The organism is Flavobacterium magnum, from assembly GCF_003055625.1.
Lineage (GTDB): Bacteria > Bacteroidota > Bacteroidia > Flavobacteriales > Flavobacteriaceae > Flavobacterium > Flavobacterium magnum.
In genome coordinates this window covers 634,386-749,728 of sequence record NZ_CP028811.1, presented here as the reverse complement: position 1 = coordinate 749,728, position 115,343 = coordinate 634,386, and the positions used below count along the sequence as shown (strand labels likewise).

The 115,343-nt window shown below is 47.6% G+C and carries 104 protein-coding genes and 1 pseudogene (2 of these 105 cut by a window edge); 59 read left to right on the top strand and 46 right to left on the bottom strand.

Annotated features, from left to right (window positions below; translation table 11 throughout):
• The 3 genes from gmk to HYN48_RS02960 all read left to right on the top strand — a co-directional run.
• A protein-coding gene (gmk, locus tag HYN48_RS02970) for a guanylate kinase (RefSeq protein ID WP_245945977.1) crosses the window boundary here: on the top strand, positions 1-139 show its 3' portion. 455 nt of this gene lie to the left of the window's left edge; only the last 139 of its 594 coding nucleotides appear in the window; its start codon lies beyond the left edge, outside the window; its stop codon occupies positions 137-139.
• Between the two features lie 100 nt (positions 140-239).
• A complete protein-coding gene (gene nadD, locus HYN48_RS02965; RefSeq protein WP_108369716.1) occupies positions 240-815 on the top strand; it encodes a nicotinate (nicotinamide) nucleotide adenylyltransferase in 576 nt (191 codons plus the stop codon).
• Between the two features lie 230 nt (positions 816-1,045).
• Entirely contained in the window at positions 1,046-2,041 is a 996-nt protein-coding gene (locus HYN48_RS02960) for an NAD(P)H-dependent glycerol-3-phosphate dehydrogenase (protein WP_108369715.1), read from the top strand.
• Positions 2,042-2,252: 211 nt separating this feature from the next.
• Here the strand turns inward: HYN48_RS02960 and HYN48_RS02950 are convergent, their stop codons facing one another.
• The 3 genes from HYN48_RS02950 to HYN48_RS02940 all read right to left on the bottom strand — a co-directional run bounded on the left by HYN48_RS02950 (position 2,253) and on the right by HYN48_RS02940 (position 4,232).
• The gene (locus HYN48_RS02950; protein WP_108369713.1) at positions 2,253-2,660 is read right to left on the bottom strand and encodes a hypothetical protein; all 408 of its coding nucleotides are present in this window, start codon (positions 2,658-2,660) and stop codon (positions 2,253-2,255) included.
• Between the two features lie 106 nt (positions 2,661-2,766).
• Complete coding sequence (gene pheS, locus HYN48_RS02945; protein WP_108369712.1) at positions 2,767-3,786, bottom strand: phenylalanine--tRNA ligase subunit alpha; 1,020 nt, start codon at positions 3,784-3,786, stop codon at positions 2,767-2,769.
• Positions 3,787-3,875: 89 nt separating this feature from the next.
• Positions 3,876-4,232, bottom strand: coding sequence for a hypothetical protein (locus HYN48_RS02940; RefSeq protein ID WP_108369711.1), 357 nt, complete (start codon positions 4,230-4,232; stop codon positions 3,876-3,878).
• A gap of 106 nt (positions 4,233-4,338) precedes the next feature.
• Here HYN48_RS02940 and HYN48_RS02935 point away from each other — a divergent pair, with 106 nt between their 5' ends.
• Complete coding sequence (locus tag HYN48_RS02935) at positions 4,339-4,845, top strand: CvpA family protein (protein ID WP_146171709.1); 507 nt, start codon at positions 4,339-4,341, stop codon at positions 4,843-4,845.
• A 1-nt stretch (position 4,846) separates the two neighbouring features.
• Here the strand turns inward: HYN48_RS02935 and HYN48_RS02930 are convergent, their stop codons facing one another.
• The 8 genes from HYN48_RS02930 to HYN48_RS02895 form a co-directional block, all read right to left on the bottom strand.
• Positions 4,847-5,590: a tetratricopeptide repeat protein gene (locus HYN48_RS02930; RefSeq protein ID WP_108369709.1), complete on the bottom strand. Its 744-nt coding sequence runs from the start codon at positions 5,588-5,590 to the stop codon at positions 4,847-4,849.
• An 18-nt stretch (positions 5,591-5,608) separates the two neighbouring features.
• The gene (locus HYN48_RS02925) at positions 5,609-7,360 is read right to left on the bottom strand and encodes a BatD family protein (protein WP_108369708.1); all 1,752 of its coding nucleotides are present in this window, start codon (positions 7,358-7,360) and stop codon (positions 5,609-5,611) included.
• A gap of 29 nt (positions 7,361-7,389) precedes the next feature.
• A complete protein-coding gene (locus tag HYN48_RS02920; RefSeq protein ID WP_108369707.1) occupies positions 7,390-8,154 on the bottom strand; it encodes a tetratricopeptide repeat protein in 765 nt (254 codons plus the stop codon).
• 1 nt (position 8,155) lies between these two features.
• Entirely contained in the window at positions 8,156-9,193 is a 1,038-nt protein-coding gene (locus HYN48_RS02915; protein ID WP_108369706.1) for a vWA domain-containing protein, read from the bottom strand.
• Between the two features lie 6 nt (positions 9,194-9,199).
• A complete protein-coding gene (locus HYN48_RS02910; protein WP_108373310.1) occupies positions 9,200-10,201 on the bottom strand; it encodes a vWA domain-containing protein in 1,002 nt (333 codons plus the stop codon).
• Positions 10,201-11,841 carry a hypothetical protein gene (locus tag HYN48_RS02905; RefSeq protein ID WP_108369705.1) on the bottom strand — a complete coding sequence of 547 codons (1,641 nt, stop codon included), beginning with the start codon at positions 11,839-11,841 and terminating at the stop codon, positions 10,201-10,203. The genes HYN48_RS02910 and HYN48_RS02905 overlap by 1 nt, the downstream gene beginning before the upstream one ends.
• A 16-nt stretch (positions 11,842-11,857) precedes the next feature.
• Positions 11,858-12,724, bottom strand: coding sequence for a DUF58 domain-containing protein (locus HYN48_RS02900; protein WP_108369704.1), 867 nt, complete (start codon positions 12,722-12,724; stop codon positions 11,858-11,860).
• Between the two features lie 82 nt (positions 12,725-12,806).
• The gene (locus HYN48_RS02895; RefSeq protein ID WP_108369703.1) at positions 12,807-13,811 is read right to left on the bottom strand and encodes an AAA family ATPase; all 1,005 of its coding nucleotides are present in this window, start codon (positions 13,809-13,811) and stop codon (positions 12,807-12,809) included.
• Between the two features lie 215 nt (positions 13,812-14,026).
• On the opposite strand from HYN48_RS02895, the gene HYN48_RS02890 reads away from it, so the two are divergent.
• The 3 genes from HYN48_RS02890 to HYN48_RS02880 all read left to right on the top strand — a co-directional run bounded on the left by HYN48_RS02890 (position 14,027) and on the right by HYN48_RS02880 (position 17,003).
• Complete coding sequence (locus tag HYN48_RS02890) at positions 14,027-14,899, top strand: aldo/keto reductase (RefSeq protein ID WP_108369702.1); 873 nt, start codon at positions 14,027-14,029, stop codon at positions 14,897-14,899.
• Positions 14,900-14,941: 42 nt separating this feature from the next.
• Positions 14,942-15,691, top strand: a complete 750-nt coding sequence (locus tag HYN48_RS02885; RefSeq protein ID WP_108369701.1) for an SDR family NAD(P)-dependent oxidoreductase — start codon at positions 14,942-14,944, stop codon at positions 15,689-15,691.
• A gap of 166 nt (positions 15,692-15,857) precedes the next feature.
• Positions 15,858-17,003 carry an ATP-binding protein gene (locus HYN48_RS02880; protein ID WP_108373308.1) on the top strand — a complete coding sequence of 382 codons (1,146 nt, stop codon included), beginning with the start codon at positions 15,858-15,860 and terminating at the stop codon, positions 17,001-17,003.
• A gap of 124 nt (positions 17,004-17,127) precedes the next feature.
• On the opposite strand, the gene HYN48_RS02875 is transcribed toward HYN48_RS02880, so the two are convergent.
• From HYN48_RS02875 to HYN48_RS02825, 11 genes are all read right to left on the bottom strand, one after another.
• Positions 17,128-18,558: a TolC family protein gene (locus HYN48_RS02875; RefSeq protein WP_108369700.1), complete on the bottom strand. Its 1,431-nt coding sequence runs from the start codon at positions 18,556-18,558 to the stop codon at positions 17,128-17,130.
• Positions 18,551-21,718 carry an efflux RND transporter permease subunit gene (locus tag HYN48_RS02870; RefSeq protein WP_108369699.1) on the bottom strand — a complete coding sequence of 1,056 codons (3,168 nt, stop codon included), beginning with the start codon at positions 21,716-21,718 and terminating at the stop codon, positions 18,551-18,553. Before HYN48_RS02870 ends, HYN48_RS02875 begins: the two co-directional genes overlap by 8 nt.
• Before the next feature lie 26 nt (positions 21,719-21,744).
• Positions 21,745-22,827 carry an efflux RND transporter periplasmic adaptor subunit gene (locus HYN48_RS02865; RefSeq protein ID WP_108369698.1) on the bottom strand — a complete coding sequence of 361 codons (1,083 nt, stop codon included), beginning with the start codon at positions 22,825-22,827 and terminating at the stop codon, positions 21,745-21,747.
• Between the two features lie 100 nt (positions 22,828-22,927).
• Entirely contained in the window at positions 22,928-23,314 is a 387-nt protein-coding gene (locus HYN48_RS02860) for a hypothetical protein (protein ID WP_108369697.1), read from the bottom strand.
• An 88-nt stretch (positions 23,315-23,402) separates the two neighbouring features.
• A complete protein-coding gene (locus HYN48_RS02855) occupies positions 23,403-23,615 on the bottom strand; it encodes a hypothetical protein (RefSeq protein WP_108369696.1) in 213 nt (70 codons plus the stop codon).
• A 159-nt stretch (positions 23,616-23,774) separates the two neighbouring features.
• Positions 23,775-24,455, bottom strand: a complete 681-nt coding sequence (locus HYN48_RS02850; RefSeq protein WP_108369695.1) for a hypothetical protein — start codon at positions 24,453-24,455, stop codon at positions 23,775-23,777.
• A 122-nt stretch (positions 24,456-24,577) separates the two neighbouring features.
• A complete protein-coding gene (locus tag HYN48_RS02845; protein WP_108369694.1) occupies positions 24,578-24,976 on the bottom strand; it encodes a hypothetical protein in 399 nt (132 codons plus the stop codon).
• 79 nt (positions 24,977-25,055) lie between these two features.
• Positions 25,056-25,793: a hypothetical protein gene (locus HYN48_RS02840; protein WP_108369693.1), complete on the bottom strand. Its 738-nt coding sequence runs from the start codon at positions 25,791-25,793 to the stop codon at positions 25,056-25,058.
• Positions 25,794-25,846: 53 nt separating this feature from the next.
• A complete protein-coding gene (locus HYN48_RS02835) occupies positions 25,847-26,323 on the bottom strand; it encodes a hypothetical protein (protein ID WP_146171708.1) in 477 nt (158 codons plus the stop codon).
• A 123-nt stretch (positions 26,324-26,446) separates the two neighbouring features.
• Positions 26,447-27,109, bottom strand: a complete 663-nt coding sequence (locus HYN48_RS02830; RefSeq protein WP_108369691.1) for a response regulator — start codon at positions 27,107-27,109, stop codon at positions 26,447-26,449.
• A gap of 6 nt (positions 27,110-27,115) precedes the next feature.
• The gene (locus HYN48_RS02825; protein ID WP_181248513.1) at positions 27,116-29,023 is read right to left on the bottom strand and encodes an ATP-binding protein; all 1,908 of its coding nucleotides are present in this window, start codon (positions 29,021-29,023) and stop codon (positions 27,116-27,118) included.
• A gap of 253 nt (positions 29,024-29,276) precedes the next feature.
• Here HYN48_RS02825 and HYN48_RS02820 point away from each other — a divergent pair, with 253 nt between their 5' ends.
• The 8 genes from HYN48_RS02820 (at position 29,277) to HYN48_RS02795 (ending at position 38,677) form a co-directional block, all read left to right on the top strand.
• Positions 29,277-30,005 carry a metallophosphoesterase family protein gene (locus HYN48_RS02820; protein ID WP_108369689.1) on the top strand — a complete coding sequence of 243 codons (729 nt, stop codon included), beginning with the start codon at positions 29,277-29,279 and terminating at the stop codon, positions 30,003-30,005.
• A 142-nt stretch (positions 30,006-30,147) separates the two neighbouring features.
• Entirely contained in the window at positions 30,148-30,912 is a 765-nt protein-coding gene (locus HYN48_RS02815) for a LytR/AlgR family response regulator transcription factor (RefSeq protein WP_108369688.1), read from the top strand.
• 192 nt (positions 30,913-31,104) lie between these two features.
• Positions 31,105-31,269 (top strand): hypothetical protein, encoded by a 165-nt coding sequence (locus HYN48_RS15260; protein ID WP_181248512.1) that lies wholly within the window; start codon positions 31,105-31,107, stop codon positions 31,267-31,269.
• Positions 31,270-32,355: 1,086 nt separating this feature from the next.
• Positions 32,356-33,423, top strand: coding sequence for a sensor histidine kinase (locus tag HYN48_RS02810; RefSeq protein WP_245945976.1), 1,068 nt, complete (start codon positions 32,356-32,358; stop codon positions 33,421-33,423).
• Between the two features lie 243 nt (positions 33,424-33,666).
• Entirely contained in the window at positions 33,667-35,700 is a 2,034-nt protein-coding gene (locus tag HYN48_RS02805; RefSeq protein ID WP_108369686.1) for an ATP-binding protein, read from the top strand.
• 184 nt (positions 35,701-35,884) lie between these two features.
• Entirely contained in the window at positions 35,885-36,073 is a 189-nt protein-coding gene (locus HYN48_RS15150; protein ID WP_146171705.1) for a hypothetical protein, read from the top strand.
• Positions 36,074-36,697: 624 nt separating this feature from the next.
• A complete protein-coding gene (locus HYN48_RS02800) occupies positions 36,698-38,200 on the top strand; it encodes a tetratricopeptide repeat-containing sensor histidine kinase (protein WP_181248510.1) in 1,503 nt (500 codons plus the stop codon).
• Between the two features lie 15 nt (positions 38,201-38,215).
• Positions 38,216-38,677 carry a response regulator gene (locus tag HYN48_RS02795; RefSeq protein WP_108369684.1) on the top strand — a complete coding sequence of 154 codons (462 nt, stop codon included), beginning with the start codon at positions 38,216-38,218 and terminating at the stop codon, positions 38,675-38,677.
• 43 nt (positions 38,678-38,720) lie between these two features.
• Here HYN48_RS02795 and thiL read toward each other — a convergent pair whose 3' ends face one another.
• Entirely contained in the window at positions 38,721-39,767 is a 1,047-nt protein-coding gene (thiL, locus tag HYN48_RS02790; RefSeq protein ID WP_108369683.1) for a thiamine-phosphate kinase, read from the bottom strand.
• Positions 39,768-40,101: 334 nt separating this feature from the next.
• On the opposite strand from thiL, the gene HYN48_RS02780 reads away from it, so the two are divergent.
• Positions 40,102-40,590 (top strand): DinB family protein, encoded by a 489-nt coding sequence (locus HYN48_RS02780; protein ID WP_108369681.1) that lies wholly within the window; start codon positions 40,102-40,104, stop codon positions 40,588-40,590.
• A 38-nt stretch (positions 40,591-40,628) separates the two neighbouring features.
• Here HYN48_RS02780 and HYN48_RS02775 read toward each other — a convergent pair whose 3' ends face one another.
• The gene (locus HYN48_RS02775; protein WP_108369680.1) at positions 40,629-41,609 is read right to left on the bottom strand and encodes a helix-turn-helix transcriptional regulator; all 981 of its coding nucleotides are present in this window, start codon (positions 41,607-41,609) and stop codon (positions 40,629-40,631) included.
• Between the two features lie 127 nt (positions 41,610-41,736).
• Here HYN48_RS02775 and HYN48_RS02770 point away from each other — a divergent pair, with 127 nt between their 5' ends.
• From HYN48_RS02770 to HYN48_RS02755, 5 genes and pseudogenes are all read left to right on the top strand, one after another.
• Positions 41,737-42,669 carry a 1-phosphofructokinase family hexose kinase gene (locus HYN48_RS02770; protein WP_108369679.1) on the top strand — a complete coding sequence of 311 codons (933 nt, stop codon included), beginning with the start codon at positions 41,737-41,739 and terminating at the stop codon, positions 42,667-42,669.
• Between the two features lie 148 nt (positions 42,670-42,817).
• Positions 42,818-43,756, top strand: a pseudogene (locus HYN48_RS02765) (2-hydroxyacid dehydrogenase); the annotation flags it as partial.
• A gap of 21 nt (positions 43,757-43,777) precedes the next feature.
• On the top strand, positions 43,778-44,161 hold the full coding sequence (locus HYN48_RS15390) for a VOC family protein (protein WP_342747891.1): 384 nt from the start codon (positions 43,778-43,780) through the stop codon (positions 44,159-44,161).
• 41 nt (positions 44,162-44,202) lie between these two features.
• Positions 44,203-44,589 carry a DUF4234 domain-containing protein gene (locus tag HYN48_RS02760; protein WP_108369677.1) on the top strand — a complete coding sequence of 129 codons (387 nt, stop codon included), beginning with the start codon at positions 44,203-44,205 and terminating at the stop codon, positions 44,587-44,589.
• A gap of 70 nt (positions 44,590-44,659) precedes the next feature.
• A complete protein-coding gene (locus HYN48_RS02755) occupies positions 44,660-45,028 on the top strand; it encodes a DUF2752 domain-containing protein (RefSeq protein ID WP_245945975.1) in 369 nt (122 codons plus the stop codon).
• A gap of 48 nt (positions 45,029-45,076) precedes the next feature.
• On the opposite strand, the gene HYN48_RS02750 is transcribed toward HYN48_RS02755, so the two are convergent.
• From HYN48_RS02750 to HYN48_RS02740, 3 genes are all read right to left on the bottom strand, one after another.
• Positions 45,077-45,556, bottom strand: a complete 480-nt coding sequence (locus tag HYN48_RS02750) for a lipocalin family protein (protein ID WP_108369676.1) — start codon at positions 45,554-45,556, stop codon at positions 45,077-45,079.
• A 69-nt stretch (positions 45,557-45,625) separates the two neighbouring features.
• Complete coding sequence (locus HYN48_RS02745; protein WP_108369675.1) at positions 45,626-46,960, bottom strand: DUF5689 domain-containing protein; 1,335 nt, start codon at positions 46,958-46,960, stop codon at positions 45,626-45,628.
• A gap of 26 nt (positions 46,961-46,986) precedes the next feature.
• Positions 46,987-49,863 (bottom strand): TonB-dependent receptor, encoded by a 2,877-nt coding sequence (locus tag HYN48_RS02740; protein WP_108369674.1) that lies wholly within the window; start codon positions 49,861-49,863, stop codon positions 46,987-46,989.
• A gap of 134 nt (positions 49,864-49,997) precedes the next feature.
• Between HYN48_RS02740 and HYN48_RS02735 the strand changes: the two genes are divergently transcribed.
• The 4 genes from HYN48_RS02735 (at position 49,998) to amaB (ending at position 53,979) form a co-directional block, all read left to right on the top strand.
• Positions 49,998-51,098, top strand: a complete 1,101-nt coding sequence (locus tag HYN48_RS02735; RefSeq protein WP_108369673.1) for an endonuclease/exonuclease/phosphatase family protein — start codon at positions 49,998-50,000, stop codon at positions 51,096-51,098.
• A 94-nt stretch (positions 51,099-51,192) separates the two neighbouring features.
• Positions 51,193-51,549, top strand: a complete 357-nt coding sequence (locus HYN48_RS02730) for a hypothetical protein (protein WP_108369672.1) — start codon at positions 51,193-51,195, stop codon at positions 51,547-51,549.
• Between the two features lie 112 nt (positions 51,550-51,661).
• Positions 51,662-52,201 (top strand): 3-hydroxyanthranilate 3,4-dioxygenase, encoded by a 540-nt coding sequence (locus HYN48_RS02725; RefSeq protein ID WP_108369671.1) that lies wholly within the window; start codon positions 51,662-51,664, stop codon positions 52,199-52,201.
• A gap of 221 nt (positions 52,202-52,422) precedes the next feature.
• Complete coding sequence (gene amaB / locus HYN48_RS02720; protein WP_108369670.1) at positions 52,423-53,979, top strand: L-piperidine-6-carboxylate dehydrogenase; 1,557 nt, start codon at positions 52,423-52,425, stop codon at positions 53,977-53,979.
• Positions 53,980-54,376: 397 nt separating this feature from the next.
• Here the strand turns inward: amaB and HYN48_RS02710 are convergent, their stop codons facing one another.
• The 3 genes from HYN48_RS02710 to HYN48_RS02700 form a co-directional block, all read right to left on the bottom strand.
• Entirely contained in the window at positions 54,377-57,775 is a 3,399-nt protein-coding gene (locus tag HYN48_RS02710) for a hypothetical protein (RefSeq protein WP_108369669.1), read from the bottom strand.
• 98 nt (positions 57,776-57,873) lie between these two features.
• Positions 57,874-59,145, bottom strand: coding sequence for an aspartate kinase (locus HYN48_RS02705; RefSeq protein WP_108369668.1), 1,272 nt, complete (start codon positions 59,143-59,145; stop codon positions 57,874-57,876).
• Between the two features lie 56 nt (positions 59,146-59,201).
• Positions 59,202-59,675, bottom strand: a complete 474-nt coding sequence (locus HYN48_RS02700) for a GNAT family N-acetyltransferase (protein WP_108369667.1) — start codon at positions 59,673-59,675, stop codon at positions 59,202-59,204.
• 201 nt (positions 59,676-59,876) lie between these two features.
• Between HYN48_RS02700 and fbp the strand changes: the two genes are divergently transcribed.
• Entirely contained in the window at positions 59,877-60,884 is a 1,008-nt protein-coding gene (gene fbp, locus HYN48_RS02695) for a class 1 fructose-bisphosphatase (RefSeq protein WP_108369666.1), read from the top strand.
• A 94-nt stretch (positions 60,885-60,978) separates the two neighbouring features.
• On the opposite strand, the gene HYN48_RS02690 is transcribed toward fbp, so the two are convergent.
• Positions 60,979-61,410 (bottom strand): tellurite resistance TerB family protein, encoded by a 432-nt coding sequence (locus HYN48_RS02690; RefSeq protein WP_108369665.1) that lies wholly within the window; start codon positions 61,408-61,410, stop codon positions 60,979-60,981.
• Positions 61,411-61,571: 161 nt separating this feature from the next.
• Here HYN48_RS02690 and HYN48_RS02685 point away from each other — a divergent pair, with 161 nt between their 5' ends.
• From HYN48_RS02685 to HYN48_RS02675, 3 genes are all read left to right on the top strand, one after another.
• Positions 61,572-62,165 carry a HupE/UreJ family protein gene (locus HYN48_RS02685; protein WP_108373301.1) on the top strand — a complete coding sequence of 198 codons (594 nt, stop codon included), beginning with the start codon at positions 61,572-61,574 and terminating at the stop codon, positions 62,163-62,165.
• 69 nt (positions 62,166-62,234) lie between these two features.
• The gene (locus HYN48_RS02680; protein WP_108373299.1) at positions 62,235-62,663 is read left to right on the top strand and encodes a deoxycytidylate deaminase; all 429 of its coding nucleotides are present in this window, start codon (positions 62,235-62,237) and stop codon (positions 62,661-62,663) included.
• A complete protein-coding gene (locus HYN48_RS02675) occupies positions 62,660-64,243 on the top strand; it encodes a S41 family peptidase (protein ID WP_108369664.1) in 1,584 nt (527 codons plus the stop codon). The genes HYN48_RS02680 and HYN48_RS02675 overlap by 4 nt, the downstream gene beginning before the upstream one ends.
• Here HYN48_RS02675 and HYN48_RS02670 read toward each other — a convergent pair.
• From HYN48_RS02670 to HYN48_RS02660, 3 genes are read right to left on the bottom strand one after another with little or no spacing between them, the layout of a single operon-like run.
• A complete protein-coding gene (locus HYN48_RS02670) occupies positions 64,233-64,841 on the bottom strand; it encodes an FAD-dependent oxidoreductase (protein ID WP_108369663.1) in 609 nt (202 codons plus the stop codon). The genes HYN48_RS02675 and HYN48_RS02670 overlap by 11 nt on opposite strands.
• Before the next feature lie 3 nt (positions 64,842-64,844).
• Complete coding sequence (locus tag HYN48_RS02665; RefSeq protein ID WP_108369662.1) at positions 64,845-65,045, bottom strand: hypothetical protein; 201 nt, start codon at positions 65,043-65,045, stop codon at positions 64,845-64,847.
• Positions 65,046-65,084: 39 nt separating this feature from the next.
• Positions 65,085-65,660: a MarC family protein gene (locus HYN48_RS02660; RefSeq protein WP_108369661.1), complete on the bottom strand. Its 576-nt coding sequence runs from the start codon at positions 65,658-65,660 to the stop codon at positions 65,085-65,087.
• Positions 65,661-65,783: 123 nt separating this feature from the next.
• On the opposite strand from HYN48_RS02660, the gene HYN48_RS02655 reads away from it, so the two are divergent.
• From HYN48_RS02655 to HYN48_RS02635, 5 genes are all read left to right on the top strand, one after another.
• Positions 65,784-66,350: a DUF3109 family protein gene (locus HYN48_RS02655; protein ID WP_108369660.1), complete on the top strand. Its 567-nt coding sequence runs from the start codon at positions 65,784-65,786 to the stop codon at positions 66,348-66,350.
• A gap of 275 nt (positions 66,351-66,625) precedes the next feature.
• The gene (locus HYN48_RS02650) at positions 66,626-67,615 is read left to right on the top strand and encodes a ribonucleotide-diphosphate reductase subunit beta (protein WP_108369659.1); all 990 of its coding nucleotides are present in this window, start codon (positions 66,626-66,628) and stop codon (positions 67,613-67,615) included.
• A gap of 241 nt (positions 67,616-67,856) precedes the next feature.
• Positions 67,857-70,292, top strand: a complete 2,436-nt coding sequence (locus HYN48_RS02645) for a ribonucleoside-diphosphate reductase subunit alpha (protein WP_108369658.1) — start codon at positions 67,857-67,859, stop codon at positions 70,290-70,292.
• A 117-nt stretch (positions 70,293-70,409) separates the two neighbouring features.
• Entirely contained in the window at positions 70,410-70,634 is a 225-nt protein-coding gene (locus HYN48_RS02640; RefSeq protein WP_108369657.1) for a hypothetical protein, read from the top strand.
• A gap of 22 nt (positions 70,635-70,656) precedes the next feature.
• Positions 70,657-72,003, top strand: coding sequence for a deoxyguanosinetriphosphate triphosphohydrolase (locus HYN48_RS02635; protein ID WP_108373297.1), 1,347 nt, complete (start codon positions 70,657-70,659; stop codon positions 72,001-72,003).
• 18 nt (positions 72,004-72,021) lie between these two features.
• On the opposite strand, the gene HYN48_RS02630 is transcribed toward HYN48_RS02635, so the two are convergent.
• Together HYN48_RS02630 and HYN48_RS02625 are read right to left on the bottom strand one after the other, a co-directional pair.
• Positions 72,022-72,996 carry a DUF3078 domain-containing protein gene (locus HYN48_RS02630; protein ID WP_108369656.1) on the bottom strand — a complete coding sequence of 325 codons (975 nt, stop codon included), beginning with the start codon at positions 72,994-72,996 and terminating at the stop codon, positions 72,022-72,024.
• Between the two features lie 146 nt (positions 72,997-73,142).
• Entirely contained in the window at positions 73,143-74,930 is a 1,788-nt protein-coding gene (locus HYN48_RS02625; RefSeq protein ID WP_108369655.1) for a 1-deoxy-D-xylulose-5-phosphate synthase, read from the bottom strand.
• A 157-nt stretch (positions 74,931-75,087) separates the two neighbouring features.
• Here HYN48_RS02625 and HYN48_RS02620 point away from each other — a divergent pair, with 157 nt between their 5' ends.
• The 4 genes from HYN48_RS02620 to HYN48_RS02605 all read left to right on the top strand — a co-directional run bounded on the left by HYN48_RS02620 (position 75,088) and on the right by HYN48_RS02605 (position 86,622).
• Entirely contained in the window at positions 75,088-75,531 is a 444-nt protein-coding gene (locus HYN48_RS02620; RefSeq protein WP_108369654.1) for a nucleoside deaminase, read from the top strand.
• 237 nt (positions 75,532-75,768) lie between these two features.
• Positions 75,769-81,276: an alpha-2-macroglobulin family protein gene (locus HYN48_RS02615; protein ID WP_108369653.1), complete on the top strand. Its 5,508-nt coding sequence runs from the start codon at positions 75,769-75,771 to the stop codon at positions 81,274-81,276.
• Positions 81,277-83,649: a penicillin-binding protein 1C gene (gene pbpC, locus HYN48_RS02610; protein ID WP_108369652.1), complete on the top strand. Its 2,373-nt coding sequence runs from the start codon at positions 81,277-81,279 to the stop codon at positions 83,647-83,649.
• 99 nt (positions 83,650-83,748) lie between these two features.
• Entirely contained in the window at positions 83,749-86,622 is a 2,874-nt protein-coding gene (locus tag HYN48_RS02605) for a T9SS type A sorting domain-containing protein (protein WP_108369651.1), read from the top strand.
• A gap of 220 nt (positions 86,623-86,842) precedes the next feature.
• Here the strand turns inward: HYN48_RS02605 and HYN48_RS02600 are convergent, their stop codons facing one another.
• Positions 86,843-88,384: an Rne/Rng family ribonuclease gene (locus HYN48_RS02600; RefSeq protein ID WP_108369650.1), complete on the bottom strand. Its 1,542-nt coding sequence runs from the start codon at positions 88,382-88,384 to the stop codon at positions 86,843-86,845.
• Positions 88,385-88,720: 336 nt separating this feature from the next.
• On the bottom strand, positions 88,721-89,011 hold the full coding sequence (locus HYN48_RS02595; RefSeq protein WP_108369649.1) for an HU family DNA-binding protein: 291 nt from the start codon (positions 89,009-89,011) through the stop codon (positions 88,721-88,723).
• A gap of 130 nt (positions 89,012-89,141) precedes the next feature.
• Between HYN48_RS02595 and mutY the strand changes: the two genes are divergently transcribed.
• The 5 genes from mutY to HYN48_RS15375 all read left to right on the top strand — a co-directional run bounded on the left by mutY (position 89,142) and on the right by HYN48_RS15375 (position 92,763).
• Positions 89,142-90,185 (top strand): A/G-specific adenine glycosylase, encoded by a 1,044-nt coding sequence (gene mutY / locus HYN48_RS02590; RefSeq protein ID WP_108373295.1) that lies wholly within the window; start codon positions 89,142-89,144, stop codon positions 90,183-90,185.
• Between the two features lie 37 nt (positions 90,186-90,222).
• Positions 90,223-90,651, top strand: coding sequence for a single-stranded DNA-binding protein (locus tag HYN48_RS02585; protein WP_108369648.1), 429 nt, complete (start codon positions 90,223-90,225; stop codon positions 90,649-90,651).
• Between the two features lie 23 nt (positions 90,652-90,674).
• Positions 90,675-91,964, top strand: coding sequence for a gliding motility-associated protein GldE (locus HYN48_RS02580; RefSeq protein WP_108369647.1), 1,290 nt, complete (start codon positions 90,675-90,677; stop codon positions 91,962-91,964).
• A 111-nt stretch (positions 91,965-92,075) separates the two neighbouring features.
• The gene (gene gldD / locus HYN48_RS02575; protein WP_425433128.1) at positions 92,076-92,633 is read left to right on the top strand and encodes a gliding motility lipoprotein GldD; all 558 of its coding nucleotides are present in this window, start codon (positions 92,076-92,078) and stop codon (positions 92,631-92,633) included.
• Between the two features lie 7 nt (positions 92,634-92,640).
• Entirely contained in the window at positions 92,641-92,763 is a 123-nt protein-coding gene (locus HYN48_RS15375; RefSeq protein ID WP_281261095.1) for a hypothetical protein, read from the top strand.
• A gap of 55 nt (positions 92,764-92,818) precedes the next feature.
• Here the strand turns inward: HYN48_RS15375 and HYN48_RS02570 are convergent, their stop codons facing one another.
• The gene (locus HYN48_RS02570; RefSeq protein ID WP_108369645.1) at positions 92,819-93,370 is read right to left on the bottom strand and encodes a heavy-metal-associated domain-containing protein; all 552 of its coding nucleotides are present in this window, start codon (positions 93,368-93,370) and stop codon (positions 92,819-92,821) included.
• A gap of 103 nt (positions 93,371-93,473) precedes the next feature.
• Between HYN48_RS02570 and HYN48_RS02565 the strand changes: the two genes are divergently transcribed.
• Positions 93,474-94,340 (top strand): DMT family transporter, encoded by an 867-nt coding sequence (locus tag HYN48_RS02565; RefSeq protein ID WP_108369644.1) that lies wholly within the window; start codon positions 93,474-93,476, stop codon positions 94,338-94,340.
• A 259-nt stretch (positions 94,341-94,599) separates the two neighbouring features.
• On the opposite strand, the gene HYN48_RS02560 is transcribed toward HYN48_RS02565, so the two are convergent.
• Together HYN48_RS02560 and HYN48_RS02555 are read right to left on the bottom strand one after the other, a co-directional pair.
• The gene (locus HYN48_RS02560) at positions 94,600-96,603 is read right to left on the bottom strand and encodes a M16 family metallopeptidase (protein WP_108369643.1); all 2,004 of its coding nucleotides are present in this window, start codon (positions 96,601-96,603) and stop codon (positions 94,600-94,602) included.
• A 52-nt stretch (positions 96,604-96,655) separates the two neighbouring features.
• Entirely contained in the window at positions 96,656-97,984 is a 1,329-nt protein-coding gene (locus HYN48_RS02555; protein WP_108369642.1) for a M16 family metallopeptidase, read from the bottom strand.
• 308 nt (positions 97,985-98,292) lie between these two features.
• On the opposite strand from HYN48_RS02555, the gene rplU reads away from it, so the two are divergent.
• The 3 genes from rplU to HYN48_RS02540 all read left to right on the top strand — a co-directional run bounded on the left by rplU (position 98,293) and on the right by HYN48_RS02540 (position 100,319).
• Positions 98,293-98,676 (top strand): 50S ribosomal protein L21, encoded by a 384-nt coding sequence (rplU, locus tag HYN48_RS02550; protein ID WP_108369641.1) that lies wholly within the window; start codon positions 98,293-98,295, stop codon positions 98,674-98,676.
• A 19-nt stretch (positions 98,677-98,695) separates the two neighbouring features.
• Complete coding sequence (gene rpmA / locus HYN48_RS02545) at positions 98,696-98,956, top strand: 50S ribosomal protein L27 (RefSeq protein ID WP_108369640.1); 261 nt, start codon at positions 98,696-98,698, stop codon at positions 98,954-98,956.
• A 217-nt stretch (positions 98,957-99,173) separates the two neighbouring features.
• On the top strand, positions 99,174-100,319 hold the full coding sequence (locus HYN48_RS02540; RefSeq protein ID WP_181248508.1) for a T9SS type A sorting domain-containing protein: 1,146 nt from the start codon (positions 99,174-99,176) through the stop codon (positions 100,317-100,319).
• 46 nt (positions 100,320-100,365) lie between these two features.
• On the opposite strand, the gene HYN48_RS02535 is transcribed toward HYN48_RS02540, so the two are convergent.
• Together HYN48_RS02535 and ahcY are read right to left on the bottom strand one after the other, a co-directional pair.
• Positions 100,366-100,908, bottom strand: a complete 543-nt coding sequence (locus HYN48_RS02535) for a hypothetical protein (RefSeq protein WP_108369638.1) — start codon at positions 100,906-100,908, stop codon at positions 100,366-100,368.
• Positions 100,909-100,985: 77 nt separating this feature from the next.
• Positions 100,986-102,302, bottom strand: coding sequence for an adenosylhomocysteinase (ahcY, locus tag HYN48_RS02530; RefSeq protein WP_108369637.1), 1,317 nt, complete (start codon positions 102,300-102,302; stop codon positions 100,986-100,988).
• A 215-nt stretch (positions 102,303-102,517) separates the two neighbouring features.
• On the opposite strand from ahcY, the gene HYN48_RS02525 reads away from it, so the two are divergent.
• The 6 genes from HYN48_RS02525 (at position 102,518) to HYN48_RS02500 (ending at position 109,403) form a co-directional block, all read left to right on the top strand.
• On the top strand, positions 102,518-103,147 hold the full coding sequence (locus HYN48_RS02525) for a 4'-phosphopantetheinyl transferase family protein (protein WP_108369636.1): 630 nt from the start codon (positions 102,518-102,520) through the stop codon (positions 103,145-103,147).
• 1 nt (position 103,148) lies between these two features.
• A complete protein-coding gene (locus tag HYN48_RS02520; protein WP_108369635.1) occupies positions 103,149-103,871 on the top strand; it encodes a phosphoglycerol geranylgeranyltransferase in 723 nt (240 codons plus the stop codon).
• Complete coding sequence (gene pnuC, locus HYN48_RS02515) at positions 103,868-104,491, top strand: nicotinamide riboside transporter PnuC (protein ID WP_108369634.1); 624 nt, start codon at positions 103,868-103,870, stop codon at positions 104,489-104,491. Before HYN48_RS02520 ends, pnuC begins: the two co-directional genes overlap by 4 nt.
• Positions 104,452-106,566 carry a DUF4301 family protein gene (locus tag HYN48_RS02510; RefSeq protein ID WP_108369633.1) on the top strand — a complete coding sequence of 705 codons (2,115 nt, stop codon included), beginning with the start codon at positions 104,452-104,454 and terminating at the stop codon, positions 106,564-106,566. Before pnuC ends, HYN48_RS02510 begins: the two co-directional genes overlap by 40 nt.
• The gene (gene arfB, locus HYN48_RS02505) at positions 106,566-106,967 is read left to right on the top strand and encodes an alternative ribosome rescue aminoacyl-tRNA hydrolase ArfB (protein WP_108369632.1); all 402 of its coding nucleotides are present in this window, start codon (positions 106,566-106,568) and stop codon (positions 106,965-106,967) included. Before HYN48_RS02510 ends, arfB begins: the two co-directional genes overlap by 1 nt.
• A 213-nt stretch (positions 106,968-107,180) precedes the next feature.
• Positions 107,181-109,403, top strand: coding sequence for a TonB-dependent receptor (locus HYN48_RS02500; RefSeq protein WP_245945974.1), 2,223 nt, complete (start codon positions 107,181-107,183; stop codon positions 109,401-109,403).
• A 30-nt stretch (positions 109,404-109,433) separates the two neighbouring features.
• Here HYN48_RS02500 and HYN48_RS02495 read toward each other — a convergent pair whose 3' ends face one another.
• On the bottom strand, positions 109,434-109,856 hold the full coding sequence (locus HYN48_RS02495; protein WP_146171703.1) for a Rieske (2Fe-2S) protein: 423 nt from the start codon (positions 109,854-109,856) through the stop codon (positions 109,434-109,436).
• 162 nt (positions 109,857-110,018) lie between these two features.
• Between HYN48_RS02495 and greA the strand changes: the two genes are divergently transcribed.
• From greA to HYN48_RS02480, 3 genes are all read left to right on the top strand, one after another.
• Positions 110,019-110,495 (top strand): transcription elongation factor GreA, encoded by a 477-nt coding sequence (greA, locus tag HYN48_RS02490; protein ID WP_108369630.1) that lies wholly within the window; start codon positions 110,019-110,021, stop codon positions 110,493-110,495.
• 16 nt (positions 110,496-110,511) lie between these two features.
• A complete protein-coding gene (locus HYN48_RS02485; protein WP_108369629.1) occupies positions 110,512-110,901 on the top strand; it encodes an HIT family protein in 390 nt (129 codons plus the stop codon).
• 93 nt (positions 110,902-110,994) lie between these two features.
• Positions 110,995-111,420, top strand: coding sequence for a lipocalin family protein (locus HYN48_RS02480; protein WP_108369628.1), 426 nt, complete (start codon positions 110,995-110,997; stop codon positions 111,418-111,420).
• Between the two features lie 93 nt (positions 111,421-111,513).
• On the opposite strand, the gene HYN48_RS02475 is transcribed toward HYN48_RS02480, so the two are convergent.
• On the bottom strand, positions 111,514-112,674 hold the full coding sequence (locus tag HYN48_RS02475) for a sensor histidine kinase (protein ID WP_108369627.1): 1,161 nt from the start codon (positions 112,672-112,674) through the stop codon (positions 111,514-111,516).
• A 182-nt stretch (positions 112,675-112,856) separates the two neighbouring features.
• On the opposite strand from HYN48_RS02475, the gene HYN48_RS02470 reads away from it, so the two are divergent.
• The 3 genes from HYN48_RS02470 to aat are packed head-to-tail and all read left to right on the top strand — an operon-like array spanning position 112,857 to position 114,800.
• Positions 112,857-113,735, top strand: a complete 879-nt coding sequence (locus tag HYN48_RS02470) for a flavin reductase family protein (protein WP_108369626.1) — start codon at positions 112,857-112,859, stop codon at positions 113,733-113,735.
• Positions 113,736-113,756: 21 nt separating this feature from the next.
• On the top strand, positions 113,757-114,128 hold the full coding sequence (locus HYN48_RS02465; RefSeq protein WP_108369625.1) for a DUF3127 domain-containing protein: 372 nt from the start codon (positions 113,757-113,759) through the stop codon (positions 114,126-114,128).
• Between the two features lie 48 nt (positions 114,129-114,176).
• Positions 114,177-114,800, top strand: coding sequence for a leucyl/phenylalanyl-tRNA--protein transferase (aat, locus tag HYN48_RS02460; protein WP_108373291.1), 624 nt, complete (start codon positions 114,177-114,179; stop codon positions 114,798-114,800).
• On the opposite strand, the gene HYN48_RS02455 is transcribed toward aat, so the two are convergent.
• Positions 114,797-115,343, bottom strand: partial view of a DNA-3-methyladenine glycosylase I gene (locus HYN48_RS02455; RefSeq protein ID WP_108369624.1) — the 3' portion only. The gene runs 20 nt beyond the window's last position; only the last 547 of its 567 coding nucleotides appear in the window; the start codon falls outside the window, past its right edge; its stop codon occupies positions 114,797-114,799. The genes aat and HYN48_RS02455 overlap by 4 nt on opposite strands.

Genomic DNA, 115,343 nt, shown 5'->3' with positions numbered 1-115,343 from the left:
GATCCGGATGCGCCTGGCTAAAGCCGAACGCGAGATTTCTGTTTCCGGCAGTTTTGATGTGATCCTGAAGAATTACGATCTTGAAAACGCGAAGAACGATGCATATAAATTGGTTCACGAATACCTGACCATCAGCTGATGCTGTTTTCGGAAGGTGCTGCAGCTCGGCATTTGATGATGCAGGATCTCCTGCGGTGCGGGCTCAGGCATCTTACAGTCTAAAAGCGAATCATCCCAAAATGAAAATAGGCCTTTATTTCGGAACTTTCAATCCCATTCACGTCGGGCACATGATCATTGCCAACCATATGGCGGAATTTTCCGATTTGGAGCAGGTTTGGATGGTGGTCACGCCGCACAACCCCCACAAGCAGAAAAGTACGCTGCTCGACGATTACCAAAGGCTGCATATGGTGCATCTGGCTACTGAAGATTATGCGAAGATTAAGCCGTCAGACGTGGAGTTCAAATTGCCGCAGCCCAGTTACACCGTGAACACGCTGGCACATATACTTGAGAAATTTCCGCAGCATGAGTTTGCGCTGATTATGGGTGAAGACAACCTGAATTCACTTCCGAAATGGAAGAATTCCGACTACATCCTCGCGCACCACGACATCTACGTGTATCCAAGGATTTCAGTAACAGCATCGGAATTGAAAAACCATCCGAGAGTGCACATGGTTGCCGCGCCCGTCGTGGAAATCTCCTCTACATTCATCCGCGAAAGCATACGGGATAAGAAAAATCCGGCGCCATTGCTGCCACAAAAGGTTTGGGAATATATCGATCACAACAACTTCTACAAAAAATAGAAGGCGCCCTGGAAAAGAAACGCCTTCTAACACCAAAAACAAAATTTATTAACTTCAATAATTATGGCGTATGACTAACCAACTAATTTCATACGATATAATAACGGCATACCTCGGGCGAGATTGTGCGGGAAAATCATAAAAAAGCGTTAAACATTTCGGGTTTTGAATGGATGAAGCGCGTCGGTATTCTTGAATTTTGAGTACTTTTGGAAACTAATTTTACGATGATGAGTGAACAACCGAAGTTTGCGGTAATCGGTGGCGGAAGCTGGGCCACGGCCATTGCCAAGATGCTGTGTGTAAACCTGAGCGAAATTGCGTGGTACATGCGCAACACCGATGCCATCGCACATATCAAGACCCACAGGCACAACCCGAATTACCTGAGTTCAGTAGAATTTGACGTCAGGAAATTAAAGCTCACTTCAGACATTAACGAGGCTGTCGCCTATGCAGATTATATCATCTTTGCGATTCCCTCCGCCTTTTTAAGCGGCGAGCTCTCGAGACTTACCGAAAGTCTGAAATCAAAAGTCATTTTCTCGGCCATCAAAGGGATTGTCCCTGAAACATTCTTGATTGTCGGCGAGCATTTCCATAAGGAATTTGGCATCCCGTATGACAACATTGGCGTGATAACCGGGCCATGCCACGCTGAGGAAGTGGCGCTCGAACGCCTCTCATACCTGACCATTGCCTGTGGTGATGAGAAAAAGGCCGAGATCATGGGCGACAACCTCGCCGGAAATTACATTAAGGTAAAAATCTCCGATGACATTGTGGGTACGGAATATGCGGCGATGCTTAAAAACATTTACGCGATTGCTGCCGGGATTGCGCATGGTTTGGGCTATGGCGACAACTTCCAGTCGGTATTGATGAGCAATGGTATCCGGGAAATGAAGAAGTTCATCAGGAAAGTACATAAGATGAAGCGCAACATCAATGATTCAGCCTATCTGGGTGATTTGCTCGTGACGGGATATTCGGTGTTTTCAAGGAACCGTATGTTTGGGAATATGATTGGGAAAGGCTACACCGTCAAAAGCGCCATGATGGAAATGAGCATGGTGGCCGAAGGCTACTATGCCGTCAAGAGCGCTTACAAACTCAACGAGGAATATGGCGCGAAAACGCCCATCATCGATGCCGTATACAATATTCTATATGAGGGCAAAGAGGCGCGGAAAGTGTTTAAGAAATTAACGGATAAGCTGGATTAGTATGAGTGAAAGGTGGAAATTCCAGATCAGGACGGGAGTATTTTGGGGCGTTTTTATGTCATTTTTCCAGCTCTTATTTGAAATGAAACGTACCCCAGTTACCACCCAGCTCAGTGACGTAGGATTTTACGTAGCAACGCTGGCACAAATTTTAGTGGGTATTTTTGTTGTAGGTTATTTCAGTTGGACCTCGAGACCCAAAAAAAGCTGATTACCTTACAATTACACCAGGTTTCCACAAATGCGGCACGTCTTCCATATTGTTTTCGTTAATCGAATTCGCGCGGAAGATGTATTTGCGGTCGTAAAGGGTCTTCCCGATAAAGAAAGTGACCATGAATTCGTTGTTCAGTACCAAAACGCTGGCTTCAATCATCTCGATTTTAACTGCCGACACGGCAGGCATTTCAACCAGTGCATGACGCAGCAGCGACGTCTTGCGCATTTCGCCGTCAATCGTGCCGAATGCTTTTGACACCACCATGATATCATGTAGGTCGTTATCGCTGTCATTGACAAGATACACGTTCCAGACATTGCTCATGAAATCGTCGCTCCATTCCTGGACGGCGGCCATAAATACATTGTCTATTTCGGGGATGGTGATGTCTTTTCTCATTTTGAACTTTGGAATTGGCGCTGTAGCCCGGATGGAAGCGGCATCCTTTTTCTGCCTTCTTTAGGCGGGAAAAGATAAAGCGGACAGCCGGAAATAGCTCCTGAAATTAAATACTGGTCTTAAACTGCTCCAGAAAGCGTACGTCATTCTCAAAAAACATGCGGATGTCATCGACCTGGTACAACAGCATGGCGATGCGCTCGATCCCCATCCCGAAAGCGAATCCGTTGAATTCATCGGGGTTGATGCCGCAATTGCGCAGGACATTCGGGTCGACCATGCCGCAGCCCATGATTTCGAGCCAGCCCGTTCCTTTGGTGATGCGGTAATCGGTTTCGGTCTTGAGTCCCCAGTAAATATCGACTTCCGCACTTGGCTCGGTAAAAGGGAAATAGGAAGGGCGCAGGCGTATTTTTGATTTTCCGAACATTTCCTTGGTGAAATACAAAATCGTCTGTTTCAGGTCTGCGAACGAAACGTCCTTATCGATATACAAGCCTTCGACCTGATGGAAAATACAATGCGAGCGTGAGGACACGGCTTCATTCCTGAACACGCGGCCCGGCGAAATCGTCCGTATCGGCGGTTTGTTGTTTTCCATATAGCGCACCTGCACCGATGAGGTGTGTGTCCGCAAGAGCATGTCCGGGTTGGTCTGTATAAAAAACGTATCCTGCATGTCGCGCGCCGGGTGGTATTCGGGAAGGTTCAACGCGGTGAAATTATGCCAGTCGTCTTCAATCTCGGGCCCTTCGGAAACGTTGAACCCGATGTTTGAAAACACATCCGTAATCTGATTCCTGACTAACGAAATAGGGTGGCGCGAACCGATCGACACCGGCTCGCCGGGACGCGACAAATCGCCGTAAATGCTTTTGGTTTCCTGGCTGTTTTCCAGCTGCTCCTGCAGGGTTTTCAGTTTCTCCTCAGCAATGTTCTTAAGGGTATTGATAACCTGCCCGAATTCTTTTTTCTGGTCATTCGGCACATTTTTGAATTCGGCGAAAATCTCCTTAATCAGGCCTTTGCTTCCCAGGAATTTGATGCGGAAGGCTTCGAGCTCTTCCTTCTTTTGCGTTGAAAAAGCCTGTGCTTCCCCGATATATTCTTTAATCTTGTCTATCATCGTACGTATTATAGCAGCTGCAAATTTAAGGTATAAAGTTTAAAGTTTACGGCCAGCCGAAACATTATGCGGGAAACTTTAAGCAAAATTCAACTGATGACTTCCTTTTCGAGGAAATAGTTCACAATGGCTTCTTTCATCAGCACGGATTGCTCCCCGGCTTTGAGCGGCGGCAGCATTTCCCTGACCTTGTAATGCGGCCAGCCTTCGTGGTCTACGTAATCGAATTCATAATAACCGTAAGGCTCCAGCACACGGCAAATCGCAATATGCATCAGGTTGAGCTTTTCATCCTTCTTGAACTTTTGGTTGAATTTGCCGTATTCCTGCAAGCCGATCAGGTAAATGATGGCGTCAAGATCAAGGTCCTCACCCTGTGAAAACTGATCTGAAAGTATCTGGACAAGCTGTTCCCAGCGTTCTTTTAATTGTATATCTCTGGACATGGATGGAGTTTAGAGGTGATTTCACGGATTGACTGCCAGATCAATTCCTGAGGGCAAAGATAACCCAATTGCGCAAAAGTACTATCTTGCCGGTTTAAATGAGGTTATGTTTTTACTCGATCTGGTATTTGCAGGTTTTTTGATTTTTGGGATCCTGAGCGGACTCTGGGACGGTTTCTTCGCCGAACTCGCATCGCTCCTGTCTTTGTTTGTCGGGATTTTTGCCGCTTTCAGGTTTTCATTTGTACTCAGGGATTTGCTTTCAGGCTACGTTTCCTGGCATCCGCAAACAGTACAGGCCATTGCCTTTCTGCTGACATTTGCCGCGGTGGTTCTGGGTGTGGCCGTGCTTGGGAAAGTGTTAACGGCCTTCGCCAATTTCAGCGCGTTGGGATTGTTCAATAAGATTGCCGGCGGCGTGCTCGGACTGGTAAAGGCATTCCTCATTCTGGGTGTTGCCTTTGTTATTTTCGAGAAATTCAATGCGAATGGGCGCTTTGTGGAAAAAGAAACGCTTGGAAAATCGGTACTTTACCCCAAAATCCTCAAGACAACCACTTGGATTTATCCGTCACTACAGTCGTGGATTTCCGGGGCCGTCAACACCGTCTGAACTATCGGATTTCCTTTATCGATTCAGCCTGGACCCAGCCTTCGGTCTGGTCTGAAATCCTGACTTTCCGCCAGACATCCAACGTGTCCGTAATCGATACCTTGGTACCCTCGTGCAATACGAAAGCATCCTGTGCGTCGGCTTTCGGTTCGGTTTTCACCGGAAGTACATCGTCAAATACAATCGCCTCACGGTCGTCGGCGTTGGCATTTTTCCCGATAAACGCAGCGCCGGTGCTCAATCCGATAACGACGATTGAAGCAAACATGCCCATGAAAAACAACCTTTTCCGAAGCGCTTCCGCAGAAAAATAGTAACCCGCAAACAGCAGCAGGCACACAAAAGCGAAAACCACCGCTATCCAGGCCCAGCTGTCGTAGGCGAAAATCCCGGCTGCATTTTCGATCATTTTGAGAAAACCCACGTGCGGAACGTCCTTCACCTCGTCGATTGCAGCTTTTTGGGCGAACTTCAGGTTGTTTTTTATTTCCGAATCGTTCGGGCTCAGGAGCAGCGCCTTTTCGTAGTTGTAAATCGCGGGCGCGATTTTGTGCAGTTTGTAATAGCAATTGCCGAGATTAAAGTATAATTCGGCCGAATGCTTCCTGGTTTTCAGCACACTTTCATAGGAGTCGGCCGCCTCGGCATAATGGCCTTTGCGGTACAGCGCATTACCTGTTTCAAATCCGCTTTGGGCGAAAGAAAAAGAAACCGAAAGCAACAATAAATACAGTATGTTTTTCATTTTCTGCTGATCTGAAGGTTAAATTTGTTTTTCAAGTGCGGAGATGATTTCGACGGCCTTGTCATAATCATTGTGGATGGCCACGCTGGAAGCCGGTGCGTAACGTGCCAGTTCGCAATTTTCCGTCAGCCGGAGGAACTCCGATACGGTGTCCGGATTGGCTTTTCGCGCCAGAAGGATGTCGCGGATTTTTTCCTTACTCATCTCGGAAGTTTCGATCTGCGTCTTGGCTTTTAGGAAATTGTGGAGCGCTTTTTCGAGTGCCACATAAAACAATTCCTTGTTGTCCAGTTGTCGTTTGGCTTCCGACAGGAATTTTTTCGCCAGTTTGTTTGACATTCTCGTCCTGTTACCGGCAACGTCAGCGTCGATAGCCTGTTTTTTTCTTCGGAATCCGATTAACAACGGAATGCAAAGGAATGGCGCGGTAAGCAATCCATAGAACAGGTTCGAGCCGAGGAAATCTTTTTTGTGAATGGGTTGCAGGTTTGTTTTGAGCTTGATGAACTCAAAATGGTCCGTTTTTGAAATCTGTTGCTTGTTTGCGCCCACGCTGGCAGGCGTACTCCCTTCAGAAGGCGACGGACCGTCGAGCACCCTGATTTTTATTTCTTTGGAAACAATCGTCCTGTATCTGCCGCTGCTCAAGTCATAATAAGAAAACGTCATCGGTTTGATCAGGTAATCGCCTTTGTATTGCGGAATGATGGTGTAATTGTCGGAAATTTTCCCTGACATCCCTGACAATGGCGTGCTTACCTGCTCCTTGTGTACGGGATCATACATTTCCAGGGCTGTGGGCACCACAGGTTTCGGGAGGTTGAACAGTTTGAGGTTGCCGGTCCCGCTGACGCTCACGTTGAGCTCGAGGCTTTCCCCGTTCCTGAGTTCGGTTTTGGATGGGACCACCTTAAAGTCGAAGCGTCCTACGGCACCAGTGAAATCGTCTGGTTTTCCGGCTTCGGGCAAAGGTTTGACATTGATGGTGCGTGCGCCGGCCGAGACGCGTTTGTTGTCTTCTTTAATTAACGCCTGTCCCCAGAAATTACGCCGGTTTGTAGGCACCTGCACATCGAGGTCAAGCGACAGCGGCGCTATGGTCAGCCTTCCTGATTTTTGCGGATACAGCACTACTTTCTTAAGGACCACGCAACGCACGCGTTCGCCGTTATAGGTCGCGTCTTCGGCCTTAAGCTCTTTGATTTCAATATTCTGGCTCCAGAAATCGTTATATTTCGGCTTGTCCAGTTCCTTGAAATTACTGAGGCCGATGTTGTAGCTGATGTACAATTTGTAAACCACAGTAATCGGCTCGTTGATGTACGGGGTCGCTTTTGACACATCAGCGACCAGGTGGATCGCATCATCCGCCGAAATTGAAGTATCATTGGGGTCTTTTGGCATTTCGACCGCATTGGTCACGGTAATCTTAATCGGTGTGGTTTTGTAAATCTGGCGACGGATTTCAATCGATGCCTGCTTGATGGTCAGGGTACCCTTCTGCGTCGGCAAAAGGAAATAAGAATAGGTCTTGTTGAATGACATTTTACCATTAATCCACGACTGACTGACCTGTTGGCTTGGGCCGGCGACAACCTTGAAACCTTCAAACGCCGGCGGTACGAAATTGTCGCCGTCGTCGTTCATCGAAAAGTCGACGCGCAGCCTTTCATTGAGGCCCAGCGTGGTTTTGCTGGCTTTTGCCTCAAACTGCACCTGGGCGCTGAGTCCGTGGAAGGCTATCAAAAAAAGGAAAATCAACTTTTTCATCTTAATTCATTTTGTTTTGTACAATCAGGCTACCAGTCCTTTTCTGTTTGTACCGGTTTCCCTTTGAGTTTTTTGGTGTTTACTTTCTGCTGTACTTTCTTTTCTTCGTTGTTTACGGCTTCGAGCAGGTTCTGCAGGCGTTGTTTGGAGATGCCGTCCTTCGGTTTGGGCTGTTCCTTCTGGTCGCCTTGTCCGTCCTTCGGTTCGGGTTTGTCCTGTCCATCCTTATTCGGGTCTTTCTTATCCTGCCCTTTATCCTGATCCTTTTTCTGGTCGTCCTGCTGTTTTTGCTGGTCTTTCTTTTGCTGGTCTTTTTTGTTCTGATCTTTCTTTTTATCCTTGTCGTACTTTTTTGGCGGATTTTTTTTCAGCAGGCTTTTCGCTAAGGCATAGTTGTAGCGTGTGTGTTCGTCGGACGGGTCGTTGATCAGCCCGTTCTTATAATCGTCCACCGCTGCCTCATAATTTTTCTGCTTCATGTGGATGTTCCCCAGATTATGGTAAGCGCGGTGTTTTTCTTCCCTGCTTTTGGATTCCTTAATGACTTTCTGATAGGCCAGTGCCGCCTCGTCAGGCTGGTCCTGAAGGTAAATCGAATTGCCCAGATTGAACGTGGCAGCGGTTTTGTTTTTAGTGAACTTCGATCGTGAAATGCGGTAATCCGTTTCGGCATCGGCATATTTTTTCTTCTTCATCTGCTCGTTTCCGGACGGCAGGGAGAAGTCTTTTTCCCTGGTTTGCGCCCGGACGGCAAAACCCAAAAGGATCAGTACGAGTATGGCTATTTTTTTCATCTTATCCCTTTTCATTAAACAGATTCAGTTTCTTTACCCAGCTTGTTTTTTTGTCCAGCAGGAACACGTCAAGCAACACGAGTGCCAGTGCGATCCCCAGGAACCACTGGAACTGGGAATTAAAATCAGTGAATTGCACCGATTTAAACTGTGTCTTATCAATATTATCCAAAGCCTTTTTCACGTAATTCAGCACTTCTTTCGTGTTATTTCCACTGACATAACCTTTGCTGTTTTTTGAAATGGCCTGTAGTGCCGGCACGTTCAGCTTAGTCAGTACCATCTGGTCATGGCTGTCGCGCTTGTAGCTTTCCACAATGCCGTTCTTTTTTATCGGGATGGGACCGCCTTTTTCAGTGCCCACACCGATGGTAATGATTTTCATACCGGCCTTTTTTGCCTCCTCGACCGCTTCCTGCGCGCCTTCGCCGTGGTCCTCGCCGTCTGAAATTAAAATCAGCAATTTGCTGGTTTTCTTGTCTTCATCCTTAAAATAACTGGCCGACATCCTGATGGCATCATCAAGGGATGTGCCTTGCGACGACACCATATCGGTATTCATGCTTTCAAGGAACATTTTGGCAACGCTGTAGTCTGACGTCATTGGCAATACCGGAAACGCGCTGCCGGCATACGCGACAATCCCGATGCGGTCGTTCGTAAACTGGTTGATAAGCTGCGAGACGAGTTGGCGGCTTTTTTCGAGGCGGCTCGGCGCAATGTCTTCGCACAGCATGCTTTTTGACACGTCAATCGCAAACACGATGTCTATACCCTCGCGTTTTACGGTTTCGGTTTTCGTGCCGATTTTCGGGTTTACCAATGCCATCACGAGGCACGACAACGCCAGCAGGACCACGATGAGTTTCAGGATGTGCTTGAAAACGGACTTTTCAGGCGTGAGCTTCCGCACCAGCTCGCGGTCACCGAACTGGCGTTGCTTTTTCCTTTTCCAATATAAATTATAAAGAAAAATCAGTACCAGTGCCGGGATGGCAAAAAGCAGGTAAAGGTATTTCTGTTCGTCTAATTCCCACATAATTTATTAAATAAAGCTCCTGAAAACGGTTTTCCTGAGTAAGATTTCTGCGAACAGCAGCCCAAAGGCGATCAAGATTAACGGCCTGAACTGTTCGTCATAATCGTAAAATTTAAGTTCCTGTATTTCCGTGGTTTCCAATTTATTGATGGCATCATAAATGCTTTTCAGCCTGCTGTTGCTCGTTGCACGGAAATATTTCCCACCGGTTTTTCCGGCGATGCTTTTCATCAGTCTTTCGTCGATTTCCACCTGGGCCATTTTGTAAAGCAAAGCGCCATTTGCAGCGTATGCGTACGGCGATTCTGCCATCCCATTGGTCCCGAGCCCAATCGTATACACTTTAATCCCGAATTCCTTCGCGATATCAGAGGCCGTTTCCGGCTCGATGAAACCGGCGTTGTTCACCCCATCGGTGAGCAGGATTACGATTTTGCTTTTGGCCTTGCTGTCTTTGAGGCGGTTTACTGCGGTGCTCAATCCCATCCCGATTCCTGTTCCGTCCTGAAGTTGCCGGTCAAACCGCACTTCAGATAATGCTTTTTCCACCGCCTCCTTATCGCTTGTTACGGGCATTTTCGTATAGGCTTCTGAAGCATACAATACGAGTCCGATGCGGTCATTGGGGCGTTCCTTCACAAATTCCGAAGCCACTTTCTTCAATGCGTCGAGTCGGTTGGGCTTAAGATCCCGCGCAAGCATACTGCCGGACACGTCAATCGCCAGCACGATATCTACACCCTTGGTTGTCTTGGTTTTGCTGCTGATATCCACTTTCCGCGGCCGCGCCATCCCCACGATAATTAATGCGATGGCCAACAAACGGAACACAAAGAGCAGCGGTTTTAATTTCGGGAGAAACGAACCTGCCTGCGCGAACCCTTTAAGTGAACTGATTTTCAATGACGCCTGCAATTGCCTCCGTTGCCAGATTTGCCAGGCAATGAGCACCGGAATGACTGTCAGCAGCCATAATAATTCGGGATTCAGAAATGAAATGTCCTTCATCATGGCGTTTCGGTTATAAGTTCTACAGATTTCATGAGCTTATCCGTAAGCGGCTTGGCATACTTATCGTCTTCCTGATGCACGACAATTACTTTCTGCAAACCATTGCCCTGGTGAAAATAAATCATTTCATATGCCATCTTGATGCTCTTGCGGTTTTCGGCATCTACCCGTATGTAAGTACCGTAAGCTTTCATGCCGACGGAGCCGTCCTTATCCGTATAATCTTCCTTAAATACCGTAATGCGCTGGGCACCTTTCTTTTCAAATAACTTGATTTCCCCTTCGATGGCGTTGTCCAGGTTGATTTCAGGCTGCTTGCCGTCAGCATTGTCTTTGTAAGTATTTGTCGCAACCATGATGCCGAAATCCGAGTAAATATTGCCGTATTGGAATGTCTGCATATCCTTAATCAGCTGCATGGCGTCTTTGGGCAGGAAATCTTTCGCATTGATCCTTTTCAGCACTTCAGGCGTTTGCACCTGGATGGCGGGGTTGCCGTACTCGCTGGTAATCCATTCGCCCTCAAGCAAGGTCTTTGTCGGATGCCCGAACGTGTTGTCCAGCACATAATCGAGGCCTTTGACACTGATGAGTATCCCCAGGGAAACGACCAGCACACCCAGAATCGAGGCTGCCGCAACAATGGCATTTTTACGTTTCTTCTTTTTGAGCAGCCTGGCCTTCATCAGTTCGTCCAGTTCGCTCGTATCTTCTTCAATGACTTCTTCCGGGACGGCCTTGTGGATCAGGACAATCGAGCTTTCAACACGTTTTTTATCTTCGAGGATTTCAAAATCCTGGGGCTTTGATTTGGCGAATTTGACGAGATCGGCCTGCTTCAATACTTTTTCCAGATTGATGAACGTATCCTGCGACAAGGTCATTTTCTTCTGGTTTGCCACTTTGCGTAGCGCTTCGATCAGTTCTGTGGTGGTGCTTTCCATCGCAGGGATGTGGATTTCCTCTTCAATGTAGTTCCTTGCAATATCCGTGAGTTCCGAATAATAGGATTTCACCTCTCCTTTTTGCCACAATTGCTTGTTTTCAAGATTCTTGAGCAACGACGTCGCTTTTTCAATCGGCGTCTTATAAACGTCCTCCTGTATCTTCTTGTTTTTAAACAACCCGAATACATAATAAGCCAATGCGCCGGCGATTACGATCAGCGTTGCCGCGGCGAGGCACCACCACCACCAGCTTTTTGGCGGCGTTTCCACCTGGATGGTCGGTTTGATATCGTAGAGTCCCTGCTTAAGCGTGTCTACCTTTACGTTAGCCACTTCCACCCGCAGAGAATCCGAAAAAAAAGGTTTCTTATTAATGAGCACCTTAAGTTTCGGAATCAGGTAACTGCCGCTGTCAAACTGCGTAAGCCCGTATTTTTTAACCAACTCATAACGCGCGCCCTTTTTTACCGTATCCGGTTTTTCATCGCGGATCACCATCATGGACCCGAAATTTGGTGCTTTCGGGAACACCACTTTTGCGGTGGTATCGACGGTGGTTTTTAATGTCAGGTTAAACTGGGCCCCGATTTTCTGCTTCTTTTTATCGATGCCCGTCGTGATTTTACCCTGCTGAGGGAACGCGGCCAGTGCGGCGAGGGAAAGAATCAGGGAAAGAATGTTTTTTTTCATTTTTGGGATCGGGAAATTAACTCCTGGATTTAAAATATCCAAGCAAACGGGTGACATAACTTTCGTCCACACGGGTACTTACTACGCCTGAGCCGCACCTGCGGAAGGTTTCGTTGAAGTAGGCCACTTTGCCCGCATAGTATTTTTCATACGCGGTCCGCACCGATTTTGACCCTGTGTTAACCAATTGCAGGTTGCCGGTCTCGGCATCTGTCATTGGGACCATTCCGATGTTCGGCATTTTTTCCTCCCGCGGATCATACACACGAATGCCGGTGAGGTCGTGCTTTTTTGAAGCGATTTTTAAAGGCTGCTCAAAATCATCGGACATGAAGTCAGATATCAGGAATACGATCGCTTTTTTCTTTTGCGTACCCGAAAGAAAGCGCAGCGCCTGGGCGATATCGGTTTTACGGCTTTTCGGCTCGAATTCTATCAATTCGCGGATAATGCGCAGCACGTGAGATTTTCCCTTTTTTGGAGGGATGTACAATTCAATCTGGTCCGAAAAAAGGATCAACCCGATTTTATCGTTATTCTGTGTTGCCGAAAACGCCAACGTGGCTGCAATCTCAGTCACGATCTCGTTTTTAAACTGGCTTTTGGTACCAAAACTCTCAGAGCCGGAAATGTCGACCATCAGCATCATCGTAAGTTCGCGCTCTTCCTCGAAAATCTTGACGTAAGGCTCGTTGTAGCGCGCCGTGACATTCCAGTCAATAGCACGGATATCATCGCCATACTGATACTGCCGCACTTCTGAGAAGGTCATACCGCGCCCTTTGAACGACGTATGGTATTCTCCCGAAAAAATGTGGTCGCTCAGCCTGCGGGTCTTAATCTCTATCTTACGGACTTTCTTTAAAAGCTCTTTTGTATCCATTGGGGATGTTTAAAGTTTAAGGCTTAAGGTTTCTGCGCATTGTGTCAACTTTGAACTTGAAACAGTAAACTTTGAACAAATATTAAGGGACCTCGACTTCGTTAACAATCTTGTTAATGATGTCTACCGATGTGATGTTTTCGGCTTCCGCTTCGTAAGTTACCCCAATCCTGTGACGCAATACGTCGTGCACCACTGCGCGCACATCTTCCGGGATCACATAGCCGCGACGCTTGATGAAGGCATAGCATTTCGCTGCATTGGCCAGGTTGATGCTGCCACGCGGAGACGCGCCAAAACCGATAAGCGGTTTCAGGTTCTCAAGTTTGTATTTTTCAGGGTATCTTGTGGCGAAGACAATGTCGAGGATGTATTTCTCTATTTTCTCATCCATGTAAACCTCGCGTACGGCCTGTTGCGCACGCAGGATCTGGTCTACAGAGACCACCGGGTTGACTTTTTCGAAACCGCCCCTGAGGTTTTGACGGATAACATGGCGTTCTTCCTCCATTTTCGGGTAGTCGATGACGGTTTTCAGCATGAAACGGTCAACCTGCGCCTCAGGCAGCGGGTAGGTACCTTCCTGCTCAATCGGGTTTTGCGTAGCCAGTACCAGGAACGGCTTGTCGAGCTTGAAAGTGGTGTCGCCAATGGTGACCTGCTTTTCCTGCATGGCCTCGAGCAACGCCGATTGGACTTTTGCAGGGGCACGGTTGATTTCGTCTGCGAGTACGAAATTGGCGAATATAGGTCCTTTCTTTATTGAGAATTCGTTGGATTTTATGTTGTAAATCATCGTACCGACAACATCCGCAGGCAAAAGGTCGGGCGTAAACTGGATCCTGCTGAACGAGCCCTGTACCGCCTGCGACAGCGTATTGATGGCCAGCGTCTTGGCAAGTCCCGGAACACCTTCCAACAGGATGTGCCCCTGTCCGAGCAGCCCGATGAGCAGCCTTTCGATCATATGCTTCTGGCCTACGATGACCTTGTTCATCTCCAGGTTCAAAAGTTCGATAAAAGCGCTCTCCCTTTCAATTTTCTCATTGATCGCCCTGATGTCTAAAGCGGCAGTATTTTCTTCCATAATTTGATATTTGTAGCTTTTGGATTGGTCAGATAATTTTGACGGTGCAAATTGAATTTTTTTTCAGTTTGAGGATGTTAAAAAATGGTTAAAAATTCTTTCAAACCCCTGCATTTAAGGATGATTTGTGATTTTGTTTTTATATTTTTAAGAACTTTATCCGAACGGGTCTCAGCGCCCTGAAAACGGGCAGTGTCAATCCTAAAAACAACGACTTGAACAAGACCAAATTATCACCCATTGTTGCCGGAACCATGAATTGGGGAATCTGGGACAAAAACCTCACTGCGACTGAGATGGCACACATGATTCATCTGTGTGCAGAGCAGGGCATTACCACGTTTGACCATGCCGACATCTATGGTTCTTATACCACCGAAGCGACATTCGGCGAAGGATTTTTACAATCGCGGATTCCCAGGGAGAAAATACAACTGGTTACCAAATGCGGTATCCAGCATATTTCCCCAAACCGTGACAATAAAATCAAGCATTACAATTACGACAGGGATTATATCGTGTGGTCGGTGGAACAGTCACTGAAGCACCTCAACACCGATTACGTTGACGTCCTGCTGCTGCATCGCCCCAGTCCGCTGATGCAAGCCGATGAGATTGCCGAAGCGGTCGAAAGACTGCAGTCCGAGGGCAAGATTATCGATTTCGGCCTCTCGAATTTCACCGCCTCGCAAACTGAGTTGATCCGTCAGAAAACCAGCGTCAGTTACAACCAGATACAGTTTTCAGCCACCCATTTCGAACCCATGCTCGACGGCAGCCTCGATTACATGCAGATCCACCAGATCCGGCCCATGTCGTGGAACCCGTTAGGGACAGTTTTCAGGGAAGACAATGGGCAGACGCGGCGGTTAAAGCAACTGTTTGCGACGCTCGTGGACAAGTATCATTACGGTGCCGATACTTTGCTCCTGGCATGGGTCATGCAGCATCCGGCGGGCGTCATTCCCGTAGCCGGGACAGTGAATGTTGCGCGCATCCGCGCGTTGATGGCGGCGTCGGAGTTGAAGCTCGAACGCGAAGATTGGTTTGCCATCTGGGCCGAGAGCATGGGTACTGACGTGCCTTAGATTATCCAGGTTACTCACCTTAAAAAAAATAAAAACAAATCAATGAAAACAGCATTAATTACCGGTGCGACAAGCGGCATCGGAAGGGCTACCGCGAGGCTATTTGCAGAAAACGGGATCAGGCTGGTCCTTTGCGGCCGCAGGGAAGACCGGCTTGAGGAACTACAGGCCGAACTTTCCGGGAAAACCCAGGTGTACACATTGCAGTTTGACGTGCGTGACCGGGAGGCCGTGCTGCAACAGATTCATTCATTGCCCGAGGCTTTCGCCACCATCGATATCCTGGTCAATAACGCCGGAAACGCACACGGACTGGGTCCGATACAGTCGGGTAGCCTCGACGACTGGGACGCCATGATCGACAGCAATGTGAAAGGACTGCTGTATGTTTCCAAAGCGGTAATCCCCGGGATGACCGCCCGAAACAGCGGGCACATCATCAACATCGGATCGATTGCAGGAAAAGAGGTGTATCCAAACGGCAACGTATATTGCGCCACGAAGTATGCCGTGGATGCATTGAACAAAGCGATGCGTATCGACCTGGTGCAGCATGGCATCCGGGTGGGCGCTATCCACCCGGGCATGGTCGAAACAGAGTTCAGCGAAGTGCGCTTTAAAGGTGATACTGAGAGGGCCGCGCAGGTCTACCAGGCCTTCACCCCGTTGCGTCCCGAAGATATCGCAGACATTATCCTTTTTGTGGTCACGCGTCCTTACCATGTCAATATTGGCGACGTGGTGGTGACACCGACCGCGCAGGCGACCGCAACGATTTCGAAGAGGGATTGAAACGCATTCGGGATCAGGGTATGAAATCCCTCCCTGTAACCCGTGCCGCGTTAGGGATGGAGGCGGTATCCTTTTTTAATGGTCCGCTCGTGCATTTATGGATACACGCGCCATTAAAAAAGATAAAGCCGATAGCCCGGCCGGAGGCAACGCCCAAAAAATAATTATGATAAACAAACGCCTTTTGATCAAGAACCTGCTCGCGCACAACGACGAGAGCAGTTTTTATGACAAAAAAAGGCAGCTGAACCTGCATTCGCGCGAGGGCAAGGCAAAATTCCTGAAGCACATCTGCGCGCTGTCGAACTCGAACCCGACAAACAATTCCTATATCGTAGTGGGTGTGGAAGACCACGATAACGAGATTGTGGGCGATGATTTCTTTGATGACAGCCGCATCCAGAACCTCGTGAACGCTTTCCTCGAACATCCGCCACGCATACAGTATGAAAATGTGCCGTTCCCGAGTTTGCCCAAGGACCGCGTGGTGGGATTGGTGACGATCAGGCCTAACAATAAGACGTCCTATTTCAAAAAAGGCATCCACACGATCCCTGCCAATAGCATTTTCATACGCCGTGGCAGCAATTCGGTTCCCGTGGACGGCATCGCGGAAAAGAGTTACCAGAATGCTGAAACGGTGGTCGGGATTGAAAACAATTCGCGCAACAGCATCGGGTATACGCTTGACGGCGTGATTGACTTCATGAATTTCAGGCATCCGGACATGGCGCCGAAGTATCGGGTTTTCAAGGAACTGTTCGTGATCTGCTGGGCAGGCATCCCAAAGCGGGTCCGCGATAAGACGTACCTTTCGCGTGTCGACATCGAGCTGATCAATGAGCAGGTCAAATTGTTCTACTCAGCCCAGGATGAGGTCGATATCACTTTTGATGACAATACCTTTACGATCACCGAATTTGTGCCGCTGGGGCTGAACGACAAGACCAGCTATTACCCGCTGGAAAAACTGACGATCCATTTTTATGACAACGGCTATTACCGCATCGACCGGGAAATGCTGTTCCAGCCGCCTGAATTTAACCGCAAGATGCTGTATCATATCTATAATGCCAACCTCTCGCTGATACAGCAGCTGGAAAAAGGATTGCCACTGACGGACCGCGACCGGCGCGATCTGGAAAACCTGCCGTCAACCTTCATGATTTGTTACCTCAATGGCTTTGAGGAGGCAAAGCAGAAACTGATTGATGCCAAACTGGTACTGAAACCTTTTCCTAAAGTATACCTGTCGTTTAAGGAAGCGTTGCGGATCTTGCGCAAGATGAAGTATGATAAGGGCGGAGAGTAAAGCCAGTTGCGTGTTTTCGTGTTCGCGAAGATGGCCGACGGTTTACAGCTCCCCCGGAGTTAGTCATCCTTTTTGGAGAATAGTAAAAAAAACCGACATCGCTGCCGGTTTTTACACATTCAGATTATTTCCAACCCCCGCCCAAATCCCGGTACATATGCACCGCGGCGTTGAGTTGCTCTTTCCTGGTTTCGATCAGCTCCAACTTTGATTCCAGGGCATCACGCTGCGTCATCAATACTTCAAAATAGTCAGCGCGTGCTGATTTGAACAGGTCGTTCGCGATGTCTATCGAGGCGTCGAGTGCCGCCACCTGTTCTGACCGCAAGGAGAAGCTTTTCTGCAGGTTTTCGATTTTCGAAAGCTGGTTCGATACTTCCAGGTAAGCGTTCAGGACTACGCGTTGGTAGTTGTAAAGCGCCTGCAGCTGACGGGCGTTGGCACTGCTGAATTCAGCCTTGATCGCATTGCGGTTGATCAGCGGCGCGGCGATGTCACCGGCGAGCGAATACAAAACCGACTCGGGGAACTTCAGGAAGTATGATGGACGGAACGCCTGCAACCCCACCGAAGCGGAGATATCGAGCGACGGGTAGAACTCGGCGCGCGCGACTTTCACATCGAGTTTTGCCGCGGCCAGCTCGAGCTCGGCCTGCCGGATATCAGGACGGTTTTGGAGCAATTGTGCGGGAATTCCCGAGTTGATGCCTGTAATTTGCAGCGTGGTAAATTCCGGCTTGTCCCTGGTGATTTCCTGCGGGAAACGGCCCAACAGGAAGTTGATCCGGTTCTCGGTTTCTTTAATCTCCTGCAGTATATCGTACTCCATGCTTTTGGAAGCGGCTACCTCGGCACGGAATTTCTGGACGCCGAGCTCGGTGGCGCGCGCGGCTTCCTTCTGTACCCGTACGATGTCCAGCGCGTCATTCTGCAACGCGATGTTCCGGCGCACGATGTCGAGCCGGCTGTCCAGTGAAAGCAACTCATAATACGACTCGGCGACTTCGGCGATCAGATGGGTCGCTGCGAAATTTTTACCTTCCACGGTCGCGAGATATCGGCTCACGGCAGCCTTTTTAGCATTGCGCAGTTTCTTCCAGACGTCGACTTCCCAGTTTGCGTAAGCGCCCAGCGCCAGATCGGTCAGTGGGTCAGGCATTTCGCGTCCGGGTGTAATTTCAGTGGACGCATCACCCGCCCCCTGGCTGGTATAGCGGCCTACTTTTTCCACACCCGCCGCCGCTTTGATCCCTACGGTTGGCAGGATTGCGCCTTTGCGCGCGCGGACGTCATTCTTCGCCATCTCAATTTCCTGTTGGGTAATTTTGAGTTCCTGATTGTTTTGCAGCGCGATGTCAATCAGTGCCACCAGATTTTTGTCAGTGAAAAATTGTTTCCACGGCTTGCCCGCTGTATTGACGGTATCTGAACTCGTGTTGTAAGAGGGCGGCAACGCAGTTTGGCTTTCTTCCATCGGGATAGCGGGTGCCTTGCAGCCGGTAACTGCAAGGCAGAGTGCGATTGTGATGAGGTAATATGTTCTGGATTTATACATTGTGGTCGATTTCTTCTGTTAATGGATTTTCTTCCTCGTTTTTTACGAATTTGGTTTTTTCGGAAATGGTAGCGAAAATGTAGTACAGTCCAGGGATGATGACAACCCCGAAAATCGTACCCATCAGCATGCCGCCAAGCGCCGCCGATCCGATTGTACGGTTACCCACCCTACCCGGACCGGTAGCGAAGACGAGCGGGATCAGTCCGGCTACGAACGCAAATGAGGTCATCAGGATAGGACGGAAACGCGCTACCGACCCTTCGATCGCGGCTTTGAATACCGAATCGCCGCCACGGTGCCGCTGTACGGCAAATTCCACAATCAGTACCGCATTTTTCCCGAGCAGCCCGATAAGCATGACCATGGCGACCTGCGCATAAATATTATTCTCGAGACCGCAGAGCATGAGCAATAAATAGGCTCCGAAAATCCCCGCAACGAGCGACAGGATTACCGTGAGCGGCAGGATAAAGCTCTCATACTGCGCCGCCAGGATCAGGTATACGAAGGCAAGGCAGATCAGGAAAATGTAAATCGCCTCATTCCCACGGCCGACCTCGTCCTTCGAAATTCCGGCCCAGTCAATACCGAAACCGCGCGGCAGTTTCTTTTCGGCCACCTCTTTGATCGCATTGATGGCCTGGCTGCTGGAGTAGCCCGGTGCGGCCTGCCCGCTGATTTCGGAGGCATTGTACATATTGTGGCGCGTGATCTCAGACAAGCCATAGACTTTCTCCATTTTCATAAATGCTGAGAACGGGACCATTTCATCGCGGTCATTCTTGACGTACAATTTCAGTATGTCTTCAGGCAGCGCGCGGTATTCGGGTGATGCCTGCACCATGACCTTGTACTGTCGGTCGTACTTGATGAAGCTGATCTCGTAGTTACTCCCCACCAGAGTCGCCAGCGTATTGGTGGCATTTTCAATAGTAACCCCTTTCTGCTGGGCAATGTCGTTGTCAATGTGCAGCATGTATTGCGGAAAACTGGCACTGTAGAAAGTGAATACCGAAGAGAGTTCGGGGCGCTTGTTGAGTTCCCGTACAAAGTCGTTGCCGACCGTTTCCATTTTTTTGTAATCGCCCGAACCGGCCTTATCAAGCAACCGCAATTCAAATCCGCCTGCCGCGCCATAACCCGGAACGGCGGGAGGCTGGAAGAATTCGATGGTGGCGCCGGCGATGTCTTTGGATTTTTTTTCCAACTCCTCGATGACTTCCTGTGCCGAATGGCTTCGGTCTTCCCAGCTCTTAAGGTTGATGAGGCAGGTACCCGAGTTTGCGCCGGTACCTTCTGTCAGGATTTCGTAACCCGCCAGCGACGACACCGATTTCACATCGGGAATGCCCTGCGCTATTTTTTGGAGTTTTTCCGCAATTTCATTGGTCCGTTCGAGCGTCGCACCGGGCGGGGTTTGGATCACGGCATAAAACATGCCCTGGTCTTCGTTGGGTATAAACCCTGTCGGGAGCGAATTATTCAGGAAATAGATGCCTGCGCAGAAAGCCATCAGCATGCCCAATGTCAGCGCGCGGCGGTTTACAATCCTGCCCAGGAGCGACGTATACCTTCCCGTAAGCCTGTTGAACCAATTGTTGAATCCGTCGAGCAACCGGTTCATTGGGGTCTTTTTACGCGGTTGCCCATGCGTATTCTTAAGCATCATCGCGCACAATGCGGGCGTGAGCGTGAGTGCGATCACTCCGGACAGGATGATGGACGTGGCCATCGTGATGGAAAACTGCCGGTAGAAAATCCCGACCGGGCCTGACATAAACGCCACGGGAATAAACACCGCCGCCATTACGAACGTGATTGCGATGATGGCGCCGCTCACTTCATGCATCGCCATTTTGGTGGCTTTTAAAGGCTTGAGGTGTTTTGTTTCCATATTGGCATGCACGGCCTCAATCACGACAATCGCGTTATCTACTACAATTCCGATTGCCAAAACCAAAGCGAACAGCGTAATGAGGTTAAGCGTAATACCGAAATAGGACATGAAGATGAACGTCCCGACGAGCGACACCGGTACGGCGATGGCCGGGATTAGCGTAGAACGCCAGTCGCCAAGGAACAGGAACACGACGAGTCCGACGAGCAGGAATGCCTCAACAAGCGTGTGCAGCACCTTCTCAATCGATGCATCGAGGAATTTGGACACATCGTAGCTGATTTCATAATCCATGCCCTTAGGGAATGAACTCGCCTTGATTTCGGCCAGTTTTGCCTTTACATCCTTAATCACCTGGCTGGCGTTACTGCCATAGGATTGTTTGAGTACGATGGCCGCAGAAGGCCGCCCGTTGAGGTTAGAGTAAATGTCGTACATCGAGCTGCCGAACTCGACGTTCGCCACATCCTTAAGGCGCAGGATTTCGCCGTTCGGGCTCGCCTTGATGACGATGTTGTCGTATTGCGCCTTGGTCGTAAACCGGCCCGGGTATTTGAGCACGTATTCGAATGTTTCCGATCTTTTGCCCGAGCTTTCACCGGTTTTTCCGGGCGAGGCTTCGAGGCTTTGCTGGGCCAGTGCCTCCATGACTTCATCGGCAGAAATTTTGTATGCAAGCATTCGGTCCGGCTTGAGCCAGATGCGCATCGCATATTCGCGGTTTCCAAGGATGTCGGCGTCGCCCACACCGTCGACCCTTTTCAATTCGGAAAGCACATTGATGTCGGCAAAATTATAAAGGAATTTCTGGTCTGCGCCCGGATCCTTGCTGTACAGGTTCACATACAGCAGCATATTCGATTCCTCGCGCGTGATCTTGACCCCTTCGCGCACGACGAGCGGCGGCAGTTTGTTCACCACCGACGCGACACGGTTCTGAACGTTCAGTGACGCCTGATTTGGGTCGGTACCGAGATTAAAGATCACCTGTATGGAAGCCTCGCCGTCATTACCGGCATCTGAGGCGATGTATTTCATTCCGGGGACGCCGTTGAGGGCGCGCTCCAGCGGGATCAGGACTGATTTGGTCATCAATTCGTTGTTTGCGCCCGGATATTCCGCGGTCACATTTACTTTTGGCGGCGAAATCGACGGGAACTGCGTCACCGGCAGCTGTACCAGCGCAATCGCTCCCAAAAACAATATCATCAGCGATATCACGATGGACAACACCGGCCGCTGTATAAATTTATTAAACATGGCTTAAATTTTTTAGGGAGTTAATGCTATTCTGCTTTGAGTCTCAGGTGCGAAATGACTTCCTTCGGCTGCACATAAGTAAACCGGATCCTGTCGTCATCCTTTACCGTTTGTACGCCATCAAGCAGTATGCGGTCGGTTGCGGAAATGCCGCTTTGCACTATATATAGATCGGGAAGCTCCCCTTTGATGGTGATTTCGCGTGACTTTACCGTATTGTTCTTATCCACAACAAAGACATACATCTTGTCCTGGATCTCATAAGTCGTTTTCTGTGGGATGATCAGCGCGTTTTTCACCGGAACGGTCATCATGACCTTGCCCGTTTCGCCATTGCGGAGCAATTTATCAGGATTTGGGAAGCCCGCGCGGAAAGCGATGTTACCGGTTTCATTGTCAAATTCGCCTTCAATGACTTCCACTTTTCCTTTGTATTTTAAAGGTTCGTTGTTGGCCAAAAGCAATCCAACTTCATTGTTGCCGCGGTCTTTTATATCGGTCTGGTAGCTGATATATTCCGGTTCCGACACGTTGAAGTAGGCGAACATCCGGCTGTTGTCTGAGAGGCTCGTGAGCAGTTCGCCCTCATCGATCAGGCTGCCGAGCTTTAGCGGGATGCGGTCGATGGTACCCGCAAACGGCGCCCGGATTTCGGTAAAGCCCAAATGCAGTTTGGCCAATGACACTTCGGCCCTTGCCTGGTCGAGTTTGGCCTGGGCCATTGCCTGCTCATTTTTGGATACTACATTCTTGTCTGCCAGGGTTTTTGCGTTCTGCAGTTCGATGGCGGCGGCTTTCGCCTCGGATTCAGCCTTCAATAATTCAGCCTGGTACAATTGCGGCATGATACGGAACAGCAGTTGGCCGGCCTGCACAGACTGGCCTTCATCGACATAAATATTTTGGAGGTAACCTTTTTCCTGCGCGCGGATTTCAATATTGCGCACCGATTTGATTTGGGAGACATACTCCTTTGTAAACGAAGTGTCTATCACTACCGGGCTGGTTACGGTAAACCTGCCGGTTTCTTCTTTTTCTTCTTTTTTAGTGGTGCACGCCACGGCGCAGCACACGGCCATAAAGCCTGAAAGCATTACATTTCTGGTCATAGTATTGATGAATACGGGGATTAATGAGTTGGATTTAAGATAAATCAGTACAGGCCGGCAGGCGTTTCATCAGATTGAAACTTGTTGCCGGAATCCTGTCTCAAATCCGTAATACCCTGAATGTAATGTAAATGGGGGCGTGGCAGATAATGCCCGGAGGGGTAAGGCTTCGCGCGCCGTGAGAGGCCTTTATAAGCGAAACGGGTGCTGTGGTATGCAGGTAGTACAGATCGGGCCTGTGGGCTAACGATCGCGCAGGAGTGTTGTCCTTTGCCGTGCCAGAACCCGAAAAATCCTCGTCAGCATCCCTGTCCGTATCCTCGAACAGGTTCTTTTCGGATTCTCCCGAGCTGAATTTTTGGATTGATGCCGTCGGTTTTGAAGCTTCAGCGAAGTGTTTGCCCTGCAATTGTGCGGCCGCATGTGCGCCGTTCCCGCCGGATAGCAGGAAAAGGCAAAAAGTGACTATGGCGTATAGCGCTCTCATTTCGGGCGGTAAAATAACGAAAGATTGAAAAAAGAAATCACGGCCCTAACGAAAAATTAACACAAAAGATCGGCGAACCCGCCTGACATTATTTCTGTTGCTTTTCTGCGTTTGTAACGATTCGGTTTACAATGACGTACGATATTAGCGCCAGCAGCAGGAAATCATTGGAGGCGTCGTCAAGCTCGGGATAGCGTTTACCCCTCCCAAGGGAGAAGTAGTAATATAGGATGCGTAGCGCAAGCGCCGCCAGGATGATCAGCGAGGGGATGAGGTATAACCTGGTTATTTTTGCGGGCATAATCTTTCCTTTTTGTCAATCCACCAATGCCGGCGGTAATTGTGCAGCAGTTTACCGACTGTGTTGCCTTGCGCAAGGTAAGAAAAAATGGCGTTTTTTAGAAAAGCAAATAGCAGGAAAGATCCTAACGCCGCAGGGCCTACCACTCTGTTTCCTGTCTTACCACCGGATCAGGTGGGTGTCCCTTACACGCTCCCATTTTGGATTGTGTTTCTGAAGGTAGGACTCAAAACCCCGCTCGTGCCTGGCGCCATAAAGGATCACGATTTTCGTCTGTGGCGCATTGGCCACCAGCCCGGCCAGGTGTTCATTCCTCTGTTGCAGGACCAGGGTTTCGATGGCGTCACTGTCAGTTTTCCGGCAATGGTATTTTTCATCCAGTCTGGTTTTCCAATCGCACTCGGACAGGATGATTTCGCCTTTTTCCTTTTCGTACAGGCCGACCAGTACGTTGATGGGCAAATCTGCATTAATGTCGGTAGCCTTATGTACACCCACGTTTTCATCTGTCTGGCTGACGTAGCCTTTAACTGCAAACTGTTGGGTGCTTTTGTTGTTCGGGTCGGCGTAGTGGTTTGGCACGAGTCCGATGATTGTGCGGAATTTGCGCAGTGCCAGATCTTTCTGTACACTGTCGATCGACTCCGACATCGACACGCCTTCGTAGTAGACCGTATACCCTTTGGTCCGGAACGAGTCGACGATGGTTTTGATCCGCGCAAACCGCTCAGGCCGGTTTACATGGCACATCGGTACGAATTGGACGTCTTTTTCGCCATCACTGAAATGCCACACCAGGAAGGTGGCGTTGTAGTTGCTGACGACCATGCGGGTCATCATCTTGCCGCAGGACAACAGGGTGAACGCGGCCAGTGCAAAAAAACCATTTTTTTCATATCAGCTGTTTTAAAAAGCCGGGACCAATGTCCCGGCTCTGATTGTATAAAAATAACGGAAAGATGTCACTCCTTCTTTATTGTAATGATCACATCGTCTTCGAATTTGTATTCGCCCCTTTTATAGATATCCTTGCTGGCGAGTACGACTTCGTAAGTGTAGATTCCTTTAGGCAGGTTGAACACGCATTCCTTGCCGTCGTTCTGGACGACCATCTCTTTTTTGATGTCGTTGTCCTGGCTGTCTTTCCCTTCGAGCCGGAAGGTGATCTTCTCGGCCAGCTTGTTTTTGACGCAGACACTTTCGATGGTCCTGCTGTCTTTCTTAGGGTCCGTCTTCGCGACTTTCAGGATGCTGAGGCCCCCGAGTAATAACTCCCCGGCTTTGAGGGTTTTGTCGAGGTCGGATTGGGGATAGGAGAAGGAAGGAAATATGATTATCAAAAGGCAAAAAAGGGTTTTCATGGCGTGGAAATTTTGATTTTGTTGTGGCGTAGTTATTGTTAAATTAAGACAGTGCTCATATTGATGAATCTTGGATAATCTACCACCTTATCAATGGGTTATTGTGAACGAAGTGCCAATTTGCATCAAATTTCTTCAAATCGTTTTCGAAATTTTTCTGATGTTCTGCACCATACATAATAGCAATTTTTTTATGTTTAGAACGCGTAACAAAGTTAGCTAGATGGCGGTTCCTCAACGTAACCACCATAAATTGTTGATCGCTGATATTTAACTTGTGGCAATTGTATCTATCTGAAAACGAAGTTGACCAATCGCAACCTTCTAGCACTATTCTTCCGCGTTGTTTCTCATACATGGAAACGAGCGTATCGACAGATAAGTCGGCCTGAATATCTCTTTTGCTGTCAATACCGGTGTTTGTTGCAGTCTGCATTACATAACCTTTTAACGCAAGATTTTTATAGGCATCCTGTGTTTTATCCGAATAATCACCGGGCACTATTCCGACAATCTTTCGGAATTTTCGACTTACAGTGTCATTATGCGCGAAGTCTTCGGAATTTTTGAGCTTTACGTTTTCATAATAAACTACGTATCCATTTTCTCTGAGTGAGTCAGTAATTTGTTTGATTCTATCAAACTTTTCGGATTTATTAATATGAGACATCGGAATAAATTGAACATCCTTAATTCCATTTGTATAATGCCAAACCATGAAGGTTCCATTGTAGTTATTTACCATAAACTTTGTCGCCATCTTCCCACATGATGTTAACACGGAAATAATTAGCATGGACAGTGTTATTTTTCTCATATTTCATTTGTTAGAAACGCCAATCTTTTTTGAAAAGATTGGCGTTGAAGTTTTTAGCCTAATATTTGAATCAATGTGATAATTGCAGGAAGTATTTTTTCACTTGCATTAAACCAGCAATCAGCTTTACACTTTCCCCGTCCCTTAATTTTTGTGCCGTCTGGGTTGGTAAAGGTCTTTTTGCATTCGGTTAAGCAATCCGAAAGGCTTTTCCCTTCGGCGGTGTCATCGCTGAGTTTATTTGCGTTGACAACAAAATAATTTGTGGTAACCGTCGTGTTTCTGATCATATTGTCTGAAAACTCCAGACTGATTAAGCCGTTGCCTTCGTCAGGCACTACAAATTTCATTTGACCCTTCTCGGTTTTACCGTCTTTGGTTTTAAAAGACACGTCATAAATGATTGTTTCTGAGGAACCTGCCGGACTCTGTCTGAACGATGGCAGCTCCATTTTTACAAATTTGGTCTGTGCATTGGCGGTTAGTGTAAGCATGCATGTGGCGAATAGAGATAAAATTAATTTTTTCATGGTAATGATTAATTAAAAGTTTATAAAAATTTACATTGTCAAACGTACTGCAGTAATTTGATATCGTAAAGCTATATGCTTTTCTAATCAGACTTTTACGGATTTTCCGTACCAAATGTTAAATTATATAAAACCAAGTCTTTTTGCTTCCCGGATGATGTCTTCATCCTCTCCTTTTTCAATACACAGATAGTCCTTTATGATTTGTTTCCTTTTTTCAATCGCGCTTTTGGATATGCCAAGGATTTCAGGCATATTTTTCATTTTGACACCTTGTGACAGCAGCGTAATGATTTCGCGGTTGACATCGTCCAGGTATTTTTGTCGCGATAACAGTTCCTTAACGCCGGAATTGACGGTGTCACTGTAATATTGTTCTCCGGAAACAATCAAACCGAAGGCCTTCAGGAGTCCGTCGCCGTTGAAATCACTTTTGACCATCAGCCCTTCCGGCGCAATTTTCCTGATGAGCGTGTACAAAATGAATGCCTCTGCATGCGAAGTGATCATGATGATCTTGGTTTTCGGCCAATGCCGGCGGACAAGCAGCGCCAGGTCCTCTCCTGAATGGATGTTTTTCTCAGGAAATGGCGGCAGGCTTAAATCGATAAATGCAACGTCAAATCTTCCTGTTTGTGCGGGATGGGTGATGAGCGCATAGGCATTTTCGCTGTTGTAAACGGCTGTAGTTTCAATCTCGTATCCAAAATCGTTGAGACTGAGAATTACTTTGTATCCTTCGATTTGGGAAGGGTGATCGTCAATCATTAAAATACGGATGAGCATACGCAGCTATTTAACGGTTAATGGGAAATTCACTGTTATTGTAGTGCCGAAGTCCGGCCGGGAATCAATTTTTAGTTTGCCTTGCAGCTCGCGGGCGCGTTCCTTCATATTTCGGAGTCCAAGGCCTTTTCTGGTGTTTTTCTTTTCGAAGCCCTTACCGTCATCATGCACTTCCATACGAAGATTGTCACCCAACTGGTTCAACGTGACGCGTATGGATGTGGCTTCGGCGTATTTCACAATATTCTGGATGGCTTCCTGGAGGATGCGGTAAAGTTGCATTTTAGTATTGTTGGAGAATCGCTGCCAGTCGATTTTTTCATCTGAGATCAGGGTGGTTTGCATCCCTGTTGCAGCTTCGGCGGTTTGCAGCATGTTGCGTACGACGGGAATAAAGTCATTGCCCTCACTGAAGGCTTTTCGGCCAAGATCGTACGCGATGTCCCGGATTTCCTGCTCTACCTCGCGAAGCGTGTCAATGTGCGCGAGGGATTTCCGGATGGTTTCCGGGTCGTTTTTCCTGCTCAATACAAAAAGGTTCATGCGAATCGCTGAGAGTTTGCCCATCACACCGTCGTGGAGTTCGCGTGCGATGCGTTTCTTTTCCTGCTGACGGCCTTCATCGTGCTGCTGCTGCTGGGCGAGTCGCAGCTCGTACAACTCGCTTTCTGATTGCTGCTGGCGGCGGAGGATGGCGAGCTCGCGATTCCTGAGTCGCTGGCGGTTCAGCAGGTAGGTGATGATCATCAACAGGAAGGCAAGTCCGAACAGTCCTGCTACGATCATAAGTTTCTGGTCTTTTTTAGCATTTTCGGCCTTGAGTTGTTTTTGTTGTTGGATGAGGTTGTCTGTTTCGAACTCGATGCGGGCGAATTTGTTGGCGTTTTTTCGATCCGCCAGCTGCAGACTGTCATCGGCTACACTATACATATCCAATAATTCAGTAGCTTTCCCTGGCTGTAAAATGACGAGCTGGTGAATTATTGGCAACATTTCACGCTTTAAGTTATGCGTACTGGCTATTTCATACGCGCGGTTAGCAAAAAATATTGCTTTTGGAATGTCGTTCGATAGGGTGTAATACTCAGATAAATTTAAATTGGACCCTATTATGCCAGGATAATAATTAAGACTATCCTTTATTTTTAAAGCTTCGTAGAGTAATGCTGGTAAATTCGCGAAATTCTTTGTCTTTAATCTGGACATGGCAAGATTCTCTTTTATGGTGGCATACAGTATGGGATTATCATAATAAATCCTCAATTTTGAAGCCATTTCGAAAGTCTTTATGGACTCTTTGTACTTTTTGGAACGTTGTTGAATATATCCGAGATTATTCAACCATCTGGCGCGCTCTTCGGAATGGTTAGCGAATGTACTAATGTACTTAAAGGAAGAGTTTTGAAATTTTAAGGCCCTGTCGAAATCTTTCAGTTCACAATAAGTGATACTTAGCAATTTGTAAGAATTATATTCAACAAAGGCATTTGAATTTGGACTTACATACTTCAACGCTTGAAAAGCGGTTTTTTCTGTCCCCAAGAAATCACCACTATTAAATTGCAATGAACCTTTTTCTAAAGTGACCCGTGCAGCATTCGCATAATCATTTAGCGCCAAATAAAGCTTTTCAGCTTTAAAGTAGTTTTTATAAGCTAACTCCACCATATATTTGTTAGAATAATAGTCGCCCAAGAATTTATAAGCCTTTGCCGTATTTTGACTATCACCAGCTTTTTGAGATAACTGAAGTATTTTTTCGCATGTTTGCTTATACAAGTCCAATTCATTCATATTCCAAAACCTCGCTGCAACTTTAAAATAAAATTTTCTATTTAAAGAATCATTGATTTTAGAAGAAAGGATTTTTAATGCTTTAGAATTAAATTTAAATCGTACGTCAAATGGTAACAATTCACTATTTGCTTTTTCGAGATATAATTTTAGACTATCATCATTATAACCGTATGCCCGATATCTCTCCGTGTGATTACATGAGACGCAAATCAACAACATTATTTGAAGTACTCTTTTCAAGTGATGGAATTTCGTCAAATATAAATATTACGCATCCAACTTATTACCGAATGTTGACACTACGTTACGCATTTTCCACAGCAAATGTTAAATTTTCGAAACCACGAGTCACTTTCCGTATTTTTAAAACATGAGAACATTGGTCATAGGCGACATACACGGCGGGCTGCGCGCGGTACAGCAGGCATTTGAGCGTGCAGGCGTTACCCCCGCCGACAAGCTGATTTTCCTTGGCGACTATGTCGACGGCTGGAGCGAATCGCCGCAGGTACTCGATTTGCTGACGGCGCTGGCGCAAACCAACGAGTGCGTATTCATCCGCGGAAACCACGATGCGCTGCTCTATGAATGGCTGCACGGGCATGACGACAACCTGCTCTGGTACCAGCACGGCGGCGAGGCCACGGTGAATGCCTACGCGAAGGTCTCGCAAGCAAAAAAGCAACAGCACGCCTCGTTCCTTGAAAAACTCGAGAATTACTACCTCGACGGCGAGAATCGCCTGTTTGTACACGCGGGGTTTACAAACCTCAATGGCGTAGCGTTTGAATATTTCCCGAAAATGTTTTTTTGGGAACGCACGCTTTGGGAAACGGCGCTCGCGCTCGACCCTACGATGGAGCGCGGCCACCCGCTGTACCCCAAGCGCTTTACGCTCTACAAGGAAGTCTTCATCGGGCACACCCCCGTGACGCGCATCGGGATGACGGTGCCGGTGCACAAGGCGTGTGTCTGGAATGTCGATACCGGCGCAGCATTCAGGGGGCCATTGACCGTAATGGACGTAGATACCAAGGCGTATTGGCAGAGCGACCCGCTGCCCATGCTGTATCCGGGGGAGCAGGGCAGGAATCGATAGCGGTTGTCTTCGCCCGGATGAAACCGCCGGACGGGCACTAAAAAAAATCACACCGTTACAGACTGCGCCGTTTATAACTTGTTGGTAACTACCCATTCCGCCCGTTGTATCCGACTGCGGCACAACGTACTTTAGTGGGTTAATGAAATACTCCTACATCATTATCGACGACGATCCCGAAAGCGTGGCCAGGACCCAGTCCCTGTTCGACGAGTTTTCGAACTACTTCCTGCTCGGGACGGCATCGACCTATGAGGATGGGGTCAACCTGATCCTGGAGCACAAGCCAAAGCTCGTGGTGATGGAAATCAAGCCGAAATACAAGAAGAACGGGCTGTCGCTGGGACTCATCAACGAGCTGTTCCGGTTCGTAAAGCTGATGCCAAAAATCGTCGTGCTCACCAAGGGCAAGGACATGGCCTATGAGGCGATCAAGCATGAGGCGTTCGATTACCTCGTAAAGCCGCTGGGGATCCATGAGCTGCGCAAGACGCTGATCAAGTTTGAGCGTGGCACCGAGGCGCTGCCCACGACGCTCTGCATCAAATCGTATGGCGATTACCGCTTCATCGACATGGAGGACATTGTCTATGCGAAGGCCGACAACAACTCGACCGACATTTATATGGCCAATGGCGATATGGTCACGGCATTCAAGACGATGAAACATTTCGAAACCACGCTGCCGTCGGAATTCATCCGGATACACAATTCGTACATTATCAACATCAACCACGTATCGCGGATCCACCTGGGCAATAACGTCTGTTACCTCAAGAACAGCAAAGTGCAGATCCCGTTCTCGAAATCCTATAAAAAGAATGTCGACATGCTGATCCACCTGATCACGACCAACGAGAACAAGGAGCTGAGCAAGATTTACCTGAACCTCGACAACATGAATTGACGCCCTTTGCCTTATTTTGGGTAAATGCCTGTAAGTCAAATCCTCTCAAAAACCATCCATCCACACCTGTAAGGCATCCAGTTACATATTCAGGTATTTCTACGCAAGCCTTTTTGTACGAATCCCCGTAGTTTTACACCATCGATTTGAACAAACAGAAAAAAATTAATAACATCCCCTAAATTGAACATCATGAAAAAAATTATCTTAATCGTAGCAATTGTCCTGGTAGCAGTAGTTGGTTTGACTTCTTTTAATGGGAAAGAGGTTAGAAAAGACGAAAAAGGGAAAGCACTTTTTGCCGAATTGAAAGGTGATCCGCAAAAGGTTGCGACAGGAACAAAGAAACCTGACTGATATTTACATACTTTATCAAAAAAGGCTGTCAAAATTTTGACAGCCTTTTTTTATATTCAGATTTTACTATTTTTGATTAGAATCCGATTTAACTTGAAAAACCAACATTTTTTACTTCTATCCGTTATTCTCTTTATCTTATCAGTTTTAAGCTGTAATAAGAGTGAGAATCCGATATCAACCATCGAGCGTTCAGATAGTCTCGCAATTTTCTTCGACCTTGCTAATGACGATTCCGTTCCGTCTAAAAAGCGTTTTCAGTATGCTAAAAAAGCCTTATCAATTATTTCGAAAGAGAAAAACGATTCGATGAATAGGGTTAATTATTTTAAGGTGGCAAACAGGTTTTTCAACATGAATAAGCTAGAAGATTATAAGAGAACAGTTGAAATTCTCTTGCCGAAAGCAATAGAGGCGAATGATACTCTTAGCATAGCGAAAGCCCATGAGTATATAGGTGATTATTTTGGAAAAAAATTTCAGTCGGAAAAAGCGTATTCGGCATATTTAGAGGCTGAAAAATTATATATATCAAAGGAAAAATACTCTAGCACCGCTAAAGTGGTTCTGAACAAAGCTATTATTCAATTAAATGAGAAAGATTTTGTTGGCAGTGAAAAATCCGCATTTAAGGCACTAAAGATTTTAAAGAAAACTAGTGATGAGGAACTAATGTATCAAAGTTACAATATTTTGGGTATTATTTACGATGAGTTAGCTGAGTACAACAAATCAATCGAATATTACGAAAAGGCTTTAAAAATTGCAAAGTCAGGTGACGTTTCTTCAGATATTCAGGCTAAGGCAACAACTTTAAATAACCTCGGCGCATTGAATCAAAAAAAACAGAAATACCAGAAAGCGCTTGAATATTTCAATCTGTCATTAAAGGAAAAAAATCTGTATTCAGACAATCTTCTTTTATATGCTGCCCTCAAATATAATATTGGATACTCAGAATTTAAGATGAAAAATTACACTCATTTGCCCGGACTCTACCATGAGTCTCTGCATCTGGCAGATAGTTTAAAATTCACCCCCAGCATAATCGCTTGTAAGTTAAATCTTTCGGAATATTACCTAGAGATGAAAGACACTCTAAAAGCATTCAATTTTGCTTCTGAAGCATATTCTACGGCAAAAGCAAACAGCAATTCGAAAGATGTTTTAAACTCCCTTAAACAATTGTCAAATGTAAACCCGATAAAGGAGGCTTTTTATTCTGATGAATATATCAAAATAAATGACAGTCTTCAATTAGTCGAACGCCAAACCCGAAACAAACTCGGCCGTATAGAATACGAAACTGACGAACTTGTAACCGAGAAAGCCAACCTCGTCGAGCAGCGCAAGACCCTAACCTATATCGTCCTCGGTATCATCCTGATCGGTGCCTTTATTTTTGTTATCCGTACTCAGGCGGCGAAAAACCGCGAACTCCGGCTCGTGCAGGAACAGCAGGCCGCCAATGAGGAGATCTACCGGCTGATGATTACCCAGCAGGAGCAGGTCGAGGAAACGCGGCAGGCAGAGAAAAAACGTATCGCACAGGAAATCCATGACGGGGTGCTGGGCAAGTTGTTCGGGACGCGCATGCACCTCGGGCTGCTCAATGACAGGGACGGCAGGGAGGCCCATACGGAACGCACGGCCTATATAGACGAACTCAAGACACTCGAGCAGGAACTGCGCGAGATTTCGCACGACCTGAACTCGGAAAAGCAGGCGGTGGCCAATAACTTCGTCCAGATGGTTACAAATTTCATCGCCACGCAACGTACTGTCTGTAAGGCGGCCATCACTATCGACATCGACCGGCAGATTGACTGGGCCAGTGTGGACAGCCTCGCCAAGATCAACCTGTACCGCATCCTGCAGGAGGCCTTCCAGAATGTTAACAAGCATGCGCAGGCCGCCAAGGTAACGGTAACCTTCAGGCAGGTTGAAGACAACATTGTGCTGACGGTTTCCGATGATGGCATAGGCTTTAACTATACCAAAAAGAAGAAAGGCATTGGCATGCTCAACATGCATTCGCGTATCAATGGGTCTGGAGGTACGATGACGGTCAGGACCATGCCGGGAGAGGGGACGAATCTCGATTTTGTATTGCCGGTTGCGGGACGTGCTGACGGAAATAGCGAGGCATTATAGTGTTTTTGTAAGCTATGGCTGTTATGGTAGCCGTAGTAGGTTTGACTTCTTTTAATGGGAAGGCTGAAGTTAAGAAATCAAAAAACACTAGTTTATTGGCTTCAATGATTGAACCAGCTAAAAATGCTGGAGGCACTAAAAAACAAGATTAAATAGATCTTAAAATATAATAAAAAGGCTATCAATTTTGATAGCCTTTTTTTGTATTTACTTTTTACTATTTTTGGATTGAATTCTACTACCTTGAAAAGTAAATACTTATTGCCTCTTATAGCTGTCTTTTTTATATCCTTAATCGGATGTGATAAAAAAGCACATTTAAAAAAACTTCCTGAAAATTCGGATAGTTTGCAAATTCTGTTTGATTTAGCAAACGACGACAAAATCGTTTTTTCAAAAAGGCACCAATACGCCGAAAAAATACTGTCAACTATTTCTAAAAACGACAACGATTCGCTCACCCGCGTTAATTATTTTAAAGTTGCTAATAGATTTTTCAACATGAATGCGTTGGAAGATTATAAAAGTACTGTTGAACTTATTATTCCAAAAGCGAACGAGGCTAGAGACACATTAAGCCTTGCGAAGGCGGATGAATATCTAGGGGATTATTTTGGAAAAAAATTCCATTCTGAGAAAGCATATTCATATTACTTTGATGCGGAACAGCTATACAGCGCAAAAAAAGAGTACGCAAAAACAGCCAAAGTTGTAATAAATAAGGCAATAATACAGTTAAATGAAAAGGATTTTGTAGGCAGTGAAAAATCCGTTTTTAAAGCTTTAAAACTTCTTCAAAAAGAAAATGATGAGGATTTACGGTACCAAGGGACTAATATTCTCGGTATTATCTACGATGAGCTAGCAGAGTACAGTAAGTCGATTGAATACTATGAAAAGGCTCTCCAAATTGCAAGCACTGGTAATGTATCGCGCTCTATGCAAGCAAAAGCCACTACGTTAAACAACTTAGGAGCATTATATCAAAAGAAACACAAGTATAAAGAAGCATTGGAGTATTTCAATCAGTCATTTCAGCAAGAGAATTTATACGCAGATAATCCACTGCTTTTTGGTAATTTGAAATATAACATTGGCTATTCTATGTTCAAGCTGAACGATTTTAGTAAGCTACCTAAATTATATTACGCCGCTTTAAAGATTGCAGACAGCTTGAAATTTGCGCCAGATATCATCGCTTGCAACCTGAACTTGTCGGAGTTTTACCTTGAAAAAAGTGACACTTTAAAGGCCAGGGATTTTGCTACAAAAGCTTATCTACTTGCAAAAGAGAATCGTATTCCTAAGGACATCTTGACGTCTCTGAAACAAATGTCATTATCAGATCCTAAAAGAAAGTCGGATTATTCGGAGCAATACATTAAGATTGCAGACAGTTTACAGCTCGCTGAACGCCAAGTTCGAAACAAGCTAGGTCGTATCGAATACGAAACCGACCAGCTAGCCACCGACAAAGCCAACTTGGTCGAACAACGCAAAACCCTAACTTATATCGTCCTTGGTATCATCCTGATCGGTGCCTTTATTTTTGTTATCCGTACTCAGGCGGCGAAGAACCGCGAACTCCGCCTGGTCCAAGAGCAACAGAAAGCCAATGAGGAGATCTACCGCCTGATGATTACCCAGCAGCAGCAGCGCGACGAAGGCCGCCAACTGGAAAAGAAACGTATCGCCCGCGAATTACACGATGGCGTCATGGGGCAACTCACTGCCATCCGGTTAAACCTGTTTGCGCTGCGCCGGAAGCAGGATCAGGAGACGATACAGCATGCCCTGACATTTATAGATAGGATACAGGATGTTGAAAAGGAAATCCGCAGCATTGCGTACAACCTGGATTCTCCATTGTCAGGCCATACCGATTTTTCAGAGGTCATCCAGACAATCTTTTCAGGCCTGGAGCAACATTCAGGCATCCGTTTTTATCTTGAAACTGAGGATTTCGTTGATTGGGATTCGGTATTGATTGAAACCAAAGTCCAATTGTACCGTATACTTCAGGAGGCGCTGCAAAACATCGTTAAGTACGCACAGGCCGACAAGGTCGTGGTGCACTTGGGAAAGCAGGGGACAATGATCCGTATTGTGGTCGAGGACAACGGCATCGGTTTCGATACAAATCAAATTCGTAAAGGACTCGGCCTAAAAAACATGCAGGAGCGGGCCCTCGAGCTTGGCGGCATGATGAAGGTCCAATCCGCACCCGGCAAAGGGACAAAACTTGAATTCCTATTGCCAACAAGACCGGTTTTGTAGAACAGATTTTACAATACCTGACTTCATTTACTCTCATGAGGCGGTCGTTTACCATTGAACGATAGCCAGTTACTATATCAGGGGTTTTTACGTAGGCGGTTCGCCCGAAGCATTGTAGTTTTACCACATCAAAATTGATAAAACAAACAAAAAATAACACCAATACCCCTAATTGAAAAGTATCATGAAAAAAATTATCTTAATCGCAGCGTTAGTTTTAGTAGCAGTAATTGGCTTAACTTCTTTTAACGGTAAAGAGCAACATAAAGAAAAAGGAAATAGCAGTTTGATTGCGCAGTTAACTGGAGATGGAGACAACAATACTGGGTTAGGAAATGGTGGACTACCAACAGGAAGTGGCAAGAGACCATAATCAAGATCTAATAAAAAAATTAAAAAGACTGTCAGCGCTGACAGTCTTTTTTTTTAGCTAATATTTTTTACATTTGACGGAATCAATAAAATAAACTTGAAAAATAACTTAATCGTTTTTTGTTCATTACTAATTTTTTGTTCTTGTAAAAAGAACAATAAAGACGATTCAGGATATAACAAACAAAACGGATTATCATCATATATAGACTTAGCAAATAATGATACGGTTGCCATACAAAAGAGAAGGGATTATATACAAAAGGCTTTAGCTATAATTTCCAAACAGGAAAACGACACTACCAAGAGATCGAATTATTTTAAGATAGCAAATCGTTATTATAATATTGGCGATTACGATAATTTCAAAAAATATACGAAAGAAGTAATTAGCCTCTCGGAAAAGGATAAGGATACTATAAACTTAGCGAAAGCATATACATTCATGTCAGATTACTATATCACTGTAAATAAGACGGATAGCGTATATGATTATAATTACAAAGCCGAAAAGCTTTACAGGAAATTAAATGATAAAGTCAATCTTACGCAAACTTTATTAAATAAAGCGGTTCTACAACATACATATAGAGATTTTTTAGGTTGTGAAAAAACAGCTGTTGAAATGCTAAGGATTTTAAAAACATATGATAATATTAAAATTGAATATGAAGCCAATAACTTATTAGGAATCGTCTATGCAGACCTTCAGGAATATGCGCTTTCAAAAAAGTATTATGAGCTGGCCATAGAAGTAGCGAATAGAAAGGATGCTCCTCCTGCATCACATTACAATGCGGTCACCGTAAATAATCTTGGCGCAATGTATTCCACTGCTGAAAATTATACACGAGCGAAGAAAGAATTCTCAAAAGCTTTACAAGAAAAAAACCTGTTTAAGGACCGTCCGGATATTTTTGCTATGTCATTAGACAATCTGGCATATGCAGATTTAAAGTTGAGCCAACTTGATAATTTACCAAATCAGTTTTACAAAGCACTTAAGATTAGGGACAGCTTAGGCATAATTCCCGGAATCATCACTAATAAAAAACATTTATCAGAATTTTATGCTGTGATGGGTGATACTTTGAAGTCAATTTCACTGGCAAATGATGCTTATATTCTGGCAACTAAAAATAAGCAGAAAAGGTCTATTTTAACTGTGCTAAAACAACTTTCAAAAGTTGATGCAAAAAATGCGCGTGCGTATTCTACAGAATATTATAAAATAAATGACTCCCTCGACATCGCCGAACGCAAAACCAAAAACAAATTCGCCCGTATCGAGTTTGAAACCGACGAGCTTGCCCAAAACAATGTCCAGCTTGTCGAACAGCGCAAAACCTTAATTTACGTTGCGCTCGCAATCATCCTGACGGGCATATTTGTGTTTGTGATCCGCATCCAGATGGCCAAAAACCGCGAACTCCGCCTCGTCCAAGAGCAGCAAAAAGCCAATGAGGAAATCTACTCGCTGATGATCAGCCAGCAGGATAAGGTCGAGGAATCCCGGCAGGCAGAAAAGAAGCGCATTGCGCAGGAACTGCACGACGGCGTACTGGGCAAACTGTTCGGCACGCGCATGAACCTCGGCGTACTCAACAGCCGCAGGGACGAAGAAGCAGCGCAGCAGCGCGTCGCATACATCGACGAACTCAAGACCCTGGAGCAGGAGATTAGGGAAATTTCCCACGACCTAAATTCGGAAAAGACCGCTGTTTTCAATAACTTTGTGCTGATGGTCAACAATTTTACCGAATCGCAACGTACTGTATGCCAGGCTGCTATTGTCTTGTTAATCGACGACAGCATCGAATGGGGCGTGGTACCCAACGCTGCCAAAATCAACCTGTACCGCATCCTGCAGGAAGCGTTCCAGAACATCAACAAGCATGCCGATGCCCGCCACGTCAGTGTAACGTTCGGGAAAAAATGCGGACTCATAGCAATGGAAGTGAAAGACGACGGCGTCGGATTCATTTACAGCAAAAAACGCAACGGGATCGGCCTGCAGAATATGCGGTCCCGCATCACCGCTTCCGGAGGGACGATGGACATCATCACCAAACCCGGCGACGGTACGACATTACAATTTGAATTGCCCCTAAGCTCAAGTATAAATTAACCTAACAACAAACACATGAAGAAAACTGTACAAGTCTTAATGGTGGATGACCATCCTTTTATCCTCCAGGCGTATAAGAATACGCTGGAGCGGTTTAAGCCCGACGAGTACCACATCGTCGACACGACGGCTGATTCCGGACAAACAGGATACGAGGTAATCGCCAACAGCGCCGTAACCTACGACGTGGCATTCCTGGACATCAGCATCCCGGCCTACGATGAACAGCAAATCGAGTCCGGTATCGACCTGGCCAAACTGCTCCGCCAAAAGATGCCCGGCTGCAAGATCGTCCTGCTGACCATGCATACCGAAAAACTGAAATTCCGCCATTTCTCAGAAACCATACAGCCTGAAGGGCTCGTCGTGAAAAACGACCTGACTTTCGAAGAATTGCTTATTGCCTTCGAGGACATCCTCGACGGGAAGGTGTATTACAGCGAGACCGTACAGAAAATGATGCAGGAACAGCAATAAAAACCATGAAAATGTTCCCGCTGGCAACGGTCAACAGGAACATTTAGGCTTCAAGCGCATCCCATCCCCTTGCACGCAAGGGGATTTTTGTATCTGCACGCGTGATCAGGTGGATACCCTCGGTTTCCTTTACCATATGCCCGATGATCGTAAAATTCGGGTTGCCCTTTATTTTCTCAAAATCGTCCATCTTGATCGTAAACAACAGCTCATAATCCTCGCCGCCATTGATGGCAACCGTGGTCGAATCAATATTGAATTCCTCGCAGGTCGCAATAAGCTGCGGGTCCAGCGGTAACTTTTCCTCATACAGGTTGCAACCCACTTTAGACGCCTTGCAGAGGTGTATGATTTCTGAGGAAAGTCCGTCCGAAATGTCAATCATCGCCGTAGGCCTGATTTCCAGTGCATGCAGCAGCGTACGCACATCCTTGCGCGCCTCAGGCTTAAGCTGCCTTTCAATCAGGTACGTATACGCATCGAGGTCGGGCTGCGAGTTCGGGTTCACCTGAAATACCTGCTTTTCGCGTTCGAGCACCTGCAACCCCATGTAAGCCGCCCCGATGTCGCCGGTCACCACGAGCAGGTCCATTTCTTTCGCCCCGTCGCGGTACACGATTTCGCCCTCATCCGCTTCCCCGATGGCGGTGATACTGATGATAAGGCCTTTCTGCGATGAGGTTGTGTCCCCGCCGATGACGTCAACCCGGTATTCTTTTGCCGCCAGTGCAATGCCGGCAAACAATTCGTCGAGCGCCTCCAGCGGGAAGCGGTTCGATACAGCAACCGAAACGGTAATCTGGGTGGGCAGCGCGTTCATTGCGCAAATATCGGACACGTTCGCCACGACTGCCTTGTAGCCCAAATGCTTCAGCGGCACGTAAGCAAGGTCAAAATGCACGCCTTCAATCAGCAAGTCAGTCGACACGACCACTTTCTTATCCTTAAAATCCAGCACGGCGGCATCGTCGCCAATGCCTTTTAAAGTCGACGGGCGGCTGGTTTCAAAATTTTTCGTCAGGTGTTCTATCAGGCCAAATTCGCCCAGTTGCGACAACGGCGTGCGCTGCGGATTTTTATCTTCTATCATGGTTGCGGTGCAAAGTTGTAAAGCCGCAAAGTTACAAAGTTTCTCACTGCCAATAGCGGCCTGCAGCCGATTACTGATTAGGGCGCGTCCCTGCGCAGGCTACGGGCCGGGCTGTTCGCTGTAGTCCTCGCCCTGCGGGCTGTGGGCTGCCGCTGCCATCCCTCGCGCGGCACCCGGCCAGGATGCGGCCCCGGGTTTTATCAGAATAGCCGTAGCGCCTGACGCCCTGGAAACGAGCCGGCGTAAAAAAAAAGTCAATTTAAAAATCACTGCTGACATACTGTTGTCATTCGCCCCGGATACCTTTGGACTATTAATCGTAAAAACTTATACCATGAATGCAACAGCCACAGCAACAGAACAGATCATCAGCCCATCACAACTCCTGGCACACTGGCAGGGACACCGCAGCCTAACGCGCCGCGTCATCGAGGCGTTCCCGGAAAAGGAATTTTTCGAATACAGTATCGGCGGGATGCGCACGGCCTCACAACTCGTCCTTGAACTGCTAGCCATCGGCGCGCCGGCCATGAAAGCCATCGTGGAACGCGACGAAAAGCCATACACTGAAGCCGGTAACGCCTTAACCACCAAAGCCCTGTTCCTACAGCAATGGGACGCAGACACGGATGCTATCAATACCTATTTTGCACAAGTCCCCACAGAAGATTTTGGCAAGACGTTCAATCTTTTCGGGCAGTATAATTCGCCCATCATCCACAGTATTTTGTATTTCATCGACAACGAAATCCACCACCGCGGCCAGCTCTATGTCTACCTGCGCGGACTGGGTGTAGAGCCGCCGTTTTTCTGGGAGCGGTAGTTTCTGAAAGGGAGATCAGGATGTTGTATCCGGTCTCCCTATTTTTTTTCCGGACGTTTGGTGTTCAATTTCTCCTGCCCAATAGTAAGCAATTCGGCGACGCGCGTTTTCAGGTCTTCCGGTTCGACGATTTCGGCGTAGTCCCCGAACATCATGTACCAGCGCGCAAAACCTTGTTGCGGATCACGGCTCATGAACGTCATCTCTATGCCTTTTTCGGTTTCCCTTTCTGACACGAAGCCATAGCCGCGTCGGTCGCTACTGATGTATTTGGCAACAGTTTTATCGATAAGGATGACAATCTTTACCAGATTTTCCTGCCGGTCCTGATGCAGATAGGTCTCAAGTGCCTCATGCGACAGGGTGAACGGCAAATCGGTGATGGTGATGTTGTGGATCCGGTCTGTCCGGAACTGCCGGTAGTCCCTGCGCAGGTGGCAATACCCAAAAATGTACCAGTTCTGGTTTTCATGAAACACCCCGACCGGCTCAATGACGCGTTCGAGCGGTCCGTCAGATTCGATGCCCTCATAGCGCAATACCACCTGCATTTTCTCGCCGATACTCCTGAATACTGACGCCAGTGCATTCGGCGCTTTCTGATTCACGGCTTCACTGCTGTTGCGGATCAGGACTTTCGATTCCATCTCGGTGACCACGTCTTTATCCGAACTTTTTAATACCGCTTTCAGTTTGTACATCGCCGAAGCGTAATGGTCCCCAAGTTCCTTATCGGTGAATTGCCGCATCAGTTTTTCGGCCGCAATGAAGCTGTGCGCCTCCTCGCGCGTAAACATCACGGGCGGCAGGCGGTAACCGTCCATCAGCGAATATCCTGTACCCGCTTCGCTGTAAATGGGGACGCCCGACACCTCGAGGGTGCGGATGTCGCGGTAAATCGTCCGGAGGCTTACCTCAAAACGGTCGGCCAGGTCCTGGGCACGCACCACCTTGCGCGACTGCAACTGGATCAGGATCGCGATAATACGGTCGAAGCGTTTGGGTGACTCGTCGTACATTTTGGTTCAGGGTACAAAGTTCAGGCTGCAAGGTAGCAAAGTTTTTCGACGCCCGGGCTGCATTGTTTTTTAAGGCAGGCTTTGATTTCCACGTAATTTACCCGAACTTTAGTAGAAATAAACCACTATGAAAAATCCTGACATCGTTACCCTGACGGTCAATCCGTCTCTCGATAAAAGTACTTCGTTCAAGGGCCTTGTACCCGAACAGAAGATCCGCTGTGAAAACCCGGAGTATGATGCCGGCGGCGGAGGCATTAACGTGTCTAAAGCCATCGCGCGGCTCGGCGGGGAGTCGCTTTGTATCTTCACCTCAGGTGGTGATGCCGGACGGCAATTGCAGTCCTTGCTGGAAAAGGAAAAGATCATGACCCAGGCTATAGCGGTAAAAAATGCCACGCGCGAGAACCTGATGGCATTGGATCTGAATACGAATGCCCAATACCGTTTCGGCTTTCCCGGAGCCTCACTGTCGGCTGCGGAACAAGACACGATATTGGATACCGTCAATACGCTCAAACCGAAATTCCTCGTCGCCAGCGGCAGCCTCAACGAAGACGTGGGTTCGGATTTTTACCAAAAGATGGCTGTGGAGGCAAAAAAATCGGGCGTAAAATTTATTGTTGATACTTCAGGCGAGGCACTTCAGAAAGCGCTCGAAGCGGGCGTATACCTTGCCAAACCGAATATCGGCGAACTCGCCAAACTCGTCGGGATCGAAAAGTTGCACGCCGATGAAGCCGATGACGCTGCCAGGACCCTCATCGGGAAAGGGTTCGCGCAGGTGATCGTGGTATCTTTGGGTCCGCAGGGCGCCGTGTTGGTCACGCGGGAAGTCACCGAGTTCATACCCGCGCCCAACGTCCCTAAAAAAAGCACCGTGGGGGCCGGCGACAGTATGGTTGGCGGGATGGTCTGGGCGCTGTCGCAGGGGAAGCCGCTTGGTGAGGTCATCCGCTGGGGTGTGGCCTGCGGCTCAGCAGCGACAATGAATGAAGGCACACAATTGTTTCACGCGGAAGACGCCAGGCGGCTGTTTGACTGGTTGGGACGCAGGTGATTTGGCGCACGATACCCTAGCCCCGATCGCAGCGGCATCCTGCGGCGCAGCGCAGCGGAGCCGCAGATAAAGCGCAGAGCGGGAACAAGCTCCTGAAAAAGTTTCTTAACTTTGGAAAACAAAACCTATCATTTTGAATGCATCGGACATGAACATTCTCCACCTCGACAGCAACCACCCCATTTTATTGCAGCAATTGCAGCAGGCCGGATTCGCAAACGAAGAGGACTTTTTTTCTTCCAAAGCGGAAGTGGAAGCGAAAATTCATCAATATCAGGGCATTGTCATACGCAGCCGTTTCAAGATCGACAAGGATTTTCTGGATCGTGCGAGGAATCTCAGGTTTATAGCGCGGGTGGGCGCAGGGCTTGAAAGCATCGATGTCGAGTACGCCGCCGCGAAAGGCATTGAGCTCATTGCCGCTCCCGAAGGGAACCGAAATGCCGTGGCCGAACACACGCTGGCGATGCTGCTGTCGCTTTTCAACAAGCTCAACAAGGCCGATCGTGAAATCCGGTCAGGACACTGGAACCGCGAGGCAAACCGGGGCCATGAGCTTGACGGCAAGACCGTCGGGATCATCGGGTACGGAAATATGGGAAAATCATTTGCCAGGAAACTGCGCGGTTTTGATGTGCACGTTTTGTGCCATGATATCCTGCAGGGTGTCGACGATGGCAATGCGCGTCAGGTCACGTTGGCGGAATTACAGCAACAGGCCGATGTGCTGAGCCTTCACGTTCCGTGGACGCCGCTGACCGACAGGATGGTGGATGCTGATTTCATCGATGCCTTTGCCAAACCGTTTTGGCTGTTAAACACGTCGCGCGGTAAGAACATTGTGACGGCCGATCTGGTGTCGGCGTTGCAGTCGGGGAAAGTCTTAGGCGCCGGGCTCGACGTGCTGGAATATGAGAAAAGTTCGTTTGAGCATCTTTTCGAAGACGGGCATGTGCCCGAGGCATTCCGGTATTTACTCGATTCGGACAAGGTGTTACTTTCGCCGCACATCGCTGGCTGGACCTTTGAAAGCCACGAGCAGCTGGCGCAGGTTATCGTTGACAAGATTAAGGCGCTGTTTTCTGGTAACAGCGTACAGGAGACAGAAATGCGGCGCGTGACGGGAATCGGCGGTATTTTCTTTAAGTCCAAAGACCCGAAAGCGCTCGTGGCCTGGTATGCCAGACACCTCGGACTGAAAACCGACGCGTATGGCAGCTCGTTTTGGTGGAAGGATGCGGATGGCAACGATTGCATGACGCAATGGTCTCCGTTTAAAGATGACACGAAGTATTTTGATCCGTCTGAAAAAGCCTTTATGCAGAATTTCAGGGTTGCCAATCTCGACAAGTTACTCGCACAGCTGAAAGTTGAAGGCGTGGCTGTCATCGGCGAGCCCGAGCGATTTGATTATGGCAGTTTCGGCTGGATACTCGATCCGGAAGGAAATAAAATCGAACTTTGGGAACCAAAAGACAGCGCATTCCAATAAATTATTTATTTTTATCAACTCAATAACCAAAACCAAACATTATGGAAGTGAATACTATCGAAAGCTGGAACACGCCACAGCCGCCCAACATCCCTTATTTTAAAGTCGACCCGGTAGCGGTTTTGCTGTTGGGCATCGTGACGTGCGGGCTGTACCTGATTTACTGGAACATCAAAGTAGCCGACGTGCTCAACGCCGTTGCCGAAAGGGAAGTGATTTCGCAGCCGGTTGCGATTTTTGCCGGTTGCTGCTCTCCGGTCAATATGTATTTCTACTATCTGGCTGGAAAAGACGGGTTGCCGCATGTGTACCGTCGTGCCGGTGTGGCCCAGAAAGATGATGCGACGTTGCTGTTGATTTTAGGTTTGCTTGTTCCGATGGTGGCTGCAATGATTGTACAGGGTGATATCAACAAATTATACAAGTAATACACGCGTAAAGCGAAAAATTTACGGAATTGCCGGGGCGTTGTTAACGTTGGCAGTTCCGTTTTTTTTTATGCTGCATAACGCCGATAACCATCTGGAGTCGGCGCAGTCGCTGTGCCCGTTTAAGATGCTGACAGGGTTTCCCTGCCCGGGTTGCGGCATTACCAAGTCGCTGGTGTATTTTTACGCGGGCGATATTGGGAAAAGCCTGCATTACCATGTCTTCGGGCCGTTTGTGATTTTGTTTGCCGTGACGACGATTTTGGTGTTGTCAGCGGAACTGATCACCGGGAAAGAATACCTGGACAACTGGCTGTATAACAAAAAGCTCGCGTATGCGCTGGGTATCGCGCTGGCTGCCTATCATCTGATCCGCTTGGTGCTTTTTGTCATCGAGCACAGCTGGGATGATATCTTAAGGCAATCGGTCTGGAAATAAAAAAGGCTCCCATTCGGGAGCCTTTTTTCAAATTCTTTATGCTTTCAATTAATTCGCAGTCATGATCTGTTTGGCGAATTTCAGAAACACCAGTTTCCCGGTGAGCTTGTCCGTGTAAGCGACTTCGAGCAATACATCGGAAAGCGTAATGATATCATAACTTATGGATTCGCTCAATGTCTGTCCTTCCGGAACGAATGTAACGACAATATTTCCCTGCTCCAGGGCGTAAGTCCCTGTAGTTGTTTTTGGGGTACAAGCCTCATCTACCAATACGCTGTAGTTCCTGGTAAAATTAAAATCTTCTGTAAAGCTGACAGTTTGTGCATCGCAGGATCCTTCCATTACCGGCGTGTAAATCAGCGTGCTTTGTGTATTCAGCGCGCCTACAGCGGTCAGTTTCCAGGTTGCGGCTACATAATTCGGCGAAACGTAGTCGCCACCTTCATCGTCGCTTTCACACGACACGAAACTGATGCTCAGAATGCATAATAAGATGGCTGTAAGGGATATGATTTTTTTATTCATTTTTATTGTTTTTCTAAGTGGTGTTACAAAGGCTCCCCGAAGAGAGCCTTTCACTATTTGCTAATATGCCTAGTTGGCAGGCAGGATTTTTACATTGTCAATTTCCCAAGTAGAAGCTGCAGCGGTTGTTGAAGTATACTTAAATGCCACGTACACTTTCTCAGCACCTGAGCCGGTAAATGCAGAAATGTTAAGATTTCCTGAGTTGGCGTAAGCATAGTTTCCTGTTGACAGCGTTGCGCCGCTTAGCGTTGTCCAGGTTCCATTGGAAGTGTCTGTAGGATTTCCAACACCATTATAATCCTTCGAAATTAACACGACAATCGGGTTTCCGTCAAATTTAAAAGCGTTGTCAAATGAAAGCGTGGCGCTTGTCAAAGCGGTTAGATCCTGAGCAGGTGAAATCAACCAGTCTTCATTGGCTTTGTTCCCATTGTTATAACCTGACATTTTAGCCATACCTCCGGGATTTCCGAAAGTTGGGCTATGAGCCCATGTCTCAGCACCCAATACGTTAAAAGTTGTCCAGTTACCAAGGCTGTTGGTGAACGTCTCATTCAATAAGGACTTAACCCTTGGGTTTGTAAGCATGATATCTCTTTCTGTCCTTGCGAGGAATTGGTATCCTGTACCATATTTAGTCAATACACCTCTTACTTTTCCGTTTCCGGTAGCCACCATCTTTCCTGCGAAGTTTGCAAAGCTGCTCGTCCTGAAATCAATTGAATTGCCTTGGATATCGGTAAGCGAAATATTGGTTGCCCCCCCGATGGTATTCGCTGCACCCTCTACGTAATAGGTCTTGTTGATGGCGTCGTCAGCAAATTGTACGTTGTCTAATTCAACCAGTTTGTTGAGATAAGTGTTGCCTTCCAGCAGTTGCGGGATAGTCACGCGTTGCACTAATTGCTCCTCATCTACCACAGTACAAGAGCGAACCACGACTTCCTTAAACTGTGACTCAGGCAACCTTCCTACTGAGGCCGTACCAGATGCATTGATGTAAACGCCGCCGATTCTTGGTCCGATGGCCGCCGTATTCGGCGAATCAGTGTACAGATTTTGCAACTTTATGAAGACCTTACGGCCCGGCTCGAGGTTTACAAATGTTGACGAAGCGTCAACCGGAACGCTGAACGCCCTGGAGCCATCCAGAGTCTGGAACGAGATAGTTTTGAAAAAGTTACCACCCTCGTCACTCGACGTAACGTAGGCTTCAATCACTTCATTGGCAGTATATTGTGCCAGTGTGCCGAAAGGAATTTCAGACACCTCTTTGGTTTTAACCAGGTTCGTTTCAGTACAATCCATCGAAGGAATCGCGTAATCATCGTCATTGACACAGCTGTTGAATCCGGCAGCGAGCGTCACAAAAAGCACTGATTTTAAAATTGTTGTTTTCATAATTATTATTTTTTTCTTTAAAAATATTAAAAGTTTAGGTAAAGGTTTACGAAATACGTCCTGCCGTATCCGTAAAAATATTTGGGGGCAAATGAAGGCGTTCCGCTCGAAACGTCCTGGTTCAGTTCCCTGTAATTGGAGTTACGTGCCTGCTCAAAACCTCCGGTTTTATAAACAATGTCGAAAACGTTGTTTACGCTCGCAAAGAAGCCCAGTGTTTTTCCGTCAATCCTCCATGATTTTCCTCCTGTCAAATTTACTAAAGTAAAGCTATCGAATTTCTCCTGCTTCAATAATTCCCTTCCTCTTGCCAAAGTCGCTTCAGGGAAGAAGTTGCCGGCAGTGCCCTGCGGATTTTCAAAGAAATTGCTTGTCCTTAAAACGGGAGCCACATCAATATAATTGTCTGCAAGGTAATTTACATTTGCGCCAATCCACCAGAATTTTGGATCACGGTACTCCACTCCCGCGGAATACGCCTGCTGTGGTGTACCGGCCACGCGGTAATCTTTCAGTTTTGAACTGCCGAAGTTTACTGTAGGGTTGGTGTTGTTAATCGTCGCCAGAGCGTCCTGGTTGACACTCACAGTTGGGTCATTTGAATAAATGAACTGTCCGTAGGCTGCAGCTCCGCTTAATTTGATTGTTGGGGTAATCTGGTACTCGAGACCCAATTCTCCACCCATATTCTTTTTGTTTACGTGCGTCAGTGTCTCAGCTACAAAAGCGTCACCGCCATCGCCGTTATCGTCTTCAAACAGACCTTCGCCGAAGAAAAATGCCGTTTCAGTGGCGTTCTTGATTTCAGAGAAGTAACCCGTAATCCTGGCTTTGAATTTCGGTGCCCTGATAATATAGCTACCATCAACGCTTGTAATGGTTTCGTTGTCGATGTTGGCGACTGTATTGTTGTTCAGACGGGCATTCGGGAAAACATTTCGCATTGCAGGCGCTTTCGACATGTATACGCCGTTAAAATCGAGGTAATTCCTTCCTGAGATCTTGTACGTCAGGCCGCCTTTGAAACCGAAGTTGTCAAATTCTACCTTAGACCCTTTTCCGAATGAATTCGTTGGGTAATAACCGTTTTTGTAAAGACCTTCCCTTTGGTATTCGGAGCGAATAAATGTCTGTGCCACGTAGAAATCAAATTTCCTGTACGTAAACTTAAACTGCGTGAACGCGTCGATCGTGTTGGCCAGCAGGTTGTAGTTGTAGCCGTATTCATCCCCTTCTACTACCTGACGGTCCGGGTTGTTAAGATCTGATTGTTTCTGGTCACCCACACCGAAAGTATCTACGTCAAGGAAATACAATCCGCCCAACAGGTCGTCAACCTGCTGGTAGTTGTGTGACCTGAGGTTTCTGTAGGTTACCCCTGCAGTCAGAAGGATATTGTCTGACAGCTGCGAGTTCAGGATGGAATTGGCAATAATCTGCTTGTCATCGGTCCTGTCAGAATACAGGATGTATTTGCTTTCTGCCGGAGCCCTGCCCACGACGATACCGTTTTGGGTAATCGGTGTGGAGTTGGCCGTGTACATCGCGGTCCAGTCCAGTTGCCTTTGTGACAGGAATTTCGCGTCAAGCGGATTCGTGGCTGCGGCATAATTTGGGGTAAATAAACCACCGAGTCCGCCAGGCTGGTATGCTGAAGCAGGGATCAGGCCGGTAGTGGCGTCATTTTCATACAAAGAAGAAAAATAACTTGGCAGGTTCCTGTAATAAGTAGGATCAGGGTTATTCACGCCTGAGAAATCAATCCTGCTGTTCCCGATGGTACCTTGCTGGTACGATACATTGGTGTTGAGTTTGTTTTTCTCATTGATTTTCCAATAGTGGCCTAACATCACGATAGGCTCTTCCAGTTCTTTCACCCTTGAATTTCTTTTCCTGCCGTCCTGGTAACCCCAGTAAGAGTTGTATTTCCAGCCTGCTATATTGGTAATTTCCTGTGTGTTCGGAGAATTTTTTCCTCTCTTGTTCTGTGCGTAAATCGACGTAAGGTTCAGGCTGTGGTGTTGGTTGAATCGCTTTTCAACGCTGGCAAACAACGAGTTGGCACTGTAGTTAGTACCTTCAAAATAACCTTCCTCGGCCCATCTTCTTCCCGCTGAAACGACATAAGCCCAACCGTCAGCATTCATGCCTGAAGCGTATGTTCCCATAGCCCTCCAGCTGTAATTGGTATTGGTTCCCGAGAACGAAATTCTTGAACCCGGCCTGTAAATTGAGGCCCTTGTATTGATTTCCTGTGTTCCAAGGATTCCGCCGAACGTATAGTCAGAAGGTGCGGAGCCCATGGTGAATTCCTGGTTCCTGGTGGCATCATTCAGTCCGCCCCAGTTGCCCCATTGCGGTCTTCCGTCATAAAGTTTGTTCATCACGATTCCGTTGATCATAGTCGTTCCGTATTCGTTATCCAAACCACGGATCCTGAAACGTGCCTGTCCCCAGTTGAAGGCAGCTGCCTGCTGGTAAGCGTCACGGCTGGCCTGCAGTAACCCTGAAGTGCTTTCAGAGCCGCTGTTGTCGTCCCCAAGATCATTTTCAGTAATGGTGATCAGGCTGAGCTGCTGCTCAGAAGTCAGGTCTTCTTCCAATACTACGACGCCAAGGTCTAAAACCTGTCCGGGCTTCAATTCCAACGGCATGATTTGTTGGGTGTAGCCTGAGCTGCTCACTTTCAGCAAAGCATTCCCACTGGGAACATCTTTAATCGTGAACGTACCATCCGCATTGCTAATAACGGTTAAGCTGGTGTTTTGGATCGCAGCAACAACACTTTGTAATGGTTTTTGGGTCTTCGAATCGACAACTTTACCATTGACAGTGGCGGTTTGCTGTGCCCATCCAAAAAATACCTGCATCACAAATAGAAAACTAAATACAAGTTTTTTCATAAAAGATATTAAATTAATTAATTCGAAAAGAATAAGAATTTCTTAACAGGGTGCAAATGTACATGTTTAATTAATATTATCTACTTTTGCTCCCAAGTTTATGTTAAACTTGACCTTAAATTAATATACGATTTATGCGAATTAGAAAATTTTTAGCCCTGTTTTTTGTGTTATCCTCAACACTTGCGGGCTATTCCCAAGCCAAAAAGTTTGCTGTAAAGACAGTGGCTTTCTACAATTTCGAAAATTTATTTGACACCATCAACAACCCGAATAACGATGAGGAGTGGCTTCCGTCAGGCGCACAACACTGGACATCAGCCAAATACAGGCAAAAACTTGAAAATCTCGCCCGCGTCATTTCTCAAATCGGCACGAACGACCAACAGAAGGATGCGCCCGTAATTATCGGTGGCGCTGAAATCGAGAACCGCGGTGTACTGGAAGACCTTGTAAAGCAGCCGAAAATGCAGCCCTGGGATTACGGCATCGTGCACTTCGATTCGCCGGACAAACGTGGCATTGATGTGGCCATGCTCTACCAGAAGAAACATTTCAAGCCGACAAGCTACATCAATATTCCACTCCTTATATATAAGGACCAAAAAGCTGAAGAAGCCAAAAAGGAGAAAGAAGAGGCTACTGACGACAAAATTGAAATCAGCAGGGACAACCGGATATACACCCGTGACATCCTATTGGTAACGGGTCTCCTTGACGGTGAAGAGGTCAATGTCATGGTGAACCACTGGCCGTCACGTTCGGGTGGTGAGAAAAAAAGCAGCCCTTACCGTGAGGAAGCGGGCCGACTCGCCCGAAAAGTCATGGACTCCATATATAAGGTAAATCCCAATGCGAAAATCATCTGTATGGGCGACCTTAACGACGGTACTTACAATAAGAGCGTGAAAGAAGGCATTGGCGCCAAGCTCAAGAAAACCGAGGTGAAGCCGTTTGGGGTCTACAATCCTTTCGAGCAGATGGCCAAAGAGGGAAATGCCACACTTTTTTACCGCGACGCCGGCGATATTTTTGACCAGATTATGGTTTCCGAAACACTGATAAAGGAAGGGTACGATTCCCTGAGATACTGGAAAGCGGGCATTTACAACAAGCCGTTCATGATCCAGACCGACGGGCAGTACAAAGGCTATCCGCTGCGGCATTCGGCCAATGAGGTCGGTTTCAGCGATCACTTCCCCGTCTACATTTACCTCATTAAAGAAGTAAAATAAGCACAGGCACAGCAATAAGAAAAGTCGGAGATTTCCGGCTTTTTTAATTTTAAATAGTACATTTGCGCCGCAGATTTCCCAAAATCAACCATTTATGAAAAAAATGTTCGCCCTGCTGCTGCTGCTCTGTGCAGCCCAAGGCTTTTCACAGGATACAATTCCCACGTCACGCGTCAGGGATTTTATAGGAAAGGAAGTGTGGGTAAAAGGCAGGATCGCCGCCGTTAAAGAAGCCAGCACTGAAAACCGCGTAGTGTATATCAATGTTGACAAGGCATTTCCCGATAACGTGTTTACCGTGGTGATGAATGTCAAGTACGCGCAGCGCATGAAGGTCAATCTCGCCACGGCAAAAGGCAAAATGATCTTTGTAAAAGGCACCATCGCCATTGACAAAGCGGGCGGTCCCGTTCCGCAAATCTTCAATCCGACGCAGATTCAGATAAAATAGCGTATTTTTATAGGGCTTTTGAAAACCGCAAACGCGTGAATCTGGAGTCGATTGCCCCACAATCCGACAGTCCGGATTTTAGCTTGCGCAAACTTTAACCATAGATATCGCCATGGCTTCGACAAAACCCTTCAACCTGAACCAATGGATTAATGACCACCGCCACCTGCTCAAGCCGCCGGTGGGGAACAAAAATGTGTATGTGCATTCGCAGGATTACATCGTGATGGTCGTTGCCGGTCCCAACGCGCGAAAGGATTTCCATTACAACGAGACAGAAGAGCTTTTCTACCAGCTTGAAGGCAGTATTAAGGTGGTCATTCAGGAAGATGGCCATCGCAGGGAGATGGAGCTGCATGCCGGCGACATGTACCTGCATGGTGCCCGCATCCCGCATTCACCGGTGCGGTCTGAGAATTCCATCGGTCTGGTCATTGAACGCAAACGCGCCGGCCTCGGATTTACGGACGGCCTGCTTTGGTTCTGTGAAAACTGCAACCACAAACTCTACGAAATCTTCTTCGAGCTGCATGACATCGAGAAGGATTTTCTGCCGCACTACCAACATTTTTACAACTCGGCCGAATTGCGCACCTGCGACAAATGCGGTACGGTGATGGAGGCGGACCCAAAATATACGGGCACCAAGTAACTCAGTTTTAATTTTTTTGGCAGCCTGTCCCGCACTCCGCTGTATCTTTTTGTTTTTAAAGAAAAAACAAAAAGGATGCCGCTGCGATCGGGGCTGCGCGCATCCGCAAACGAAGCGCTCACGTTGCAGCGCGGCGCACCACACAAACAATACATTGAGCGGCGATTACCCATTGCCAATTATCAATTATCAATTACCTTTGCGCGCAAAAGAACTCAATTATGACAACAACAATAGCACAGCAGTTCGGCATGACCGAAGCCCTCGCCCAACTGGGTATTAAAGACATCAACGACGGCACATCCACCGGAATTCAGAATTTTGCCAACGGCGAAATACTCGAATCGTATTCGCCGGTAGACGGGCAACTGATCGGGAAAGTCCGTATGTCGACGCCAGCAGATTACGAGACGGCAATGAAAGCTGCCACGGAAGCCTTCAAGACTTTCCGTTTGATGCCGGCACCGCAGCGTGGTGAAATCGTACGCCAGTTCGGGGAAAAATTGCGTAAGAACAAAGAAGCTTTAGGCAAACTGGTTTCCTATGAAATGGGGAAATCATTGCAGGAGGGTTACGGTGAAGTACAGGAAATGATCGACATCTGTGATTTTGCGGTAGGATTGTCTCGCCAGCTGCACGGACTGACCATGCACTCAGAGCGCCCCGGGCACAGGATGTATGAACAGTACCATCCGCTGGGTGTTGTCGGGATCATCTCGGCGTTCAATTTCCCGGTAGCGGTCTGGTCGTGGAATACGGCATTGGCATGGATTGCCGGTGACGTGTGCATCTGGAAACCATCTGAAAAAACTCCTCTTTGTGGTATCGCCTGCCAGAACATCATTGCTGAAGTAATCAAAGAAAATAATTTACCGGAAGGTATTTCCTGCTTAATCAACGGCGATTACAAGATCGGGGAGCTGATGACTGCCGACACAAGAATTCCTTTGGTTTCTGCCACAGGTTCTACCAGAATGGGTAAAATCGTGGCACAGGCTGTAGCCGGGCGCCTTGGGAAATCGCTTTTGGAACTGGGCGGAAACAATGCCATCATTGTTACACCGGATGCTGACGTGAAAATGACCGTAATCGGTGCCGTGTTCGGTGCTGTGGGTACTGCCGGACAGCGTTGTACGTCAACACGCAGGCTGATTATCCATGAGAGTATGTACGATAAAGTGAAAGATGCCATCGTGTCCGCATACAAGCAATTGAGGATCGGAAATCCATTGGATCAGAACAACCACGTGGGTCCGCTGATCGATACCGATGCCGTCGCGCTATACCAAAAGGCATTGGAGCAAGTCGTTGCCGAGGGCGGAAAAATCCTTGTTGAAGGCGGCGTGCTTTCAGGCGAAGGTTACGAAAGCGGCTGCTACGTGAAACCTGCCATCGCAGAAGCTGACAACAGTTTCCGGATTGTACAGCATGAAACCTTCGCGCCGGTATTGTATCTGTTGAAATATTCAGGCGATGTTGAAAATGCGATTGCCCTGCAGAATGGCGTAGCGCAGGGGCTGTCATCCGCCATCATGACCAACAATCTTCGTGAGGCAGAACGTTTCCTTTCGGTTGCCGGTTCCGATTGTGGGATTGCCAACGTCAACATCGGGACATCGGGAGCTGAAATCGGTGGTGCATTCGGCGGTGAAAAGGAAACCGGCGGTGGCCGTGAGTCCGGCTCTGACGCCTGGAAAATTTATATGAGAAGGCAGACCAATACCATCAATTATACTACAAACCTGCCATTGGCTCAAGGGATCAAGTTTGATTTATAGGATGAAGCCCTGAAATAAAAAAAGGTTGCCGTCAGGCAACCTTTTGTGTTTTATATCTATGGATCATGAACAGTCCGTAACCGACACCCGCAACAAGCAGGTATAAAATGCCGCTGTCAATCGGATTTCCCGGAGGTCCGGGCGGGATAGGCGGCGGAGGGCCATCAGCAGGTGGTCCTGCGAGGCAAAATCCACAAGTGAGGACCGCAATGACAGCGAATGCAATGTATAATTTTCTGGGGACGATTTTCATACGGCACAAAAATATAAAATTAATCGTTCAAACAAAACTTTGCCAGAGGTATTCTTGTTTTGCCTTAGTTACGGCATTTTCCGGTTTGCGGATGTAATGTAGTGATTAATTGCGGTTTTAGTTTACAGCGTGGCTGCCAATTCTTTAAAAATAAGCCCTGAGTTGCACGCTGCCCGTATGGATCGCCTTGCTGGTTTCGCTTTTCCGGCCCTGGTAGCTCAGGTTGATGTCGAGAAATTGCGTGAGGTTCTTCTGCAGCAGCAACCGCCACGTGGTGTTCTGGCCAGGCTGCAACCCTTCAAGCATCTGGTAAGCGACGGGTGCGAGCGCATCTCCGTCAAACTGGTTTTGGTATAAGGAAAATTCCCCGTTTACCGTAAACTGTTTTTCTCCGGCGAATGTAAATGAGGTGCCGAACCGTTGCTGCGAAAGACTTTCCATTCCGCCGATCCTGTTGTCCTTCCGCTGGAATTCATAAAACAAATCCCAGCTCGCGCTTTTGTTGAACAGGTAAGAAATTTTTGGCGAAATTTTGTAATTCCCGACGTCGTAATTGCGCGCCGCATAATTTTCCGAAACCGATGAAGAGGTCCCGGCTGCCGTGCCCAGATTGACCAGCCAGCTTTTTCCGAGCAAATGCGTATACTGCAACTGATGCGAACCGATAAACGCATACTGCGATCCTGCCGAGAGCAGGCTTTTCGATTCTGATTCCAGGAAAGTATAGGTGACCGAATGTTTTTGCTTGCCGCGGTTGTAAAACAGGCTGTTCCGGAAATTGAAGTTCAGGCCAAGGAGTTCGCCTTCATCTGCGGAAGCGAACGGATTAAAATCGAAATTGCCATTGCGGTTCTCTATTTTCCTTTCCGTGAGAAATGTCGTCTGGTTGTAGAAATACGAAAGCAGTTTCCGAATGCCTTTTTCGTTTTGCCACTGCAACGGGTTAAGTGTCAACGAGGCGGAAAACTTGTTTTGATGCGTGCGTAAAAACACCTGGTTCGGCAGGAAAACCCTCACATATTTCGCCTGGTCTGAAAATTGCGCCACTTCAAACTCCTCAAGCTCCGGAACGCCGTTGCCATTGTAGTCGTTCCAGGTGTACACGCCTTGGCCTGCGTCGACTTCAACGTACGAAAACTCCTGCTGTGCAATCGTTCCCGAGAAATTTTCATAAGCCGCGGTCACCTGCACCAATTGGTTGAAATAGCGGTCATTGTACAAAAGCCTTGAGTTCAGCGACGGCTCGCTTTCCCTGGTAGGATCCTCGAATTTGAGCGTCCGGTAGTTGGCAAAAAGCGTCAGGTCGCTGCGGTCGGTTTTCAGCAGGCGCGATTTGATATAATAGGAATGGGACGTGTTTACTTTGCGAAGTGACCCCAGCTGCAGGCTGTCGTTGACCCGGTGCAGGTAGCCCAACTCCACGAAAACCTTAGTGGAATCGCCTCGCCCGATGAAAGTCCCATATTCGGTGAATCGCTGGCTTAAGGCCGAAAGTTGGTTTGTCGCCTTTAATTTTTCCTGATTGTCCTCAAGTCGCAATGAACCGCCAATCCAGTCTTTTCCGAAATGGTAACGCAGTTGTGTCTGGTTCCGCAGAAATTCCGACGACGCGTCGTTGCTATCGCTTTTAAGGTAACTCGCCTCCTGCCGGACCGCAAGTTTTTCAAGATTGATGTTGCCTTTGATGACCTGGCGCGCACCCGAAAAACGCTCCGTGAAATCGAGTTTTTCAAACTGGTACGTGAACTGTCCCTGTTGCGCAAGCCGGAAATCCAGTCCGGTAACGACAAGGCTTTGGTCGCCAAGGGGATTGATAAGGTTCCAGTCGCGGTCAAATTCAATAGTGAACAGGCGCTCTATGGGCTGGAATTTTTTCTGCACAAGCTGGTAATTGGCAAACGCATCCAGCGTCCATTTACCCGAATACAGCCTTTGCCTTGCATTGACTTTTCCCGCGAGGCCCTGGTTGTCCCCGTCGTCCAGTGACGAGTATAGGTTTTTGTCATTGTTGCTGAGGGCCATTTCAAAGTCAACAGCCGTCTTTTCATCAGGATGGTATGCACCTGCTATTGTGGCCACCTGGAGTTTTACGGGCGGCACCAGGCGCGTTATGGGTTCGTAATTTCCCTGCAAAATACCGTTTAGTGGTGCGCGGTATTCGTAAATCTTCCCGATGCCGGTCACGGTTTTGAGGATGTAATTGCCCTGGTTATTGCCGACGAGGGAAAACCGTACATTGTACAGGACATCGTCCGGATTGGTGGAGTATTCAAAAATCTCCGTGCCGTCGGCCAATACTTTTCTGTATAAAATCTTATTATCCGAAAACGCATCCTCGTACGCCGAGGGAACAATCATTTGCGTCGGGTTGTCGCCCGCTGCAGCCAGCGCCTGCACCTGTTCCGCCGAAAGATTTTGCTGGACAGGCTGGTTCTTCACGTCATTTTCGGAATACAGGTAGCCGCTCAGGCTCCATTTTTCCTGCTCATGTGATGCGCCGGCATACGTCACGAAGCGGGTGTAATTTTTGTCCGAATATTGATACTCGATGTTGATGCGCATCTCAGAGGTGATCGGGAACAGTGAGGTAAAGGTGATTTCGCCCGCATTATAATCGATTACATAATCGTTGCTTTCGCCCCGTTTCAGTAAAATGCCATTGACGTAAACCCGCTCTGAGCCCGAAACCACGAGGATAAAGAGTTCGCCATTCTGGCCCTTCAGCTTGTAAGGTCCCTGATTGCCTTCCTGCCCCGTGAAACTGCTGCGGGCGTACTGTCCGCGTACCAATGCCGCCGACGCAAAGACCGTGGTTTTATTTTCCGGTGCGCCGAAATCAAATGAAGCGGCGACGCCCTGTACCTTTTTATTGAAGTTCAGGAATTTTGATTTTCGGTTTTCAAGGAACAGGTCTCCCGCCCGGATGTTCCACTTTTCGCTGAAAAGTTCGATGAAAATCTGGTCGAATTCATCCAGCTTCTGCGAATAGCCGCCTTCCTGCAGCGGGATGTTGGTGTCTTGTATCGATGCGCGCAGACTGACCTTATCCGAGATTTTTCCGGTAATCTGTAAATCCAGGGCCGAATTTACCGTTGCATTCTGGTTGTTCCCAACCGTGATGCCGCGTGTGATGCTGCCCGAGGTGTTCAGCCCTTCAAATGGCACGAATTGCTTCACCGGATCGCGCGACACCTGGTACAACCCATTTTCGACGATTTGTGACCGGTCGTACATGCGGTATTCTTTAGTCAGGAAATCAGGAAGCTTCAGGAACCGCACCGAAACCGAGTCGTTTATGAATGGAGCATTTTCATTGAACACAAGGAAACCCCGTGAAAAATTGACCTTGTAATAAATACTGTCGACGGACCGGCCCTGCCGGTCGGTCAGTTTAAAGAAAGCCGGATTGATGCTCACACTGTCGAGCCGCACTGTGTCCCGAGTGGCAAGGATTTTATGGTTTCGGTACGGCGACTGCACTTCCTGGGAGTACAATCCCGAAAAGCACAACACCGCCAATATCACAAGCCAATTTTTAAGCATCCGTTACAACGTATATTTAAGGAGAAAATTTGATAGCCTCAAAATCAGGCGGTGAGTTCATCGGATATTGTATGGTATGCGCTGATGCGTTTTGGTTTTCATCCGGCCAGCGCACCGGCATCTTTTGTGACCAGCTGCAGCGTTTCGCGGCTCATCTGCCGAAGTAAAACCTGCTTGTTCTTCTCTACGATTTTGGCCGCTTTCTCATCGAAATGCCTTATGGTGTATAAAGAGACGTTTTCATTGTAAGCGACCTTGAATTTTTTCGACAGCACATTTTTCAGTTCGTTGAAATTGCCGAATTTATCCTCGATACACACTGAAAAACTGATGGCCGAATTCTGGATCAGGCTTACCTTCATCTTGTATTGGTGCAGCAGGCTGAAAATCTCGCTGATGTTTTCCTCCATGATAAACGAAAAATCAATGGAGGAGAGCGAGATCAGCAATTGCTCCTTCTTCACGATAAAACACGGCAGGTTCGGATCAAGGTCCATACCCTTCGACACGCGCGTTCCGGGTAATCCGGGATTGAGAAACGATTTTACATACAACGGTATTTCCTTGCGCTGCAATGGCTGCAATGTCTTGGGATGGATGACCGTCGCACCGTAGAATGCAAGCTCAATGGCTTCCCGGTAGGAAATCTGGTTCAGCAAAGTTGCATTTTCAAAATACCGCGGATCAGCGTTCATCACGCCCGGTACATCTTTCCAGATCGTGACGCTCTCGGCATTGAGGCAATACGCAAAAATCGCTGCGGTATAATCAGAGCCCTCGCGGCCTAAAGTGGTCGTGAAATTGTTCTCATCCGAACCCAGGAAACCCTGCGTAACATTGAGCATCCTGCGCTTTACATTCCTGGAAATATTTTTCTGCGTCTGTTCCCAGTCGACATTGGCGTCGCGATAGGTGTTGTCGGTCTTGATGAAGTGACGCACGTCAATCCAGTGGGTGTTTATGCCCGAATTATTCATGTAGTGTGCCAGGATTGTCGTCGAAATCAGTTCCCCCATACTCACTACCTGGTCGTAAACGAAATTGTAATTCGGGGATTTGTTCTGTGAAAGGAAAGTCTCCAGATCGGCAAACAGCCGGTTGACATCGGTAAAAACCGCATGTTTTTCATCATGGAACAAATCCAGCAGGATCTGGTTGTGGTATTTGCGCACTTCCTGCACTGAAGCCTGGAGCTCTTTCGATTTGTCAAAGTAATTCCTGATGACCAATTCGAGCGCGTTGGTGGTCTTACCCATCGCGGATACGACGAGCAACACATCTTCATAACCGACCTGCTGCAGCACGTTATATACATTCCGAATGCCTGCAGCATCTTTTACCGAAGCGCCGCCAAATTTGAATATTCTCATAAGGTATATGTTAACCACGCTGAAACACGGAAAACGTATTTCTTTGTAGGGATTTATTATTGATCCAAAAAGCGGTCTATTCCAGCCCCGTCCATATGCACTACCCGCCAATCCGCCAGCACCTGCGCGCCCGACTTTTCGTAAAACACTATGGCCTGTGTGTTCCAGTCCAGTACGTTCCACTCAATCCGTCGCACTCCATCGCGTTTTCCCTGTGCGATGATTTCGCGGTAGAGCCTCAGCCCGATCCCGGTGCCGCGCATGGTTTCGGTGACGATCAGGTCTTCGAGATGGATTGTGCGGCCTTTCCAGGTGGAATACCGGTAATAATACAGTGCCATTCCCACGATTTCGCCCTGTCGTGATTCAGCCACAAATGTATGGAACAGCGGGTTTTCACAAAAACCGTCGCGTTCCAGGTCTTCAACGGTTACGACAACCGCTTCAGGTTCCTTTTCAAAAACCGCGAGTTCCGTAATGAGTGCCAGGACGGCCGGCATGTCTTTTTTTTCGCCTTTCCTTACGATCATTTTTTCAGGGGATTTATTCCGCGCCGGCAGTTATCTTTTGTTTTCGGATATAAAATAAAAACCGGGCAGACGCTGCGATGGGCTGTGGGTTTTGGTGTTATGGGACAAATATACAAATCCCGAAAACTATCTTTCAAAAACAGCCACAATTTCGCAAAAAAACCGATATTTTTGTGCCTAACTAACTACAACGATTTCGTAATGGAAGAACGCAACAGGACCTTAGGGGAATTCATCATTGAGAAACAGAAGGACCACAACTACTCGACAGGCGAGCTGTCCAAAATCATCAATTCGATCCGCCTCGCGGCAAAGGTTGTCAATTACAAGGTGAACAAAGCCGGACTGGTCGACATTATCGGCGCGGCGGGCGAGCAGAATGTGCAGGGCGAGGACCAGCAGAAGCTCGATGTGTATGCCAACGAGGTTTTCATCCAGACGCTGATTAACCGCGAGATCGTATGCGGCATCGCGTCTGAGGAGAATGACGACTTTATCACCGTGCAGGGATTGGACGAAGGGCACAACAACAAATATGTGGTCCTGATGGACCCGCTGGATGGTTCTTCCAATATCGACGTGAACGTTCCTGTGGGAACCATTTTTTCGGTATTCCGACGGATCACCCCCATCGGTACGCCGGTGACACTCGAGGATTTCCTGCAGCCGGGAACCGCGCAGGTGGCGGCAGGTTACGTGATTTATGGCACGTCGACGATGCTTGTGTATACGACGGGACACGGTGTCAACGGTTTTACGCTGAACCCGGCCATCGGGACGTTTTACCTCTCACACCCCAACATGCAATTTGCAAAGGACGGCAAGATTTATTCCATCAATGAAGGGAACTACGTCCATTTTCCGCAGGGCGTGAAAGACTACATCAAATATTGCCAGCTTGAGGAAGGCGACCGTCCGTATACGTCACGTTACATCGGCAGCCTCGTTTCTGACATCCACCGCAACATGATTAAAGGGGGAATATACATCTACCCGACAAGTTCTAAAGCGCCGAAAGGCAAGCTGCGTTTGTTGTACGAATGCAATCCGATGGCGTTTATTACCGAACAGGCCGGTGGAAAAGCTTCGGATGGCTTCGGGCGGATCATGGAAATCCAGCCTACGGAACTGCACCAGCGCGTGCCGTTTTTCTGCGGAAGCTATAATATGGTCGAAAAGGCGGAGGAATTTATGAGGAACAGTCGCTGAGGCCAGACGGTTCCGGACCACGGCATTGACTACAGAATATAAAAAAAGCTTCCCGATCAGGAAGCTTTTTTGATTTGTCCGTTTTGAACCGGAACTATTTGTTCATGTGCTGCATCTCGTAGATGAATGTTTCCGAATCCACTTTTTTATCCACAAGCGACATCGCCTTATTGACGATATGGTTCACGTTGCCCGGTGTAAAACCCAGCGCCAGGGCAAATTTCTTCAGTAATATATCCTGTTTGTCACCCAGGTGGTGGTCCACATGGACCATGCGTGACAGGTCGTAAAGACGCTCGAGCCTTTGTACGTACAGGTATGGCGGGTTGATAGGGTATTTCAGCGGATTCTCCAGGATTTCCTCATATTCATCGGCGGAAATGTCAAGTTTTCCTGCAAGCTTGTCCAAAAATGATTTTTCTTCCGGAACCAGCACGCCGTCGGCTAACGCCACGCGCACTATGGCTGAGAAATGACCCTTGTTCCTGGTTTTGAATTCGCTGTCGAATAAATCTGAAAATGACATAATTTTCTTTGGTTTAGTTTGTCCTGCAAATATAAAAGTATTTCAATTTTAATTGATGGGAATTGCAAAGATTTTGAGGCGCTTTCCGAATCGGTTTTGACAAAAATCACTCCTTTTGAAAAATAATTGTATGTTTGGGAACCCTAAATGTTACCCGTATGATGTCTGAATTCTGGAGTTATTTTCAAATCGGATTGCGGCATGTGCTCGACATCAATGCCTACGACCATGTCCTGTTCCTGATTGCGCTCGTGGTACCTTATGCTTTCAAGGACTGGAAGCGCGTGCTGATCCTGGTCAGCTTTTTTACTGTAGGCCACACCCTGTCACTGATCCTTTCCGTGTATGGTATGGTCACCGTGAATCCCGGACTGGTCGAGTTCCTGATACCCATTACAATTTTAATCACCGCGCTGTTTCACCTTTTTACTGCCGGGAAATCCTCTAAAACCGAAAGCATCAGCATCGTGGGCTTTGTCACACTTTTTTTCGGTATCATCCACGGACTTGGTTTTGCCGGATATTTCAGGCAGTTGCTGCCCGGATCGGCTTCAGATAAACTGTTGCCGTCGCTTGAGTTCGCTCTCGGCATCGAATCAGCGCAGATCATTGTCGTCCTGATCGTCCTGATCATATCGTATGTCATCCAGACGTTTTTCCGGTTTTCCAAACGCGACTGGACACTGGTCATGGCGTCGTTTGTAACCGGCGTCGTCCTTCCGATGATTGTGGACCATTGGCTTTGGCACAAATAGTATCGCGTAAAGCCTTTACATCAGATAAAATCATTTACTTTGGCCAAAAATTATCCCTACTTTTACATTATGAGCATTGAGAAACGCAACAAGTATGACAAAGCCTACCTGCGCATTGCAAAGGAATGGGGTCAATTGTCGTATTGCAGGCGCAAACAGGTGGGCGCCATTATCGTGAAAGACCGGATGATCATCTCGGACGGATACAACGGCACGCCCAGCGGTTTCGATAATTGCTGCGAGGATGACACCGGACTCACCCAATGGTACGTCCTTCATGCGGAAGCCAATGCCATCCTGAAAGTCGCGCGGTCCACACAGTCCTGCGAAGGCGCTACGTTGTACATCACGCTCTCGCCGTGCAGGGAATGCAGTAAGCTTATCCACCAGTCAGGCATCAAACGCGTCGTGTACAGCAGCGGTTACCGGGATGAATCGGGCATCGATTTCCTGACCAAAGCCGGGGTCGAAGTGGTCCATATTGCATCAGAATCATGAAAAAAGACAGGCATTATTTACCAATCCTCGTGTTCACTACCCTGGCGCTCGGGATGGCATTGGGCACCCTGCTCAACATCCCCGTCGATCGTGAAATCCTGTCATCAAATACACACAAGAACAAGCTTAACAAACTGATTGATTTTATTGACAGCGAATACGTTGACGACGTCAATACCGATTCGATCGTCGACCTCACTGTCAATAACATCCTTGACAAACTGGACCCACATTCGGTCTACATCGCGAAAAACGAGATGGAGGATGTTTCGCAAAGTATGAAAGGCGATTTTGTCGGGATTGGGGTTAACTTTTACATGTATAACGACACCGTGTCGGTGATCAGGCCGATGCCCGGCGGACCATGCGACAAGGCCGGGATTATCGCCGGCGACAGGATTTTATATGCCAATAAGGAAAAGCTTTTCGGGCGGAAATTTACCACCGAGGATTTGTACGCGAGGCTTAAGGGCGAGGTGGATTCAGAAGTGAAACTGACCATTTTGCGTAAAAGCGAGAACAAGCGATTTGATGTGACCGTCAAGCGCGATGTGGTGCCGATCAAAAGCGTTGATGTGGCGTTAATGATCAATAAAACCGCCGGTTACATCAAAATCAACCGCTTTGCGGAAACCACTTATGATGAATTCCATAAAGGACTGCTTGAGCTCAAACGCCTTGGCGCAAAAACACTGATTGTGGACGTGCGGGACAATGGCGGCGGGTATCTTGAAAAGGCCGTCGAAATTGCCGATGAGTTCCTGCCCAAAGGACGCATGATTGTCTTTACAAAGAGCAAGAAGGGCAAGATTGAAAAAACATACGCGTCGACGCGCGGTGATTTCGAAAATGGAAATCTCTATGTGCTGATCAATGAGAATGCCGCCTCAGCAAGTGAGATTTTTGCCGGGGCGATCCAGGACAATGACCGCGGTACGATTGTGGGAAGGCGCTCGTTCGGGAAAGGACTGGTGCAGCGCGAGATGAATTTTGAAGATGGATCTGCGGTGCGGCTTACCGTAGCGAGATATTACACCCCAACGGGTCGTTCGATACAAAAATCATATGAGCATGGCAAGGAGGCCTATTATAAGGATTTCGGCCACCGTTTTGAAAGCGGGGAATTGTACAAGAAGGACAGCATCAAAATTGCCGATACGCTGAAATTCCGCACCCCGAAAGGCAAAATCGTCTACGGCGGAGGCGGCATCGTGCCGGATATCTTCGTCCCGCTCGAGACCGTGCACGGCGACGAGCGGCTGGGCTACATGCTGGAGTCCGGCATCACGGGCTTTTTCGTATTTGAGCAACTGGAGCAGGGAAGGCGGCTGTTCACGCAAATGGACTATCCCGCATTCTTAGCCTACATGAACAGTAAAGATATATTTTACGGGGCCTTCGCCAAATACCTTTCGGCCAACGGGTTGAACGTGAAACTGGATCAGGAAAAGGAACTCGTGAAACGATACATACTGGCTGAATTTGCACAGCAACTGTTCGGTGATAAGAAATATTTTGAAATCATCTTGTCGCGCGATGCGATGATCAACGCCATCCTCAATAAACCGGCTACTTCCTGATGCTATCGTGCGACTGGCTCTGGTTGCCGTCGTTCCAAACCGTAAGGATGTCAGTAGCGACCGCCGCGCCGCTTCCCGCCGCAATGGCAAGCTGGCTTCTCCATCCGGCAAGCGTTCCCGCGACATAAATGCCTTCAGCAACTTTGTGATCCGTATTCCGCAACTGAATTCGGTTTTTTTCGGGAATGGCTTTTTTATGGGGTACTACATATTCCATTAAGCCGTCGATCGCAAATGTGTTGGTCCATCCGATGGCTACCACAATGCAACCGGCTTTGTATACGCCTTTATTGGTGGTTACGGTAAATTCAGGAGACGCACCTGCAACTTTAATGACCTTTTCATTCGCTAGCTGCACTACATGCGGATATCTGTCAGCCAGCTGAGCAGTGCTTTGTGACAGTAGATCGGCGCCGGTCGTCCCGGGTGCGATACCATAAGCATTGTTGAAAAGTGCTTCCTGCAGGTTCGAGGTTTTCTGGTGTGTGAAAATACCTATCTTCCGGTTTGAAGCATAGGGTTTGTTTACAGCGGAACCCAACACCAGGGCACACGAAACACCGGAAACGCCTCCGCCAAAAATCAAAACATCAAACATCAATTATTGGTTTTTGGTCTTGTGCTCTATCGCTTTTGACATCCTGAAGATAATCAAAATGAAAACGGCGCAAAAAGAGGCGACGATCCCAATCAGGGCGACGAGGCTGTCGCCGACAAGCAAGTTCTTGAAATTCAATTGGGTAATATTGAACACAATCAATGCCAATGCGAAAAAAATTAATATAGTTGTGAAAATCTTCATCTTATTATAAAATTTTTACCGAAAGTAATAAAAAACCGGTCAAACGAACAAGGCTTTAACATTAGACGCAAATAATTTAACAGCAATCGCAAGTAGCACAACGCCAAAGGCTTTACGGATTACCCCAAGCCCGTTTTTGCCCAGTATTTTTTCTATTTTGCCTGATGATCGGAGCACAAAGTAGACCAATATGATATTGAGCACTATAGCGGTAATGATATTGATGGCGTAAAACTGCGCGCGCAGCGACAACAGCGTAGTCATCGTGCCCGCACCCGCAATGAGCGGAAAAGCTATGGGTACGATGGAAGCCGAATTCGACTCTTCATCCCTGTAAATGCGGATGCCCAGGATCATTTCCAAAGCGAGGAAAAACAATACAAACGCACCTGCGACGGCAAATGAATTTACATCAATCCCAATCAGGTTCAGCAGTTCTTCGCCTGCAAATAAAAATACGACCATGATAATCGCGGCGACCAGTGATGCTTTTTCAGATTCTATGTGGCCGTGTTTCCGCCTCAGGTCGACGATAATCGGAATAGACCCGACAATGTCGATCACCGCAAAAAGCACCATCGTGACGGTAATAACCTGCCTGATATCGAAGTTCATAACGTGTTTTTGAATGCCATGCAAAATTACCGCTTTTATAGCCTGGTCACGCTAAAATTGCGTTAATATTATCCGGGTGCAATTCGTGGGCTCAAATCAAAATCCGAGTTGTATATTTGCCGCATGTTTCAATTAGGGAAAACGATCGTTTCGGAAGAGATCCTGCAGAATGAATTCGTCTGCAACCTGTCCGCCTGCCATGGCGGCTGCTGTGTCGATGGCGATGCCGGCGCACCCTTAATTGAAGAGGAGACCAAAATTCTGGAACGTATTTATCCGAAGGTCAGGCCATTCCTGCGTAAGGAAGGCATAGCGGCTATTGAAGCGCAGGGCACCTGGATTGTGGGTACAGATAACGATCTCGAAACCCCGCTGATTGACAACAAGGATTGCGCGTATGTGATTTTCGATGGGAAAACCGCGCTTTGCGGGATTGAACAGGCCTACAACCAGGGCGTGGTGGATTGGAAGAAACCGGTTTCCTGTCATTTGTATCCGATCCGCGTAAAGGATTTTACAGAGTTTGCTGCAGTTAATTACGACCGCTGGGACATCTGTGATCCGGCCTGTGCCCTTGGCGCCGAACTCGAAGTCCCGGTGTATAAATTCGTAAAAGAAGCGCTGATCCGAAGATTTGGGGAAGACTGGTATGCCGAGCTTGAAAAGGTCGCTTCGGAACTTAAAAAGTAATTCCCGTCCGGCGACGGCTTCCTCAAAATGTACTGCCCTCAGATTCCTTTATTTTACGGCACTTCAGCATCAAATCAATTTTATAAATAATTGAAAAACAATTACTTATAAAATAAGAAAAAACTTTCACACCACTTTGCGCTTTGTTAAAAACTCCGCCTTATTGTGGATAAGTAGGCTTTTTTTGGCTTTTATAAACCGTCTGAAATGCCAATCTTTGTATCACTCAGAACGAGCAAAAAAATCCCTTAAAACCGTAAGAAACCCAAAAAAGCATGTCGACGCAGGAACCCATTTTACAGGAGAATAAAAACCGATTTGTAATCTTCCCGATCAAGCACCACGACATTTGGGAGTGGTATAAGAAAATGGAAGCGAGTTTCTGGACTGCTGAGGAAATCGACCTGTCGCAGGACTTGAATGACTGGAACAACAAGCTTAACGAGGACGAGAAATATTTCATCAAACACATACTGGCATTTTTCGCTGCCTCAGACGGTATCGTAAACGAGAACCTCGCCGAGAATTTCGTAAATGAGGTACAGTACGCGGAAGCCAAATTCTTTTACGGTTTCCAGATCATGATGGAAAACATCCACAGTGAAACCTATTCGCTTTTGATCGATACTTACGTAAAGGATGAGTTTGAAAAAGACCAGCTTTTCAATGCGCTGGAAGTGTTTCCGGCCATCAGGAAAAAGGCGGAATGGGCTTTAAGATGGATTGCTTCCGATTCGTTTGCGGAAAGGCTGATTGCATTCGCTGCGGTGGAAGGAATCTTTTTCTCGGGCGCGTTCTGCTCCATTTACTGGCTCAAGAAACGCGGACTGATGCCGGGGCTGACCTTTTCCAACGAATTGATTTCGAGGGATGAAGGTGTGCATTGCGATTTTGCCGTGCACCTGCACAACCACCACCTGATCCATAAAGTGCCGAAAAAACGCATCCGGGAAATTATCGTGGAAGCGCTGGATATCGAACGCGAATTCATTACAGAGTCGCTGCCGGTCAGCCTGATTGGGATGAATGCCAATTTAATGACACAATATCTCGAGTTTGTGACCGACCGCCTGTTGGTGGAATTGGGCTGCAACCGCGAATACAATACCTCAAACCCGTTTGATTTCATGGACATGATTTCATTGCAGGGGAAAACGAATTTCTTTGAGAAAAAAGTATCGGAATACCAGAAAGCCGGTGTGCTGAACAGCGGCAACGGAAACGATACCGACGCACAAAAGATTAGTTTCGACGCCGATTTTTAGATTTTCACGCCCGTAATTTACGTTCATCATCTCCGGACTTGTCCGGCGAGTAGGATTTGCAGCCCCGATCGCAGCGGTTATCCTTTTTACTGCTTCTTTAGCAGGGAAAAGATAAAAGCGCAGAGCGGGAATTGTCTGCCAAAAAGAACCGGGCGCCAAGGCCGGACTGACCAAGTAAACAAATATTTACAAATAACCCGAAGTAAGGGAAGGGATTTCCTGCTTCACAAAACAACAGCCTATGTATGTAGTAAAAAGAGACGGCAAGAAAGAGCCGGTGATGTTCGACAAGATTACTGAGCGCATCAAGAAATTGTGTTACGGACTCAACCACCTCGTGGATCCGGTGAAAGTCGCCATGCGCGTCATTGAAGGATTGTATGACGGGGTGTCGACTTCCGAGCTGGACAACCTTGCTGCTGAAACCGCTGCATCCATGACCATTGCACACCCGGATTATGCCCAGCTGGCAGCGCGTATCGCAATTTCAAATTTGCATTCCAATACAAAAAAATCGTTCTCGGAGACGATGAACGAAATGTACCATTATGTGAACCCAAGGACCGGGATGGCCTCGCCGCTGCTTTCTGAAGAAGTGCATGAGGTAATACAGAAGAACGCGGAATTCCTGGATTCGCACGTGATTTACAACCGGGATTTTAACTATGACTATTTCGGGTTCAAGACGCTCGAGCGTTCTTACCTGCTCAAAATAAATGGCAAAATCGTTGAGCGCCCGCAGCACATGCTGATGCGTGTTTCTGTGGGAATCCACCTTGACGACCTGCAGGCCGTGATAGAGACCTACGACCTGATGTCGAAGAAATTCTTCACCCATGCTACCCCGACCTTGTTCAACGCCGGAACGCCAAAACCACAGATGTCTTCGTGTTTCCTTTTGGCGATGCAGGACGACAGCATTGACGGCATTTACGACACGCTGAAGCAGACGGCGAAAATATCACAGTCGGCCGGAGGGATCGGATTGTCCATCCATAACGTGCGCGCCACAGGTTCGTATATCCGGGGGACAAACGGAACTTCGAACGGGATTGTACCCATGTTGCGTGTATTCAACGATACCGCGCGTTATGTAGACCAGGGCGGCGGAAAGCGCAAGGGAAGTTTCGCCATTTACATTGAAACCTGGCACGCCGATATTATGGAATTCCTTGATCTGAAGAAAAACCACGGAAAAGAGGAAATGCGGGCGCGTGACCTGTTTTTAGCGATGTGGACATCCGACCTGTTCATGAAACGCGTGCAGGAAGATTCATACTGGACGCTGATGTGTCCTAACGAATGCCCCGGATTGTATGACGTTTACGGAGAGGAATTCGAAAACCTTTACATAGGCTATGAGAAAGCCGGAAAAGGCAGGAAAACCATCAAGGCGCGTGAGCTTTGGGAAAAAATCCTCGAATCGCAGATCGAGACCGGTACGCCGTACATGCTGTACAAGGATGCTGCAAACCGCAAGTCGAACCAGAAGAACCTCGGAACCATCCGTTCCTCGAACCTGTGTACCGAGATTATGGAATACACGTCGAAGGACGAGATTGCGGTATGCAACCTGGCATCGATCTCACTGCCGATGTTCGTAGAAGACGGCAAGTTCAACCACGAACTGCTGTATACCGTGACCAAACGCGTTACGAAAAACCTCAATAAAGTCATTGACAGGAACTACTACCCGGTGCCCGAAGCCGAGAATTCGAACATGCGCCACCGTCCGGTAGGATTGGGTGTACAGGGACTGGCCGATGCATTTATCATGCTGCGCTTGCCGTTTACCTCAGATGAGGCAAAGGCATTGAACCAGGAAATCTTTGAAACCCTATACTTCGCGGCTGTCACAGCGTCAATGGAAGCGGCCATGGAAGAAGGCCCGTACCAAACCTTTGAAGGTTCGCCGATTTCTCAGGGAGAATTCCAGTATAACCTTTGGGGATTGAAGGACGAAGATTTATCAGGCCGTTGGGACTGGGCGTCATTACGTAAGGAAGTCATGAAGCACGGTGTGCGTAACTCGCTTTTGGTTGCCCCGATGCCAACAGCGTCTACTTCACAGATTCTTGGGAACAACGAAGCATTTGAACCATACACATCGAATATTTATACACGCCGGGTGCTATCAGGCGAGTTCATTGTGGTGAACAAGCATTTACTGGAAGACCTGGTGAAACGCGGACTCTGGAATGAGGACCTGAAGCAGGAAATCATGCGCCACAACGGGTCGGTGCAACATATCGAGCGTATCCCGCAGGATTTAAAGGATTTGTACAAAACCGTTTGGGAAATGTCGATGAAAGACATTATCGATATGTCGCGCCACAGGGGCTATTTCATTGACCAGTCGCAATCGCTGAACCTTTTTATGCAGGATGCGAATTATGCCAAACTGACCTCAATGCACTTCTACGCCTGGCAGTCGGGATTGAAAACGGGGATGTATTACCTCAGGACCAAATCAGCCGTCGATGCGATCAAGTTTACGCTGAACAACGACAAAAAAGAGGAAACGATTCCTTCAGTACAGGAACCGGCACCGATGTTAAAACAGGAAGTGGCTGCGCCGGCCGTCGAGGTGGAAGCAATCAATGCGGACGAGTTCCGCGCGATGATCGAGCGTTCTCGCAATGCCGAACCGGACGATTGTGAAATGTGCGGGTCATGACCACGGATTTTAGACTTTAATCGTATATTTGAAACAGCTGTCGCATAGGCGGCTGTTTCCATTTATCTGAGGTTTAAAAGGTGCCAAAGCGTTACCTTATACATAAACATACCAACCATGGCAAAACAAAAAGGAGTCTACACCGGACTCATAGAAAAAGACGATTTCGGCAATTACTTCTGCGGGCCATACCTGCTTGATTATAAGTATACCGAAGCCGGGAAATTCAAGATTGGTGACGAAATCAACATCAAATCGGTAATTGCCAATCCAAGCGATGCGAGTGCAGGCTGGTATCCACAAAAATCACGGGATTTCTTTCTGTCCAACCTGAAGGAATAGCCTCTATCGAAATACAGACATGATGCACTGGGAACAACTCCTCTCACTTAAGAAACTCGGCGACAAGGGCAAGCGCCTGCGCAGGGAAGAACGCGATACACGCCTCGGCTTTGAAGTCGATTACGACCGCATCATCTTCTCATCGGCCTTCCGGAGCCTGCAGGACAAAACGCAGGTCATCCCTTTATCCAAAACCGACTTCGTCCACACACGCCTTACGCACAGCCTTGAGGTGTCGGTCGTGGGTCGCTCTTTAGGCCGGCTTGTCGGTAAGAAGATTATCGAAAAATACCCTTACCTGAGCGAAGTGCACGGGTTCCATATGAACGACTTTGGCGCGATTGTCGCCGCCGCATCACTGGCCCACGACATCGGAAACCCACCATTCGGGCATTCGGGTGAAAAGGCTATCGGAGAATATTTCTCTATCGGTAACGGCCGGAAATTTCAGGAGCACCTGACACCAAAGGAATGGCAGGATCTGGTTGATTTTGAAGGCAATGCCAATGGATTTGCCGTGCTCACAGGCAGCCGTCCCGGAATTGAGGGCGGCCTGCGGATTTCTTATGCCACGCTGGGTGCCTTTATGAAATATCCAAAGGAAAGCCTGCCGAAGAAGCCCACGCAGAACATTTCGGATAAGAAGTACGGCTTCTTCCAGTCAGACAAGGCCTTCTTTAAGGAAGTGGCCGACGAGCTCGGGCTGATCCCAAATAAATCCGGCAGCGATATCGGTTTTGAGCGCCATCCGCTGGCGTTCCTGGTCGAAGCCGCCGACGACATCTGCTACACCATCATCGATTTTGAAGATGGGATCAACCTGGGACTGGTTTCGGAAGATTACGCTTTGGAATACCTTATTAAACTCGTCAAGTACAACATCGATGCCGCCAAATACAATGCGCTTACAACAAAGGAAGACCGCATCAGCTACCTGCGGGCACTGGCCATCGGGAGCCTGATCAATGACGCGGTCAACGTGTTTGTTGAAAATGAGGAAGCCATTCTGGACGGCGCATTCCATCAGGCCCTGACAGATAAATCAAAGTACAAGGCCCAGATGGATGACATCATCAGCCTGAGCATCAAAAACATCTACCAAAGCCGCGAAGTGATTGAAAAAGAGCTTGTTGGGTACCAGATTATCCAGACGCTGCTCGACCGATTTATTACCGCTTTTAACAATAAAGCTGACAACAACTGCACCAATTACGACAAACTGATTTTGAAAATGCTGCCCGAAAAATTCCTTGAAGAAAAAGAAGGGCTTTACGCCAGATTGCTGCACATCTGCCACTTTGTTTCGTTACTGACTGACGGGAATGCCCTGGAGTTGTTTGAGACAATCAATGGGACGAAGCGCGTGTAGTAGGACAGCGTCGCCAACTTAAAAATTATACACCAGGCCAATCCCTAAGACCTGTTTCAGCTGCACTTTCGGCCCGACGGTAATTTGCCCGCCGTCCTGTTCCTCCTTTGCCTTGATGTCATCGTCATAAATCAGGTTAAAACCGATGTTGGCCTTCACATACTGGTTCACGACCAAATCAAGCTGTGCCTGCCAGTCTACGTCGATATTCCCGAATTTATTGATATAGTCCGAATACAAATTGAGTCGGTGCTCGAAGGTGATATTCCTGAAAATTTCGCGCTTGAAATGGCTCGTAAACAGGAAGCCCAGTTCTGTCTTCATCTGCCTGCCACGCCTGATCAGTTCGCCGCTCACTGCATCGTAAACCGCTTTTTCCACGCCAAAAGCGCCCTGATCCGCGAGCCGTTGGTCCAGTACCATCGTGTTTTTCAAAGTCAGCGGCGAGATGTATAAGTTGATTTTCTTTTCCTTGTTCGAATATTCCGCGCCCACCCCCAGGAAGGTGTATGCCGGTGCCAGCGGTTTCGAGATGGCAACCTCTGTATTGGGGTAATTGTATCCATTGGTAAACTGGGTATTGAAGCTGAACTTCGCCGAGTGGTACCAGTTTGACACCGAATCCCTGCGATAGCCCGCCGTTGAGGTAAATTGGAACGCATCGTCTGTCTTCCGCAGTTCAATGCCATCCTGCTTGTTGACGCCATAGCGCAGGATCATTTCATTACCCCATTTAAAATTGCCTTTCGTATAAATCCGTGTGAAATTGCCCTTGAGCAGACCCGACACAGAGCTCGTCCCACCGGCGCTCCAGTTCACGAACGCAATCTCGCTCAGGTCAAACCCAATCGTATTTTTGCGCTGCCACGGCGATAACGAGTCCGGTACCTTGATGACGATTTGTTTCTGGATGGTAATGATGGTGTCTTTGGTCTGCGCGGATGCGCCCATACTGAAAACGTAAAGCCATAGTAAAAATCGGAAAGGTTTCATGTCGCGATCGTTTTTTATCGCGTGCAAAAATCGGAAAATAGGATGAAAAAGGGCGCCTTTTAAATGCGATTTTTACGATATCGATATCGTGATTGGCTCGCTGGGAAATCTGTATGTGAGGAGATGGCATCGTGCCGCGGTTGTCCCTAAATCGCAGCTTTACGTAACGCCTCTACAATCCCCGGTACATCGATCCCGCACAGCGTGTGCAATTCGGCTACGGTGCCCTGCTCAATAAACGCATCGGGAACCCCCAGCAGCTCTATAGTATTGTGGTATCGGTGCATGACGGCGAATTCCGCGACTGCGCTGCCAAAGCCACCGCGTACAACACCTTCTTCGACCGTAATGATGCGTTCATATTTTTCGAAAATGTGGTGCAGCATCGTTTCGTCCATCGGCTTGATGAATCCGAAATCATACCAGCCAAAGCGTTCCGGATCTTCCACAACGGCAAGGGCCGCGCGGACATTTTCGCCGATGCTGCCCGCAGACAGCACCGCTACTGAACGCCCTTCCCTGAGACAATAGGCTTTGCCGACTTCAATGGCTTCATAGCGTCCCGCATGATCCTGCTGCCATTGGGCCATAGTGCCGCGGCCGCGTGGGTAGCGTATCGCAATCGGATGGTCAAGCCCAAGTTGCGCGGTGTAGAGGATGTTTTGCAGCGCCAGCTCGTTTAAGGGCGCATAGATGATCATATTAGGGATGCACCTCAGGTAGGCAATATCAAATATGCCGTGGTGTGTTGCGCCGTCTTCGCCTACCAGGCCCGCGCGGTCGAGGCAGAAGATTACGGGAAGGTCTTGCAACGCCACATCATGGATCAGTTGGTCGTAGGCGCGCTGCATGAAGGTCGAATAAATATTGCAGAAAACAACCATGCCCTGCGTCGCCATGCCCCCGGCCAGCGTCACGGCGTGTTGTTCGGCAATACCTACATCAATCGCGCGATCGGGAAATAGGTCCATCATGTATTTCATGGAACTGCCGGAAGGCATGGCGGGCGTAATCCCTACAATTTTTTCGTTTTTCCGTGCAAGGTCCAGCACCGTTAACCCGAACACATCCTGAAATTTCGGAGGCAGCCCCGCTTCTTCATTCGGAAGGATTTTTCCCGTAAACTTGTCGAATTTTCCCGGCGCATGATATTTCACCTGGTTTTCTTCGGCAAGCGGCATGCCCTTACCCTTGGTGGTAATCACATGAAGGAATTTCGGTCCTTTGATGCATTGCAGTCGGCGGAGTTCAGCCACGAGCGCCCGGACATTATGGCCATCGACAGGACCGGTATAATCAAAATTTAGCGATTTGATCATGTTGTTTCCCTTATGGTTGCGGCCCTCTTTGACTGCAGTCAGGTACTGTTTGAGTGCACCCACGCTTGGGTCAATCCCGATGGCATTGTCGTTCAGGATGACTAAAATATTGGCATCGGTCACGCCTGCATGATTGAGTCCTTCGAAAGCCATGCCGCTTGCAATCGAGGCATCCCCGACAACCGCAATGTGTTGTTTTTCGGTATCGCCGTTCAGGTTCGCTGCCAGGGCCATACCCAGTGCAGCGGATATTGCCGTCGATGAATGGCCTGTGCCAAAACTGTCGAAGATGCTCTCACTGCGTTTAGGAAACCCTGAAATGCCGCCAAGCCTGCGGTTACTCCCAAAGGCCTCCCTACGCCCCGTCAGTATTTTATGGCCGTAAGCCTGATGCCCGACATCCCAAATAAGCGAGTCATCGGGTGTGTTGAATACATAATGCAGCGCGATGGTCAGTTCTATTACGCCCAGACTGGCGCCGAGATGCCCTTCATTACGGGAGACGATGTCTATGATGAAATCACGAAGCTCCTGCGCAAGCAGCGGCAGTTGATCCTCGCCGAGTTTGCGAAGGTCTTCAGGGGTATCGATAGACGCTAGTAAACCGTTTGCCATAATTGGGAATAAGCACAAATTTACGGTTTTTAGATGATAAAGCGGACAGTACCACTTCCAATTAGGTTCCCCAGACAAGCATATGCGGAATCGGTACTGCCGCAATGGTGCTTGCACATGCCCGGACAACTGAACAAAAAATGCTACATTTACGCTCATGGAAAACCCTTTTACAGATGAGTATTTTATGCGGAAGGCGCTGCAGGAAGCCGAAGCGGCTTATGGGAAAGGGGAAATTCCGGTGGGCGCGGTGATTGTTGTTGACAATAAGATCATTGCGCGCAGCCACAACCTCACCGAGATGCTGCATGACGTTACTGCCCATGCTGAAATGCAATCGGTCACCGCTGCGGCAAATTTCCTTGGCGGAAAATACCTTAAGGGCTGCACACTGTACGTCACACTGGAACCCTGCCAAATGTGTGCGGGCGCGTTATACTGGAGCCAGATTTCTAAAATCGTCTACGGCGCGGACGACGACCACCGCGGATACCGGACCATGGGCGGCAGGCTCCATCCTAAAACCGAAGTGGTTTCCGGCGTGATGGCCGGCGAGGCGGGCGAGTTGATCCGCCGTTTCTTTGCAGAGCGCAGGAAGTAACTTTTACGTTCAACGCCTGGGTATATCGCGCGCTCCAAAGGGGACAGATTGTTGCGGCAGTCAACCACGCGAGGGCTATAAGTGCCTCAACGGCGCTGCGTAATAATACGCTTGCCTTTCCAAAAAAATATGATACATTTACTACAATAATCCCATCTCATAGCAGTTATCGCAAATATCGGGGATGTGTAACCTGTGTTTCTGAGACGTTCCTTGTAACCCTTAACTCTTTATAAAATGAAACCGAAAAATTTGGTTTTAGTCTTCCTTGTATTTGTAATTTTCCAGGCTTGTACGAAGAAATCCGCGGCCGATTTCAATTCCGATTTTTCACAGTTTAAAGAGTACCTCACTGATTTTACCTCGGGCATTATCCCGGCTGGAAGCGACCTTCGCGTCGTGCTGGCTTTTGAAAAAAAACAGCTCAAACCCGGGCCGCTGGACAGCGATTTGTTTGACATTTCACCCAGTGTCGATGGTAAGGTAGTTGCACTTTCCGCCAATACGATTGCGTTCATTCCCGATAAGAAACTCGAGCAGGATACCGAGTATCATATTACTTTCCATCTTTCAAAACTCATAGAAACCCCTAAAAATCTTGAGGATTTTAAATTTACCGTCAAAGCGATCAGGCAGGATTTTATCGTGTCGACCAACGACATCCAATCCTACAGCAAACAATACCAATACCTGAATGGTGTCTTCAAATCCGCAGATGAAATGGATGCCGCCACGGTCGCCAAAATCCTTACGGCGGAACAGAAAGGCAAAAAACTCAATGTAAAAATTGACAAGGAGCTCAGCACCAAAACCGAATTCAAATTCATGGTTGACAGCATCCAGCGCTTCGACCAGGATAGCGATATCCAGATCAAGTACGACGGCAACGATTTCGATATCAAGCAAAAAGGCGTGATCAATTACCCGATTGCAGGCCGCGACCACTTCAAGATTATGAACGTCGAAGTGCCCGACGGTGAAAACCAGACGCTGCTGGTTAACTTCTCGGATGCACTGCAGCGCGGGCAGGTATTTGACGGACTTGTAGCGGTGGAGAGTGCCGGAAACATGACGTATGCCACCGAAGGCAATGTACTGAAGGTGTTTTTTGATGAGCCGCTCAAAGGAAATCTGTTGCTCGAAGTTTTTCAGGGGATCCAAAGTGAGGAGGGTTACAGGCTCAAGGATAATTTTGCCACGAAAGTTTCATTTGAACAAATCAAACCTAACGTACGTTTTACGAAAAACGGCACCATCATGCCCAGTTCAAACAATCTGAAACTCAATTTTGAAGCCGTAAACCTGAGCGCAGTCGATGTAAAAGTATACAAGATCTTCAAAAATAACATCCTGCAGTTCCTGCAGTACAACGACCTGAACGGCGGGCAGGACCTCAAACGGGTCGCCCAGCCTGTTGCCAAAACGGTGCTGAATTTAAAAGGGAGCAATATCGCAAACCTCGCCAAATGGAATACGTATGCATTGGATTTATCCAAAATCATCACGCCGGAGCCGGGAGCGATTTACCGCGTCGAGTTCTCCTTCCGGAAGAAATATGTATTGTACGATTGCGAAGGCGCAGAGACGCAAAATGTCGAGGAGCCGGAACAGGACGAGGAGGAGATTGACGAGAATGACGTCAATTACAGCGACAACTATTACGATGATTATTATTATGACGATTACGAATGGCGTGAGGAACAGGATCCCTGCTCAGGCTCATACTATTACAATACAAGGGTGGTGACCAATGTATTGGCGACTGACCTGGGCGTGATTGCAAAGCGCGGCAACAACAAATCCTACTTTTTTGCAGTCAACAATATCGTCACCACCGAGCCCGTTTGCGATGCGAACGTGGCGATTTACAACTTCCAGCAGCAGAAGATCGGGGAGGCCAAAACCGATGCTGACGGTACCGTCGGGTTCATAAAGGATAAGTTTGCCTATTTTGCCATCGTCAGCAAAGGCAACCAGTCGACCTACGTAAAGCTCGACGACGGCAACTCATTGTCTGTGAGTAATTTTGATGTGTCAGGCGAGACGTTGCAGAAAGGCTTAAAAGGATACATCTACGGCGAACGCGGCGTATGGCGTCCCGGCGACAACCTGTATCTGGGCTTTCTGCTCAATGATGCTGCAAACAAACTCCCGAAATCGCACCCGATTAAATTGCGCCTGACCGATCCGCGCGGTAAGATTACGTTTCAGGACGTGAAAAAATCAAATGACCTGAACCACTACGTTTTTGTAGTTCCCACAAGTCCGGATGCGCCCACCGGAAGTTGGGAAGCCATGGTCAGCGTAGGCGGTGCCCGTTTCTACAAAAACATCAAAATTGAAACCATAAAACCGAACCGCCTTCGTATTAAGGCAACTTTTGACAGTCCGGTGCTTACCGCGACCACACCAAACAACGTAAACCTGGACGTGACCTGGTTGCACGGTGCTGTCGCAAAAAACCTGAAGGTGGAGATGCAGGCAAAATTCTCTCAGCAGGGCACCACCTTCAAAGGGTATGAAAAATATTCCTTTGATGATTTGGTGCGGAAGTTCGGCACAGAGGAAATCAATGTATTTTCAGGAAAGACAGACGCTGCGGGCCATGCGAAGACGACCATCAGTCCGCAGTTGGCCGGACAGGCACCGGGCATGCTGAAAGCGGCATTCATTACGAAAGTATACGAGGAAGGCGGCGACGTCAGCACCGATGTCATGAGCACGACCTACTCTCCGTACAAAACCTACGTCGGAATCAAAACCCCGACGCCTACAAAATACGGCATGCTCGAAACCCGTGCGATGAACCGTTTTGACTTCGTTACCGTTGATGAAAAGGGCAGGCCAAAACCGGTTAAAAACCTACAGATAAGCGTCATGCGCACTGAATGGCGCTGGTGGTGGGACGCGTCAGAAGACAACTATTCGAATTTCAATTCGTCTAATGCAACCACGGCCTACAGGAATTTTACCATCAGTACCGATGCAAACGGGAAGGGCTTCGTACAATTTGCCGTTCCTGATGAGGATTGGGGCCGTTACCTGATCCGTGCCATTGATCCGACAGACGGGCACGCCTCCGCAGAAACCGTGCTGATTGACTACCCGATGTGGTCCGGCAAAACCCGCAATACTGATGCCACGACCGCGAATATGCTCGTCTTTTCCACCGATAAGAAAAAATATGCTGTCGGCGAAACCGCAAAAGTGTCCTTTCCGTCAAGTGCCGGTGGGCGCGCGCTGATTTCGGTCGAAAGCGGATCGAAGGTCGTCCAGACCTATTGGGCCCAAACCAAAAAAGGCGAAACCATCATTGACGTTCCGATCACGTCGGCCATGGCTCCGAACGTTTACCTGAACATTACGCTGCTGCAACCGCACGCATCTACTAAAAACGATTCGCCCATCAGGATGTACGGCATAGTACCCATTGAGGTGGTCGACAAAAATACCATCCTCGAACCGAGAATCACGATGCCAGACGTGTTGAAGCCCCAGCAGCCTTTCAGCCTAAAGGTGAGTGAAAAAACCGGCCGTGCGATGACCTACACTGTAGCAATCGTTGACGAGGGATTGCTGGACCTTACACGCTTTAAGACCCCGAACGCCTGGGACAATTTTTACACCAGGGAGGCGCTTGGCGTTAAAACCTGGGACATTTATGACGACGTGATTGGGGCTTACGGCGGAAAAGTGAACCAAATCTTCAGCATCGGTGGCGACCAGGAACTCGGGGGCGGTAAAGCCAAAAAAGCAAACCGCTTTAAGCCTGTCGTCATGTATTATGGTCCTTTCACTTTAGGGAAGGGCGAAACCAAAACCCACAAAATCGTCTTGCCAAAATATATAGGTTCTGTACGCACGATGGTCGTGGCCGGCGATGCAGCCACCAGCGCTTACGGCAGCACCGAGAAGGCGACGCCGGTGCGCAGCCCGCTCATGGTCCTGGCTTCGATGCCCAGGAAAATTACGCCGTCGGAAAAAGTAACGGTTCCCGTGACGGTCTTTGCTATGGAAAAACACGTCAAGAACGTTTCGGTAAAAATCAGCGTAAACAGTGCGTTGCGCATCGTCGGTAGCAACAGTCAGGCGATGGCCTTCACGCAACCTGATGAAAAACTAGCCTATTTCAGGCTCGAAGCAGGAAGCGCAACGGGTATAGGCAAACTCACCGTCACGGCAACATCCGGTAAAGAAATATCGGTTTATGAGGTAGAGATCGACGTGATGAATCCCAATCCGGTCACCAATACAATTAAGGATATCATCCTGAAACCCGGCAGTTCCAACGCGATTTCCTGGGCTACATTCGGGGTGGCGGGCAGCAACCGCGCCCAGGTTGAAATCTCTTCAGTGCCTACAATTGACTTCAGCCGCAGGTTGCAATACCTGATCGAATACCCGCACGGATGTGTGGAGCAGACGACCTCGGCAGTCTTTCCGCAACTCTACCTGAACGATGTTGTCGACATCGATGCGGCAAAACTGCAGTCAATCCAGCGGAACGTCAAAGCGGGCATCAGCAGGCTTAGCGGGTTTCAGCAACCCGGGGGTGGCTTCTCTTACTGGCCGGGAAGCGGTCCGGCCGATGATTGGGGAAGTTCCTACGCGGGTCATTTCCTGATTGAAGCCGAAAAGAAAGGCTACGTATTGCCAATCAGCTTTAAAAACAAATGGCTTGACTACCAGAGGAAGGAATCCAAGGCGTGGCGCTACAATCCGCAATGGGGAAATGATCTGGCTCAGGCATACCGCCTGTATACACTGGCGCTGGCCGGTTCCGCCGATCTGGCATCGATGAACAGGCTGCGTGAAACCGCGGGTATTTCAAATGAAAGCAAACTGCGGCTCGCAGCGGCCTACGCGCTGGCGGGTCAAATGGCGGCAGGGCAGTCGCTTCTGGCAAAAAGCAAGATTGATGACGAAGACAGTCCATACCGCTATTATTATTATGGGTCGGCGGAACGCAACCGGGCGATGGCATTGGAAACGTTGGTATTGTTGGGGCAGAAGGAGAAAGCGTTTGTCATGGCCACAAAACTGGCTAAGAACCTTTCAGCGCCACAATGGATGAGTACGCAGACCACTGCTTACGGCCTCTATGCCATGTCTAAATTTGCGGCCGCGAACGGTGGAAGCGGCATGGACATCGTCATTACGCAGGACGGAAAATCACAAACTGTAAAAACCTCCAAGGCGATTGCAAACCGAAAACTCGCAGTAAAAATGGGTGCCAACGGCATCAGTATAAAGAACAACAAGAGCAACACCTTGTTTGTTCGCGTCCTCAATTCCGGCATCCTCCCGGTAGGCAGGGAACTTGCGGAGCAGCACGATGTCACGGCAGCTATGGTATTCAAAGGCCGTAAAGGCGCGGTCGTTAACATCACGAAAATCGCACAGGGAACCGAATTCATTGCGGAGGTTACGGTTACGAACAGGCGCAATGAATACGTAGCCAATGTGGCATTGTCGCAAATCATCCCTTCAGGTTTTGAGATTGTCAATACGCGCTTCACCGATTTCGGCGACGCTACTTCGAATCCCGCGGATTATACTGATATCCGCGACGACAGGACGAATTTCTATTTTGGGCTCAAGGCCAACGAGACCAGGACATTCCGGATCCTGCTCAACGCATCTTACCTTGGGGTGTATTACCTGCCCGGATTGCAGTGTGAAGCCATGTATGACAATACTTTCATGGCCCGTACAAAAGGTTCTTGGGTCGAAGTGGTGAAATAGATGAAGGAAAAAATCATCCGCTTTATGAGGGCCCGGGCTGCCTGGGTCCGGCGCAACCGGATCAGGTCGGGTATAGCGCTGGTGTTGGTTGTTTGGTATTATTTTTCGCTTCCGCAGACGCTGTTCAGCGCACCGTATGCTACTGTCATCGAAAGCGCCGAAGGAGAATTGCTTGGCGCTAAAATCGCTGCCGACGGGCAATGGCGTTTTCCGGCGCAGGATTCGGTTCCAGAGAAGTTCAGGAAATGCGTAGTGTATTTTGAAGACGAAAAGTTCTATTACCATCCCGGATTCAACCCCGTCTCAATGTACAAGGCATTTGTCCAGAACCGTAAGGCCGGTAAAGTGGTGCGCGGGGGCAGTACCCTGACGCAGCAGGTCGTCCGGCTTTCGCGGAAAAACAAAAAGCGCACGTATTTTGAAAAGGCGGTTGAATTGATTCTCTCGACAAGGCTTGAATGGCGTTGTTCCAAAACAGAAATCCTGGATATGTATGCCGCTCACGCGCCTTTCGGCGGTAATGTCGTCGGATTGGAAATGGCCTCCTGGCGGTACTTCGGTGTGCCTTCTGAGCAACTTTCCTGGGCTGAAAGCGCGACTTTGGCCGTGTTGCCCAACGCACCCAGCCTGATTTATCCGGGGAAGAACCAATTCCGGCTCAGGGAAAAGCGCGACCGGCTGCTGCTGAAGCTCCGCAATGAAAAGGTCATCGATGGGCAGACCTACGCCTTGGCGATTTCAGAGCCGCTTCCGCAGAAACCGTTCGCACTTCCGCAGGTCGCGCCCCATTTGTTGCAGCGCGTGGCGAAATCCCGGCCCGGTGCGCGCGTCAGGACCACAATTGATGTGCATCTGCAGCAGCGTGTGAACCAGATCGCCAAATACTATTACAACCAGTACCGGCAGAACGACGTCAACAACCTGGCGATATTGGTTATCGATACCAGAGACCGCAGCGTGATTTCCTATGTAGGGAATGCCCCGACCGATGCCGCGCACCAGAAGGATGTGGACATCATCGGCGCACCTCGAAGCACGGGAAGCATCCTAAAGCCTTTGCTTTACGCAGGCATGCTCGACGACGGCAAACTGCTGCCAAACACGCTCGTCGCCGATGTACCGACACAGATTTCGGGTTATAAGCCGGAGAACTTCAACCTCACTTTTGATGGCGCCGTGCCGGCACACCGCGCCTTATCGCGTTCGCTCAACATTCCGGCGGTGCTGATGCTCAAGGATTACGGGGTCAATAAATTTTACGAGGAATTACAGCACTTCAGGCTTCGCGATATTTCCAAAAGGCCGGATCATTATGGGTTGTCGCTGATCCTCGGCGGCGCCGAAAGCAACCTTTGGGATTTGTGCCGAACGTACGCCGGAATGACGTCCACGCTCAATTATTTCAACACGCATCAGGGAAAATACCGCACCAAGGAATTCGCAGAGCTCAACTACGATTCGGGATTTTCACCCGATTTCGGGAAAGAGAGCTTCCAGAAAACCATATTGGGCGCTGGGGCCATCTGGCTCACCTACAATGCGATGGAGGAAGTCAACCGCCCTGAAGCGGACGAAGCCTGGAAATTTTATGACAGTTCGCAGAAAATCGCCTGGAAGACCGGCACAAGTTTCGGGAACAGGGATGCATGGGCCATCGGTACCAATTCGCGTTATGTCGTCGGGGTATGGATTGGGAATGCGTCAGGCGAGGGGCGTCCGACGCTTACGGGCGTTTCCAGTGCGGCGCCGGTACTTTTTGATATCTTCAACCTGTTGCCGCGGCAGCATTGGTTTTCGCCTCCGCTCAATGATCTTGAGGAAGCCCGGGTATGCGTGCTGAGCGGCCATCTGGCACAACCGGACTGTCCCCAAATCACGCAATGGGTGCCATTGAAAGGCAGGATTACAACAGTCTGTCCGTATCATAAGTTGGTCCATTTGGATAAAACAAGGCAATTTCGGGTGAATACGAGTTGTGAGCAGATCGAAAATATGGTTACAGAAAACTGGTTCGTACTGCCGCCGGTGATGGAGTGGTATTATAAAAGCCAGCACATCGACTACAGGCCGCTGCCGCCATTTAAGGAAGGCTGTGCGGGTGCGCAAACCCCTACCATGGATTTTATCTATCCGAAAAACACGGCGAAGATTTACCTGACGAAGGATTTCAACAGTATTGTGCAGCCCGTCATACTTAAAGTAGCGCATTCTGAACGGGAATCAGAAATTTTCTGGTATCTTGACCGCAATTTTATCGGAACGACAAAAACCTTCCATGAAATGCCGGTGACCCCTGCGGACGGCATGCACGAAATTACCGTTGTCGATCAGAACGGAAATGAAATCCGAAGGAAGATAACTATTGTACGATAATATTTCTTAAAAAAATCGAAACGAAGGGTAGGGTATATTGATTTAAGACTGTTACTACCCATACCCGGGGCAATTTTACTAACCTCAATTCCTTATTGCATGAAAAAGAAATTACTTTTTTCACTATTTATTTTGCTTTGTTGTATTCATAGTTTCGGGCAGGCTCAGGCTTATCAGCCAAATGATATGAACCAATGCGATTATGAAGTTTTCGATCTCACGTCACAGGTTCAGACTATTATAGGAAACCAGGATCCTACGACCGTAATGCTGGGATTTTTTCTAACCGGATCCGACGCCGAGAATAATATTAATTTTATCCAAAACGCTTCGCAGTTTGTTCCGAACGGCAACAGCCAGATGATTTTTGCCAGGGTGACCAGTGCTTTGGATGACAGCTACGCCATCACACAGTTCTCTGTTAACTGGAACACCACTCCGCTACTACCGGTTTTCCCGGATGTCACGACCTGTGACTTTTACGCCCTGCCTCCATTGCAGATGCCAGGGGCGGATTATTACTGGGACGCTGCCCATACTGCTCCTATTACGCAGCCAATTATTACCCAAAGTTCCGTAGTGTATGTCTATGCGGAAAATGGTTTCTGTTCGAGCCAGCAAAGCTTCAACGTAAACCTCATTTCAGCACCACCAACCTCGCCTGAAAACGTCACGGTGTGTGGCGAATATACCCTTCCGCCGCTTCAATTCGGACAATATTACACAGGTCCGTTCGGAACGGGTACTACAGTACCTCCCGGCGTTGCCATTACAAGCAGCACTACATTATATGTATATGCCGAAAACGGGACCTGCTCGTCGCAGCAAAGTTTTACGATAACAATCCTTCAGCCACCCGTGATTGCAGCGCAGCCGGAATCAAATAACATCATCTGCCCCAACGGTTCATTGCTGCTGACTGCAGACGCCGAAGGGTTTAACATCGTGTATGAATGGTACAAAGATGGTGAGGTGATACCCGGAGCCACACAAAATAGTATTACTGCAACACAGCCAGGCATTTATTCATTTATAGTGACCAACGGGCTGTGTTTTACGAACAGCAACTTTTTTATGGTGTCCTATGAAATGCCACAGATGACCGTCACGCCAAATCCAGGAGAGATCTGCCCGGGCACACCATATGTTGTAAGTGTCGTCCAAACGGGGCTTGAAGAATCTTATGTCTGGTATGTAGACGGTGTGCTGGTACCCAGCGTAACCGGTCCGGAGTTTGCTGCAGAAGGATCGAATGTTCCGCATACTTATGAGTGTGTAGTGACGGGAACAAGTTGCGGTGTGCCGGTATCGGCCGAAATCAATGTAAGTCCTGGGACGCCTGCTGTCTTCTTAGAGCCGATGACTTCCTGTTTTGAAAATGGCATGGCTACTTTTGACCTGACTACTTTGGTCATTGGTGAGGATCCTAATGCCACATTGACATTTTATAATTACGAGTTAGACGCGCAGAATCAGGTAAATCCGGTCGAGCCATCGGCCGTGAGTGCTTACGTGATTACAGATCCTGAAACCTTCCTTTGGGTAAGGATTGAGAATGGGGCAGGTATATGTCCGGGATCTGTTGTACCATTGATTCTTATCGGTGAAGCCTGTACCGATAATGTGATCTCAGGCGTCATCCGCTTTGACGAGGATGGCAACGGCTGTACAGAAAATGACCTGCCTGTTTCCGGGATCCAGGTAATGGCCATCCACAATAACGACATCGCTTATGCTTACACCAACAATGAAGGTGCTTATACATTCAACAATGTTCCGGAAGGCTACAACTATGTGAGTACGTCAGGTTTGCCTGCACAATATGATGTTGCGGTACCCGGCGGCTACGAATTAAATGTGGTAGGAAGCAACATGAGCCTTAACGCAGATTTTTGTCTTACGGCGGCACAACCCGTCAACGATGCGGTCGTTTATTTCTATCCGATGGGCAATGCGAGACCCGGCTTCCCGGTATCCTACGTGATGTACGTATTCAATGCCGGCACGGTGAGCCTGAGCGGCAATGCATCGCTCTCATACGATTTGTCAAAGCTGGATTACGTTTCGGCAAATCCATCCGAAACGAGTCAGGCAGCCAATACACTTAACTTCTCCTTTAGTGGCCTTGCGCCATCACAGTATCAGGCGTTCTACATTTCGTTTACCGTTAAGGTTCCGCCTATTGTAAATTTGGGGGATGTGTTGGTCTTCAACGCAAATATAGATACGTTGAATACTGATGCAAATCCTGCAGACAATACAGTTGATTTCAGCCAGGTAGCCGTAAACTCTTATGATCCGAACGAAATCACGGTACATCAGGGCGGTCAGATCCTGCAATCGCAGGTGGCCAATGACCTTGATTATACAATCCATTTCCAGAACACAGGGAATGCGGAAGCCACGTTTGTAAGGCTGGAAGCCGATCTTGATGAAAAGCTCGACTGGAATACCTTCAGGCCGGTCGCGGCAACGCACAACTTTACGTCAGAGCGCGTCGGCAACCACATCATCTTCAGGTTTGACAATATCAACCTGCCAGGCAGCATGGTGGATGAACCGGGAAGTAACGGATATGTAACGTACAAAGTTAAACCGGAAGCTACTTTGGCACTGGGTGATATTATCGAAGCGGATGCCGATATTTATTTTGATTTTAACCTGCCGATTGCGACGAACACCGTGTCTACGGAACTGGTGACTGTGCTGGGCAATGCGCAGACTGATTTTGCAAGTCTGGAACTGTACCCTAACCCGGCGCATGGGACAGTAACGATCCGTTTCAATGAAAACGTCAGCAGCGATACGGCTATCAATGTGTTTGACGTGCAGGGTAAATCGGTTTTGTATACTTCAGGTGCTATCACCGGCAATGAAACAAAACTGGATATTTCGAAATTGCATGCGGGATTGTATTTTGTCAAGATCATTTCAGGAAATAAGTCCGCAGTGCAAAAGCTAATGGTGAAATAAAAGAAAGTTAGGCAAAGGGAATGACAGGACTGGACCTCCGTAATTTAGCCTGTCATCCTGCTGCCCATTAATTTTGAGATTTTAGATTTTTTTAAGCTTAAAACCGTCTTCAACAATGAAGGCGGTTTTTTTATGGATACTGACTGCCCCAAATAGCAAAACTTCCTTTTCGGCACACAATAAAAAAACCGCCAATCTTTCGAAGGGCGGTTTCTCTGTTTTATTCGCGTATTTCTTTTCCCGTGTGGTCAAAGAAATGGTATTCCAGAAACGTATAGGCGTCTCTTGGGATGATTTTGATCCATTTTTTGTGTTCAAAAAACCATCTTGAACGCATTGATGGAAATCCCTTGGACAAATACGCGGCCACAAACGGGTGCGTGTTGAGCACCACTTTCTTGTGGATTTTCAATATCCTGTCGAGATCCGAGGCAATCTTGTCAATGATCAGGATCGGGGCTTCAATCTGCCCGTCACCGTTGGGGTTTTCTTCCCGCGTCTTGATATTGACTTCGGGCCTCACCCGTTGTCTTGTAATCTGCACCAGGCCGAATTTGCTTGGTGGCAATATCTTATGTTTGGCTTTATCATCGCTCATCTCTTCACGAAGGAAATCGAAAAGGATTTTGCGGTTTTCGGGATTCGACATATCGATAAAATCGATGACAATGATGCCACCCATATCGCGTAGGCGCAATTGCCGTGCGATCTCTGCGGCAGCAATCATATTCACCTCCATGGCTGTGTCTTCCTGGTTGGAGGCTTTATTGGAACGGTTTCCGCTGTTGACGTCAATAACATGCAGGGCTTCAGTGTGCTCAATGATGAGGTACGCGCCTTTGGCCATCGACACGGTTTTGCCGAATGAGGTCTTGATCTGCCGCTCTATGTTGTATTTTTCAAAAATAGGCGTGTCACGAGACTGATAATGCTTTACAATAGCTTGTTTTGAAGGGGCAATTTCCTGCACATAATCCTTCGTTTGGTAAAACAACTCCTCATCATCAATATGGATACCGCTGAAGGTATCATTGAATACGTCCCTTAGGATCGACGAAGCCTTGTTGAGCTCGCCGAGCACTTTGGACGGATGATGGGCCGTTGGTAATTTTTTACACATTCCCGACCATCTGCCGAGCAATGTTTGCAGGTCCTTTTCTATCTCCGTGACTTTTTGTCCTTCGGCAACGGTACGCACTATGATACCGAAACCTTTTGGCCTGATGGATTGTACGAGTCGTTTAAGACGGTCTTTTTCTTCTTTGGATTCGATTTTTTGTGATATCGAAACCCGGTCAGAAAAAGGAACGAGAACAATAAACCTACCGGCGAGGGACAGCTCGGAGCTGATCCTTGGGCCCTTGGTAGAAATAGGTTCTTTGACGACCTGTACGAGTATGGACTGATTGGTGGTAAGCACTTCCGTGATCACCCCGTCTTTGTTGATTTCTTTTTCGAACTGGAAGCCCTTTAATGTGAAATCCTTCAGTTTACCCGACGTGACTAACTTGATGAATTTTAATTGGGAAGTCAAATTCGGCCCTAAATCGTGATAATGTAAAAAGGCATCTTTTTCAAAGCCTACGTTTACAAAAGCTGCGTTAAGCCCGGCAACCGGCTTGCGTATCTTCGCCAGGAAAATATCGCCCACCTGAAAGTCGCTTTTCTCCTCCTCCTTGTGCAATTCAATCAGTCTTCCATCCTTCAATAAGGCAAAATCCACGGCGTCAGAACTGGATCTGATGATTAGTTCTTTATTCACCTTGTAAATTTTAGTATTTGGGTGCAGGCGCCGGGGTGCCGGGTACAGGAAAAACCTATGCCTTGAACCCTGAGCCTTTTGCCCAAATGATTGAACAAATGTTTTCGATGAAGTGTTTATGGCGCGGGCCGGAAATTCTTTCTTCCTGACTCCGGCACCTGTTTTCTAAACCCTTCGATTTCAATGAACGTTTAAAAAGAAAAAAGTAGTTTAAAACTACTTTTTCTTTTTGTGGCGGTTAGCTCTCGCTCTTTTTTTTCTTTTGTGCGTAGCTACCTTATGTCTTTTTCTCTTTTTACCACTTGGCATAATGTGACGTTTTGGTGATTAATAAAATTATTTTGCTTCGTTGTTTGTTTTTACTCCTTCTACAAACACTTTAGCAGGTTTGAATGCCGGAATATTGTGTGCAGGGATTTTAATTGTAGTGTTTTTGGAAATGTTGCGTCCTGTTTTCTCAGCCCTTGTCTTGATGATAAAACTTCCGAAACCTCTCAGGTAAACATTATCGCCTGTTTCAAGTGAATTTTTTACCTCTTCCATGAATGTTTCAACGGTGGCCTGAACGTCTCCTTTTTCAAGACCCAACTTTTCTGAAATCTTCGCTACGATATCTGCTTTCGTCATTTTCTTTCTAATTTAGAATGTGTAATATTTTTTGAGGTTGCAAATATATGAATTTAAAAAACAATTAATCAACCATAAAAGATTAAAATTTAATTACATAAACTTTATTTTTGCCTGCGAAATTTTATTTATGAATTTTTCTAAGTTATTAATCCAATGGTATTTACAGCACAAGCGCGACCTGCCGTGGAGAAATACGCAAAATCCGTATCACATCTGGCTCTCTGAAATCATGCTGCAACAGACGCGGGTCGCTCAGGGAATGCCCTATTTTTATGCATTTACCGAAGCGTTCCCGACGGTTTTCGATCTCGCGAAGGCCTCAGAGGAACAGGTGCTCAAGCTATGGCAGGGACTCGGGTACTACTCCCGCGCCAGGAATTTGCATCAGACGGCCCAATCCATCGCTTTCGGGATGGATGGGAAATTCCCTGCAAACTATGCCGGATTGCTTAAACTGAAAGGCGTAGGCGAGTACACTGCCGGCGCCATCGCCTCATTCGCTTATAATGAACCCGTTCCGGTTGTCGATGGCAATGTGTTCAGGGTGTTGGCACGGTATTTTGACATTGACCTTGATATCGCTTCCGCAGATGCTAAGAAGGAATTCCGGAAACTCGCCCTCGAACTGATGCCACAGGACGAGCCTGCCATTTTCAATCAGGCCATCATGGAATTCGGCGCGCTGCAATGTGTCCCGAAAAATCCCGATTGCGGCAGCTGTGTCATGAACCACAGTTGTGCAGCGCTTCAAAAAGGCAAAGTCAGCCGGTTGCCGGTAAAGTCTAAGAAAGCACAGGCGAAAAACCGGTTTTTCAACTATCTGGTCGCTGAAGACGAGCGTCAGGATACGCTCATCGTCAAACGGTCGGGCAAGGGCATCTGGCACGGACTGTACGAATTTCCGGTCATAGAAACCGATGCCGAAGCGCAGCTGGATGCCATTTCGGAACAAATCCTCGCTGAAAACCCGTTTGGAAAACCCATTGTATCAATTTCCGAAATGCACGCGGGCAGCATCCTCCACAAACTCACCCACCAGCACCTGCACATCAGGTTCCTGAAAGTGACAATACGGGGTGTGCTTGAAAATGGGATAGACCGAGACACCCTGAAAACCTTTCCGTTCCCCATCGTGATTTTCAACTTTATAGACAATGATTTTTCGGAGTAAGTTAAAAATGTTATATTTGATTTAAATACCAAGCTACATGAACTCGACCCTGAATAAAGTAATGCTCATAGGCCATCTCGGTGACGAGGTGAAAATGCATTACTTCAAGGCAGATTCCTGCATCGGCAGGTTTCCGCTGGCTACGAATGAAACTTACATCAACAAGGAAACCGGCGAGAAGGTAACCTCTACCGAATGGCACAATATCGTAGTGCGAAACAAGGCGGCCGAATTGTGCGAGAAGTACCTTTCCAAGGGCGATAAGATTTACATTGAAGGCAGGATCAAATCGCGCCAATGGCAGGCCGAAGACGGTTCTACCAAGTATACCACTGAAATCCAGGCGGTAGATTTTACCTTCCTGAGCACCAAAAAGGAATCAGAGGTAAACCGTCACCATCCGGGAGAATCCCGCAGCACCGGCTATGAGCAGCAGGCAGCGCCGGAGAACGACCTGCCGTTTTAATTGTCTAACTAACTGACCTGAATTTGGACCCCGAACCCCCCGGTTTAGCACATCTCGATACCAACCTCCTATTGGGTTTTGCAGGCATTTTTGCCCTGCTGTTCTGCACAGCCATCGTTTCCGGTGCTGAAGTTGCCTTTTTTTCCCTGTCCCAGAACGACCTCGAAGAGGCGTCCGCGAGAAATCCCGTGCGGGCGCGCCTGATTGCAGCACTTCTGGAAAAGCCAAAAAAATTACTGGCTACCCTGGTCGTCGCCAATAATTTCATCAATATTGGCGTAGTGATCCTGTTTTCATACATCGGGCACAGCCTGTTTGACACGATTGCATCCAAAGCGCTGAAATTTACCGTTGAGGTAGTTTTTGTGACCTTCCTGATCTTATTATTTGGGGAAGTATTGCCCAAAGTATACGCGAACCGCAATAATGTGAAATTCGCATTGTGGATTGCCCGGCCGGTTTTCGTGCTCGACCGGCTGCTTTCGCCCGTGAGCCTTCCCATGCGCTCAGTGACACTGTATATGCAGGAGAAACTGGGGCGGCAGAAATCGAATTTTTCCGTCGACCAATTGTCGCAGGCCCTCGAGCTGACTTCGTCTGAAGAAACGTCGACCGAAGAGCAGAAAATACTTGAAGGGATTGTTTCTTTCGGAAATACCGATACAAAGCAGGTGATGAGTCCCAGAATTGATATTTTTGCACTCAGTATTGATGCGGGTTTTGCCGAGGTACTCGGAAAAATTACAGAAAAAGGATTTTCAAGGATTCCCGTTTACAGGGACAATATTGACCAGATAGAAGGCGTTTTGTTCGTCAAGGACATCATCCCGCACATCGACACGGTGGATTTTGACTGGACAACACTGTTGCGTAAACCATTTTTTGTGCCTGAAAACAAGAAGCTTGACAATTTGCTCAAGGATTTCCAGAGTATGAAAAGCCACCTCGCTATTGTGGTGGACGAGTACGGAGGTACGTCAGGATTGGTATCGCTCGAAGACATCATTGAGGAAATCGTGGGGGACATCAGCGACGAGTTTGACGATGAGAATATCAACTTCTCGCAGATTGACGACAGGAATTTCCTGTTTGAAGGCAAAATTTACCTTAAGGATTTCTACCGTATTGTAGATGTGGATGAGGTCATTTTCGAAGAGCGCAAAGGTGAAGCGGAGACGCTGGCCGGGTTAATCCTTGAGATTTTAGGGAATTTTCCCAAGAAGGGACAGAAAATCCAGTTCGGCAGTTACCTGTTTACAATCGAATCAGTGGACAAGAAACGGATACGGCAGGTTAAGGTGACTTTGGGATAGCATACAGGCACAGCACGCCCAGCCCGGATGGCAGCGGCATCCTTTTTATTTTTTCTTTAAAAATAAAAAGATACAGCGGACAGCCGGATCAGGCTTCTAATTAAAATGATGATTTTGAAAAAATATTTACCCATAGTAGCAGCGGCGCTTATGCTGGCAAGCTGCAAAGATGATGTCCTTCCGAAACCGGCGGCGCAGTTGCGACTGGATTATCCCGTTGCAGAGTATGCCCATTTTGAAAATGAGTGTCCTTTTACGTTCGACATGAATGCGGAAGCGGTGATTAAAGGCAAGCCGGGCTGTAATTTTGAGATTACCTACCCGAAGATGAAGGCGACGATTTACATCAGTTACAAGCCTGTTCAAGGGAACATCAATGCGCTGCTGACGGATGCCCAGGAACTCACCTACAAGCATGTCGTGAAAGCGGATGATATATCAGAGCAGCCGTTCCAGAATAAAGAGAATGGGGTTTACGGTATGTTTTATAACGTGAATGGCAATGCGGCAACGAATGGGCAGTTTTATGTGACCGACAGCACGAAGCATTTTATTGACTGTTCAGTGTATTTTTACGCAAAGCCGAATTTCGACTCGGTTATGCCTGCGGCGAGTTATGTAAAGAATGACATGCGCAGGATTATGGAGTCGTTGCGTTGGAAAAAATAATAATCATATGGAAGTTTTAGTCGAGAATTTTAGTTTTTCGCTTGCATTCTGGCAATTGCTGATGATTGCCTTGCTAGGTGTAGTCGTTTATTTTACGGTGAAAGTCGTTCGCAAATACTTAAGAAGCTAATATAAAAAAAGGGAACCCGATGATGGATTCCCTTCTTTTATTTTGAAGCGGCTTATTACATTTTTCCGCCTTCGGAACAATGCTTCTTGCCTGAGCAGCAGGCAGGCTTGGCACCGCTTTCCTTATCACAGGACTTGGTTTCTTTTTCAGCTTTTTTGGCTTTTTTGGATGCCTTCTCTTTTTTTGGTTTTTCCTGGTCTCCTTTGAAAAGCATCGCATGGTCGGCGGTGGACTTCACATCAGAGACTTTGTAGGTCTTTCCGTCAGCGACTGACTCTACTTTGTCGGCCAGTTTTTGCGGGGTTTGCAAGGCGTTGTCGTATTCGATGGTAGCGGTTTTCTTTTCAAAATCCACCTTGGCGGTTTTCACACCTTCCATGGCTGACAATTCTTTTTCGATTTTTGAGGCGCACATTACAGCACAAGACATGCCTTCGATGTGGAAGCTCGCCGTTTCCATTTTACCGACGGCGGGAGCGGCAGTTTTTTCGGTTGCAGTGACCGCATCTTTTCCTGTTGCAGTGGCGGGCGCTGAAGCATTCTGCTTGCATGCGGTAAAGAGCAGTGCTGCGAATGCGAGCGAAAGGACTGATTTTGTAATTTTCATAGGAGTAAATTAAGATTGACAATTTCTTCTGGAGTACAAAACTAATAAAAAAGCAATGTATTTCATTTAAATATCAGAATTTTAGGACTTCAAAACCGTCATCATGAAACCGACCAATACGAAGTGGATTTTCCTGTTCGCATTAGCCCTGATCTGGGGCAGCTCATTTATCCTGATCCTCAAAGGCCTTGACGGGTTGACCCCCATCCAGCTTGGCGCGTTGCGGATCGCAGTGGCAGGGGTTTTTACGCTGCTCATCGGGTTTCGGAAATTGTCGCAGATTCCGCGCAGGCAATGGGGGATTCTCGCACTCACCGGTTTGCTTGGGAATTTTTTTCCCGCTTTCCTTTTCGCGTTGGGCGAAACCAAGATCAACAGCTCGGTAAGCGCGGTGCTCAATTCACTCACCCCGCTCAATACCCTGCTGTTGGGATTGCTGGTTTTCGGGATGAATTACCATAAAAAGCAGATACTGGGTGTGGTTATCGGATTTTTGGGGAGTTGCCTGCTCGTGTTCTGTGGAGACTCAGACTCCGGCGGGAGCAATTATTCATACGCGATTTTCCTGGTGGCCGCGACAATGTGTTATGGAATTAATGTGAATCTGGTTAAAAAATACCTCTCGGATTTAAACCCGTTGACGATTGCTGCGGGAAATTTTGCGGTGATGATCTTGCCGGCTTTTGCGATACTGGGCTTCACCGGTTTTTTTGATGTTATACACCAGGCTGAAGTTGGCAAAGCGGCGCTGTATGTCACCGTTCTTGGTATTATGGGTACCGGTGTGTCAAACCTCCTGTTTTATAGGTTGATTCAGATTTCGTCGCCGGTTTTTGCTACTTCAGTCACGTATCTGATCCCTATTGTCGCGTTTTTCTGGGGTTTCCTTAATGACGAGCGGCTGACCCCTTTCCAGATCCTGGGCGCTTTGGTGATCCTGGGCGGCGTGTATTTGTCGTCGAAGAAGTGAACCCGCGCTGTGCAGGATTTTGGAGTATTACGAAATTTAAGATTTGCTGTGGATTTTCCGTAGGCGTTTGTCATTTAAAAATGGTATGTTGCCTTCAGGGAAGGGGCTGATGTAATCCCTACGAAATTATTCGATACTTTAGTTGCGCAAAATCCGCAGCAGTTGTTAAAAATTTGCATTCCGGTATTTGTACGCTAATTTGTAAAAACAAAAAAGGCTACCCTTTCAGGCAGCCTTCTTCATTTGGGTTTATCGTTGATTATTGAAAATCAGCGTCGGTTACACCTTCATTAATTTTGATATCAGTGAACTTGATGTCCAGTTCAATACCGACATTTTTAACGATGTTGAAAGGGAATTTCAAGCCTTTCACCTCTTTATAGTCATTGAAGTACGTCATCAATGTCATTTTCTGGCCGTCGTTTTCTTGTGTTTTGGCTTCCGCCACTTTCAATCCTGACTTCACGTCATAGTAGTAGACCGTGTCAGCATTCGCTTGCAGCGCGTAGGCATCGTTTCCATTGATTGGCTCGATTCCGGTAAGTTTCGGCTCTGTGCTGTTCAGCAACGTCAATTCTTCGAATGGCACTGCGCTGGCTTTGGCATCTTTAAATTCGTCCGCTTCCATTGCCATCTTCTGGCCTTGCTGTACCTGGTAACCTTCTTTGTCGCCTACGACTTGTTTCATGATGCTCATCGGACCCATAGCGAGTTCTACACTTGACTTGCCTTTCACATCGACTTTCAGGTTGAAGGACAATGGTGATGGTGCTTCGGGAAGTTCGGTTGTACCTGTCATTAACACCGTTTTTACCGCTTTGGCCGCTTTTTCACCGCCAATGGCTTTAATGTAGCTGTCAAGCACTGTTTTGGCAGTCATGCCGGCCGGAACTTCTTTTTTAGAAGCCGGCTTGTCGGTTTTGTTTCCGTACTTATCAAAATACATGATTGGCATTTTGAGTTTTTCCAATGCCGGAAGCACTTCTGATCCTTTCCCGACAATGATGATACGCATATTATCCGCAAGGAAATATTTGTTGGCTACCCTCATCACATCGTCAGCTGTAACGGCATTGATGTTTTTGATGTAGTTTTCGTAAAAATCATCCGGAAGTCCTTGTGTACGTGTCCTTAACGCATAAGACGCGATCGTTTGCGGTTTTTCAACCTGCATTACGAAGCGGCCCACATATCCGGCCTTGACGTTGGCCAGCATTTCGTCAGAAACTTTTTCAGTACGGATTCTTTTGATTTCCTTAATCATCTCTACAACGGTACTGTCAGTCACGGAATTCCTTACCTGTGTTGAGGCTTCAAAGTTGCTGATGTATTTGTCTCCGCCGATAGCAGATCTTGCACCATAAGTCCAGCCATGCGCCTCACGAAGGTTCATGTTAATGTAGCTGTTGAAATCACCACCAAGGATTTGGTTTGCCACGATTACGGCAAAGTAATCAGGATCGGTCATTTTAAGGTTTGACATGTTGATTGCTGCCACTTCTGACTGCACCGCATTCGGCATGTCAACAAAATTGATTTGTGTGTATTGGACATCCTTTGGGTCATTGTAGCTTATAGCAGGCGCTGTAGCGGCCTTCCATGAGCCGAAAAGTTTTTCTACCGTTTTCTTAACTTCCTTCAGTTTCACATCACCTACGATAACCAGGTAAGCGTTACCCGGAACGAAATACGTATTGTAGTTCTGCTTCACGTCGGCCAGCGTCACATTGTTCAGGGTTTCTTCACTCAGGTATTCTCCGGATGGGTGGTTTTTACCGTAAGTCAGTACGCCTTTCACGCGATCGGCTACAGCCGGAACACTTTTCTCGTCAGATTTCAATCCTTCGATGATTTTCGCTTTTTGCTTGTCAAATTCCTCCTGGGTAAAGTTTGGGTTTAAGGCACCGTCGGCCATCAATTCCAAAACCCTTCCGGCATATTTGGACAGGGAGCTTGCGAAAGCGCCGCTGGCACCAAAACTCACATTCGCGCCAAGGAAATCGATTTCCTCATTGAACGCGTCTTTGGAGATCTTGGTAGTGCCTTCTCCGATCAAAGCGCTGGCCATATCGGCGACGCCTTTTTTGTTTCCTTCCGCATAAGGGGCATTGTCAATGCTCAGGCTGAAAGATACGCGTGGCAGTTTGTGGTTTTCCACGACCATTACCTTGAGTCCGTTTTTCAATTCAAAAGTTTCTGGCTTATTGATTTTGATTGACGGAGATGGTCCGGGTTTGGGTTGTGGGATAATTTGTCCTTGCATAATAAAGGTTAAGAGCAAGCTTGATAATATAAATACTTTTTTCATGATAGTCTTAATTTTGCGCTTTGTCTTTAGCCGGAACATAATTCAACACCAGCCTTTGGTTAGGGTTAAGGTACTTCTTGGCTACATCCCTGATTTCCTCACGGGTAATCGAGTTGTAAATATCCTTCTCCGTATTGATCAGGTTTACATCGCCGTAAAGGAGATAATAAGTGGCGAGGTTGTCCGCGATGCCTTCCACACTGGAGTTTCCGTTTACGTATTGGTTTTCGTATTTGTTCTTGAGTTTTGTAAGCTCTTTTTCTGAAATCAATTCAGTCTGCAGTTTCACGATTTCCTCATCCATCTCTTTGAGGATATCGTCAGTGGTATGCGGTGCCTGCGGCAGTCCGTATAGGATGTAAGTACCATAGTCTTCCTGGCTGTAGCTGAAAGCACCTACCTGGAGAGCGGTCTTGTTATCATCAACGATTTTTTTGTAAAGCCTTGAACTCTTACCGTCGCTCAATATGCCTGAAATGAAGTCGAGAACGCGTGCGTCACGGGTTTTCATCGAAGGGGTACGGTAAGCCGTAACGATCATCGGGATCTGGATGTTCGGGTCTTCGAAAGTATCGGTGATGGTTTTTGTAATCGGCGCTTCCGTGAATGTCTGCCTTGTGATGGCTGGTCCTTTAGGAATCCGTCCGAAATATTGTTGGATCCATTTTTTGGTCTGCTCTTTGTTGCTGATGTCTCCGGCAACTACGAGTACCGCGTTATTGGGGATATAGAATTTCTTGTTGAAAGCCTGGAATTCCTCAAGTTTTGCTGCATCGAGGTGCTCCATCGATCCAATGGTGGTCCAACGGTAAGGGTGTACCTTAAACATGTTTTTCTTTACAACCGGGATCAATTGGCCGTACGGGCTGTTGTCGTAGCGAAGCCTTTTTTCTTCTTTCACCACCTCATTCTGGGTATCTACACCGATTTGGTTGATGACCGGGTGAAGCAACCTTTCTGATTCCATCCACAAGCCCAGCTCGATATTGTTTGAAGGGAAAACCTCAAAATAGTAAGTGCGGTCTTCAGTGGTGTTGGCGTTGTTCGTTCCTCCGTTTGAAGTTACGATCTTAAACCATTCGCCGCGTTTGATGTTTTCAGTACCTTCAAACAGAAGGTGTTCGAAGAAGTGTGCAAATCCCGTCCTTTCCGGGTTTTCGTCTTTGGCGCCCACGTGGTACATTACCGAGGTAATGATGACCGGTGCAGACGGGTCGTTGTGCAGGATGACGTGCATGCCATTGTCCAAATTGTACTCTTCAAAAGCCACGTTCTGGGCTGAAGCCATACCTCCAAGCATAAGTGCACCACTTAAAGCCATCAATGAGTTTTTCATAAGTTAATATTTTGTTTGATTTTGCTATTGGTATAATTACCATTTTATTTGTTACGCCAAATGTAGTTTTTTTTACAGGATTTCCATTCGGGTTTTAAATGTTTTTGGCGCAGGGATGACCCATGCATAAGGCAGCGTGGTCCTATTTACGGCTCGGCCAAACCAAGGAAAGGGCGAAGCGGACGGTTGTGCGGAAGCCCGCGAAGACAGTTAATGAACAATTGACGGTTAATAATTTTCGTCAAGGGGTTGCGTGAGTGAATATTAGTTGTATATTTGCAACCTTAAAATTAATAAACCAATTTGTTATGTATGCAATCGTAGAGATAGCAGGGCAACAGTTTAAAGTAAGCAAAGACCTTAAGGTTTTCGTTCACAGGCTGGCTGATGACGAAGGTGCTTCCGTATCATTCGGGAAAGTACTTTTGTTGGATGACAACGGAACGATCACATTGGGCGCCCCCGCTATAGAAGGTGCTTCAGTAGAAGCCAAAGTGTTATCACACTTAAAAGGAGACAAAGTAATCGTTTTCAAAAAGAAAAGAAGAAAAGGTTACAAGAAGAAAAACGGTCACCGCCAGTCGTTGACGCAGATCCAGATTTCAGGAATCACTATGGGTGGTACCAAGAAAAAAGCTGCTGCGAAGAAAGAAGCTGCAACCGAAGAGACTACAACCGAAGAGAACAATTAATTTTTAAAAGTATAACGTCATGGCTCACAAAAAAGGTGTCGGTAGTTCCAAGAACGGTAGGGAATCGGAATCGAAACGTTTAGGCGTGAAGATTTACGGAGGCCAGGCTGCCATCGCCGGGAACATCATCGTAAGACAAAGGGGTTCTAAGCACAACCCAGGCGCTAATGTGTACATCAGTAAAGACCACACATTGCACGCTAAGGTTGACGGAATTGTAAAATTCCAGAAAAAAGGAGACAACAAATCATACGTGTCTATCCTTCCATTCGAAGCTTAAGAATACATCCGTATAAAAATCAAACCCCGTTTCGCAAGATCCGGGGTTTTTTAATGCCAAATCTGCCCGTCTTTAACAGCTGCGTTATTTTTTGTTTTTATGCGTTTTGCGTGATGAAATGTCGTAACTTCATCATTATGAAACTGTTGATATTATGAAAACAAAATTACGCGCTTTGACCTGCACATTTTTTCTGCCCTGGATTTGCATTGCTCAAATGAAATTGATAGGATTCCAAACCCTTCCGGGACAAGGTACCTCTAATATTATCAAATGGGAAGCTGATGCACCCGGAAACGTATCGACGGTCGCTACCGACGTGACCTCAATCATCATCGCGAACTCTACCTTCAATGCTGCCAATGGGGATTTTATAGCGAAAGTCAATGTCGGTAATGCCAGCGGTATCCTTGAATTCAATGCCCTGAATAATCTGCTTGAATTTAACAGCGCGACCATAGTGACCAATGGCTCATCAGAATGCGATATGCAGACCGGCAATGTTTATTCCTACGACAATAACAGCAATAACCAAAAAGTTTTAAAAAAATATAATCCGGCTACTAATGAGGACCTGACGATAGGGACATTTAATTTCCCTGCCGACGCGCAGTTTTATCCTGACAGCTCGTGTTTCGATTCCAATCTCGGGATTTATTATTTTGTAATGTCTGACTCAGGCGGACTGAAGTTGGTCAGCGTTCCGGTCAACAGTAATGAATTCAGCTATACGGAGACCCTGATCACAGGATTGCCCATTTTAGGAAACATCGGGTTGGAGTTCAGCAATGATTCAGATACTATATTCGCGACTTTCACCACAATCACTACAGATGTGAATAATGGCCAGGGCTATTTGTTTCACGTGGGTAAAATCAGCAGCCAGGGAGGGTTGGAATCGCTGATGGAGATTCCGGAAGTAATTTCTTACCAGTTCTATAACCGGACGTTTGATCAGCTGTCCAACAGCATGATTTTCATCGGGAATGACGAAACGGGCACCCGACTTTTCGTATACGATACCGATACCAATCAATACACGGCAAAACTGTTGCCCCAAGGCTATCTATATGAAATAGAAAGTGATAATTACGATTACGCTGTCGAAAGATACGGTTCCCTAAGTACGACTGACATCAACTTGAATCAACTTGTCATTGTGAATCAAAATTTACAAACGATGCAGTTTTCAAATCAACTGCTTGGCAAAAATTTTGAACTGTTTTCAGTTACAGGCGCAAAAGTCGTTTCTGGAAAAGTCCCTGCCAATCTGTCTTTCGACTATTCAAGGTTCCCATCAGGAGTCTACATCATCAAATTGGACGATGGCGGCCGGCAGATTTCAGGAAAATTGAAGCTGTAGCGAACTTAAGAACTCAGGAAACCTATTAAAGAAGAGGTTTCTTGTTTTATTCCAAAGGCAAATCAATCAGCGTTTTCTCCAATTGCCCGTAATCAAATAAGTACAGGCTTCCCTGCCAGCCCTCGGTGTTTTTCTGCCTGGTCGGTTTTCCGGTCAGGTCATTTTCAAAATGACGGGTGTATGTCCCGCGGAAAGTACAGTTGTAATAATCATTGTCAATCGCATACAGCGGTTCAGGATGCGGCACCGCCAGCGTATAATCTAAATTGCCGTAGCCGTTCATGACAAGGAACAGTTTGATATTGTTCTTTCTGGCGTAATTGTCGTAAGTCATCAGCGGCTTGCAGGATTCGGCACCGCAGCCGTTGGTAAATACATAGACGAGCGACTTAGGGTATTTCTGCAATTCCGCTCGGAGCGCCTTGCCGTTGATGGCATAAATCTTATTGGGTTGTTTCGCGTTGAAATCGGCAGTAGCGACAATCATCGCCTTTTGTTCTTTCGACAGTTTTCCGGAATCATCGGTGAGGCCGTAAATCGCACATCCCTGTAACGACAGGATGGCACCGATTAAAAGTAGCTTTTTCATTGGCTAAATATAAAACAAAAAACCCCCACTTTTCAGCGAGGGTTTTCCTATAATCTTACAGTCTTATAATCCAAAGACTAGTATCTGTAATACTCCGGTTTAAACGGCCCTTCAACACCAACACCGATATAAGCAGCCTGGTCCTCTCTCAAAGTCTCCAGTTCCACGCCTAATTTGGCAAGGTGTAACGCCGCTACTTTTTCATCAAGATGCTTCGGCAACATATATACCTCATTGTTGTAGTTCGCGCTGTTTTTCCACAGTTCGATCTGAGCCAAAGTCTGGTTTGTAAACGAGTTACTCATTACAAAACTCGGGTGGCCTGTAGCACAACCCAGATTCACCAAGCGGCCTTCCGCAAGGATGATGATATCTTTTCCTGCAATCGTATATTTGTCAACCTGCGGCTTGATCTCGATTTTCGAAGCGCCGTGGTTTTTGTTCAGCCACGCCATGTCGATCTCGTTATCAAAGTGACCAATGTTACAAACGATGGTCTTATCTTTCATCTGCTCGAAGTGGCTTCCCAAAACGATGTCCTTGTTTCCTGTAGTGGTGATTACGATATCTGCAGTAGCGATGACTGTATTGAGTTTTTTCACTTCGAAACCGTCCATGGCAGCCTGAAGCGCGCAGATCGGGTCGATTTCGGTAACCGTAACGATAGAACCCGCACCCCGGAATGAAGCCGCAGTACCTTTACCCACATCACCATATCCGCAAACCACGACGCGTTTTCCTGCGAGCATCACGTCAGTCGCGCGACGGATCGCATCCACTGCCGATTCCTTACAGCCGTATTTGTTGTCAAACTTCGACTTGGTCACTGAATCATTCACGTTGATTGCCGGCATTACCAGCGTCCCGTTTTTCATTCTTTCATACAACCTGTGAACACCGGTCGTCGTCTCTTCAGACAAACCTTTAATGCCTGCAACCAATTCAGGATAACGGTCAAAAACCATATTCGTCAAATCTCCACCATCATCAAGGATCATGTTCAGCGGTTTACGGTCTTCACCGAAGAACAATGTTTGCTCGATGCACCAGTCAAAATCCTCTTCGTTAAGTCCTTTCCACGCATATACCTGAATTCCCGCAGCAGCGATGGCCGCCGCAGCCTGGTCCTGAGTAGAGAAAATGTTGCATGATGACCAGGTCACTTCCGCGCCCAACGCGATCAGGGTTTCAATCAAGACCGCAGTCTGGATGGTCATGTGAAGGCAACCCGCAATGCGCGCCCCCTTCAATGGTTGTTCATCCTTGTACTCTTCGCGAAGTGCCATCAATCCCGGCATTTCGGCCTCGGCCAGTTCGATTTCTTTTCTTCCCCAGGCAGCGAGGGAAATGTCTTTTACTTTGTAAGCCACATAAGGCATCGTTGTCGTATCCATTTATGTTATATTTGTAAGGGTAAAAATTTAATAAACGCTTGGCCCGCCTTTTCGGGCTTCGAGTCGGCAAATTTAGGCAATAACTTATGATTTTGAAAGTATTTTCAATTTTTTGTGAAATGTTCAGGCCGGCGTAAGTTTTTAAAAATCAACAAAATAATTTCCGGAGCCGATTTCCGATATTTCCGGGGTTTGGGTTTCCTTATCACGACACAATGCCGATTTACAAAGCCACGAATTGTTTCCCTGATACCGCGCTTCTGCTGTGGAATATTACCGAGACCGCGGAAGCATTATCTGAGGGGCTGCACCTGACGCAAAGGAGCCTTGACCGCCTCAGGAATTTTAAATCGGAGGCGCACCGGAGGGGCTTTTTAAGCGTGCGCCGGTTGCTCCTGACCGCGGGTTACAGCGATTCGGACCTGTATTACGATCCATTTGGGAAGCCCCATTTATCCGACGGAAAACACATTTCGATTTCGCATTCTCACAACTTTTCCGCTATTATCATCAGTGACCGCATCACGGGCCTTGATTTGGAATTGCGACGCGAAAAGATTGCGGTCATTGCCCATAAATTCGCCGAGCCATCATTTGTACTTGATCAGGATGATCCGGATTACATCAACAAGCTCACCGTCAACTGGGGGGTGAAGGAAGCTGTCTTTAAAATCCGGAACGAAAGAGGCATCAGTTTCAAGGACCACATCGAGGTAAAGTCATTTGAAATGTCCGATAAACAAACCACCGCCACCTTGCGCTTCAATAATCTTGAACGGCATTTTGATGTGTATTTTGAGGAAATCGAGCAATACACCATCGTCTATCTTTTCGAACGGCATTGATATGGGAACCATTTACGAGGCCATACTATCGGCTAAAAAAGAAAGCCGGAAATTGCTTGCCATCCTACTTGATCCTGATAAAATCAACTGGGAGACGCTGGGGCTTTTGAGCCAAAAGATAAATGCCTCGCCGGCCTCGCATATTTTCATCGGCGGAAGCCACGTGGCTACGCCGCGCATCAGTGAGTTGGTTTCGTTCTTCAAAAAGGCCTGCGATGTACCCGTGATCCTGTTCCCCGGAAACCCCTCCCAGATTTCTGACAGGGCAGACGGCATCTTATTCCTGTCTTTGCTTTCAGGCCGAAACCCTGATTTCCTCGTCGGACATCACGTACAGGCGGCGCCGATACTCGCAAAGACCGGTCTTGAAATCCTCCCGACGGGATACCTCCTGATTGAAAGCGGCAGCGAGACTGCCGTGGCGCGCGTCAGTAAAACCACACCCATGCCGGTTTCTGATGTCGAAACCATTATCCATACCGCGATGGCAAGCGAAATGTTGGGGCACAAACTCCTGTATCTCGAAGCCGGAAGTGGCGCCGCGAGCGCCGTGCCGCCGGACATTATTAAAGAGGTTTCCGGGTGCATTTCCATTCCGTTGATCGTGGGCGGCGGAATACGCACGGGACAGGGGATTGAAGCGGCATTTCAAAACGGTGCAGACCTGGTCGTCATCGGAACCGCATTCGAAAATGATATTCATTTTTTTGACACAAAACCATGACCGATTTCTTCCTGAATTATTATAATACCATTCCAGCGTGGCAGATCGCATTGGAATTTGTCGCATTTGTACTGGGCATTATCAGTGTGTGGTTTGCGAGAAAAGAAAATATCTGGGTGTACCCAACAGGCTTGATCGCCACAATTGTTACGTCTTACCTGCTTTACGTCGCCGGTTACATCGGCGACATGTCGGTCAATATTTATTTTACGATCATGAGTTTTTACGGCTGGTACAACTGGGCAAAAAGTGGCGACAATAAGCAGAATCTGCCCATATCAAGAACCAGCCATAAAGAAAAATTAACAGGCATCCTGCTGTTTTTTATCACAATTTTTGTAGTTTACGCGCTCTATAAAGTCTTCGGGCAGCCCATCAACACCGATAATTACGTTGATATTTTCGCCTCGGGATTGTTCTTCACCGCGATGTGGTACATGGCCAAAAAGAAAATAGAGAACTGGACATTGTGGATTGTCGGTGATATCATTGTAACGCCGCTGTATGCCTATAGGGGACTGGGCATGCTGTCCTTACAATATTTAATATTTACTTTGCTGGCCATTTCGGCTTATTTAGAATGGAAGAGAATCTTAAGCAACAAGCGACAACTACTATAAAAATTGCGCTTTTCGGACCCGAATCAACCGGTAAAACGACGCTTGCCAGACAACTTGCGGCACATTTCGAGACCGTCTGGGCGCCCGAATTTGCGCGCGATTACCTGCAGCAAAAATGGGATTCCGAACAAAAGGCATGCGAGCCTGAGGATCTTTTGCCCATTGCCATCGGGCAGGTAAGGACTGAAAATGACGCGTTACTCACGGCAAATAAGTACCTTTTCTGCGATACCAATCTGATGGTCACCAAAGTATTTTCGGAAATGTATTATAATTTCTGCGATCCGGTGTTGGATAAGGCCGCACGCAAACACAAATACGACCTGTTTTTCCTCACCGATGTCGATGTGCCTTGGGAAAATGATGATTTACGTGACCGTCCGCAGGATCGCAGGACCACGTTCGGCATTTTTGAAAAGGCGCTCGTCGAAAATGAAAAACCCTATATCGTCCTTTCGGGCCCCAAACAGCAACGGTTCGAAAAGGCCGTGGCCATCCTCAACGATTACGAGAAGGCCCGGGAAATGGGTTTCACTTCACAGGACTTTATCAGGATCTACAACCAGGGCGTTTCGCCTTACACCATTGAAAAGCACATCGGGGTTTTTACCAAAGGGATTGCCAAAACGGTGCTCGACCGCCCTGCGACAAAAGACGACGGCATCCTCAGGTTTACCGACGAAGACTATAAAAGATACGCAGACTACTTCGGTAAGATGCGTTCAAAATACAAGCTCAAGAAATTTGTCCCGGCTTCCGGTGCAGCCAGCCGAATGTTCAAGTTCCTGAGCGAGTTTCTCAATGAATTCAATATTGAGGAGGAAACAATCAACGCGTACATCAACCGTAAAAACGCCACGGCTTTAGCTGTTTTTCTCATCGGTTTGGAGAAACTGCCATTTTATGAGGAGATTGATTTGTCGCTGCGCAAAAGCTATTCAAATTTCAGGTCGTTCAGCAAAGACCTGCGCGATTATTACTTTATAAAGGCCATGCTGTCTTCCAAGCATTTTGATTTTGCCGGAAAACCCAAAGGGATTTTGCCATTCCACCGATACGAGACGCACATCGCCACGCCCGTGCAGGAACATTTGAATGAAAGCTGCCTGTATGCGTGCGACGGGAATGTGTCCAACCTCCACTTTACCGTGTCACCGGAACACCAGGCTGCGTTTGAGCAAATCATCGATGCGGTCAAGAAACAAATTGAAAAAGAACACGGCAACCACATCAATGTGAATTTCTCTTATCAGGACAAAGCGACGGACACCCTGGCCGTCGACCTCGAGAACAAGCCTTTCCGCGATGACCAGGGCCAATTGGTTTTTCGTCCGGGCGGCCATGGCGCACTGATCCAGAACCTCAATACGCTCGATGCCGACATCGTATTTATCAAGAACATCGACAATGTAATTCAAAACCATATCGAGGAAATTGCATTTTATAAGAAAGCGCTCGCGGGCCTCATGATCGAGTTGCAGCAGGAAATCAATGCCTGGCTCCGCAAATTGGAATCGGGAAGTATCAGCGATAACGATATCCCCGACATTATCGCGTTTGCCAAAACGCGCCTCAACAGCAACATTATAGACGATTTCGAAAAATACACGCTCACCAACAAACAGGAATACTTGATGGGGATCCTGAACCGCCCGATCCGCGTGTGCGGCATGGTCAAAAATGAAGGCGAGCCCGGTGGCGGCCCGTTCTGGGTGCTTGATAAGAAGGGGAACATCTCGCTGCAGATTGTAGAGTCGACGCAGATTGACCTGCAAAATCCGTCCCAGGTCGAAATCCTCAGGAATGCGACCCATTTTAATCCGGTGGACCTCGTCTGCGGACTCAAGGATTACAAAGGAAGGAAATTTGACCTGCTGCAGTTTGTGGATAAAAACAGCGGCTTCATCGTCGACAAAAACAAAAACGGGCGTCCGTTAAAGGCATATGAGCTTCCCGGATTGTGGAATGGCGCGATGGCCCAGTGGATCACCGTTTTTGTGCAGGTGCCGCTGGTTACCTTTAACCCCGTCAAAACTGTCAACGACTTACTCAAACCACCGCACCAACCGCAGTAATGGACGCCGTAAAAATCTTATCAGAGCTGCAATTCAAGGCCGTCCGCAGCAGTGGGGCCGGCGGGCAGAATGTAAATAAGGTATCGTCGAAAATGGTGCTCACCTTCGACCTGCCTGCGTCGGGATCGCTTTCTGAAGAAGAGAAAGCCCTGGCGATACAAAACCTCACCGCAAGGCTCACCACCGACAACCTCCTGATCCTGAATTGCGATGAAGACCGCAGCCAGCTCAGGAACAGGGAAATCGTCACCAAAAGATTCCTTGACATCATGACCAACGCGCTCCGGGTTCCCAAAAAACGAAAACCGACCAAAGTACCGCGCTCAGTCATCGAAAAACGCATCAGGGAGAAGCGCAGCCAGTCTGAAATCAAACAATCCAGGAAACGTCCGGAAATTTAACCTTCGATTGCGGGTTGTTTGGTATTAAATCAATAAATTTGCGCGTCTCAAAGGGGTGCTCTACCAAGGGCTGAGATTATACCCAAAGAACCTGGGCGGGTAATGCCGCCAAGGGACCGCCGAGCCGCTTTCGACTGCAGCGAATGTCAGCAACGCACATTTCAATTATTAACAATAAGAATAATTGCCCCTTTTATTCGTAAAATCTTACGAATGAAAACTTTATTTTCTTTTTTTTCAGGGCGTGCCCTCGTTGCTAAAACACGACAACTCACGTTCAAATCACATCGGCAACGAGGTCGGGCTGTACGCGGTGCGGGGCACCTGGCTTCCATCCCTCACGCAGCGCCATGTGCTGCCGCATTGCTCTTCTTTTCAGCGTCCGCAATCGGGCAGGACAAGCCCGTAGATTCCGTACGCACCATGCCGCTCGATGAAGTACTCGTATCCGCGGTCAGGGCCACATCCAAGACGCCGGTAACCTTCAGCAATCTCGGTAAGGAGGAACTCAAATCGAGGAACCTCGGACAGGATATTCCCATCCTGATGAATTTTTTGCCATCGGTCGTGACCACCTCTGATGCGGGCAACGGGGTCGGCTATACCGGAATCCGTGTGCGCGGCAGCGATGCCACGCGCGTCAACGTGACGATCAACGGCATCCCGTACAATGATGCGGAAAGCCACGGCACGTTCTGGGTCAACATGCCTGATTTTGCTTCTTCCGTAGAAAGCCTGCAATTGCAGCGTGGCGTAGGAACATCAACAAACGGCGCGGGTGCTTTCGGAGCCAGCCTGAATCTTTTAACGGACAGCTTCGCTAAGGAAGCCAATGGCGAAATCTCGAATTCGTTTGGCAGTTTTAATACCTGGAAGCACACGGTGAAATTCAGCTCAGGATTGCTGAACAAGGGGTTTGAGCTTGCGGGCCGACTGTCGTTGATTAATTCCGACGGGTACATTGACCGCGCCGCATCCGATCTGAAATCGTATTTCCTTCAGGGGACTTACGTCGGAAAAACGACATTAATCAAGGCGCTCGTCTTCGGTGGCAGTGAAAAAACATACCAATCCTGGAATGGTATCGATGCAGAGACCCTGTTCCGCGACCGTACCTTTAACTCTGCCGGAATCTTCACCGATGAAAACGGCCAAACCCGTTTCTACGACAACGAAACCGACAACTATTTCCAGGACCATTACCAGTTGCACTGGAATGAAAGGCTTTCTGATTCCTGGAAACTGAACACTGCGCTGCACTATACCAAAGGCAAAGGCTATTATGAAAATTATAAGGAGGACGCTGATTTTGAGGAGTACGGACTGATACCGGTCGGATTGGAAACCACGACCGATCTGGTGCGCCAGAAATGGCTCGACAACGATTTCTACGGCATGACATTTTCCGGAAATTATACTTCGGAGAAACTTGACGTCATCCTCGGTGGCGGCTGGAACAAATATGAAGGCGACCACTTCGGGAAAGTCATCTGGGCACGTTTCGCGTCGCAAAGTGAATTGGGAGACCACTATTATGACGATTACGCCGTGAAAACCGACGGCAATTTTTTCGCAAAGGCGAATTACAGATTGACCGCAAAATGGAGCGTATTCGGAGACCTGCAATACCGCAATGTACATTATAAAGCGGATGGCGTGCAGGCAGAGCCCGTCGACGATACATTTGATTTTTTCAACCCTAAGGCCGGAATCAACTATGCCATGAACCCCACTAACGCATTTTATTTTTCGTATGCCAAAGCCCAGCGCGAACCCAACCGCACCGATTATGAAAGCGGCAATGCGCGCCCGGAGAAACTCAATGATTTTGAATTGGGATGGAGAAATACTTCGGATAAATTGAAAATCAACGCCAACTTTTACTATATGGCATATAAAGACCAGCTCATTCTTACCGGAAACCTTGACGATGTCGGTAATCCGATCCGATCTAACAGCGAAAAAAGCTACCGTCTCGGATTTGAAGCCGATGTGACTTATGCTCTTTCGAAACAACTTCTTATCCGTCCCAACTTTACATTAAGCATGAATAAAAATGTAGACCTGGATGTGGCCGGACAAAATTATGGAACACGGGATATCGCTTATTCACCATCGGTAATTGCCGGAAATATTCTGGTTTATAGACCAACTGCACACTTCCAGGCGTCATTGCTTTCCAAGTTTGTAGGGGAACAATTCATGAATAATATTGAACTGCCTTCTGCGAAGCTTCCGGACTATTTCGTAAACGACATGAACGTATCGTACGAATTCCGGCCCAAGGCAGTTTTCAGGACGATTACAGTCAATATCCTCATCAACAACCTCTTCGACAAGCAATATGCCTCAAACGGTTATATGTATGACGTTTATCCTTATTACTATCCGCAGGCGGGCTTTAATTTCCTCACCGGGCTGACATTGAAATTTTAAATAAAAAAAACCGGCGTCAAGGCCGGTTTTTTAATTGGATATGCGGAGCAGGTTGTTCCCTATGACTGAAATCCGGTAGGGTTTCATGGCGTAGTCGCCCTGAGGCCCGTCTCCGGAGAAAATGCTGTACTGATAATTTTCACAGGAACAGACGGCGTTCACCCCGTCAATGTCCATCAGCGAACAGGCCGACGGCGTCTGGTTCGGGCAATGGGCATCCCAGGCACGGTAATCGTTATCGGAAATTTTCATGGCGATGATTGTAATCCCGCTTCCGTTGTCAGGAATGATGATCGGGTTTATGGGTGAGTTGAGTCCGCTCAGCGTGGGTAAATTGGTATTGATGTCCATCGAAAAGCCGTATTCGGGTAGAAACGGATTGCGGTATCTTGAGCTGCTTCCGGAACAGGCGGCTAACAGTATTAAGGTAAAAAGCGGTATTATGCGTTTCATATCAAAAAAATCAGCTGATAATTGTACGGACAAATTTAATTTAATTAACTTTGGGTTCTCCATGATTAACATATAATTATGGGGCCAACTGAAAAATACTATCTTTGTCAAAAGAAATCCCGTTGCAGATGGGATTTTTTCTATTTTATAAACGATGAAATTATGAGTAACGTATCATACTATACTGCCGAAGGACTGAAAAAACTGAAAGACGAACTGGAACAGTTAAAGAGCATAGAACGCCCGAAGGCCTCGCAAGCCATCGCCGAGGCACGCGATAAGGGCGATCTCTCCGAAAATGCCGAATACGACGCAGCGAAGGAAGCACAGGGACTGCTCGAAATGCGCATTTCCAAAATGGAAGATTTATATGCCAATGCCCGGTTGATTGATGAATCACAGCTTGACGTGTCCAAAGTACTGGTGCTGTCTAACGTGAAAATCAAAAATCAGGCCAATGGCATGGAATTGAAATATACATTGGTTGCCGAAAGTGAAGCCGATCTTAAAGCCGGGAAAATATCCGTAACCTCTCCAATCGGGAAGGGATTGCTTGGAAAATCGGTCGGAGAAGTCGCTGAAATCACCGTACCAAACGGCATCCTGAAGTTTGAAGTGCTTGAAGTGTCGAGGGATTAATCTTGAAGAGGAACCTATGCCGAGTATTTTTACCCGAATCATTAATGGCGAACTGCCTTCGTATAAAATCGCCGAGGACGACCATCACATCGCCATCCTCGATGTGAACCCGAATACAAAAGGGCATACGCTTTGTATCCCCAAAAAAGAAGTCGATAAACTTTTTGACCTCGATGCCGATTCGTATACCGGACTGATGCAGTTTTCCCGAAGAGTGGCCCTCGCGATAGGGAAAACCGTTCCTTGTGACCGCGTCGGCATGGCTGTCATTGGGCTGGAGGTCCCGCACGTCCACGTTCACCTGATTCCTTTAAATGAGATGGGCGACATGCGTTTCCAGAACAAAGTGACGCTCGACAAACCAGAATTTGAGGCGCTCGCCGCGGCCATCAGCGCAAACCTGTAACGTTATTTATCCACCTTTCGGTTGATTGTGTGTTTGATTTTGATGCAGTAATATTGCACCGAAATAATTCATCAATCATTAATCACAATCAACATGAAAAAACAAATCATGCTTCTGGGTGCTGCGACATTGTTGCTGGCGTCCTGCTCAGGTGATGACGACAACGGGTCATCATCTATCGACCAAAGCCTATTGCAAAGAAAATGGTACTACGTGTCTTACGAAGTGGCCGGGCAAACCTTCCCTTACGATGACCACGAAACCTGCGGAAAGGACTACATTGAACTGAAAACGGGAGGCGTCGTGCGCGACGTTGATGTAGTAGATTGCGAGGAAGTCGTGGATCAGTACACATACACCGTAAGCGGTAACGTGATCACACTCACGGCAGCAGGCGTTTCGAGAACGGGCAAAGTGTTGAGCCTGAACGCACAAACCATGCAGGTCGAAGCATCGTACGATTTCGATGGCGACGGCGACAACGAGGTGGTAAAGGAAACCTTCACCAGTACCCCGTAAAAAATCACCCGGCAACTGCCGGGTTTTTTTTGACTTCAGGATTTCGGGAGGCGTAAACCATACGTTTTCCGAAACCTTTTTTTTAGCCACGTCTTACCTGACAAGTTTCCGGAAACTGACCATTATGGTCGTTCCTTTCCCGAGTTCCGAATGCAACACCCTGATTTTGCCATCGTGATATTCTTCCACTATCCGCTTGGTAAGTGACAGCCCCAGTCCCCAACCGCGCTTCTTTGTAGTGAACCCGGGTTCAAACACGCGTCGGAATTGTTTCTTCGGGATGCCTTTTCCCGTATCTGAAATGTAAATCCGTAAAAAACGGTCGCCATCGATAATGGCAATGTCAAGATTGCCTTTGCCGCGCATCGCGTCGATCGCATTTTTCACGAGGTTTTCCACGGTCCAGCTGTGCAATATAGGATTGACCATCACCATCACCGGGTAGTGTGGCCCCGTAAATGTAAAGGCAACCTGGTTTGAAAAACGGGATTTGAGGTATTCCACTGAGGCTTCTGTCTCGGCAATGATGTCCTTTTCTTCGAGTATCGGTTCCGATCCGATTTTCGAAAAACGGTCCGCAATCGACTGCAACCGCACCACATCCTTCTCGATCTCCTTCACCGTGGTCTCATCAACTTGGTCCGCTTTCATGATTTCAAGCCAGCCGAGAAGCGATGACAGCGGCGTGCCGATCTGGTGCGCGGTTTCCTTGGCCATTCCGGCCCAAAGCTTGTTCTGCGTCGCCATCTTCGTGCTTCGGTAAAAATTGTAAACCACGGTAGCAAAAAGAAAGATGATCAGCAGCAGCGCGACGGGATAATATTTCAGTTTGTTCAGCAAAGACGAATCGCCATAGTAAAGGTACTGCGTCTTGTCCTTAGATAGCCTGGTGACAATCGGGTCGTTCAGCGATTTAAGTTTGTTGATGTAGTCGTTGAGCTTTCTCTTATCCTTTAAAATAGCCTCGTCGATGCCATTGGTATTCACGATGGTGTTGTTCATGGCCAGGATAATCGGGATGCTCGGCGGATGCTGGGCCAACGCAAATGGCAGCTCGAGGTCGGCGTTGACATCATTGACATCAATCGAGTTGATTTTTTCCTGCGCCAGCGCCCAGTTTTCGAGCTTAATGCGCTCCTCGTTCTTAAAAATCTGGAACAGCGCGTAAGTATTCCACAAGATCAGCAACACAATCACAAACGAAGCGGCGATAATCGCCCAGCGTGTGGCATTCCTCCTTTCCGAAAATTCCATGGGTATAATTTGTGCGTTAAATATAGCGATTTTTATTTTTTGAAGCTTTTCCGGCTATTTGTTGCAATCTTTTTAAAGGATTTGCCTCGCTGCGCCGCCAATTCCTTTAAAAAGGATTTCCACTGCTATCCGGGCTAGGGAATCGTCGTAACATTTGCGTATTTTTGCAAAAACTTCATTCCATGCCCAGCTTCGAAACCAAAGACCTTTCACCAGTTCAGTTACAGGGCTACCTGCAAAGCGCCGTCGGCCCGCGCCCGATTGCCTTTGCGAGCACCATAGATCAAAACGGGATTCCGAACCTGTCACCGTTCAGTTTTTTCAACGTATTCAGCTCAAACCCGCCGATACTGATTTTCTCACCCGCCAGGCGCGTGCGTGACAATACCGTAAAACATACGTTGCTCAATGTGCAGGCCACCAAAGAGGTCGTCATCAACGTGGTGAATTACGACATCGTGCAACAGGCATCGCTCTCCAGCACCGAATATCCCGATGGGGTGAATGAATTCCTGAAATCAGGCTTGACACAGCTACCGTCTGACATTGTAAAGCCATATCGCGTCGCCGAGAGCCCCGTGCAGTTTGAATGCCGGGTGAACGATATTATCGCGTTGGGCAGCGGCGGCGGTGCAGGGAATCTTGTAATCTGCGAAGTGCTTAAGATACACGTGCACGAATCAGTGCTTGATGAAAACGGAGCAATCGATCAGCATAAGATCGATTTGGTTTCCAGGCTTGGAGCCAACTGGTATTCCCGGTCGAATGCAGGCCTTTTTGAAGTCCCCAAACCCCTTACGACATTGGGTATCGGTGTGGACCAAATACCTGATTTTGTAAAAGATAGTAAGGTGTTTTCAGGAAACGACCTGGGCAAATTAGGAAACACCGAATCGTTGCCCACTACCGAAGAAATTAATATATTTGTAAAAGCTAACATCGCTGTCAAGGGTGTGCTGAGTGCTGATGATGAAGAGAAAATCCATCGTAAGGCGAAGGAATATCTTGACCGCGATGATGTACTTTCCGCCTGGAAAGTGCTGCTGGCAGAACGGATTTAAACAACAATAAATTACAAGACGATGGAAATTACAGGAAAAATCAAAGTGATCAACGCCGAACAACAGGTAAGCGCCACATTCCGAAAAAGAGAACTGGTTGTCACAACCGAAGAGCAGTATCCGCAGCACATCATGATCGAATTTGGTCAGGACAAATGTGACCTGCTGAACAATTACAGGGTAGGGGAGCCCGTGAAGGTTTCGATCAATTTGCGGGGACGCGAATGGGTAAGCCCTCAGGGTGAAACAAAATATTTTAACAGCATACAAGGCTGGAGGATTGAACGAATGGCTGCGGAAGCGCCTGTATATGCTGCTGCCGCGCCGACTGCACCGGCTTTTGAGCCCGCGCCGGATTTCAAGGAAGAAGATCACGACGATTTGCCGTTCTAAGAATAAAAAAGAGTTAACATCCTGGCTTTGGTCAGGATTTTTTTTGCCATGTATATACTGACAGACGACTTGTATTTTCCACCCGTTGAGCGCGCCGATAAGTATGGGGTACTGGCCCTCGGCGGCGACCTTTCGGCAGAGAGGCTGGCATTGGCATATCGCAGCGGCATCTTTCCCTGGTTCAACGAAGAGGAACCTATTATCTGGTGGGCTCCGCCACAAAGGATGGTGCTTTTCCCTGAAGAAATCAGGATTTCCAAAAGTATGCGGAATATCCTGAACAGGAATATGTTCGATATCACAATCAATCGGGATTTTGAAGCGGTGATTACACAATGCAGCAAAATTTCGCGCGCCGGCCAGCAGGGATCATGGATAACCAAAGGAATGATAAATGCCTACTGCCAGCTTCATGAGGAAGGTCTTGCCAAATCAATTGAAGTATGGCATCAGGGGCAACTCGCCGGCGGACTGTATGGCATTGATCTGGGGCACGTCTTTTCGGGGGAAAGTATGTTTTCATTGATTCCGAACGCCTCCAAAGCCGCCTTCATTCATCTGGCGGGGCAATACGAACTGGTAGATTGCCAGATCCACAATCGCCATCTGGAAAGTTTAGGATGCCGCGAAATTCCGCGAAAGGAATTCATGGAATGGCTGTTGAAAGCCTAAACCCTCGTTTTCTTCCAGCAACTGTCGATATGGTCGTCGACCATGCCGGTGGCCTGCATGTGCGCATAGACTACCGTAGAACCGACAAACTTAAATCCGCGTTTTTTTAAATCCTTGCTTAAGGCATCTGAAATAGGTGTTGTAGCCTGAATTTGTGAAAGGCCACGCATACTGTTGACAATCGGTTTGCCGTCTACAAATCCCCAGATGTATTTGCTGAACGTCCCGAATTCGTGCTGCACTTCCATAAAGGCTAGGGCGTTTGTGACCGCCGCACGGATTTTGAGTTGGTTGCGAATAATTCCTGCGTCAAGCATTAAGTCCTGGATTTTGGCTTCGTCATATTTTGCTATTTTCTTATAATCAAAATTGTCGAACGCTTTGCGGAAATTTTCCCTTTTGCGAAGGATTGTAATCCAGCTCAAACCGGCCTGAAAGGTTTCCAGGATCAGGAATTCAAAGATTTTCCGGTCTTCATAAACGGGAACACCCCACTCTTCGTCGTGGTATTTTTCATAAAGTGCATCTCCGGCGCACCAGCCG

What these genes read in the sequence shown, in the direction of transcription:
- nadD (WP_108369716.1), top strand. Translation starts at nt 240, where the DNA reads ATGAAAATAGGCCTTTATTTCGGAACTTTCAATCCCATTCACGTCGGG.
- HYN48_RS02960 (WP_108369715.1), top strand. Translation starts at nt 1,046, where the DNA reads ATGAGTGAACAACCGAAGTTTGCGGTAATCGGTGGCGGAAGCTGGGCC.
- HYN48_RS02950 (WP_108369713.1), bottom strand. Translation starts at nt 2,660, where the DNA reads ATGAGAAAAGACATCACCATCCCCGAAATAGACAATGTATTTATGGCC.
- pheS (WP_108369712.1), bottom strand. Translation starts at nt 3,786, where the DNA reads ATGATAGACAAGATTAAAGAATATATCGGGGAAGCACAGGCTTTTTCA.
- HYN48_RS02940 (WP_108369711.1), bottom strand. Translation starts at nt 4,232, where the DNA reads ATGTCCAGAGATATACAATTAAAAGAACGCTGGGAACAGCTTGTCCAG.
- HYN48_RS02935 (WP_146171709.1), top strand. Translation starts at nt 4,339, where the DNA reads ATGTTTTTACTCGATCTGGTATTTGCAGGTTTTTTGATTTTTGGGATC.
- HYN48_RS02930 (WP_108369709.1), bottom strand. Translation starts at nt 5,590, where the DNA reads ATGAAAAACATACTGTATTTATTGTTGCTTTCGGTTTCTTTTTCTTTC.
- HYN48_RS02925 (WP_108369708.1), bottom strand. Translation starts at nt 7,360, where the DNA reads ATGAAAAAGTTGATTTTCCTTTTTTTGATAGCCTTCCACGGACTCAGC.
- HYN48_RS02920 (WP_108369707.1), bottom strand. Translation starts at nt 8,154, where the DNA reads ATGAAAAAAATAGCCATACTCGTACTGATCCTTTTGGGTTTTGCCGTC.
- HYN48_RS02915 (WP_108369706.1), bottom strand. Translation starts at nt 9,193, where the DNA reads ATGTGGGAATTAGACGAACAGAAATACCTTTACCTGCTTTTTGCCATC.
- HYN48_RS02910 (WP_108373310.1), bottom strand. Translation starts at nt 10,201, where the DNA reads ATGAAGGACATTTCATTTCTGAATCCCGAATTATTATGGCTGCTGACA.
- HYN48_RS02905 (WP_108369705.1), bottom strand. Translation starts at nt 11,841, where the DNA reads ATGAAAAAAAACATTCTTTCCCTGATTCTTTCCCTCGCCGCACTGGCC.
- HYN48_RS02900 (WP_108369704.1), bottom strand. Translation starts at nt 12,724, where the DNA reads ATGGATACAAAAGAGCTTTTAAAGAAAGTCCGTAAGATAGAGATTAAG.
- HYN48_RS02895 (WP_108369703.1), bottom strand. Translation starts at nt 13,811, where the DNA reads ATGGAAGAAAATACTGCCGCTTTAGACATCAGGGCGATCAATGAGAAA.
- HYN48_RS02885 (WP_108369701.1), top strand. Translation starts at nt 14,942, where the DNA reads ATGAAAACAGCATTAATTACCGGTGCGACAAGCGGCATCGGAAGGGCT.
- HYN48_RS02880 (WP_108373308.1), top strand. Translation starts at nt 15,858, where the DNA reads ATGATAAACAAACGCCTTTTGATCAAGAACCTGCTCGCGCACAACGAC.
- HYN48_RS02875 (WP_108369700.1), bottom strand. Translation starts at nt 18,558, where the DNA reads ATGTATAAATCCAGAACATATTACCTCATCACAATCGCACTCTGCCTT.
- HYN48_RS02870 (WP_108369699.1), bottom strand. Translation starts at nt 21,718, where the DNA reads ATGTTTAATAAATTTATACAGCGGCCGGTGTTGTCCATCGTGATATCG.
- HYN48_RS02865 (WP_108369698.1), bottom strand. Translation starts at nt 22,827, where the DNA reads ATGACCAGAAATGTAATGCTTTCAGGCTTTATGGCCGTGTGCTGCGCC.
- HYN48_RS02860 (WP_108369697.1), bottom strand. Translation starts at nt 23,314, where the DNA reads ATGAGAGCGCTATACGCCATAGTCACTTTTTGCCTTTTCCTGCTATCC.
- HYN48_RS02855 (WP_108369696.1), bottom strand. Translation starts at nt 23,615, where the DNA reads ATGCCCGCAAAAATAACCAGGTTATACCTCATCCCCTCGCTGATCATC.
- HYN48_RS02850 (WP_108369695.1), bottom strand. Translation starts at nt 24,455, where the DNA reads ATGATGACCCGCATGGTCGTCAGCAACTACAACGCCACCTTCCTGGTG.
- HYN48_RS02845 (WP_108369694.1), bottom strand. Translation starts at nt 24,976, where the DNA reads ATGAAAACCCTTTTTTGCCTTTTGATAATCATATTTCCTTCCTTCTCC.
- HYN48_RS02840 (WP_108369693.1), bottom strand. Translation starts at nt 25,793, where the DNA reads ATGAGAAAAATAACACTGTCCATGCTAATTATTTCCGTGTTAACATCA.
- HYN48_RS02835 (WP_146171708.1), bottom strand. Translation starts at nt 26,323, where the DNA reads ATGAAAAAATTAATTTTATCTCTATTCGCCACATGCATGCTTACACTA.
- HYN48_RS02830 (WP_108369691.1), bottom strand. Translation starts at nt 27,109, where the DNA reads ATGCTCATCCGTATTTTAATGATTGACGATCACCCTTCCCAAATCGAA.
- HYN48_RS02820 (WP_108369689.1), top strand. Translation starts at nt 29,277, where the DNA reads ATGAGAACATTGGTCATAGGCGACATACACGGCGGGCTGCGCGCGGTA.
- HYN48_RS02815 (WP_108369688.1), top strand. Translation starts at nt 30,148, where the DNA reads ATGAAATACTCCTACATCATTATCGACGACGATCCCGAAAGCGTGGCC.
- HYN48_RS15260 (WP_181248512.1), top strand. Translation starts at nt 31,105, where the DNA reads ATGAAAAAAATTATCTTAATCGTAGCAATTGTCCTGGTAGCAGTAGTT.
- HYN48_RS02810 (WP_245945976.1), top strand. Translation starts at nt 32,356, where the DNA reads ATGAAAGACACTCTAAAAGCATTCAATTTTGCTTCTGAAGCATATTCT.
- HYN48_RS15150 (WP_146171705.1), top strand. Translation starts at nt 35,885, where the DNA reads ATGAAAAAAATTATCTTAATCGCAGCGTTAGTTTTAGTAGCAGTAATT.
- HYN48_RS02800 (WP_181248510.1), top strand. Translation starts at nt 36,698, where the DNA reads ATGCTAAGGATTTTAAAAACATATGATAATATTAAAATTGAATATGAA.
- HYN48_RS02795 (WP_108369684.1), top strand. Translation starts at nt 38,216, where the DNA reads ATGAAGAAAACTGTACAAGTCTTAATGGTGGATGACCATCCTTTTATC.
- thiL (WP_108369683.1), bottom strand. Translation starts at nt 39,767, where the DNA reads ATGATAGAAGATAAAAATCCGCAGCGCACGCCGTTGTCGCAACTGGGC.
- HYN48_RS02780 (WP_108369681.1), top strand. Translation starts at nt 40,102, where the DNA reads ATGAATGCAACAGCCACAGCAACAGAACAGATCATCAGCCCATCACAA.
- HYN48_RS02775 (WP_108369680.1), bottom strand. Translation starts at nt 41,609, where the DNA reads ATGTACGACGAGTCACCCAAACGCTTCGACCGTATTATCGCGATCCTG.
- HYN48_RS02770 (WP_108369679.1), top strand. Translation starts at nt 41,737, where the DNA reads ATGAAAAATCCTGACATCGTTACCCTGACGGTCAATCCGTCTCTCGAT.
- HYN48_RS15390 (WP_342747891.1), top strand. Translation starts at nt 43,778, where the DNA reads ATGCGGCGCGTGACGGGAATCGGCGGTATTTTCTTTAAGTCCAAAGAC.
- HYN48_RS02760 (WP_108369677.1), top strand. Translation starts at nt 44,203, where the DNA reads ATGGAAGTGAATACTATCGAAAGCTGGAACACGCCACAGCCGCCCAAC.
- HYN48_RS02755 (WP_245945975.1), top strand. Translation starts at nt 44,660, where the DNA reads ATGCTGCATAACGCCGATAACCATCTGGAGTCGGCGCAGTCGCTGTGC.
- HYN48_RS02750 (WP_108369676.1), bottom strand. Translation starts at nt 45,556, where the DNA reads ATGAATAAAAAAATCATATCCCTTACAGCCATCTTATTATGCATTCTG.
- HYN48_RS02745 (WP_108369675.1), bottom strand. Translation starts at nt 46,960, where the DNA reads ATGAAAACAACAATTTTAAAATCAGTGCTTTTTGTGACGCTCGCTGCC.
- HYN48_RS02740 (WP_108369674.1), bottom strand. Translation starts at nt 49,863, where the DNA reads ATGAAAAAACTTGTATTTAGTTTTCTATTTGTGATGCAGGTATTTTTT.
- HYN48_RS02735 (WP_108369673.1), top strand. Translation starts at nt 49,998, where the DNA reads ATGCGAATTAGAAAATTTTTAGCCCTGTTTTTTGTGTTATCCTCAACA.
- HYN48_RS02730 (WP_108369672.1), top strand. Translation starts at nt 51,193, where the DNA reads ATGAAAAAAATGTTCGCCCTGCTGCTGCTGCTCTGTGCAGCCCAAGGC.
- HYN48_RS02725 (WP_108369671.1), top strand. Translation starts at nt 51,662, where the DNA reads ATGGCTTCGACAAAACCCTTCAACCTGAACCAATGGATTAATGACCAC.
- amaB (WP_108369670.1), top strand. Translation starts at nt 52,423, where the DNA reads ATGACAACAACAATAGCACAGCAGTTCGGCATGACCGAAGCCCTCGCC.
- HYN48_RS02710 (WP_108369669.1), bottom strand. Translation starts at nt 57,775, where the DNA reads ATGCTTAAAAATTGGCTTGTGATATTGGCGGTGTTGTGCTTTTCGGGA.
- HYN48_RS02705 (WP_108369668.1), bottom strand. Translation starts at nt 59,145, where the DNA reads ATGAGAATATTCAAATTTGGCGGCGCTTCGGTAAAAGATGCTGCAGGC.
- HYN48_RS02700 (WP_108369667.1), bottom strand. Translation starts at nt 59,675, where the DNA reads ATGATCGTAAGGAAAGGCGAAAAAAAAGACATGCCGGCCGTCCTGGCA.
- fbp (WP_108369666.1), top strand. Translation starts at nt 59,877, where the DNA reads ATGGAAGAACGCAACAGGACCTTAGGGGAATTCATCATTGAGAAACAG.
- HYN48_RS02690 (WP_108369665.1), bottom strand. Translation starts at nt 61,410, where the DNA reads ATGTCATTTTCAGATTTATTCGACAGCGAATTCAAAACCAGGAACAAG.
- HYN48_RS02685 (WP_108373301.1), top strand. Translation starts at nt 61,572, where the DNA reads ATGTCTGAATTCTGGAGTTATTTTCAAATCGGATTGCGGCATGTGCTC.
- HYN48_RS02680 (WP_108373299.1), top strand. Translation starts at nt 62,235, where the DNA reads ATGAGCATTGAGAAACGCAACAAGTATGACAAAGCCTACCTGCGCATT.
- HYN48_RS02675 (WP_108369664.1), top strand. Translation starts at nt 62,660, where the DNA reads ATGAAAAAAGACAGGCATTATTTACCAATCCTCGTGTTCACTACCCTG.
- HYN48_RS02670 (WP_108369663.1), bottom strand. Translation starts at nt 64,841, where the DNA reads ATGTTTGATGTTTTGATTTTTGGCGGAGGCGTTTCCGGTGTTTCGTGT.
- HYN48_RS02665 (WP_108369662.1), bottom strand. Translation starts at nt 65,045, where the DNA reads ATGAAGATTTTCACAACTATATTAATTTTTTTCGCATTGGCATTGATT.
- HYN48_RS02660 (WP_108369661.1), bottom strand. Translation starts at nt 65,660, where the DNA reads ATGAACTTCGATATCAGGCAGGTTATTACCGTCACGATGGTGCTTTTT.
- HYN48_RS02655 (WP_108369660.1), top strand. Translation starts at nt 65,784, where the DNA reads ATGTTTCAATTAGGGAAAACGATCGTTTCGGAAGAGATCCTGCAGAAT.
- HYN48_RS02650 (WP_108369659.1), top strand. Translation starts at nt 66,626, where the DNA reads ATGTCGACGCAGGAACCCATTTTACAGGAGAATAAAAACCGATTTGTA.
- HYN48_RS02645 (WP_108369658.1), top strand. Translation starts at nt 67,857, where the DNA reads ATGTATGTAGTAAAAAGAGACGGCAAGAAAGAGCCGGTGATGTTCGAC.
- HYN48_RS02640 (WP_108369657.1), top strand. Translation starts at nt 70,410, where the DNA reads ATGGCAAAACAAAAAGGAGTCTACACCGGACTCATAGAAAAAGACGAT.
- HYN48_RS02635 (WP_108373297.1), top strand. Translation starts at nt 70,657, where the DNA reads ATGCACTGGGAACAACTCCTCTCACTTAAGAAACTCGGCGACAAGGGC.
- HYN48_RS02630 (WP_108369656.1), bottom strand. Translation starts at nt 72,996, where the DNA reads ATGAAACCTTTCCGATTTTTACTATGGCTTTACGTTTTCAGTATGGGC.
- HYN48_RS02625 (WP_108369655.1), bottom strand. Translation starts at nt 74,930, where the DNA reads ATGGCAAACGGTTTACTAGCGTCTATCGATACCCCTGAAGACCTTCGC.
- HYN48_RS02620 (WP_108369654.1), top strand. Translation starts at nt 75,088, where the DNA reads ATGGAAAACCCTTTTACAGATGAGTATTTTATGCGGAAGGCGCTGCAG.
- HYN48_RS02615 (WP_108369653.1), top strand. Translation starts at nt 75,769, where the DNA reads ATGAAACCGAAAAATTTGGTTTTAGTCTTCCTTGTATTTGTAATTTTC.
- pbpC (WP_108369652.1), top strand. Translation starts at nt 81,277, where the DNA reads ATGAAGGAAAAAATCATCCGCTTTATGAGGGCCCGGGCTGCCTGGGTC.
- HYN48_RS02605 (WP_108369651.1), top strand. Translation starts at nt 83,749, where the DNA reads ATGAAAAAGAAATTACTTTTTTCACTATTTATTTTGCTTTGTTGTATT.
- HYN48_RS02595 (WP_108369649.1), bottom strand. Translation starts at nt 89,011, where the DNA reads ATGACGAAAGCAGATATCGTAGCGAAGATTTCAGAAAAGTTGGGTCTT.
- mutY (WP_108373295.1), top strand. Translation starts at nt 89,142, where the DNA reads ATGAATTTTTCTAAGTTATTAATCCAATGGTATTTACAGCACAAGCGC.
- HYN48_RS02585 (WP_108369648.1), top strand. Translation starts at nt 90,223, where the DNA reads ATGAACTCGACCCTGAATAAAGTAATGCTCATAGGCCATCTCGGTGAC.
- HYN48_RS15375 (WP_281261095.1), top strand. Translation starts at nt 92,641, where the DNA reads ATGGAAGTTTTAGTCGAGAATTTTAGTTTTTCGCTTGCATTCTGGCAA.
- HYN48_RS02570 (WP_108369645.1), bottom strand. Translation starts at nt 93,370, where the DNA reads ATGAAAATTACAAAATCAGTCCTTTCGCTCGCATTCGCAGCACTGCTC.
- HYN48_RS02565 (WP_108369644.1), top strand. Translation starts at nt 93,474, where the DNA reads ATGAAACCGACCAATACGAAGTGGATTTTCCTGTTCGCATTAGCCCTG.
- HYN48_RS02560 (WP_108369643.1), bottom strand. Translation starts at nt 96,603, where the DNA reads ATGCAAGGACAAATTATCCCACAACCCAAACCCGGACCATCTCCGTCA.
- HYN48_RS02555 (WP_108369642.1), bottom strand. Translation starts at nt 97,984, where the DNA reads ATGAAAAACTCATTGATGGCTTTAAGTGGTGCACTTATGCTTGGAGGT.
- rplU (WP_108369641.1), top strand. Translation starts at nt 98,293, where the DNA reads ATGTATGCAATCGTAGAGATAGCAGGGCAACAGTTTAAAGTAAGCAAA.
- rpmA (WP_108369640.1), top strand. Translation starts at nt 98,696, where the DNA reads ATGGCTCACAAAAAAGGTGTCGGTAGTTCCAAGAACGGTAGGGAATCG.
- HYN48_RS02540 (WP_181248508.1), top strand. Translation starts at nt 99,174, where the DNA reads ATGAAATTGATAGGATTCCAAACCCTTCCGGGACAAGGTACCTCTAAT.
- HYN48_RS02535 (WP_108369638.1), bottom strand. Translation starts at nt 100,908, where the DNA reads ATGAAAAAGCTACTTTTAATCGGTGCCATCCTGTCGTTACAGGGATGT.
- ahcY (WP_108369637.1), bottom strand. Translation starts at nt 102,302, where the DNA reads ATGGATACGACAACGATGCCTTATGTGGCTTACAAAGTAAAAGACATT.
- HYN48_RS02525 (WP_108369636.1), top strand. Translation starts at nt 102,518, where the DNA reads ATGCCGATTTACAAAGCCACGAATTGTTTCCCTGATACCGCGCTTCTG.
- HYN48_RS02520 (WP_108369635.1), top strand. Translation starts at nt 103,149, where the DNA reads ATGGGAACCATTTACGAGGCCATACTATCGGCTAAAAAAGAAAGCCGG.
- pnuC (WP_108369634.1), top strand. Translation starts at nt 103,868, where the DNA reads ATGACCGATTTCTTCCTGAATTATTATAATACCATTCCAGCGTGGCAG.
- HYN48_RS02510 (WP_108369633.1), top strand. Translation starts at nt 104,452, where the DNA reads ATGGAAGAGAATCTTAAGCAACAAGCGACAACTACTATAAAAATTGCG.
- arfB (WP_108369632.1), top strand. Translation starts at nt 106,566, where the DNA reads ATGGACGCCGTAAAAATCTTATCAGAGCTGCAATTCAAGGCCGTCCGC.
- HYN48_RS02500 (WP_245945974.1), top strand. Translation starts at nt 107,181, where the DNA reads ATGAAAACTTTATTTTCTTTTTTTTCAGGGCGTGCCCTCGTTGCTAAA.
- HYN48_RS02495 (WP_146171703.1), bottom strand. Translation starts at nt 109,856, where the DNA reads ATGAAACGCATAATACCGCTTTTTACCTTAATACTGTTAGCCGCCTGT.
- greA (WP_108369630.1), top strand. Translation starts at nt 110,019, where the DNA reads ATGAGTAACGTATCATACTATACTGCCGAAGGACTGAAAAAACTGAAA.
- HYN48_RS02485 (WP_108369629.1), top strand. Translation starts at nt 110,512, where the DNA reads ATGCCGAGTATTTTTACCCGAATCATTAATGGCGAACTGCCTTCGTAT.
- HYN48_RS02480 (WP_108369628.1), top strand. Translation starts at nt 110,995, where the DNA reads ATGAAAAAACAAATCATGCTTCTGGGTGCTGCGACATTGTTGCTGGCG.
- HYN48_RS02475 (WP_108369627.1), bottom strand. Translation starts at nt 112,674, where the DNA reads ATGGAATTTTCGGAAAGGAGGAATGCCACACGCTGGGCGATTATCGCC.
- HYN48_RS02470 (WP_108369626.1), top strand. Translation starts at nt 112,857, where the DNA reads ATGCCCAGCTTCGAAACCAAAGACCTTTCACCAGTTCAGTTACAGGGC.
- HYN48_RS02465 (WP_108369625.1), top strand. Translation starts at nt 113,757, where the DNA reads ATGGAAATTACAGGAAAAATCAAAGTGATCAACGCCGAACAACAGGTA.
- aat (WP_108373291.1), top strand. Translation starts at nt 114,177, where the DNA reads ATGTATATACTGACAGACGACTTGTATTTTCCACCCGTTGAGCGCGCC.